The sequence below is a fragment of the Paenibacillus sp. MER TA 81-3 genome (assembly GCF_023713585.1).
Classification (GTDB): Bacteria; Bacillota; Bacilli; order Paenibacillales; family Paenibacillaceae; genus Paenibacillus_B; species Paenibacillus_B profundus.
Map to the genome: position 1 here is coordinate 1 of NZ_JAMAWB010000003.1, position 115,343 is coordinate 115,343.

Annotated in this window: 100 protein-coding genes and 1 pseudogene; 32 read left to right on the top strand and 69 right to left on the bottom strand. The window is 49.8% G+C overall.

The features are described from left to right. Positions 1-306: 306 nt before the first annotated feature. Both M3650_RS04515 and M3650_RS04520 read left to right on the top strand, forming a co-directional pair. A complete protein-coding gene (locus tag M3650_RS04515) occupies positions 307-1,752 on the top strand; it encodes an ABC transporter substrate-binding protein (RefSeq protein ID WP_251572786.1) in 1,446 nt (481 codons plus the stop codon). A 213-nt stretch (positions 1,753-1,965) separates the two neighbouring features. Continuing rightward, positions 1,966-3,372: an ABC transporter substrate-binding protein gene (locus M3650_RS04520; RefSeq protein ID WP_251572789.1), complete on the top strand. Its 1,407-nt coding sequence runs from the start codon at positions 1,966-1,968 to the stop codon at positions 3,370-3,372. A gap of 284 nt (positions 3,373-3,656) precedes the next feature. Here M3650_RS04520 and M3650_RS04525 read toward each other — a convergent pair whose 3' ends face one another. The 5 genes from M3650_RS04525 to M3650_RS04545 form a co-directional block, all read right to left on the bottom strand. After that, positions 3,657-4,046 carry a hypothetical protein gene (locus M3650_RS04525; RefSeq protein WP_251572791.1) on the bottom strand — a complete coding sequence of 130 codons (390 nt, stop codon included), beginning with the start codon at positions 4,044-4,046 and terminating at the stop codon, positions 3,657-3,659. 191 nt (positions 4,047-4,237) lie between these two features. After that, on the bottom strand, positions 4,238-5,179 hold the full coding sequence (gene mdh, locus M3650_RS04530) for a malate dehydrogenase (RefSeq protein WP_019422789.1): 942 nt from the start codon (positions 5,177-5,179) through the stop codon (positions 4,238-4,240). 14 nt (positions 5,180-5,193) lie between these two features. After that, positions 5,194-6,492 carry an NADP-dependent isocitrate dehydrogenase gene (icd, locus tag M3650_RS04535; protein ID WP_251572792.1) on the bottom strand — a complete coding sequence of 433 codons (1,299 nt, stop codon included), beginning with the start codon at positions 6,490-6,492 and terminating at the stop codon, positions 5,194-5,196. 370 nt (positions 6,493-6,862) lie between these two features. Continuing rightward, positions 6,863-7,975, bottom strand: coding sequence for a citrate synthase (gene citZ / locus M3650_RS04540; protein WP_019422787.1), 1,113 nt, complete (start codon positions 7,973-7,975; stop codon positions 6,863-6,865). Next, complete coding sequence (locus M3650_RS04545) at positions 7,972-8,292, bottom strand: hypothetical protein (protein WP_251572794.1); 321 nt, start codon at positions 8,290-8,292, stop codon at positions 7,972-7,974. The genes citZ and M3650_RS04545 overlap by 4 nt, the downstream gene beginning before the upstream one ends. Positions 8,293-8,305: 13 nt before the next feature. On the opposite strand from M3650_RS04545, the gene ytvI reads away from it, so the two are divergent. After that, positions 8,306-9,421 carry a sporulation integral membrane protein YtvI gene (gene ytvI / locus M3650_RS04550; protein WP_251572796.1) on the top strand — a complete coding sequence of 372 codons (1,116 nt, stop codon included), beginning with the start codon at positions 8,306-8,308 and terminating at the stop codon, positions 9,419-9,421. A 61-nt stretch (positions 9,422-9,482) separates the two neighbouring features. Here the strand turns inward: ytvI and M3650_RS04555 are convergent, their stop codons facing one another. Together M3650_RS04555 and M3650_RS04560 are read right to left on the bottom strand one after the other, a co-directional pair. Further along, the gene (locus M3650_RS04555) at positions 9,483-10,124 is read right to left on the bottom strand and encodes a response regulator transcription factor (protein WP_251573265.1); all 642 of its coding nucleotides are present in this window, start codon (positions 10,122-10,124) and stop codon (positions 9,483-9,485) included. A gap of 65 nt (positions 10,125-10,189) precedes the next feature. Next, positions 10,190-11,347, bottom strand: a complete 1,158-nt coding sequence (locus tag M3650_RS04560; protein WP_251572798.1) for a sensor histidine kinase — start codon at positions 11,345-11,347, stop codon at positions 10,190-10,192. Between the two features lie 208 nt (positions 11,348-11,555). Here M3650_RS04560 and M3650_RS04565 point away from each other — a divergent pair, with 208 nt between their 5' ends. The 5 genes from M3650_RS04565 to odhB all read left to right on the top strand — a co-directional run bounded on the left by M3650_RS04565 (position 11,556) and on the right by odhB (position 19,914). Then, on the top strand, positions 11,556-12,503 hold the full coding sequence (locus M3650_RS04565; protein ID WP_251572800.1) for an ABC transporter ATP-binding protein: 948 nt from the start codon (positions 11,556-11,558) through the stop codon (positions 12,501-12,503). Between the two features lie 13 nt (positions 12,504-12,516). Continuing rightward, the gene (locus M3650_RS04570; RefSeq protein ID WP_251572803.1) at positions 12,517-13,722 is read left to right on the top strand and encodes an ABC transporter permease; all 1,206 of its coding nucleotides are present in this window, start codon (positions 12,517-12,519) and stop codon (positions 13,720-13,722) included. Beyond that, complete coding sequence (locus M3650_RS04575) at positions 13,715-14,863, top strand: ABC transporter permease (protein WP_251572805.1); 1,149 nt, start codon at positions 13,715-13,717, stop codon at positions 14,861-14,863. Before M3650_RS04570 ends, M3650_RS04575 begins: the two co-directional genes overlap by 8 nt. A gap of 773 nt (positions 14,864-15,636) precedes the next feature. Beyond that, positions 15,637-18,495 carry a 2-oxoglutarate dehydrogenase E1 component gene (locus M3650_RS04580; RefSeq protein WP_251572807.1) on the top strand — a complete coding sequence of 953 codons (2,859 nt, stop codon included), beginning with the start codon at positions 15,637-15,639 and terminating at the stop codon, positions 18,493-18,495. Between the two features lie 84 nt (positions 18,496-18,579). Beyond that, complete coding sequence (odhB, locus tag M3650_RS04585) at positions 18,580-19,914, top strand: 2-oxoglutarate dehydrogenase complex dihydrolipoyllysine-residue succinyltransferase (protein WP_251572809.1); 1,335 nt, start codon at positions 18,580-18,582, stop codon at positions 19,912-19,914. Positions 19,915-20,024: 110 nt separating this feature from the next. Here the strand turns inward: odhB and M3650_RS04590 are convergent, their stop codons facing one another. The 10 genes from M3650_RS04590 to M3650_RS04635 all read right to left on the bottom strand — a co-directional run bounded on the left by M3650_RS04590 (position 20,025) and on the right by M3650_RS04635 (position 30,277). Continuing rightward, a complete protein-coding gene (locus M3650_RS04590) occupies positions 20,025-20,207 on the bottom strand; it encodes a hypothetical protein (protein ID WP_019422777.1) in 183 nt (60 codons plus the stop codon). A gap of 127 nt (positions 20,208-20,334) precedes the next feature. Then, positions 20,335-20,814, bottom strand: a complete 480-nt coding sequence (locus M3650_RS04595) for a YcxB family protein (RefSeq protein ID WP_251572811.1) — start codon at positions 20,812-20,814, stop codon at positions 20,335-20,337. A gap of 79 nt (positions 20,815-20,893) precedes the next feature. Further along, positions 20,894-21,295 carry an FxsA family protein gene (locus M3650_RS04600; RefSeq protein WP_019422775.1) on the bottom strand — a complete coding sequence of 134 codons (402 nt, stop codon included), beginning with the start codon at positions 21,293-21,295 and terminating at the stop codon, positions 20,894-20,896. Positions 21,296-21,389: 94 nt separating this feature from the next. After that, on the bottom strand, positions 21,390-21,887 hold the full coding sequence (locus tag M3650_RS04605; RefSeq protein WP_251572813.1) for an acyl-CoA thioesterase: 498 nt from the start codon (positions 21,885-21,887) through the stop codon (positions 21,390-21,392). Between the two features lie 245 nt (positions 21,888-22,132). Next, complete coding sequence (gene pyk / locus M3650_RS04610; protein WP_251572815.1) at positions 22,133-23,563, bottom strand: pyruvate kinase; 1,431 nt, start codon at positions 23,561-23,563, stop codon at positions 22,133-22,135. Between the two features lie 162 nt (positions 23,564-23,725). Then, complete coding sequence (gene accA, locus M3650_RS04615) at positions 23,726-24,691, bottom strand: acetyl-CoA carboxylase carboxyl transferase subunit alpha (protein WP_251572817.1); 966 nt, start codon at positions 24,689-24,691, stop codon at positions 23,726-23,728. Continuing rightward, positions 24,681-25,562, bottom strand: coding sequence for an acetyl-CoA carboxylase, carboxyltransferase subunit beta (accD, locus tag M3650_RS04620; RefSeq protein WP_019422771.1), 882 nt, complete (start codon positions 25,560-25,562; stop codon positions 24,681-24,683). The genes accA and accD overlap by 11 nt, the downstream gene beginning before the upstream one ends. A gap of 131 nt (positions 25,563-25,693) precedes the next feature. Next, positions 25,694-25,882 carry a hypothetical protein gene (locus M3650_RS04625; protein ID WP_019422770.1) on the bottom strand — a complete coding sequence of 63 codons (189 nt, stop codon included), beginning with the start codon at positions 25,880-25,882 and terminating at the stop codon, positions 25,694-25,696. 141 nt (positions 25,883-26,023) lie between these two features. Next, positions 26,024-26,524, bottom strand: coding sequence for a phosphatidylglycerophosphatase A family protein (locus M3650_RS04630; RefSeq protein ID WP_233697813.1), 501 nt, complete (start codon positions 26,522-26,524; stop codon positions 26,024-26,026). A gap of 102 nt (positions 26,525-26,626) precedes the next feature. Next, complete coding sequence (locus tag M3650_RS04635; RefSeq protein ID WP_251572819.1) at positions 26,627-30,277, bottom strand: DNA polymerase III subunit alpha; 3,651 nt, start codon at positions 30,275-30,277, stop codon at positions 26,627-26,629. 151 nt (positions 30,278-30,428) lie between these two features. Here M3650_RS04635 and M3650_RS04640 point away from each other — a divergent pair, with 151 nt between their 5' ends. The 3 genes from M3650_RS04640 to M3650_RS04650 all read left to right on the top strand — a co-directional run bounded on the left by M3650_RS04640 (position 30,429) and on the right by M3650_RS04650 (position 31,713). Next, on the top strand, positions 30,429-30,755 hold the full coding sequence (locus M3650_RS04640; protein WP_019422767.1) for a YtrH family sporulation protein: 327 nt from the start codon (positions 30,429-30,431) through the stop codon (positions 30,753-30,755). A 35-nt stretch (positions 30,756-30,790) separates the two neighbouring features. Then, positions 30,791-31,294: a sporulation membrane protein YtrI gene (locus M3650_RS04645; protein WP_019422766.1), complete on the top strand. Its 504-nt coding sequence runs from the start codon at positions 30,791-30,793 to the stop codon at positions 31,292-31,294. Between the two features lie 113 nt (positions 31,295-31,407). Further along, complete coding sequence (locus M3650_RS04650) at positions 31,408-31,713, top strand: YtpI family protein (RefSeq protein ID WP_019422765.1); 306 nt, start codon at positions 31,408-31,410, stop codon at positions 31,711-31,713. A gap of 54 nt (positions 31,714-31,767) precedes the next feature. Here the strand turns inward: M3650_RS04650 and M3650_RS04655 are convergent, their stop codons facing one another. The 7 genes from M3650_RS04655 to M3650_RS04685 all read right to left on the bottom strand — a co-directional run bounded on the left by M3650_RS04655 (position 31,768) and on the right by M3650_RS04685 (position 42,222). Further along, positions 31,768-33,102 carry a DRTGG domain-containing protein gene (locus M3650_RS04655; RefSeq protein ID WP_251572821.1) on the bottom strand — a complete coding sequence of 445 codons (1,335 nt, stop codon included), beginning with the start codon at positions 33,100-33,102 and terminating at the stop codon, positions 31,768-31,770. A 140-nt stretch (positions 33,103-33,242) separates the two neighbouring features. After that, positions 33,243-35,924: a YhgE/Pip family protein gene (locus tag M3650_RS04660; RefSeq protein ID WP_251572823.1), complete on the bottom strand. Its 2,682-nt coding sequence runs from the start codon at positions 35,922-35,924 to the stop codon at positions 33,243-33,245. Between the two features lie 317 nt (positions 35,925-36,241). Continuing rightward, on the bottom strand, positions 36,242-37,195 hold the full coding sequence (locus M3650_RS04665) for an ABC transporter permease (protein ID WP_019422762.1): 954 nt from the start codon (positions 37,193-37,195) through the stop codon (positions 36,242-36,244). A gap of 3 nt (positions 37,196-37,198) precedes the next feature. Next, the gene (locus M3650_RS04670; protein ID WP_251572825.1) at positions 37,199-38,275 is read right to left on the bottom strand and encodes an ABC transporter permease; all 1,077 of its coding nucleotides are present in this window, start codon (positions 38,273-38,275) and stop codon (positions 37,199-37,201) included. Then, the gene (locus tag M3650_RS04675) at positions 38,272-39,804 is read right to left on the bottom strand and encodes an ABC transporter ATP-binding protein (RefSeq protein ID WP_251572826.1); all 1,533 of its coding nucleotides are present in this window, start codon (positions 39,802-39,804) and stop codon (positions 38,272-38,274) included. The genes M3650_RS04670 and M3650_RS04675 overlap by 4 nt, the downstream gene beginning before the upstream one ends. A gap of 64 nt (positions 39,805-39,868) precedes the next feature. Next, positions 39,869-40,903 (bottom strand): BMP family lipoprotein, encoded by a 1,035-nt coding sequence (locus tag M3650_RS04680; protein ID WP_251572828.1) that lies wholly within the window; start codon positions 40,901-40,903, stop codon positions 39,869-39,871. Between the two features lie 137 nt (positions 40,904-41,040). After that, the gene (locus M3650_RS04685) at positions 41,041-42,222 is read right to left on the bottom strand and encodes a phosphopentomutase (protein ID WP_251572830.1); all 1,182 of its coding nucleotides are present in this window, start codon (positions 42,220-42,222) and stop codon (positions 41,041-41,043) included. Positions 42,223-42,385: 163 nt separating this feature from the next. Here M3650_RS04685 and M3650_RS04690 point away from each other — a divergent pair, with 163 nt between their 5' ends. After that, the gene (locus M3650_RS04690) at positions 42,386-43,126 is read left to right on the top strand and encodes a Crp/Fnr family transcriptional regulator (RefSeq protein ID WP_233697806.1); all 741 of its coding nucleotides are present in this window, start codon (positions 42,386-42,388) and stop codon (positions 43,124-43,126) included. 273 nt (positions 43,127-43,399) lie between these two features. Further along, positions 43,400-44,104 carry a purine-nucleoside phosphorylase gene (deoD, locus tag M3650_RS04695; protein WP_251572832.1) on the top strand — a complete coding sequence of 235 codons (705 nt, stop codon included), beginning with the start codon at positions 43,400-43,402 and terminating at the stop codon, positions 44,102-44,104. Between the two features lie 82 nt (positions 44,105-44,186). On the opposite strand, the gene M3650_RS04700 is transcribed toward deoD, so the two are convergent. From M3650_RS04700 to M3650_RS33100, 4 genes and pseudogenes are all read right to left on the bottom strand, one after another. Next, positions 44,187-44,489 carry a hypothetical protein gene (locus tag M3650_RS04700; protein WP_251572834.1) on the bottom strand — a complete coding sequence of 101 codons (303 nt, stop codon included), beginning with the start codon at positions 44,487-44,489 and terminating at the stop codon, positions 44,187-44,189. A 105-nt stretch (positions 44,490-44,594) separates the two neighbouring features. Next, a complete protein-coding gene (locus tag M3650_RS04705) occupies positions 44,595-44,930 on the bottom strand; it encodes a YlbF/YmcA family competence regulator (protein ID WP_251572837.1) in 336 nt (111 codons plus the stop codon). A 79-nt stretch (positions 44,931-45,009) separates the two neighbouring features. Then, positions 45,010-45,408, bottom strand: coding sequence for a DUF445 domain-containing protein (locus M3650_RS04710; protein ID WP_483311726.1), 399 nt, complete (start codon positions 45,406-45,408; stop codon positions 45,010-45,012). 2 nt (positions 45,409-45,410) lie between these two features. Continuing rightward, positions 45,411-45,608, bottom strand: a pseudogene (locus M3650_RS33100) (DUF445 domain-containing protein); the annotation flags it as partial. Positions 45,609-45,755: 147 nt separating this feature from the next. On the opposite strand from M3650_RS33100, the gene M3650_RS04715 reads away from it, so the two are divergent. Genes M3650_RS04715 through M3650_RS04735 form a run of 5 tightly spaced genes read left to right on the top strand, consistent with a single transcriptional unit; the run spans position 45,756 to position 52,017 of the window. Then, the gene (locus M3650_RS04715) at positions 45,756-47,123 is read left to right on the top strand and encodes a YheC/YheD family endospore coat-associated protein (RefSeq protein WP_251572839.1); all 1,368 of its coding nucleotides are present in this window, start codon (positions 45,756-45,758) and stop codon (positions 47,121-47,123) included. Positions 47,124-47,136: 13 nt separating this feature from the next. Further along, entirely contained in the window at positions 47,137-48,309 is a 1,173-nt protein-coding gene (locus M3650_RS04720) for a YheC/YheD family endospore coat-associated protein (RefSeq protein ID WP_251572841.1), read from the top strand. Then, on the top strand, positions 48,306-49,682 hold the full coding sequence (locus M3650_RS04725) for a YheC/YheD family endospore coat-associated protein (protein ID WP_019422750.1): 1,377 nt from the start codon (positions 48,306-48,308) through the stop codon (positions 49,680-49,682). Before M3650_RS04720 ends, M3650_RS04725 begins: the two co-directional genes overlap by 4 nt. 2 nt (positions 49,683-49,684) lie before the next feature. After that, positions 49,685-50,788 (top strand): YheC/YheD family endospore coat-associated protein, encoded by a 1,104-nt coding sequence (locus tag M3650_RS04730; protein ID WP_036704857.1) that lies wholly within the window; start codon positions 49,685-49,687, stop codon positions 50,786-50,788. 20 nt (positions 50,789-50,808) lie between these two features. Further along, on the top strand, positions 50,809-52,017 hold the full coding sequence (locus M3650_RS04735) for a YheC/YheD family endospore coat-associated protein (RefSeq protein WP_251572843.1): 1,209 nt from the start codon (positions 50,809-50,811) through the stop codon (positions 52,015-52,017). Between the two features lie 59 nt (positions 52,018-52,076). On the opposite strand, the gene M3650_RS04740 is transcribed toward M3650_RS04735, so the two are convergent. After that, entirely contained in the window at positions 52,077-52,790 is a 714-nt protein-coding gene (locus M3650_RS04740; RefSeq protein WP_251572846.1) for an HAD family hydrolase, read from the bottom strand. Positions 52,791-53,006: 216 nt separating this feature from the next. Here M3650_RS04740 and M3650_RS04745 point away from each other — a divergent pair, with 216 nt between their 5' ends. Further along, positions 53,007-53,990, top strand: a complete 984-nt coding sequence (locus tag M3650_RS04745; protein ID WP_019422746.1) for a YpdA family putative bacillithiol disulfide reductase — start codon at positions 53,007-53,009, stop codon at positions 53,988-53,990. Between the two features lie 889 nt (positions 53,991-54,879). Here M3650_RS04745 and yfkAB read toward each other — a convergent pair. From yfkAB to M3650_RS04770, 5 genes are all read right to left on the bottom strand, one after another. Continuing rightward, entirely contained in the window at positions 54,880-56,064 is a 1,185-nt protein-coding gene (yfkAB, locus tag M3650_RS04750) for a radical SAM/CxCxxxxC motif protein YfkAB (RefSeq protein WP_251572848.1), read from the bottom strand. 164 nt (positions 56,065-56,228) lie between these two features. Continuing rightward, the gene (locus M3650_RS04755) at positions 56,229-58,469 is read right to left on the bottom strand and encodes an MMPL family transporter (protein ID WP_251572850.1); all 2,241 of its coding nucleotides are present in this window, start codon (positions 58,467-58,469) and stop codon (positions 56,229-56,231) included. Positions 58,470-58,758: 289 nt separating this feature from the next. Continuing rightward, the gene (locus M3650_RS04760) at positions 58,759-59,850 is read right to left on the bottom strand and encodes an HD-GYP domain-containing protein (RefSeq protein ID WP_251572852.1); all 1,092 of its coding nucleotides are present in this window, start codon (positions 59,848-59,850) and stop codon (positions 58,759-58,761) included. A gap of 186 nt (positions 59,851-60,036) precedes the next feature. Beyond that, a complete protein-coding gene (locus tag M3650_RS04765) occupies positions 60,037-60,864 on the bottom strand; it encodes an undecaprenyl-diphosphate phosphatase (RefSeq protein ID WP_019422742.1) in 828 nt (275 codons plus the stop codon). Positions 60,865-60,887: 23 nt separating this feature from the next. Next, complete coding sequence (locus M3650_RS04770; protein ID WP_251572854.1) at positions 60,888-62,387, bottom strand: bifunctional metallophosphatase/5'-nucleotidase; 1,500 nt, start codon at positions 62,385-62,387, stop codon at positions 60,888-60,890. Between the two features lie 206 nt (positions 62,388-62,593). Between M3650_RS04770 and M3650_RS04775 the strand changes: the two genes are divergently transcribed. Further along, complete coding sequence (locus M3650_RS04775; protein WP_251572857.1) at positions 62,594-63,691, top strand: HD-GYP domain-containing protein; 1,098 nt, start codon at positions 62,594-62,596, stop codon at positions 63,689-63,691. Positions 63,692-63,707: 16 nt separating this feature from the next. Here the strand turns inward: M3650_RS04775 and M3650_RS04780 are convergent, their stop codons facing one another. From M3650_RS04780 to M3650_RS04810, 7 genes are all read right to left on the bottom strand, one after another. After that, the gene (locus M3650_RS04780; RefSeq protein ID WP_251572859.1) at positions 63,708-64,541 is read right to left on the bottom strand and encodes a polysaccharide deacetylase family protein; all 834 of its coding nucleotides are present in this window, start codon (positions 64,539-64,541) and stop codon (positions 63,708-63,710) included. Between the two features lie 177 nt (positions 64,542-64,718). Then, positions 64,719-66,116, bottom strand: a complete 1,398-nt coding sequence (gene sufB, locus M3650_RS04785; RefSeq protein WP_019422738.1) for a Fe-S cluster assembly protein SufB — start codon at positions 66,114-66,116, stop codon at positions 64,719-64,721. 46 nt (positions 66,117-66,162) lie between these two features. Continuing rightward, a complete protein-coding gene (gene sufU / locus M3650_RS04790; protein WP_251572861.1) occupies positions 66,163-66,585 on the bottom strand; it encodes a Fe-S cluster assembly sulfur transfer protein SufU in 423 nt (140 codons plus the stop codon). After that, positions 66,572-67,798, bottom strand: coding sequence for a cysteine desulfurase (locus tag M3650_RS04795; protein ID WP_251572863.1), 1,227 nt, complete (start codon positions 67,796-67,798; stop codon positions 66,572-66,574). Before M3650_RS04795 ends, sufU begins: the two co-directional genes overlap by 14 nt. Then, a complete protein-coding gene (gene sufD, locus M3650_RS04800) occupies positions 67,795-69,108 on the bottom strand; it encodes a Fe-S cluster assembly protein SufD (protein WP_251572865.1) in 1,314 nt (437 codons plus the stop codon). Before sufD ends, M3650_RS04795 begins: the two co-directional genes overlap by 4 nt. Positions 69,109-69,149: 41 nt before the next feature. Then, a complete protein-coding gene (gene sufC / locus M3650_RS04805; RefSeq protein ID WP_251572867.1) occupies positions 69,150-69,932 on the bottom strand; it encodes a Fe-S cluster assembly ATPase SufC in 783 nt (260 codons plus the stop codon). Between the two features lie 359 nt (positions 69,933-70,291). Continuing rightward, a complete protein-coding gene (locus M3650_RS04810; protein ID WP_251572870.1) occupies positions 70,292-70,780 on the bottom strand; it encodes a Dps family protein in 489 nt (162 codons plus the stop codon). Between the two features lie 306 nt (positions 70,781-71,086). Between M3650_RS04810 and mtnK the strand changes: the two genes are divergently transcribed. Next, on the top strand, positions 71,087-72,337 hold the full coding sequence (gene mtnK, locus M3650_RS04815) for an S-methyl-5-thioribose kinase (protein WP_251572872.1): 1,251 nt from the start codon (positions 71,087-71,089) through the stop codon (positions 72,335-72,337). A 170-nt stretch (positions 72,338-72,507) separates the two neighbouring features. On the opposite strand, the gene M3650_RS04820 is transcribed toward mtnK, so the two are convergent. Further along, complete coding sequence (locus M3650_RS04820; RefSeq protein ID WP_019422730.1) at positions 72,508-72,810, bottom strand: YunC family protein; 303 nt, start codon at positions 72,808-72,810, stop codon at positions 72,508-72,510. A gap of 263 nt (positions 72,811-73,073) precedes the next feature. Here M3650_RS04820 and M3650_RS04825 point away from each other — a divergent pair, with 263 nt between their 5' ends. Continuing rightward, the gene (locus tag M3650_RS04825) at positions 73,074-73,751 is read left to right on the top strand and encodes a hypothetical protein (protein ID WP_251572874.1); all 678 of its coding nucleotides are present in this window, start codon (positions 73,074-73,076) and stop codon (positions 73,749-73,751) included. A gap of 62 nt (positions 73,752-73,813) precedes the next feature. Here the strand turns inward: M3650_RS04825 and M3650_RS04830 are convergent, their stop codons facing one another. The 4 genes from M3650_RS04830 to M3650_RS04845 form a co-directional block, all read right to left on the bottom strand. After that, the gene (locus tag M3650_RS04830; RefSeq protein ID WP_251572876.1) at positions 73,814-75,772 is read right to left on the bottom strand and encodes a putative bifunctional diguanylate cyclase/phosphodiesterase; all 1,959 of its coding nucleotides are present in this window, start codon (positions 75,770-75,772) and stop codon (positions 73,814-73,816) included. A 43-nt stretch (positions 75,773-75,815) separates the two neighbouring features. Further along, positions 75,816-76,184, bottom strand: a complete 369-nt coding sequence (locus tag M3650_RS04835; RefSeq protein WP_251572878.1) for a DUF423 domain-containing protein — start codon at positions 76,182-76,184, stop codon at positions 75,816-75,818. A 150-nt stretch (positions 76,185-76,334) separates the two neighbouring features. Further along, entirely contained in the window at positions 76,335-76,703 is a 369-nt protein-coding gene (locus M3650_RS04840) for a nitrous oxide-stimulated promoter family protein (protein WP_251572880.1), read from the bottom strand. 423 nt (positions 76,704-77,126) lie between these two features. Further along, positions 77,127-78,083 (bottom strand): aldo/keto reductase family protein, encoded by a 957-nt coding sequence (locus tag M3650_RS04845; RefSeq protein ID WP_233697786.1) that lies wholly within the window; start codon positions 78,081-78,083, stop codon positions 77,127-77,129. A gap of 326 nt (positions 78,084-78,409) precedes the next feature. Here M3650_RS04845 and M3650_RS04850 point away from each other — a divergent pair, with 326 nt between their 5' ends. From M3650_RS04850 to M3650_RS04860, 3 genes are all read left to right on the top strand, one after another. Then, positions 78,410-80,083: a DUF4091 domain-containing protein gene (locus M3650_RS04850; protein WP_251573268.1), complete on the top strand. Its 1,674-nt coding sequence runs from the start codon at positions 78,410-78,412 to the stop codon at positions 80,081-80,083. Positions 80,084-80,372: 289 nt separating this feature from the next. Continuing rightward, positions 80,373-81,131, top strand: a complete 759-nt coding sequence (locus M3650_RS04855) for an IclR family transcriptional regulator domain-containing protein (RefSeq protein WP_251572882.1) — start codon at positions 80,373-80,375, stop codon at positions 81,129-81,131. Positions 81,132-81,146: 15 nt separating this feature from the next. Continuing rightward, a complete protein-coding gene (locus tag M3650_RS04860) occupies positions 81,147-82,604 on the top strand; it encodes a sulfatase family protein (RefSeq protein WP_251572884.1) in 1,458 nt (485 codons plus the stop codon). Positions 82,605-82,991: 387 nt separating this feature from the next. Here the strand turns inward: M3650_RS04860 and M3650_RS04865 are convergent, their stop codons facing one another. After that, a complete protein-coding gene (locus M3650_RS04865) occupies positions 82,992-84,269 on the bottom strand; it encodes an SEC-C metal-binding domain-containing protein (RefSeq protein ID WP_251572886.1) in 1,278 nt (425 codons plus the stop codon). 236 nt (positions 84,270-84,505) lie between these two features. Next, positions 84,506-85,237 (bottom strand): Fic family protein, encoded by a 732-nt coding sequence (locus M3650_RS04870; RefSeq protein ID WP_019422719.1) that lies wholly within the window; start codon positions 85,235-85,237, stop codon positions 84,506-84,508. A 200-nt stretch (positions 85,238-85,437) separates the two neighbouring features. On the opposite strand from M3650_RS04870, the gene yhbH reads away from it, so the two are divergent. Both yhbH and M3650_RS04880 read left to right on the top strand, forming a co-directional pair. Then, entirely contained in the window at positions 85,438-86,598 is a 1,161-nt protein-coding gene (yhbH, locus tag M3650_RS04875) for a sporulation protein YhbH (RefSeq protein WP_251572888.1), read from the top strand. Further along, entirely contained in the window at positions 86,585-88,045 is a 1,461-nt protein-coding gene (locus M3650_RS04880) for a SpoVR family protein (RefSeq protein ID WP_019422717.1), read from the top strand. Before yhbH ends, M3650_RS04880 begins: the two co-directional genes overlap by 14 nt. Positions 88,046-88,126: 81 nt before the next feature. Here the strand turns inward: M3650_RS04880 and M3650_RS04885 are convergent, their stop codons facing one another. The 9 genes from M3650_RS04885 to M3650_RS04925 form a co-directional block, all read right to left on the bottom strand. Continuing rightward, the gene (locus M3650_RS04885; RefSeq protein WP_251572890.1) at positions 88,127-89,722 is read right to left on the bottom strand and encodes a hypothetical protein; all 1,596 of its coding nucleotides are present in this window, start codon (positions 89,720-89,722) and stop codon (positions 88,127-88,129) included. A 29-nt stretch (positions 89,723-89,751) separates the two neighbouring features. Continuing rightward, on the bottom strand, positions 89,752-90,549 hold the full coding sequence (locus M3650_RS04890; RefSeq protein ID WP_251572892.1) for an S-layer homology domain-containing protein: 798 nt from the start codon (positions 90,547-90,549) through the stop codon (positions 89,752-89,754). 211 nt (positions 90,550-90,760) lie between these two features. Next, positions 90,761-90,919, bottom strand: coding sequence for a hypothetical protein (locus tag M3650_RS04895; protein WP_251572894.1), 159 nt, complete (start codon positions 90,917-90,919; stop codon positions 90,761-90,763). Between the two features lie 90 nt (positions 90,920-91,009). Then, positions 91,010-91,699, bottom strand: coding sequence for a hypothetical protein (locus M3650_RS04900; RefSeq protein WP_251572896.1), 690 nt, complete (start codon positions 91,697-91,699; stop codon positions 91,010-91,012). 184 nt (positions 91,700-91,883) lie between these two features. Continuing rightward, the gene (locus M3650_RS04905; protein WP_019422713.1) at positions 91,884-92,783 is read right to left on the bottom strand and encodes an EamA family transporter; all 900 of its coding nucleotides are present in this window, start codon (positions 92,781-92,783) and stop codon (positions 91,884-91,886) included. A gap of 263 nt (positions 92,784-93,046) precedes the next feature. Then, positions 93,047-93,709 carry an ABC transporter ATP-binding protein gene (locus tag M3650_RS04910; RefSeq protein WP_251572898.1) on the bottom strand — a complete coding sequence of 221 codons (663 nt, stop codon included), beginning with the start codon at positions 93,707-93,709 and terminating at the stop codon, positions 93,047-93,049. Between the two features lie 4 nt (positions 93,710-93,713). Continuing rightward, positions 93,714-94,781, bottom strand: a complete 1,068-nt coding sequence (locus M3650_RS04915) for an ABC transporter permease family protein (RefSeq protein WP_251572900.1) — start codon at positions 94,779-94,781, stop codon at positions 93,714-93,716. Between the two features lie 222 nt (positions 94,782-95,003). Continuing rightward, the gene (locus M3650_RS04920; protein ID WP_251572901.1) at positions 95,004-96,053 is read right to left on the bottom strand and encodes an ABC transporter permease; all 1,050 of its coding nucleotides are present in this window, start codon (positions 96,051-96,053) and stop codon (positions 95,004-95,006) included. A gap of 65 nt (positions 96,054-96,118) precedes the next feature. Beyond that, positions 96,119-96,529, bottom strand: coding sequence for a hypothetical protein (locus M3650_RS04925; RefSeq protein WP_251572903.1), 411 nt, complete (start codon positions 96,527-96,529; stop codon positions 96,119-96,121). Between the two features lie 385 nt (positions 96,530-96,914). On the opposite strand from M3650_RS04925, the gene M3650_RS04930 reads away from it, so the two are divergent. Next, the gene (locus tag M3650_RS04930; protein ID WP_251572905.1) at positions 96,915-97,583 is read left to right on the top strand and encodes a 3'-5' exonuclease; all 669 of its coding nucleotides are present in this window, start codon (positions 96,915-96,917) and stop codon (positions 97,581-97,583) included. 228 nt (positions 97,584-97,811) lie between these two features. Here M3650_RS04930 and M3650_RS04935 read toward each other — a convergent pair whose 3' ends face one another. The 7 genes from M3650_RS04935 to M3650_RS04965 form a co-directional block, all read right to left on the bottom strand. Further along, on the bottom strand, positions 97,812-98,636 hold the full coding sequence (locus tag M3650_RS04935) for an aldo/keto reductase (RefSeq protein ID WP_251572907.1): 825 nt from the start codon (positions 98,634-98,636) through the stop codon (positions 97,812-97,814). Between the two features lie 295 nt (positions 98,637-98,931). Continuing rightward, complete coding sequence (gerQ, locus tag M3650_RS04940; RefSeq protein ID WP_251573270.1) at positions 98,932-99,321, bottom strand: spore coat protein GerQ; 390 nt, start codon at positions 99,319-99,321, stop codon at positions 98,932-98,934. Between the two features lie 251 nt (positions 99,322-99,572). Beyond that, complete coding sequence (locus tag M3650_RS04945; protein WP_019422702.1) at positions 99,573-99,998, bottom strand: cell wall hydrolase; 426 nt, start codon at positions 99,996-99,998, stop codon at positions 99,573-99,575. 127 nt (positions 99,999-100,125) lie between these two features. Continuing rightward, positions 100,126-100,761: an FMN-dependent NADH-azoreductase gene (locus M3650_RS04950; RefSeq protein ID WP_251572909.1), complete on the bottom strand. Its 636-nt coding sequence runs from the start codon at positions 100,759-100,761 to the stop codon at positions 100,126-100,128. Positions 100,762-101,166: 405 nt separating this feature from the next. Then, the gene (locus tag M3650_RS04955; RefSeq protein WP_251572911.1) at positions 101,167-102,459 is read right to left on the bottom strand and encodes a serine-rich family protein; all 1,293 of its coding nucleotides are present in this window, start codon (positions 102,457-102,459) and stop codon (positions 101,167-101,169) included. Between the two features lie 128 nt (positions 102,460-102,587). Then, complete coding sequence (locus M3650_RS04960; RefSeq protein ID WP_251572913.1) at positions 102,588-103,049, bottom strand: DUF4188 domain-containing protein; 462 nt, start codon at positions 103,047-103,049, stop codon at positions 102,588-102,590. Between the two features lie 12 nt (positions 103,050-103,061). Continuing rightward, complete coding sequence (locus tag M3650_RS04965; protein WP_251572915.1) at positions 103,062-103,691, bottom strand: TetR/AcrR family transcriptional regulator; 630 nt, start codon at positions 103,689-103,691, stop codon at positions 103,062-103,064. A gap of 171 nt (positions 103,692-103,862) precedes the next feature. On the opposite strand from M3650_RS04965, the gene M3650_RS04970 reads away from it, so the two are divergent. After that, positions 103,863-104,678, top strand: coding sequence for a DUF368 domain-containing protein (locus M3650_RS04970; protein WP_251572917.1), 816 nt, complete (start codon positions 103,863-103,865; stop codon positions 104,676-104,678). Between the two features lie 155 nt (positions 104,679-104,833). Here M3650_RS04970 and M3650_RS04975 read toward each other — a convergent pair whose 3' ends face one another. Next, positions 104,834-105,406 carry a DUF2199 domain-containing protein gene (locus tag M3650_RS04975; RefSeq protein ID WP_251572919.1) on the bottom strand — a complete coding sequence of 191 codons (573 nt, stop codon included), beginning with the start codon at positions 105,404-105,406 and terminating at the stop codon, positions 104,834-104,836. A gap of 347 nt (positions 105,407-105,753) precedes the next feature. Continuing rightward, positions 105,754-107,649: a PrkA family serine protein kinase gene (locus M3650_RS04980; protein WP_251572921.1), complete on the bottom strand. Its 1,896-nt coding sequence runs from the start codon at positions 107,647-107,649 to the stop codon at positions 105,754-105,756. 370 nt (positions 107,650-108,019) lie between these two features. Here M3650_RS04980 and M3650_RS04985 point away from each other — a divergent pair, with 370 nt between their 5' ends. Next, positions 108,020-108,835, top strand: coding sequence for a DUF2161 family putative PD-(D/E)XK-type phosphodiesterase (locus M3650_RS04985; RefSeq protein ID WP_251572923.1), 816 nt, complete (start codon positions 108,020-108,022; stop codon positions 108,833-108,835). A 58-nt stretch (positions 108,836-108,893) separates the two neighbouring features. On the opposite strand, the gene M3650_RS04990 is transcribed toward M3650_RS04985, so the two are convergent. Both M3650_RS04990 and M3650_RS04995 read right to left on the bottom strand, forming a co-directional pair. Further along, the gene (locus M3650_RS04990) at positions 108,894-110,105 is read right to left on the bottom strand and encodes an aminotransferase-like domain-containing protein (protein ID WP_251572925.1); all 1,212 of its coding nucleotides are present in this window, start codon (positions 110,103-110,105) and stop codon (positions 108,894-108,896) included. A 172-nt stretch (positions 110,106-110,277) separates the two neighbouring features. Further along, positions 110,278-112,647: a sensor histidine kinase gene (locus tag M3650_RS04995; protein WP_251572927.1), complete on the bottom strand. Its 2,370-nt coding sequence runs from the start codon at positions 112,645-112,647 to the stop codon at positions 110,278-110,280. 218 nt (positions 112,648-112,865) lie between these two features. On the opposite strand from M3650_RS04995, the gene M3650_RS05000 reads away from it, so the two are divergent. Both M3650_RS05000 and M3650_RS05005 read left to right on the top strand, forming a co-directional pair. Then, positions 112,866-113,276, top strand: a complete 411-nt coding sequence (locus M3650_RS05000) for a valine--tRNA ligase (protein WP_251572929.1) — start codon at positions 112,866-112,868, stop codon at positions 113,274-113,276. Positions 113,277-113,293: 17 nt separating this feature from the next. Then, complete coding sequence (locus M3650_RS05005; RefSeq protein ID WP_019419286.1) at positions 113,294-114,361, top strand: phosphodiester glycosidase family protein; 1,068 nt, start codon at positions 113,294-113,296, stop codon at positions 114,359-114,361. A 506-nt stretch (positions 114,362-114,867) separates the two neighbouring features. On the opposite strand, the gene M3650_RS05010 is transcribed toward M3650_RS05005, so the two are convergent. Next, positions 114,868-115,116 (bottom strand): AbrB/MazE/SpoVT family DNA-binding domain-containing protein, encoded by a 249-nt coding sequence (locus M3650_RS05010; RefSeq protein ID WP_019419284.1) that lies wholly within the window; start codon positions 115,114-115,116, stop codon positions 114,868-114,870. Positions 115,117-115,343: the final 227 nt, after the last annotated feature.

Consider the following 115,343-nt stretch of genomic DNA (forward strand, 5'->3'; position numbering starts at 1 on the left):
TCTTCAAGCTTCGTTGTGTTTTCCATGTTCTTTTCCTGCCTATCTTCTTCTATTTCCTTCTTTATTCGACATGCAGGGTTGAAATTCCTTACCATAATCCTCTAATTCTTTTGTTCAACTTATATAGTTTCCATAAATGTCGGTACCACAACCAAACGGCCGTTGGCACAAGTCAGCGGTCTTCTTATCACTTCCTTCGTAATTCTTAAGATTTACTGATACTCTCTCTTAACTTTTCCTTTATCTGATTGAAGAGTCCGGGAACGGCCGTTATACTTGGTCTGGAACGAAAGGGAGGAGAAAGAATTGAGACAGAAATGGAAGGCTGCCATACTGCTGCTTGCCGTGATTTCTTTGCTGGGGGGCTGCTTCGCCGAGAAACCGATGCTCGAAGAGCTGGGGCCGGAGGGCAAGGGGAAAATGAAAGTGCTCTATTATGACGAGGACAGTTTTTTTAAGGAATTTGGCAACCCATTTCATTTGAAGTACCCCAATATTGAGTTGGAGGTTGTGAGCACCGCTCCAATTCGCCGGGAAATGCAGGAAAACGGCACGACCTACGAGGAAGAATATGCGAAATTTGTGGAAAAACATAAGCCGGATGTCATTATTACCGATTCCGACAGCTTCGAGAAGCTGGCACAGGAAGGAAAACTGTATAATTTAGAGGCGATTATCGAACAGGAGAAGTTCGATCTTGGCGGATATTTGCCCGGGTTCGTCGATTTGCTGCGGGAACGCGGGGGCGGCTCGCTATATGGCCTGGCGCCGTACTTTTCGACCTCAGTCGTCTTCTATAACGCCGATCTGTTCCGGGAGCAGCATATTGAACTGCCGCGCAACAAGATGAGCTGGAAGGAGCTGATTGCACTGGCGGGCCGTTTTGCGGAATCCGGTTCCGAAGAAGATCCGATCTACGGTTTGGTTGGTCAATACGGCCGAGCCGACAGCATTTTTTTTGATGTGGCCGGCAGCTTGTCGTTGCGGCTGTTTGATGCGAAGGGAGAGAAAATCGCGTTCAATACGGACGGTTGGAAGGAAGCGATGGAGCTGACAGCCAACGCGATACGTGGCAAAGCGGTTTTTTCGACGCTGTTGGAATCGCGATTCCGCTATGGTGAGGTTGAGGTTGTACAGAGCGAGAATTTCTTCAAAGGCAAGGTCGCAATGGTGCTCGGATCGCCCTGGTTCATGCACGAGCTTAGGGAGTATCCGAAATATGATAAAGAAGCAGCGCCAATTGATTGGGGCATCGTGACCGCGCCTGTCGATCCGGGGAATCCGGATGAATCACAGTATGTGTCTCTTCAGGACGAATTCGCTATCCTGGCCGATTCCCCGAACAAGCGGGCCGCCTGGGAATTCGTGAAGTACGTGAACGGTCCGGAGAGGGCGAAGGCCGCTTCCCGTTCCTTGCGGGACTTGCGGGACGAGCTGCCGACAAGAGGGGAGTACATGAAAGAGCTGGACGGCAAAAGCCTGGAGCCTTTCTTTATGCTGAGACCGAAGGCATCGAGCGGGACGGTATGGGGCGGACCGAACGTGAAGATTCCGCCGGGCTTCTACTGGCACTTCGCGAACCTGATTAAGCAGGAACTGAGAGACATGATCGAGAACAATAAACCGGCCGAAGCCGCCGTTGCCAAAATCGACGCAGAAAGCAACGTTATCCTCAAGCAAGAGCGGGAGAGAGAGAAGGCGGAGGCAGAGAAGGCGCGGGAGAAAGCGCAGGAGAACGGCGCGAAGAAGTAAAAATGGTGAAGGCTGGATCCGAGGCCGCTGACACAAGTCGGCGGTCTTTTCTTCGGCAGATAGAGACACCCCAAGGGAGCTCTAGAATGAATGGAGTTTTCTTAATATTCTTAACATTCACTTATCTATTCGCTTAACTTTTCCTTTATCTGGTTGAAGAGTCCGGGAACGGCCGATATACTTGCTTTTTGTAACGAAAAGGAGGAGAACGGATTGAGAAAGAAATGGAAGGTTGCCATACTGCTGCTTACTGTAATTTCTTTGCTGGGGGGCTGCTTTGCCGAGAAGCCCGCGCTTGAAGAGCTGGGTCAAGAGGGCAAGGGGAAAATTAAAGTGCTCTATTATGACGAGGGCAGCTTTTATAGCGATTATGGAAACAATTTCAATGTGAAGTATCCCAATATTGAATTCGAGGTCATCAACACGGATCAAATATACCAAGATATGCAAGAAAATGGAACGACCTATGAGGAAGAATATCTCAAATTTATTGGGAAACACAAGCCGGATGTCATTATGACCGGTTCGGACAGCTTCGAGAGGCTGGCGCAGGAAGGCAAGCTGTACAATCTGGATCCGGTGATCGAACAGGAGAAATTCGATCTTGACGGATATATGCCCGGGCTCATCGATATGCTTCGGGAACGCGGCGGCGGCTCGCTATACGGCTTGGCTCCGTACTTTAATGCCTCGGTCGTCTATTATAACGCCGATCTGTTCCGAGAACATCATATTGAACCGCCGCGCAATAAGATGAGCTGGAAAGAACTGCTCGAATTGTCGAGCCGATTCTCGGGCCTCGGTTCCGGGGACGATCAGATTTATGGTTTGTCTGATGAACTTGGCCAAGCCGACGGCATGCTTTTTAATGTGGCAAGCAGCTCGTCGTTGCGATTGTTGGACGCGAAGGGGGAGAAGGTCACGTTCAAGACGGATGGTTGGAAGAATGCGATGGAGCTGACAGCCAACGCGATTCGCGGCAAAGCGGTCTATACGGCTTCTCTGGAGCCGGAAAAAGAAGGTACGATGTATTTTTTGCAGAGCGAGCAGTTCTTCAAAGGCAAAGTCGCGATGATGTTCGGATCGGCCTGGCTCATGAGCGATCTTCGGAACCGTCCGAAGTATGATAGCGACATCAAAGAAATCAATTGGGAATTCGTTACGGCTCCCGTCGATACGGCTGCGCCGGAGGAATCTTCCTTTACGGTTTTGGACTCCATCTATGCGATCGCGGCCGATTCTCAGAACAAACGGGCGGCATGGGAATTCGTGAAGTTCGTGAACGGTCCGGAAATGGCGAAGGCCGCTTCCCGTTCCTTCCGGGGCCAACTGCCGACAAGGGTTGACTACATGAAAGAGATGGACGGCAAAAGTATGGAGCCCTTCTATATGCTGCGGCCGAAGGCTTCGGGCGGGTCCATATGGGGCGGCTCGAACGTGAACGTCCCGAACGGCTTCCGCATGGCCTTCTCCAACCTGCTCATTAAGGAATTGAAGGCGATGGTCGAGAACGGGAAATCTGCGGAGGAAGCCGTTGCCGCCATCGAGACCGAAGGCAATACGGCCCTTCAGCAGGCGCGGGAGGCGGCCAAAATGAAGCAGCAGGCCGGGAAGAAATAAGCTGCCGATGGGCAGATGGTGAATGACAGAAGGAGAGAAGGCAAAGTGACAAGAAAGTGGAAGTCCGTCCTGCTGTGCTTGCGGTAATGGCTATGCTGGGACTGATTCTTTGCTGCACCGCTACGACCGCAGGAATGTATGTCCTCGCCATCGTATCTGCTGCAATCAGCGTGTTGCTCCTTAGTGCCAGCCTTGCCAGGAAATTAGAAAGCTGAACGGCACTAGAACGTAAAGAGCCTTGCTCAGGCACATTCACCTGAGCAAGGCTCTTCTATAATTCATCGTTATCTCGTAATAAACTGGTAGCTGAATACCATCAGCAAAATCATCACAATGAACAGCACGAAAATCAAGAAGCTGAAGGTGCTGATCTTGCCGGCTGCCGCTTGATCCGCCTGTCCGGACTTTACCGCTTGGAGCGCTGCTTTCAATTGCTTGCCCATTATGCCGCTGAATGCCGCAATCGCCAAGAAGACGACTGTCGTCAGCACCATCCACAGCACACTATAGGGTGCCTTGCTCATTAAATAGCCGCCGGTAATGAACTGAACGATCAAGAAATACTGCGCGATGCGGTTCGCCGTCACAATTCCGACAAGCAATCCTTCCTGTCCAGGTCCCGATACAGTCTTCATCTTGCCAACGATAAAAGGGACAATCGCATAGAAGCCCATAAAGACGGCTCCTAAAATGTGTAAAAGGTTAAAGGCACTGTACATAAGTATACATTCCCTCCATAGTCATGTTATGTATCTTACCGTTCTCTATTATACTAAATCCCCCCTCCAAAAACAAAGAAGAGATGCCATGAAAAATGGCATCTCTTTGAACTTTACAATGATATATATCACACATTGAATAAAAATTATCCAGATACAACTTGAATGACATTGCGAACCGACTCAGCCGATTTATCCAGTGCAGCCTTTTCGTCTGCCGTCAAATCCACTTCAATAACCTGTTCGATTCCGTCTCCGCCGAGCACGGCCAACACGCCCATGAACAGCCGATCATAGCCGTATTCGCCTTCAAGGTATGCAATGACTGGCAGAATGCGCTTCTTATCCTTCAAGATGGCTTCCGCCATCTGCACGAGCGATGCCGCAGGCGCGTAATAGGCGCTGCCATTGCCGAGCAGATTGACGATCTCGCCGCCGCCGACACGCGTGCGCTGCACAATCGCTTCGATGCGCTCTTGCGGAATCAGCTTCTCAATTGGAACGCCGCCGACATTGCTATAGCGAACGAGCGGCACCATATCGTCGCCATGGCCGCCCAATACGACGCCGCGCACGTCTTCGACGGATACGTTCAGCTCTTGCGCAATAAACGTGCAGTAACGAGCCGTATCCAGCACCCCGGATTGGCCAATGACGCGGTTTTTAGGGAAACCGAGCGTTTGGAAAGCCGCATACGTCATGGCATCAACTGGGTTGCTCAAAATAATCACATAGGCATTCGGGCAATATTTCTTTACATTCTCGCATACCGACTTCACAATACCGGCATTGGTGTTCACCAAGTCATCCCGGCTCATGCCCGGCTTGCGCGCAACTCCTGCGGTAATAATGACAATATCGGAATCTTGCGTATCTTCATAGTTAGACGTCCCGGTAATTTGGCTGTCGAAGCCTTGAACCGGACTTGCCTCGAGCATGTCGAGCGCTTTCCCCTTCGTCGGATTCTCCAACTGGGGTATGTCAACTAATACGACATCACCAAGTTCTTTCTGAGCCAACATTAAAGCGGTTGTGGCGCCTGTGAAGCCCGCACCCACGACTGTAATCTTATTGCGTCGAATGGCCATTGTGATTCGACCCCCTAATTCATATGATTTATAATTTGGTCAGCAAATTGAGAGCATTTCACTTCAGTCGCATCTTCCATGAGCCGCGCGAAATCATAAGTTACAGTCTTGTTGTTGATGGCGGTTTCCATTCCTTTGTAAATCAGGTCGGCTGCTTCATTCCAGCCAAGATGTTCAAGCAGCATAACGCCGGACAAAATGACCGAACCCGGGTTAACGACATCCAGGTCGGCATATTTCGGTGCTGTACCATGCGTCGCTTCGAAAATCGCATGGCCGGTTACGTAGTTGATATTGGCGCCCGGTGCGATACCGATGCCCCCTACTTGGGCAGCCAGCGCATCGGACAAGTAGTCGCCGTTCAAGTTCAGCGTCGCGATGACGTCGAAATCCTTCGGACGGGTTAATACTTGCTGCAGCGCGATATCGGCAATAGCATCTTTAACGATGATTTTGCCGGCCGCTTCCGCTTCGGACTGCGCTTTATTAGCCGCTTCTACGCCATCACTTTCCTTAATGCGGTCATATTGCCCCCACGTGAATGTTTGTTCAGCGAACTCTTGTTCCGCAACTTCGTAGCCCCAATTTTTGAACGCGCCCTCGGTATATTTCATAATGTTGCCTTTATGCACGAGCGTCACGCTCTTGCGTTTATGTTCGATAGCGTATTCGATGGCTGCACGTGCCAGACGCTTGGATCCGTCGGAGGATACCGGCTTAATACCAATACCGGATGTTTCCGGGAAGCGGATCTTCTTCACGCCCATTTCCTGCTGCAGGAATTCAATGACTTTCTTCACTTCTTCCGAACCGGACGCGTATTCGATACCCGCATAGATATCTTCCGTGTTCTCGCGGAAAATAACCATATCGACGAGCTCCGGACGCTTCACCGGCGAAGGCACGCCGTCGAAATAACGGACCGGACGCAAGCAAACGTATAAATCAAGCTCTTGACGAAGAGCAACGTTAAGCGAGCGGATGCCGCCGCCTATTGGCGTTGTCAATGGACCTTTAATCGCAACAATATATTCGCGAATCGCCTCTAACGTATCGTTCGGCAACCATTCGCCGTATGCATTAAACGCCTTCTCGCCGGCAAAGACTTCATACCAAGCGAGCTTGCGCTCACCCTTATACGCTTTCTCTACCGCCGCATCCAGAACACGTTTGGAAGCGCGCCAAATGTCTCTTCCTGTTCCGTCCCCTTCAATGAATGGGATAATCGGATGGTTGGGAACTTGAAGCTTGTCTCCCTGAATCGTAATTTTCTCGCCTTCGGTCGGTAATTCGAATTTCTCCAATTGAAGCATGAACGTTCCTCCTTAAATTGCGTGTTCAAAAAGTGAACTTTTCAGCACCGAGAAGGTTGCATAACCTGAAGAAGGAGGAGCGCAGTGTAGGCAAGACTACATGAGCGCCTGAAATGTGTCCGCAGGAAACATACAACGGAAGCATAAGCTCTTCGAGGGTGAATGCAAGATTCGATGTCGAATCTGCTTACGGTCACACTACGTGATCAAAAGGGCACATTTTGAACATCCTCTTAAAGTTAATTCCCATGAGCCTGATGGCAATATACAACAGCTGACGGGAGCTACAATCCTTATTGTAGCAACCCGCCTTTTATAAAGACAACCTAAGTTATCGCGATATGTTCATCTCATCCAAGCATAAACCGTCTTAACGCTCCTGAATCGGGATGAACAATTGGCTTAAAGGCCCCGTATATTCGGCACGCGGACGAATAATGCGGTTGTTCTCATACTGTTCCAATATGTGCGCCGTCCAGCCGGACACGCGGCTAATGGCGAAGATTGGCGTAAACAGATCGCGCGGAATACCCAACATGGTATATACCGACGCAGAGTAGAAGTCCACGTTCGGCTTCAAGCCTTTCTGTCCAGTTACCAGTTCTTCAATACGGGTGGACATTTCGTACAATTCGAGGTTCCCGTTCATATTGCCGAGTTCACGCGACATCTTCTGCAGGTGCTTCGCGCGCGGGTCGCCGTTCTTGTATACGCGGTGTCCAAATCCCATAATTTTCTCTTTGTCGTCGAGCTTATGCTGAATGTAGTCTTCGACCCGGTTCAATGAGCCGATCTCTTCGAGCATTTGCATAACCGCCTCATTGGCGCCTCCGTGCAATGGCCCCTTGAGCGCGCCGACAGCCGATACGACGCCCGAATACATGTCGGACAGCGTAGCCACCGTCACCCGTGCGGCGAATGTCGAAGCGTTCAGCTCATGATCGGCATGAAGCACGAGTGCTTTGTCCATGGCTACAACGGCACTATTTTCAGGTTCCTCGCCGTTCAGCATGTACAAAAAATTATAGGCGATGGAGTGTCCCGCCTTCGGTGAAATAGGCTCCTTCCCTTCACGAATACGCGCGAAGGCAGCAATAATGGTAGGGAGTTGAGCTTGCAACTTGATAGCTTTATCCACATTCGCTTCACGGCTCATGTCATTTGCCGTTACGTCATACAAAGCCAATGCGGAAATCGCAGAACGGAGAACAGCCATCGTATTGGCGTTCGATGGATACAACTTCATTTGATCAATCACGGCAGAAGGTATTGCGGCATATTCATCAAGCCGCTCGCGCAACTCCGATAATTTGTCTTGATTCGGCAAATTTCCAAACCACAATAAATACACAACTTCTTCAAACGTTGCGTATTCAGCTAAATCGTCGATATTGTAACCACGATAGGTCAACACGCCATCGATAATCGAACTAATGGAAGAAGTCGTTGCAACAATGCCTTCCAAACCTTTCGTCGCTGTCATCTGTCCTCTCTCCTTTGCATATCTAACCTATAACATCCCAACTTTCTCTTTTCTCTGTCTTCACCTGGTGCATATTTACTGCGCTGTAAATCGGCAGTGTATTCTTCCTCGATCATAAAGGATATTGTCGGAATTGTGAACGGTTTCAGTGCAATATTTGGATAGAAATGCTTTATCACTGTCATAAAGGTTTTTTTGTGATAGGAAAAAGAACAGGTTTTGTGACATTGTGCATAGCTATATATAAAAGGGGTTCGTCCAAATGAACGCAAGCTCATAACAGGGTAATCCGCAATCGGTTGCAGTTGCTTACGCATAAGGAGGTGGCTCGTGAATCAATTAATAATAAAACGAATTTGGCGTGGCGGTTGGGTGCTGCTTGTCACGGCAGTCGTGTTGTTCGCAAGCTGGATGCTGCTCCCTTTGCTCTATCCGTTTCTGATCGCGTGGGCGATTGCGCTTGTGCTCAATCCCGTCGTGCAGTGGATGTCCCTGCAGTTCAAGTTTCCCAGGTGGCTCAGCGTCACCATATCATTAACGATATTCATCTTGGCAATGCTGACGGTGGCGGCCGCAGTTATTACCCGAATTGTGAAAGAGATATATAATCTGTCCATGACACTCGAATATTTCCTCAATGTGTGGCGGGATTTATTCGTTCAGTTGGTTGAAAATGAGGACGTGCAGCAGTTCATTCATTCCATCAGTTCACTCTATAAAGACAATCCGAATATACAAGGTTCCATTAACAGCAATCTATCCAACACCGCGCAGACGATTACGACAGCGATCACGAATCTCATCACACTGTTCCTCGATGGCATCGTCCGCTTGCTCTCCAGCTTGCCGAACGTAGCGACCATCTCCATCATCGTTATGCTCGCGGCGTTTTTTATTAGCAAGGATTGGCTGCGGTGGACACACACGTTCACCCGGACGGTGCCGGAACAAGTCCGCAAGCCGACCCGCAACGTATGGCAGGATTTGAAGCACGCGCTGTTCGGCTATTTACGTGCGCAGTTCCTCCTTATCTCCATTACGGCCCTGGTCGTCATTATCGGGCTAATCGTGCTGCATGTCGAGTATGCGGTTACGATCGGGCTGCTCATCGGGCTGGTCGATTTGCTTCCGTATTTTGGAGTGGGCGCCGTTATGGTGCCGTGGATTATCTACAGCTTTGCGGCAGGAAGCTCGTCGCTTGGAATAGGTCTGGCCGTGCTGTATTCCATCGTGCTAGTCGCAAGGCAAATCATGGAGCCGAAGGTGCTCGCATCCAGTGTCGGCCTGGATCCTCTGATTACGCTTGTGGCCATGTTTGTAGGCTTGAAATTGTTCGGGGTGCTCGGGCTTATCATCGGTCCAGTCACACTGGTGCTGGTATCCGCAATGAACCGCGCCTACGTGTTTCGGGATTTGCGCAATTACATATTGACCGGCAGGCGTTGAGCGGGTGGCTGCTTGAATCCGAAAAACGCCGCTGCAAGTGACTGCAACGACGTTAGCATTGTTATTGCTGCTTCCAGTAGAAAATGGCGAGCTGCGTGCGATCCCGAAGACTGAGCTTCGACAAAATATCGGAAATATAGTTCTTCACGGTGCCCTCGCTCAGATGAAGCGCAGCCGCAATCTCCTTGTTCGACATCCCGTCGGCCACCCGCTCAGTAATCGTCTGCTCCGTCACAGTCAACGCATAGTCCGACCACATCGATTCAGGCTTCTTCGCATGGGACGGCGCCTGGAGAAGCTGAGCCAGCTTGCGCGCCACATCGGGATCCATCAGCACCGATCCAGCGTGTACGGTCCGTATGCCCTCGACGATCCGTTCGGGGGCATTGTTTTTCAGCAAATAACCGCTAGCCCCGCAACGCATCGCTTCCACGATATATTCGTCATCGTCGAACGTCGTTAGAATGAGCACCTTCACGTCGGGATAACGCTCCTTGATGCGCCTCGTCCCCTCTACCCCGTCGCATTCCGGCATGCGCATATCCATCAGGACGACATCTGCGCCGAGCTCTGCAACCGCACGCTCTGCTTCCTTGCCGTTCCCGCATGTCCCGACAACGTCGATATCGGGGTGCATGCCGACGATAAGCTTCAAGCTTTCCCGAATAAAAGCATCATCATCTGCAATCAATACTGAAATCATTGCGCAGCATCCTTTCTTCACAGCTTCAATCTGCTCTCTATGTATGCGCACGGCGCAGCCGCACATCAGCGGGACGAAGAGCGGCTGACGTTCTTCGCCGCCGCCGGAATGACGGTGCTTACCGTGAAGTGCGGCTCGGCTGTCCATTCCACACGCCCGCCGATCATGTTCGTCCGCTCCTCCATCCCTCTCAGTCCGATGCCACGTTCCAACGGCAGCTCCGGCTTGGAGCCGTTGTTGCCCACCTGAAGCACGACTTCCTCCGGATGATAAGAAACATAAATATCGACTTCCGTCGCCCCCCCGTGCCGGAGCGCATTCGTAATCGCTTCCTGCGCATTTTGATAGATGACGACTTCGATACTCGGGTACAACGCATACGGAATACCGTTGACCTGATGGCGAACCCGCAGCACTCCACCACTCTCCGCCTCCCGGACAAGCCGTTCCAGCGAATACGTCCTGACGTCCCCCTCAGAGGGCTTCATCCGCCGGACCGTCATCCTCAGCAGCTCCATGCTGGCAGTCAGCTGTTCCCGCACCGAATCGTATAGCCCGAAGGCCCGATCCGAATCCACGGCTTTCACCTGCTCGGCCGCATCCATCATCAGCTTCAAGCGGATTAGCTTATGGCCCAGCTCGTCGTGCAGATCGTGCGCGATACGGTTGCGCTCTTCCGCTTGGGCGGCATGCTCCACCCTGCGCGCGTATTGCATCATCTCCATCCGCGCCTCATTCAGTTCGTACGCTTGCTGCCGCAAGTCATCGTTGAGGCGTTCCATTCCTCGATGCGCCCTCTCGCTAGCATAGATGCCAAGCATGAGCACGCCGATCGTGATCACGACAATATTGCCCATCAGCACCCATTCCCACGGCCGCCCGGCCAGAGAGACGTTCAACCCACACATCGCAAGCGCCAGAGCAACTGCATGCTTCCGATCGGACCATTGAACCGGATGGGACGCAACTGTGGAACCGAAAGCAAGGAACAGCAGTCCCGCATAGTGGTGGCCGAACCAGGTAAGGTATCCGATTTCAACGACGAAAAAGGTCCAAGCGAGATATTCCTTCTGCGCGAAATTGCGCAGCTCTCCCCAAGCCAGTAACAGAAGCGCACACAACGTATATATCCCATAAGAGGAGTAAGACTCCACATATACTGAAGCCAGAACGGGAATGACTAGCAATCCGTAGCGCAATCCAATCTTTACTTGATGCAGCATAGGTCAACACCCGCTTTAATCAATCTCCATTTCACGAGACACATTATAGCATACTGCCGCACCGTTTTTAGCGCGCAATTTTTTCCGGCACGAAATTGTAAAACATGACGAAAGTCATGTGCAAGAGGTGACGTATTCTACCTGTGGCGTGCCGGCAAGCCGCTTTATAATAGGGATATCGATTGAAGCGTAAGGGAGGGGGTTCCGAATGAACATGGTACAGATTCGGAATGTGGTCAAAAAATATAACGGCAAAGCCGTCGTGGACCACTTGAATTTAGCGATAGAGGAAGGCGAAATCTTCGGGCTGCTCGGACCGAATGGAGCAGGCAAGAGCACGACCATTCATATGCTAACTGGAATGCTGCCGATAAGTGGCGGGGACATCTCCGTCGATGGCATCTCCGTCAAGCACAATCCGCTTGAGGTCAAGCGGCGCATCGGACTCGTGCCGCAGGATCTGGCGATTTATGAGCAGATGTCCGCACGCGACAACATCGTCTTCTTCGCCAAGCTCTACGGTCTTCGCGGCAAGGCGCTGGAAGCCGGCGTCGATGAAGCGCTCGAGCTGGTCGGCCTGTCCGATCGGCGGAAAGACAAACCGGCAGCGTTCTCCGGCGGAATGAAACGGCGCCTGAACATTGCGTGTGCGATTGCGCATCGCCCGCGGCTCATCATTATGGATGAACCGACTGTAGGCATCGACCCGCATTCGCGCAATCACATTTTAGAATCTGTAAAACAGCTGAATGAGGCAGGGTCCACCATCATTTACACTAGCCACTACATGGAAGAAGTCGAAGCGATTTCTACCAAAGTCGGCATTATGAACCAGGGCCGGCTTATCGCCTGCGGCACGCAGCATCAGCTGAAGGAAGACATCGGTCAGGACGACAAACTAACGGTTACAATCAGTCTGTCGCCCGACAGTGAAGTCGATGCCGCCATTGGCGAACTGCTGGAGCATCCGCGCATCAAGCAGGCGTCATTGCAGGAGAACGCCCTGCAAATCTTGCTTCCCTCTGCGGGTGGAAGCCTGCAAGATATTTTATTCATCCTGTCCAAACACCGTATTTTGGTACAATCATTCGAACGGGAAGAACCGAATCTGGAGACGCTGTTCATGTCGTTGACCGGACGCCAATTGCGGGATTAGGAGGAACGAGAACATGATGTGGAATATTGCAGTCAATGAATTGCGCAGACAGTTGCAGATGATCTCCATTTTGGTCGTGACGTTCATCGTTCCGCTGCTGCTTATCTTTCTGCTCGGCTCTTCCTTATCGGGATCCGGCAAATTCAAGGTAGAATCCCGTGATCCAGAACCGTTCAAGGCCGGTATCGTGCAGCAAGACCAAGGAGTGCTAGCGCAAGCGTTCGCACAATTTCTCACAGCAGATGACGTTCGCCAATGGATTGAGCCTATAGCATACGCCGACCGCGAGGAGGTTATCCACCTCATTCGTGATGGCAAGCTCGGCTTCGGGCTCATCATCCCTTCCACGTTCTCTGACGATGTGCTGAACGGACGTCAAGCATCGTGGGAAATGATCATGGGCAATGATTACGCCAATAATCTTGCTGCCAAATCCGTATTCGGCGCCTATCTGGACATTGTCAACACACAGCAGGCGCTCGCTCTGACGGCCGAACATACAGGCAGCAGCGCTGCCAAGAACGGAATCCCGCCGGCAGCTGGAACGTTAATGCAAGGCAGTGCGGGAGAACAGCAGAATGAGGCTGCAATCGTCGAAGTAAATCCGATGCAGGATCAGCCCAATCCGACAGCGATGCAGTATTATTCCGTATCCATCCTCGTCATGTATACGCTGTATACGGGCATGTCTCTTGCCATTTCTATCCTGGCCGACCGGCAGAACTATACCTTCCACCGGATTATGGCCGCTCCTGTCCGCCCGTACAGCTACATGTCAGGCAAATTGATCGGGCAATCGCTCATCGCGGTCTGCCAGGCCATATTCATGATTGCGCTCAGCCACTGGCTGTTCGGCGTAGACTGGGGCCGCGACATCGGAGCGCTCGTCATCGTATGCTTGCTTCTCATCGTGAGTTCCATGGCGCTCGGGTCGGTAATCATCGCCTATGTCCGAGAAGAAAAATCCATCAAAGGATTGTTTCAATTTTTGGTCATTACAATGACGGCAATAAGCGGCGGATTTTTTCCGATTAGCGAAGTTCAGGCAACCGTCGGCCCGTTCACCCTATCCCATTGGGCGATGCAGAGCATGCTCCGCATCATGATGAACGGGGGATGGAGCGATACGCTTCACTATGTGCTTCCGCTTGCGGGGATTGCGGGCGTATTGTTCCTCCTTGCCGTCTGGTCATTCCGAAAGGTGGTCAACTATGCCTAGTCTATGGATTGCACAATGGTTTCTGAAGCGGATGCTCTCGCAAAAACGCTCGCTAATTGTCACGTTTCTGCTGCCGGCCATCATCGTATCCGCATTCATGCTGCTCCTTCATATCGGCGAGCAAGGGCCGCAGCGGATTGAAGTCGTCTCCCGCGACCATTCCCCGCTCGCTCAATATTTGCTCAACTCGCTTAAAGACGACTTTGAGCTGAAGGAGGCTGCGAACACGAATGAACTGCGCGAGAACGTGTTCGATCAGAAAGCCAGCGCCGGATTCATCCTTCCAGAACGCTACGGCGACATGCTGCTTCAGGGAGAGCATCCGGTTATTGAACAGATCCAACTCGGCATGAATGAAGCGAATATCGCGCTCAAGATGCGGCTGGAACAGCATATGCGGGATGTGATGCGTGTCGTGGATACCCTGAAGGCGTCCGGGTTACAGGGGAATGACTTAGAGACACGAACGGCTGATGTCCTGACTGAGAAATCAAAAGGGAACGTCCGCGCGGAAACGACCGACTTTCAGTTGTATGTGTCGCCGACGCTGCGCATGAGCATGGGAATGCTCTTGATGTTCATGCTCATGTCCTTGATGAACGCCGTCTCCATCATGCTGGAAGACAAGCAAAACTACACGATGATGCGAACCTATGCCGCACCGGTGCGCGCCTACCATATCGCTCTAGGTCAATTCTTGGGCGGCATCGCCTTCGGCACGATGCAAATTGCCGTCGTTCTGCTTATCACCCGTTATCTGATTGGCATCGACATGTCAATGACACTGCTTCAGCAATGGGTGCTTCTGGAGCTGTTCCTGATCGCTGGTATGGGGATGGCTTGCATGCTAGGCTCTATCATCGGAAATTCAGAGCACTTTTCCCGAGTGAATTTTTTCCTTGTGGTACCGACCTGCATGATAAGCGGCTGCTACTGGCCAGTTGAATTCATGAACGACAGCATGCAAAAGATTTCGTACTTCGTACCGCAGCGTTGGGTGCTGGATGCGATGGAACAGTTGGCTGCTGGCGGTTCTTGGTCAGCTATCGCGCTGCATGTCATAGTCCTGCTCCTGTTCGGCGTCGTCCTGCTTGGCATCGGCTCCACCGTGCTCCGGCCGGCCACACGAGAAGCGATATAATTATGGAATCCTCCTCCTTTCGATCCGCTGCATGCGGCAGGAAGGAGGTTTTTTCATGTGCGTCCGCTGGATCCGCATCTGCATGGAGCCTCATAGCCGCGTCTGTACCATTGTCATCCAGCCATCTTCTATTTGAACTAAAAAAGATAGACTGAAGGACGGGCTGTCTCCCACTTGCCTCATCCTGCATTGGACTTTGTACAGCGAAACAGCAGCGCATGCCTCTTTACGGTAGGTTTCATTGGAATTCACACCGTGTTTTGACACGGTTTCCGCAGCGATGCTGAAAAGAAGCCCGATCCACTGCACAAAATTCAGTCCACATGCCTTTAATCCGCCCGATCGGCATATTTTACTGTAAATGGGCTCTCCTTCACCTTGGACAACAATATAGTTCAACTTATATAGTAAAAGGAGGCCAGCTTTTACGGCTCATCCTTAATTCACATATGACATGTATGAATGATGTATGAATGATGTATGAACGAGATGTGAACGGCATCCTAATTCAACTCCGCCACATTCTCAATAATTCCAATATTAGGTTTTCACAGCAATGATTTAACACCCATTTATATACATAAAATGTTCTATCATCCATTAACAAACCTTTGTTCCAACTACTTAAATCGCATTCATGCCCTTTTGAACAAAAATTTGTAATATCAGTTGCAATATTTGTCGAAGGAGTTCACAATTAGACATGAAGATTTTGGGTTATAAATGGAGAAACAACCCATTTCTCGCATGAATCCGTTAGGAGGTCATATTGCATGTCGGCTGATGTTACGCACTCGGGAGGGGTTTGGAAATCGTATTACGGCCCCAATCTGGGTTACATTCAAGAGCAGTATGAGCGCTATGCGGTGGATCCCGCTTCCGTAGACGCCCATTATCGCGACCTATTCGCTCGTTACGGTGCTCCGCCCGGTACGAGCGGCACTACTGCCGGAACGGCAACGACGGTGGAACCTAGCTTGGTTACGGATGTACAACGGCTCCAGCAAGCGGTATCCGCTGTACGAATCGCGGAGAGTATTCGCGCCTATGGACACCTGGCTGCGGATCTTGATCCGCTCGGAGTGAATGCGCAGCCTGACACCCGCCGCTTCGAACCGGAGACGTTCGGGTTAACTGCGGACGAATTGCGTTCCTTACCGGCTTCCCTTGTATGGGAGGAAGCGCCGGATGAAATAGAAAGTGCATGGGACGCAGTGCAGCGCTTGCGCGAGCTGTACACCCAATCCATCGCTTTTGAATTCAGCCATGTTCACGATCTGGGCGAACGGCTGTGGCTCAGACAAAAGGTCAGTTCTGGCCTCGTTCCACCGCCGATGACCGACGAAGCGCGAAGCGCTCTATTGAAGCGACTCATTGAAGTAGAGCAGTTCGAAACCTTTCTCCACCGCACCTTCGTAGGCCAGAAACGATTCTCAATCGAAGGCACGGACGTCCTCGTTCCGATGCTGGACGAAATTGTTCAAGTATTTGCGCGTGGAGGCGCAGCACATATTTTAATGGGCATGGCCCATCGTGGACGTTTGAATGTTTTGGCCCACGTACTGGGCAAGCCATATGGCAGCATTTTCTCGGAGTTCCACCATTCGCCGAACAAAGATCTCTTCCCTTCGGAAGGGTCGATGGGAATTAACTACGGCTGGACGGGGGACGTCAAATATCACCTTGGCGCTGACCGCGCGCTGGAAGACGGCGATCGCATCCGTACCACGATTACGCTCGCGAACAATCCGAGCCATCTGGAATTCGTGAATCCGGTCGTAGAAGGCTTCACACGCGCTGCACAGGATGACCGCAGCCAGCCAGGCTATCCGGAACAAAATGCGGGCCGGGCAGCGGCCGTGCTAATTCATGGGGATGCCGCCTTCCCAGGTGAAGGCATCGTATCGGAGACGCTCAACTTCAACAAGCTTAGAGGGTACCAGAACGGTGGAACGGTGCATATCATCGTCAACAACCGCATTGGGTTCACGACGGACAGTCACGATTCCCGTTCCACACTCTACGCGAGCGACCTGGCCAAAGGCTTTGAGATTCCGATCGTGCATGTAAATGCAGACGATCCGGAAGCCTGCCTCGCGGCGATCCGCATGGCAGCCGAATATCGAGAGCAGTTCAAGAAGGATTTCCTAATCGACCTGATCGGCTATCGCCGGCACGGGCACAACGAGATGGACGATCCTTCCGCGACCCAGTCACTAGTGTACGAGAAAGTATCCAAGCATCCGACCGTAGCGACGCGGTATGCCGAGACATTGCGGCGGAATGGTCTGTTGGATGACAGCCGCATCGAAGCGATGAAGCGGCAAGTCGACGAGACGCTGCAGCAAGCTTATGACCGAATGAAAGCGCTGACGGATCGGCCATATCATTACCATTCCGATTCGTTCCCGCGTTCCGACGCGGCGCCTTCCAAGATGACTGCCGTACCATTGGAGCGGCTGCAAGATATCAATCGGCAGCTGTTGGAGGTTCCAGAAGGCTTCCACGTGTATCCGAAGCTGGAACGAATTCTTCAGCGCCGGGTTGATGCGCTTAACGACGACGGAACGGTCGATTGGGCCTTGGCGGAGGCACTCGCCTTCGCTACTATTCTGGAAGACGGACAGCCTATCCGTTTAAGCGGCCAAGACTCAGAGCGCGGCACATTCGCACATCGCCACCTCGTGCTGCACGATTATAAGACTGGGAACACGTTCTGTCCGCTGCACCGCTTGCCACAAGCGAAGGCGTCGTTCGGCGTGTATAACAGTCCGCTCTCAGAAGCGTCCGTGCTCGGCTTCGAATATGGATACAATGTGTTCGCTCCCGAGACGCTCGTCCTCTGGGAAGCGCAGTTCGGAGATTTCGCCAATGCGGCACAAGTCATCTTTGACCAATTCATTTCCGCGGGCTTGGCTAAGTGGCATCAGTATTCCAATCTCGTTATGCTATTGCCGCATGGATACGAAGGTCAGGGTCCTGAACATTCAAGCGCCCGGCTGGAGCGCTACTTGCAGTCTTGTGCAGAGCGGAATTGGACGGTTGCCAATTTGAGCAGCGCCGCCCAATATTTCCATCTGCTCCGGCGGCAGGCGGCGAGCGGCAGAACGACCGAAGCGCGCCCGTTAGTGCTGATGACACCGAAGAGCTTGCTGCGGAATGCGCGCAGCGCGGCTCCAGCCTCATCCCTGACGGAAGGCAGCTTCCGCCCGATATTGGAAGAACCTCTGCTTGGCGGCAAGCCGAAGAAGACGGAGCGCTTGATTCTGTGCAGCGGCAAAGTTACACTCGACCTGCAGGCTGGAATCGAAGCAGAGCCAGAACGTAAATGGGATTGGCTCCACATCGTCCGCATCGAGCAGCTCTATCCGTTCCCGGACGAAGACATTACTGCTGTGCTGCAGCGGCTTCCTGCCTTGAAGGAAATCGTCTGGGTTCAAGAAGAACCGAAAAATATGGGCGCTTGGACTTACATGGAGCCGCGGCTCCGCGAGTTGACTTCAGGAAATATACCGGTTCGTTATATCGGCCGCGCCGAGCGTTCAAGCACGGCGAGCGGATATGCGGACGTTCACAATATTGAACAGCGCAATCTGATTGCGAATGCATTGAAACTTATTGATACCCTATAATAGGTTGTTCAAAAACCCCTATGGCCTTTTTGAACACGTACTATAATACTGATGAATACATGAATGCTCAGGGAGGTAGCGGTTGTGGCGGAAATTAAAGTACCCGAATTGGGAGAATCCATTACGGAAGGCACACTGCACAAGTGGCACGTTCAAGAAGGAGATACGGTTCATTTCGGCGATGTTCTTGCAGAATTAGAAACAGACAAAGTAAATCTTGAAATTAGCGCAGAGGAAGACGGAATAGTGGAACGTATCGCGCGGCACGCAGGCGAAAATGTAGCCGTTGGCGAGATCATAGGAATTATCAGTGCCCAATCGTCAGCCGCAAGCGGCGGAAACCCACCAGCCGCAGATGAAAATTCTGTCGATAGCAAGACGGCGGGTGCCGATGTGAATGCGGTATCCAGCAGCGCTTCCGCAACGAGCGGCGGCACAGCGGCAGTCACTGCTGATGCAGTAGACACGAATGAGGAGCGGGGCGACTATCATGCGACGCCGTCGGCCCGCAAGATGGCAAGAGAGCAAGGAATCGACTTGCGGAATATCCGTCCGCAAGATCCAGTCGGACGTATCCGCGAGGAAGACGTGCAGGCGCATACAGCGGCTGGGGAGACGGTGATGAAGGAAGCGGGAGACAAGCGTTCTCCTGCATCAGCAGCACCTAAGGCGTCAGCACCAACGGTGCCAGTCGTCGGAGTACAAGATGCAGCAGCCAAGCCAGCCGAACGAGTTCGGATGTCCCGGCGCCGCCAGACCATTGCCAAGCGCCTCGTGGAAGCACAGCAGACGGCCGCAATGCTGACGACCTTCAACGAAGTCGACATGTCGGCCATCATGGATATCCGAAAACGGCGCAAAACGACGTTCCGCGAGAAGCATGACGTAGGACTTGGCTTCATGTCATTCTTCACGAAAGCGATCGTCGGCGCGCTCAAAGCGTATCCGCTGCTGAACGCCGAAATTGATGGTGAAGACATCATCATGAAGAAATATTATGACATCGGCATTGCCGTTGCCGCCAAAGAAGGCTTGGTCGTACCGGTTGTCCGGGACGCAGATCGGCTCGGGTTCGCTGAAATAGAGAAGCAGATCGGGGAGCTGGCGGAGAAAGCCCGCACCAACTCGCTGACACTGTCCGAGCTGCAAGGCGGGACGTTCACGATAACGAACGGCGGTGTCTTTGGATCGCTGCTGTCCACGCCGATTTTGAATTCACCGCAAGTCGGTATTCTCGGCATGCACACAATACAGCTGCGCCCAGTCGCCATTGATGAAGAGCGGACCGTGAACCGGCCGATGATGTATATCGCCCTCTCCTACGACCATCGTATCGTCGACGGAGCTGAAGCCGTTAGCTTTTTAAGAACGGTAAAAGAACTGCTTGAAGATCCGGAAACGCTGCTGCTGGAAGGGTAATGATGAGGAAAATAGGAAAGCCGCCGAGCAATTCGGCGGCTTTTTGAGCTTGTCAAGAAACCCAAAACATAATGGTATTTGTTCGGTAACTTCATCATGGCGGTCATCTGCTACTGATCCGTGTCCGCTCGTTCGATGGGAACGGTATCCTCGGTCAATGTACCCGTCTTTCCCAGCTTTTCCGCTCGCAACGTATGGAGAATCTTCATCAGCTCGGTAATTTCGCTCTGATTTTTATTGTTTTTTTGCATTAGAATCAGCTTCTGTTCCAATCTGTCTAACTTGCTGTCCATTTCTGTCCTCCCAGCATCATTCCTATCATAGGTTTATATGCGTTGGAGGCCTAGGTGTTTCTATATGAAAAAAATGAAATAATATCCAATCCATAGTGTGATCCGCCTTTTTAGCTTCGACGCAACATTAAGCATGTGCCTTAAATAGCGCACGAAGTGCAGAATCATGCTCGTCCTTCGGTATGATTAACGCAGTGTTCTCTGCAAAGAAAATGAAGAAACGCTTCCGGCTTTCTGCCACTTTATATACCTCGCTCCACGCGTAATTGCCTTCCGTTGCAGGTGTCTGGAGACGGATGCCTTCATCCGAGAGTCGAATATCATACTGATGTGCGGAAGCACCCTTGCCGAACGACTTGCCCGTTACCGCCCGCATCAACATATAGTATAGTGCTCCAGCTGCACCATTAACCACGATGATGACGGGCACCATCCACTTCCACTCCTTCACCCCCGCCTGAAATCCGGTTATGGCGAGCAATATGACGAGAAGTACGACGTTCAAAATGAGCCCCAACGTGAGCAATGACTTCTTAATAAATTGAAACTGGTAATCCATATAATCTCGAATGGTCAGTTGGTAGTTCAGATGTATCGTGCTGTTCATAGGTATCTCCTCCCACACTGAAGCAGCCTATTCACGACCGTGCATAGGCTGCTCCTTGCTTCAATGGCAATACCGTCTCCTAGAAGCGGCGGAAAAAAATGAAATTGCCGTCTTTCATTTTTTTCTCGATCCATTTCAACAAATAGTGCCTGTATAATGGCCGGGTTAGAGGGAAAACGAGCGTGAAACCGAGGACATCCGTGAAGAACCCCGGAGTTAAGAGCATAATCCCCCCCGCCATAATGCATAAGCCATCAATGACTGCGCGTCCCGGTACTTGCCTGGACTGCAACTGCTTCTGGGCTTCACCCCACACTTGGGCAGCTTCATAGCGGGCTACAATCGCTCCGATTACACTCGTCAGCAAAATAAGCAAAAATGTGTTCCAACCGCCCACCCAGTTGCTGACCAAGACGAAACCGTACACTTCCAATGCGGGAATTAACGTAAGTACAATAAGTATCCATACGATTGGATTCATCCTGCGTCCCCTCCTTCCCATAATTAAGCTTCTCGTCATCTGCACACTTGCTTACTGCCAAGTATGTCAGGGAATGCATGGTGTGACTTCATAGTCAGTCATGCGTAACAGATTCAAGCAGCGTCCAAATGTCCTTCGCTTCACGTTCAATACGTACCGGACGCCAATTCGAATTCAGCCAGGCGAGTGTTGTTGCCCCTTCTACCAGCCGCTCACCGATTGGCGCGGCTCGCCAGCCTTGCTCTAAGGCCATGTCTGCTTCAGCTTCGCCTACGCGACATACAACCGAAGCGAAGGTCATGCGCAACGCTGAACGCTGCTCCAGCCGGGTAAATACCATAATCATGTCATCATACAATGCTGGACGCTTAAAGGTAACCTGCAAATCAACGACAGGAAGCAGCAGCCCCCGTGTCTCCAATTCTCGGTAGCTCAAGCCTAACGCTCGTATCCATTCTGTACGTCCCACTTCAAACCAAGTGATATAATTTCCATGAAAGACCACTTTCATTCCGTCTGTCTCTTGATAACGGACGCGAAGCGGAAATCCGAACCAAGAGCAAGCAGCAGACGGAGACGATGCTGGAGACATCGCTGCACCTCCTATTGTAACTTATAAGTATCATAACTCACAAACGCAACAAAACTTCATATCGGCGCCTTCAGAGTGGTGAGCGGCCGCGTCTAGCGGCACGCTATTGTCCTTGCCGTTCGTTAGTGTTCGTTCGAGACAATATGGTGCTTAATGTCATATAACCTGCTTTCACAATAACAGAAGCAATGGCATATCGCCATTGCTTCTGTCGCTTTGCATTCTATTATATAATCAACTCGGTCTTAAGAGCAGCTTTTGCCGATTTGGCTCACTTTCACGAGGTTCGTCGAACCCGCGCAGCTTGTTGGGACACCAGCCGTAATGACAACCAGGTCTCCTTCGGAAACGATGCCTGTATTTACGCCGCCGCAAACCGCAACGTCGAACATTTCGTCCGTGGAGGAAGCTTGTTCCACTTTCACAGGCACGACACCCCATGTCAGGCATAATCCGCGCATCACTTGCTCGGATGGAGTCGCAGCAATGATTGGCGCTTTTGGACGATATTTCGATACCATGCGCGCCGTATATCCGGTTTGCGTGGAGCTGATGATCGCCTTTGCATTCAAGTCAAGCGCCGTATTTGCTACAGCTTGGCTGATTGCATCCGTAACCGTCATTTGTTGTTTCAAGCTTTGTTTAATTAATATTTCACGATATTCCAATGCAGATTCCGCTTTTTCCGCGATGCGGGACATCGTCAGAACGGATTCAACCGGATATTTCCCTGCAGCCGTTTCACCGGACAGCATGATTGCATCCGTGCCGTCGAAGATAGCGTTCGCCACGTCACTTGCTTCCGCGCGTGTAGGGCGAGGATTGCGTTGCATGGAATCAAGCATTTGCGTCGCTGTAATAACTGGTTTGCCTACGGTATTGCATTTTTCAATCATTCTCTTCTGTACAAGTGGCACTTCTTCCGCAGGAATCTCGACACCAAGGTCACCGCGGGCAACCATCAAGCCGTCAGAAGCTTCCAAGATTTCATCCAAGTTGTCTACGCCTTCTTGGTTCTCAATCTTCGAAATGATTTGGATATGTTTCGCGTTATGCTTGTCCAACAAATTGCGGATTTCCATAACGTCGCTTGCTTTACGCACGAAAGAGGCAGCAATGAAATCAACCCCTTGTTCGATACCGAAAATGATGTCATTTGCATCTTTTTCAGTAATGCCCGGAAGCGAGATTTTGACGCCTGGCACGTTAACGCCTTTACGGCTCTTAATTGTACCACCGTTAACAATCTTACACTTGATTTCCGTGCCTTGAACGTCAACGACTGTCAGTCCAATGAGACCATCATCGATAAGAATAGTCGAACCGACTTCCACATCCTGCGGCAACTCATTATATGTAACCGAGATGCGATCTTTGTCTCCAAGAATTTCTTCCGTCGTTAATGTCACATATTCATCTTGTACGAGGTCGATTGGCTCCACTGCCAATTTTCCTGTACGGATTTCCGGGCCTTTCGTATCAAGAAGAATCGCAACTGTCTTGTTCATTTCTTCGCAAGCTTGACGAATGTTCTTGATCCGGTTGCCGTGCTCATCAAAGTCACCATGCGAGAAGTTAAGGCGAGCGACGTTCATGCCTGCCAGAATCAACTTCTTCGTATTCTCCAAGGACTCGCTGGAAGGACCGATAGTACAAACAATTTTGGTTTTACGCATTATGGGCTTCCTCCAATTGTGGGCTCTCTAATATCTCTAATTTTTTATTTCTAAAACAAGGCTCTCATCTATCTAATTTACTATACTCAGCAAAATTTGTATATGAAGATTATCATATTTATAAGTTTTACCAATAAGCACCTTTTTTATGATGAGAAATTATCACACACGTTCGTACGTTGCAAACTTGCCGATTTTTCGGAATTTGCCGTAGCGATCTTCGCGCAATTCGTCTGTTGACAACAGCATAAGCTCCGCCAGATGACGCCACAGCGCGTCTTTCACATTCGCGGCTGCCGCTTCAACATCCTTGTGCGCGCCTCCCTGAGGCTCAGGAATAATTTCTTCAATGACATCCATCGCTTTCAGATCGGAAGCGGTAATCTTCATCGCTTCTGCGGCCTGATCTGCTCTCGAAGCATCCTTCCACAGGATGGAAGCCGCGCCATTCGGCGAGATGGCGGCATAAATGGCGTTCTCGAGCATAAGTACACGGTTCCCAACGCCTAGCGCTAACGCGCCACCGCTGCCGCCTTCTCCAATCACGACGCAGATGACAGGAACGCCCAGCAGCGCCATATCGCGTAAATTACGGGCAATCGCTTCCGATTGTCCGCGCTCTTCCGCCGTATTCCCCGGGTAAGCGCCTTTCGTATCGATGAACGTAATAATCGGACGCTTGAACTTGTCCGCTTGCTGCATGAGCCGCAGCGCTTTGCGGAACCCTTCCGGGTGCGGACTGCCGAAGAAGCGAGCAATATTTTCCTTCGTGTCCTTGCCGCGCTGATGGCCGATAACGGTTACCGGAACCCCATTTAACCGTGCAAGACCGCCGACGATGGCCATGTCGTCTCCGAACAGCCGATCACCGTGCAGCTCAATGAAATCGGTGAAAATATGCTGAATAAAATCAAGCGTGGTTGGACGCTGATGATGTCTCGCCAAGTGCATCTTTTGTGATGGGGAGATGTTGGTATAAATCTCTTCAGCCAACTTGGCGTAACGCTCCTCCAACCGGGCGATTTCCTCAGTAAAGTCAATATTTTTTTCCTCTCCGAACCGTTTTAATTCGGCTATTTTCTGTTTCAACTCCACCAAAGGCTGCTCGAACGGAAGCTCACCCGCCATGCGTCACATCTCCTTTCACCGTGTGCAAATCAATAAGCTTGATCAAGGTCTGACGCATGTCCTTGCGCGGCACCACCAAATCGAGCTGCCCGTGCTTCATGTTGAACTCCGCCGTTTGGAACTCGTCAGGCAGCTTCTGCCGTATGGTCTGCTCAATTACGATGCGTCCCGCAAACCCGACAAGGGCCCCAGGCTCAGCAAGGTTGATATCGCCGAGCATAGCAAAGCTGGCGGACACGCCGCCTGTCGTCGGATCGGTAAATACCGAAATATACAATCCGCCTGCCTCGTGCAGCTTGGCCAACGCAGCGCTCGTCTTCGCCATTTGCATAAGGCTTAAGATGCTTTCCTGCATGCGCGCTCCGCCTGATGTCGAGAAAATGATGAGCGGATATTGCTTCTGCATGGCTGTTTCAATGGCCCTCGTTATTTTTTCACCGACGACCGATCCCATGCTGCCGGTAAAGAAATCAAAGCTCATAACGGCGACGACGACAGGAAATCCGCCGATCGTGCCTTCACCTGTAATGACCGCTTCGTCCAATCCTGATTTGGCTTGCTGCTGCTTCAGCTTCTTCGGATAGTCCGGGAAGCCGAGCGGATCCTCAGAGACGATATCCGAGTCGTATTCGAAGAAACGGCCTTCGTCCAAGGTCATTTCAATGCGCTCCAGCGCATTCAGACGCAAATGATGCCCACACTGCGAACATACCTTCAGGTTCTTCTCCAACTCTTTATGATATTGAATCGTGCCGCATTTCGGGCATTTGTTCATCAAACCTTCGGGTATCTCGCGCTTGGGGCGGTCATCATGCACGGATGCGGATGGCACCGTGGCGTACTTTTTCTTTTGAAATAAGTCTTTAAACACCCGTTACACCTCTTTAGGCGTGATTTCTCCATGCTACCGAGACATACTTAGGTCCACAGCCGGAGATTGTCCTAACCGTAAACAACAAAAATCGGCTGTTTGAAAAACGTGACGTTCGTCAATCAGCCGCATCATGCATGCAAAATCGAATTGAGCACTTCCTGAACTTCTTCAACTTCCCCGGAAGGCACTAAAATTTCAAACTGTTGTTTAGAAAGATGGATGGGACGGATCTGAATAAGAAACCCTTCCTCCGTCAATCTTGTCTGAATCTTGTCTGCTAATTTGGCAGTCGGTGCGATGTAGATAACGGTCCACATGCGCGTGAGACCCCCCTAACGTTCCAATACGGCTCATATAATGCCATAATGATAACATAATTGACATTTTCACCGCAACCAAATCCTTGACAATCATGCAATGAACAAATGCACAATTAGACAGAATAAGCAAATACGCCGTTAAATTGTATCTTTCGACAGCCCATATAAATTTGCATCATGATTCTTGTGTGCGATTCGGGCCGATGCCGCAGCAGCCAATCCCGCCACGAGATCATCCAAGAAGACGTGAATTTGCTGCTTGTTCGCGTTCAACTGATGAATCACGCCGACCTTTGCCTTATCCAAATAGCCGAAGCTCGTCAATCCAATCATACCATATACGCTCGTAATGCCCAGAGCCAGCGTTTCATCCACCCCATATAACGGCTCATCCGCCTCCATTATCGCTTGCAGCGGTTCCGGCAAGAGCTTCTGCTCCGCTAACCAATCAAGCGCAATCCCCGTCATTAGCGTGTACTGCACTTCACGCTTTTGAATGACCGCTTTGACACTGTCGATGCAATCCGCAAGCGTTAAGGAAGCATTATAGGGCCGCTGCAATTGAAGGACAATATCCGCAATCGCTTCAAGTTCAACTCCACGCCGTTCCAGCCATTGTATCGCAATATCGGATGTCAAGGAAATCCCCTCCCTTCACCCCGTCTCGTGTGACTTGTCTCTTCGGAACAGGGCGTATCTAAATGTATGCGGGTCGGAAGGGAAATGTTCATGCCGTTAATGTTATTTTACACGAACCGAGCCATCGCCGAATATGGCTTCAATCTGCTTGAACAACTCGGGGGAGGGCTTCAATGCATATGCCTCGTTAAGCGCGATCAGCTGCTGCTCACGCTCATAGAACAGCACGGTAGGCAGCGGACCGGGGCTCGTCTTCAGAAGCTGCTTCAGCTCCTGTAAGAGCTCCGGCCGTTCGCGATCGGCCGTTATCTTGATGTACACGCGCTGAGCGCCTGAACGCGCTCCTGAACGCGCAGGCGGCGTGCTGCGCTCCTGAGCCGACGGCGCGGAAGCAACGCGCGAAGCAACGCGCGAAGCAGCGGCGCGGCCTGAAGAGGCGCCGCCTGTACGCTCGGACGTGCCAGCAAGCCCCGCCCCCGCGCGCGGCTTCGCAGCTTGCGCGTTATGCGGGCTTGGCACGCTGTGCCCGCTCTGCGGCCCGCGGCGGCGCTTCACGAGCGCCGCGACGGCACGCTGCTCCAGCGGTACCGCTTCGTGTGCCAACAGCTTGTAATCGTCGTCCTGCTGCTGCACCTTGGCGCGCACCGCCAGCAACGCGCCCTTATGAATGAGCGGCTCCGCACGCCGCCACACTTCGGGGAACAGCACCACTTCCGCACGGTCGATGCGGTCCTCCAGCTCGATGAACGCCATCGGCTTGCCCTTCTTCGTCATAATAGAGCGGATGGATACGACCATCCCGGCGACGATGCACTCACTGTCGTCCGGAGCATCATGCAGATCGACAAGCCGATCCGTCTCCACCTCGCGCAGCAAATCCGTATGATCGTCCAGCGGGTGGCCGGACAGATACAGTCCAAGCAGCTCCCGTTCCAACTCAAGCTGCTCAGTCATCGTAAAGGCTTGAACGTTCGGATAATCAATCGTCCAATTGCTCACCTCCACGAACCCGAACAGCTGGATTTGCAAATCTTCCCGTTCCTTGCGCCACTTCGCTGCCGTTTCCAGCGTCTCGTCCAGCATCGCAAGCAATTGGGCGCGATGTCCGGGCAAGGTGTCAAAAGCCCCCGCCTGTATCAGCGATTCGATAACCCGGCGGTTGCATACGCGCAGGTCCACCCGTTGACAAAAATCGAGTAAATCCGCGTAGGGCTTCTCCTTACGCTCTTGAATAATGCTCTCGATCGCTGTCGTTCCAACATTTTTAATCGCGCCGAGACCGAAGCGAATCGCCCCTTCAAGCGGTGTAAAGTGAACCAGACTCTCGTTCACGTCAGGCGGAAGCAGCTCGATGTGCAGTCGCCGGCAATCCTCGATATATTCTGCAATTTTCCGGTGGCTGCCCATATTGGCCGTCAGCATGGAAGCCATGAATTCCATCGGATAATGTGCCTTCAAATATGAAGTTTGGAACGCCAACACCCCGTATGCTGCTGCATGCGCACGCGGGAAGCCATAGTCCGCAAACCGCACGATCATGTCGTAAACCCGATTCGCCTCTTCCTCCGTATATCCCTGACGTCGACTTCCTTCGACAAAATGCTGTCGCTCTTTGTCAAGCACTTCGCGCTTCTTTTTCGACACAGCACGACGCAACAGATCAGCTTCGCCCAAGGAGAAACCGGCCATCTTCGAGGCGATGTGCATAATTTGCTCCTGATAGACGATAATGCCGTACGTATCTTGAAGAATCGGCTCCAAGTCAGGGTGCGGGTACTCCACAGGCTTCAGCCCATGCTTGCTCTGAATGTAGTTCGGAATAAATTCCATTGGACCCGGGCGATACAGCGCCACCACGGATACAATGTCCTCGAATACGGAAGGCTTCAGCTCCCGCAGCACGCGCCGCACTCCGGCCGATTCCAACTGAAACAGCCCTGTCGTGTCGCCGCGTGTGAGCAGCGCATACGTTGCTGCATCTGAATCGTCGAGCGCATTCAAATCAAGCGCAGATCCGGTGCGGCTCTCCACCCATTCCAACGTGCGCTCAATGATAGATAACGTACGCAGTCCGAGGAAATCCATCTTGAGCATACCGATCGCTTCCAGATGCTCCATCGAGTACTGCGTGAGCGCAATATCCTCTGTACCCGCCTGCAGCGGAACGTAATGCGTCAAGGGCTCCTCGCTGATGACGACACCAGCCGCATGCGTAGAAGCATGGCGCGGCGTCCGCTCCACCCTCGATGCCATCGTCAGAAGCTCGCCAATGCGTGGCTCCCGCTCCGACCATTCCCGCAGCTCGCTGCTCGTTCGCTGCGCTTTATCGAGCGTTATGCCGATCTGGTTCGGAATGAGCTTCGCTACGCGATCTGTCTCATTGTACGGCACATTCAGCACGCGGCCTACGTCGCGCACCGCCGCGCGGGCGGCCATCGTGCCGAACGTTATGATTTGCGCAACGCGGTCATGGCCGTACTTATCCGCCACATAAGCAATGACTTCATCCCGGCGCTCGTCGTTGAAATCGATATCGATATCCGGCATCGTAATCCGTTCCGGATTCAAAAACCGTTCGAACAACAGCTTATATTTCAATGGATCGACATTCGTAATGCGAAGGCTGTAGGCAACGAGACTGCCTGCGGAAGAACCCCGGCCAGGACCGGTCATGATGCCTTGCTCATGGGCAAAGCGAATGAAGTCCCAGACGATTAAAAAATAATCGGAAAACCCCATCTTCTCGATCGTGTTCAATTCATAATGCAGCCGCTCCTGAGCGCTGCGGCGGAACGCTTCCTGAGACCACTCCGCCTGGCCTGAATAACGGCTCTGCAAGCCTTCCTCGCACAGCTGGCGCAAATATTCCGCAGCTTTCATCCCATCCGGGATCGGCTCAAAAGCCGGCAGCACCGATTTCTCAAAGTCCAGCTCCACATGACACTGCTCTGCGATGCGCGAAGTATTGGCAATCGCCTCCGGCACATGTCTGAACAGCGCATTCATCTCTTCCTGAGATTTAAAATACAGCTGATCCGTGCCCATGCGCATACGGCCTTCATCTTCAATCGTCTTGCCGGTGCCGATACAGATGAGCACGTCTTGCACCGCTGCATCTTCCTGCTTCATATAGTGAACGTCATTGGTCGCGGCAAGCGGAATTCCCGTCGCTTCACTCAAGGCGATAAGTCCAATGTTGACCTTCTTCTGCTCAGTCAATCCGTGATCCTGAAGCTCCAAATAGAACCCTTCCTGGAAAATATCCCGGTACCGCTCCGCCGCTTGGCGAGCTTCCTCGCTCCGGCCGTGCAGCACATGCTGGGACACTTCTCCCCCAAGGCAGGCGCTGAGCCCGATGATCCCTTCAGAATACTTGCGCAACGTGGCCATATCGACCCGCGGCTTATAATGAAATCCTTCCAGATGCCCGACTGAGCAAATCTTCATTAAATTGCGATAGCCCTGCTCACTCTTCGCAAGGAGAATCAAATGATAAATCGGCTGCTCCTTACGCGAGCCCTTCTCATGTAGAGAACCGGTCGTCACGTACGCTTCCATGCCGATAATAGGCTTTATGCCATGTGCCACACATGCTTTGTAGAAGGCGATGGTGCCATACATAACCCCATGATCCGTGAGGGCAATCGCCTTCATGCCGCATGCGGCCGCTCGTGCGGCAAGCGCTTCGATACGCGCCGCCCCGTCGAGCAAGCTGTATTCACTATGTACGTGCAAATGCACGAACTGGTCCATCCCATTCACTCCTCATCCCAATGCATCATGCGAACATATTTTCGTCTCTTATTGTATCATATTTCCGCGAACAGATCCTATACATGTACAAGGGGGTTCTTGTCCTTAGCTGGCAGCCCCGACATTCAGCTATTCGAAAGGAGCGGCCATGATGGGCTCATTTATGTCCAAGGCATTGCTGGACTTCTTCATCGCCTTCGGCGTGGTGCTCGGTGGTTCCATGCTGGCCGGCATCGGGGCCGTGATTGCGCTGCAGTCGCCGGTCGATACGATGAAGCACATCGCTGAACATTTAAAAATATGGGCGGTCGTTGCCGCGGTCGGCGGCACCATCGATCCAATACGTGTCATTGAGAGCAACTTCTGGCTCGGCAATTTGTCTCCTGTGTTCAAGCAGCTGCTGTACATTTTTGTTTCCTTTGTTGGTGCGCATCTCGGTACGGAACTCATTCAATGGATTTGCCGCGGACGCTCGTAAACGGACAGTCCTAAGTTGAAAGGAGACGGTGCAGCATGCGCCTCAATACAGTGCCACGGTGGTTAAGCGACACGGCGCTCGTCATCGTCGGCATCGTGGTAGGTGCAGCGATCTACCATGCCGTATATTTGCATCAGTTCAATCAGCTGATGATGATGAATATGAACTTGAAGGACCGCTTGGTCCAATATCAGGCGAAGACGGAAGATTTGCTGCGCTACAAAAACCATAAGACGATCATTCGCAGCATCGATCTGCATATTTACAAATCAGGCAGCGATGCTGACATTCCACAAGCGGATGAAACCGAAATCCGCCGGCGTTTGCTGAAAGATTTAGCGGGATTGAAAGGCAGGGACGTGTTCCAAATTGACGAGTACAGCAAGCTGGTAGAAGGCCTGCTCGCCCGTAAAATTTACCCGGATATCAATGCGAAGGATTATACGGTACAGATGCGCACAATGCTGTTGACAGAAGGAGTGCTTCACGTCTGGGTCGACGTCAAAACGTATCTGCCAACAAATTTGTCATTCCAATAGAAGTTGTTCAAATAGCCTCTTTTTGAACACGAGCCAATAGGACAGCCTCCCAAATTATGATACTATTAAGGAAAAATGACCCACATCATCATCAATGAAGGAGAGTTGCTTTCATGACGGAATGGATACAATGGGCCCTGCTGCTGCTCATTTGTCTCACATCGGCGCTGTCCGTTTTTTACAGCTTCCGTTCAAGGCGCCAGAAGGAGCCTATGCTGCGCGGCTTATATGCGGCACGCATGAATGTATGCATGGGGCTAATGCTTATATTTATGGCATCGATTCAAATGCTCATTTATACCGGTTCTACGGTCCGCGTCATCGTCGGCGCCGTCCTGCTCGTTATCGGGCTGTTCAACCTGTTTGCAGGGCTGCGCAATCACGGCCATTTTCAGAGACTGATGTCACCGCAAAAATAAATGCGCAGAAGGGACAGCGTGCCATTCGCTGTCCCTCCCCTATTAGTACGTGCCTTAATCATGATCGATGGATTGCGCGGTCATCATCGCCTTGGCGACGAGATGCTCGCCATGTCGAATTTCCAGCTCGAGCTTGCAAAATTTCCGGCTCATTTCAATAAATTCGGGATGAAGCGTCACTACATCCTCAATCTGTAGCGGCCGAACGAAATATGTCGTCATATTTTCCATCACATGATCATAACTTCTCTCATCTTTGACAGCCCTCAATGCGGCCTTGGTTATAATCGTCGTCAAGATGCCTTCAGATACAGAGCCGAAGCCGTTCACCATCTGCGGCGTAATGACACCACGGAAGAACAACCGGCCTTGATCGTCGCGTTCTTCATCAAACCCGTTCCAGATCAAGTCATCGAACGTTTCTCCAAGCTGCGGTTCCTTCCGCGCATCCCGCATCGCCTGCAGCACTTGACGTCTTGTTACGACGGCGATGAGCTTCCGGTTGCGGTCCACAACCGGAAGCAAATCCACCCCCTCCCATACCATCGTATGGGCCGCCGATGCGAGCGTCGTCTGCAAATTAACCGTAATCGGATTGCGCGTATACAGTTTATCAATCGTCTGATCGGAAGCTGCGCCTAATATATCTTTGTACGTAATCATGCCGATAACCCGGTACCATTCGTCGACGATTGGAAATCGGCTATGCCCCGTCTCCTCCCGCATCCGCTCGAAATCTTGCACCGTGCTCACCGGTCGCAGCACATACATCTGCGCCTTCAACGCCACAACATCTTCGATAATCATTATCTTTTTCTTGATGAGCCGGTCGAACAGCGCCCGGTTAATCATCGATCCGACCGTAAATGTATCATACTTCGAAGAAATAATGGGCAGATCCAGTGCATCCGCAAGCAGCTTCACTTCCCGGCTCGTGCCGAACCCTCCTGTAATAAGCACGCCCGATCCGTGTTGCAGCGCAAGACGATGCGCATCTTCCCGGTTCCCCACGATAAGCAAGCTGCCGGCATCGATGTAACGGGCCATCGCATCGAGCTTCATCGCACCGATGACATATTTATTGAGCGTCTTGCTGAGTCCCCTGCTTCCGCCAAGCACGTGCCCGCCTAGTATGTCCACCACTTCGCCGAATGTCAGCTGTTCGGACATATTGCGCGGCTTCTTCTCGACCCGCACCGTTCCAATGCGTTCCTTCGTAATCACGATGCCGATGCTTTCCGCCTCTTTTACCGCTCGATAGGCCGTACCTTCGCTCACCGACATTTCCTTCGCCAATTTACGTACGGAAATCTTCGTCCCTGGCTTCAGACTTTCAATATGATGAAGCAGCTGCTCGTGCTTCGTTAACGTCGCATCGTGTCCATCCATCTGTTACACCCCTAATAACCGAACTGTTGTACTCTGTCTTTATATTACCATATATTTAAAGTCGGTTGCAAAAAAAGACAAGCGACGCTAGAAACATTCCAGCGTCAGCCTGTCTTTGAGATTGTGCGCGTATCTACAAATTAACCAGTTACTACTGTACCCGTTTCCGCCTCCACTCGCTCACGCTTCACCAGCTTGCGATGGCTGATTCTGAAGAAGACAAAGCTTCCGATTAGCGACAGCACAAGGAAGATTGACAGCTTGCTCAAATTCATCCATACATAGCCCATATCTTCAAGCGCAATGACACCGCGGAAAGCGCGGATCGTGTACGTCATCGGGAACCAAGGATGCAGCATTTGGAAAAACTCAGGCGCCATTTCGATTGGGAACGATCCTGCTGTCGATGACAATTGGAGCACCAGCAGTATAACGATAATAAAACGCCCCACATTTCCAAATGACGTTATAAAAAATTGTACCATAGCAAAGAAAGTCAAGCTCGACATCACGCAGACGACAAAGAACATCGTAACGTTCATGACTGGCAATCCGATCACGTTCAAAACAACGAGACCCGAAATGAGAACCTGAAGGGAACTTTCTACCATCATAAATCCGTACTTGCTCATCATCCATGCAAACCCGGAAGGCGGACGTCCACTCGTCTCATACAATGGATAAATCATCGAGAACATTAAAGCTCCAACGAAGAAGCCCAGTGACAGGAAATAAGGCGCCATTCCTACACCGTACGTAGTTACATCATGATTTTCCTGCTTGCTGCTGTTCACAGGGGACGTAATAAATTGATACGTTTTGTCGGTTGTATCCTGTGTTGCCTTCTCCGCACCTTCCCTCAGCTTGTCGCGCAGCTCTGCGCCGCCGGATAGTAACTTCTGTTGACCGTCCAACAGCTGTGCGAATCCATCGTTGATCGCATCTTGCGCCTTCTCTACCTGATTCAGCATGTCGCTCATTTTCTCAAAAATAAGCGTCTGCACTTTTTTGGCGGCATCATCCAGCTTCATTTCCGCCATTTCGTGCATCATATCGCGTGCCATAGGTTCGAGACTGTTCACCTTGTCGTCGGTAGCCTGATGAATCTTCGCGATAACTTCTGGCATGACACGATCCAGCTCATCATTCACTTTGTGATGAACATTGTTGACCACTTTAGGCTCATATTCCGTCCATTTATCGTCGACGAGCTTATGCAATTTGTCGGTCAACAGCTTCGATTTCTCCTGATACGTATCTTCCGCGAACGTGTGCGCCTTGGCAAGCAACGCCGGCGCGAGTTCATTTGTTTTGGACATCGCGACCTGTTGAGCCATCGAGCGGACCTTCGGATAGATCTCGTCAAATTTCGTATCGGCAGTGTGATGCAGCTTGCTGACAAGCTTCTTGCCAACCTTGTTCAATTCATTGTCAACCATGTTAGTCAAATCTTGTTTGACTTTCTTTTTCAGCTGTTCCAGATTATCCGGAGTCAGACTCGTTTCTATCTTGGCACGGACATCTTCCAGCTTCTTCTTCATATCTTCCCATTGCTGCTGCATATCCGGAGGCAACTGCTCGCCGATAGGCTTCAGCTTCTCTTCCAATTGATCGAGATCGGCCTGAATTTGCTCGAGCTGCGTTTTTCCCTTTTGAATCGCGTCATCGAACAGCTTGTCGACCTTCTCATCAATGTATTTATGAATAGAGCTCTGGATAGAACTTTCGATTTTGCCGTATTCGCGATCAATGATGCTATGCATCTTCGTGCGAGCTACCGGCTCCATATCTTTAATGGATTTGTCGAGCTCTCGGCTGATTGTTGACATTACCTTGCTTATATTTTTCTCATAGGCATTATCAATTTCATCATGTAATTTCTTGCGAATTTCATCTCCGTATTTAACTGACTGCTTATCAATTTGTTCATGCAGCTTCTCTTTCGTTGGCAGTGAATATTCATTGACAAGCTCATCAATTTTGACATGCACGGTGTCATGCACGATATCGGTATATCTGTTTGCTTCCGTATCGATTTCCTGATGGATTTTATCAACGAACTTCGGCTTGTTCTTATCCATCGCTTCATCAATCTCTTGATGTATTAATTCATCCAGCTTCTCTCGGTTCTCATCGATCATTTTCTGAACCATTGAATCGGCTTCCGAAGTTTTGGAATTCACTTGAGAATTAAGCTCGTCGCGGAATTTCTGTAATCCTTCGCCTAATTGGCCCAGACCATCCTCAATCATTCCGGCCCCGTCACTTGCCGTACCGAGCCCTTCCGCAACCGTCCCAATCGCATTGAACATCTGCTCCACATACGTCTCTGTCACTTTTTGCGACAATTCCGACTTGATGTTTTGAACCACTTTATCTGAAATTTGCCCAGACAAGAAGTTAAAGCTGCTGTTCTCTGTATAAATGAGATTCATCGGTTCGGGATTGGTGTCCAGAATCGTCGTCGCGTTGTGCGACATCTCCTCTGGGATACGAATTAAGAGGTAAAATTTATTCTCGCTTAATCCGCGCTCCCCTTCCTGGCGCGTTACAAAGTGAAATTGGACCGCATCATTGTCGTGCAGCTTTTCAATAAGCTCGCGACCGATGGCAATTTCCTTTCCTTCGAACATAACCGGTCGGTCCTCATTGACGACAGCGACAGGTATGTTTTTGACATTGCTGTATGGATCCCAGTTAGCTACCAAATATACACCACTGTACATAAGAGGGATAACCAGGAGTCCAAGAACCGGAATCAAGGCGTCCTTGGACCGAACTATTGCCATTAATTCCGACCAAAAAAAACGAAGAGTTTTCATACTGTCACCTCCTTAAATGACCAAATGACCAATTTGTTAAATGAGTTCTGAATTAGCAGATGAAAGTTATTATACTCCTTCGTTCTGAAAATTTCAAATAGCATTTTCAAGGAATGCTGCAGCTACATTTTCCAAAAAAACATTACAATTCGAAATATTGTTCTCAAAACGCACACTTATTCCATTATCCATAACATTTAATAAAGTGCAATTCTTATATTTTTAAAACATGAAAAACCCGCTCTTTATTCTAGAAAGAGCGGGTTCAACTGATTCCTATTCAATTGCATCCTACATTCAGTACCGTCCTGTCGGGATTACCGTTTCCCTGGTTCATACGGCTGGCCCAACGCGGCAGGGGAACTGCCTTTGCCTACCGTAAAGATGAGCGCAATGAGCGTCAGCACATAGGGGAGCATATAGAACACTTCCGTCGGTATGGCCCTTGCGAATTCATACAGCTGCACCTGATCCTTCAGCGCTTGAGCAAAGCCGAAGAAAAGAGCTGCGCCCATGGCCCCTACCGGGTGCCAACGGCCGAATATAACAGCGGCTAGCGCTATATATCCTTGCCCTGAAATCGTATTGAACGCAAAGCTGCTGTTCGCCGTCAGCGCGATCGTAGCACCACCGAGCGCCGCAATCGAGCCGCCCACCATAACGCTCCATGCACGCAGCCGGTTCACGTTGACCCCAGCTGTGTCCGCCGCGCCTGGATGTTCCCCTACCGCCCGCATGCGAAGCCCGAGCGGCGTCTTGAACATGACATAGTAGACGATAATGACTAGAATGAAAGCAATGTACGTCGTTGGATACGTCTGAAACAGTGCTTTGCCAAGAAACGGAATATCGCTCAGCCACGGAATGTGGATGCGATGGAACACATTCGTAATAACCGGCGTGTCCGCCGCGCCGTCAAACAGCAGCTTCACCATGAAGAAGGTAGAGCTTGCAGCCAGCATATTGACGACGATACCACTAATGACTTGATTGGCCTTGAACCGGACCGATGCGATGACATGGATACCGGAGAAGATAACGGTAAATACCAGCGCGGCCAAGCAACCGAGCCATGGCGCTGCCGCTCCGAGTCCAGCTTGCTCCGCATAGTAAGCAGTAACTGCGGAAGAAAAGGCGCCGGATACCATAAAGCCTTCCAATCCCAAATTAATGACACCCGATCGTTCGGCGATAAGACCGCCCAGCGCAGCGAAAATAAGAGCCGTTGCAAATACGAGAGTGCCGTTTATCAAAAACCCTAGTATCTCCATCTGCTATCCCTCCCGATTCGCCTGTTTGGAACGCTTCGTCTTATTGAGCAGCCAGCGGATCATGCCCGGAGCCGCAGCGAAGAAAATAATAATGCTAATGACCATCTTAATTACTTCCCCCGGAACATTCGCACCGAAGCTCATTCCCTGGGCGCCGTACATCAATGAACCGAACAGCGCCGCGGCCAGCAATATGCCCAAGGCCCCGTTCATGCCAAGCAACGCAACCGCAATGCCGTCGAAGCCAAGTCCCGATGTCGCTGAAGCAATCGCCATATATTTGAAGACGCCGAGCACCTCGAACGTCCCGACCATACCTCCCAGCATGCCCGACAGGAAGAACGTGCGAATGACGACTTGCGACACGTTCATCCCTGCATATTTGGCTGCATGATTGTTGTTCCCCACCGCACGAATCTCGTATCCCCACTTCGTCCGGTTCATATAGAAGTGATAGGCGATCAGCGCAACAACCGCCAGCGCGAAGCCCCAATGAATGCGCGCTCCGTCCATCAATCCGCTCAACCAATTAATTTGAATACTGGCCGATTCCTGAATGCTCTGCGAGCGTGATGTCCCCTCTTCGGCCATGAACGCTTTGATGACCATATGGCTAAGGTACAATGCCGTCCAGTTCAGCATGATGCAGGATATGACTTCATTAATGCCCCGCTTCGTCTTCAGCACTCCAACCAAGGCACCCCATAATCCGCCAAGCAGTGTTCCGGCAATGACAGCTACAATCGCATGAATGATCGGCGGCATAGAAATCATATTGCCGACCATGAGCGCGCCGAGTGAGCCCATCACAATTTGACCGTCTACCCCAATGTTGAACATCCCGGCGCGAAATGCGATTGCGACGGCAAGCCCAGTGAAGATAAGCGGCACAATCGCGCGCAGCGCCTCACCCATATCGTAGGCATTGCCGAAAATTTTCTCCAGCATGGACTGATAGGCGAGCAGCGGATTATAGCCTCCGGCGATCATGACGATAGCGCCGATAAGCAGGCCCAAGACGATCGATAATAACGAGATTTTGACAGATTCTCCCGCAAACAGCGCTTTAAGCTTGTTCATCCCCGATCCCCTCCTTGATGCTTGCCCGCCATCAACAGACCGAGCTCTTGATCCGATGTCGTCTCCGGGGTCGTCTCGCCTACGAACCTGCCATTGAACATAACTAGAATCCGATCGGAGACGTTAATGATTTCATCCAGCTCGAACGACACGAGCAGGACCGCCTTCCCCTTATCACGCTCGGCAATCAACTGCTTATGCACGAACTCGATAGCCCCGACATCGAGGCCTCGCGTGGGCTGAGCCGCGATGAGCAGCTTCGGCTCCTTGGCGATTTCCCGGGCGATAATCAGCTTCTGCTGGTTGCCGCCGGACATGGAGCGCACCGGTGTATGAATGCCTGGCGTACGGATGTCGAATTGCTCGACATGCCGCTCCGCAACCTCCTCTATCGCCTGCCGATCCAGCAGACCTTTGTGATTGAAGCGTTCCTCATAATATGACTTCAGCACCGCATTCTCGCTAACGTCGAAATCGAGAACGAGTCCGTGCTTGTGGCGATCCTGTGGAATATACGAAATACCCGCTTCGGACGCCGTTCGCGGCGAACCGTGCTTGACATCCCGGCCTTCAAGCCGAATGGTGCCCGACTCAATCGGCCGCATGCCGGTAATGGCTTCGATCAGCTCCGTTTGACCATTGCCATCTACGCCGGCGATACCTACAACTTCCCCCGCACGGATGGACAGAGAGATCCCGTCGACCGCCCGCTGCCCGTTCTCGGCTGTCACGACTAGATTGGCAATGTCGAGCAGCGAATCTTGCGGATTCGCGGGCCTCTTGTCGGTCTTGAACTGCACGCGGTGCCCAACCATCTTCTCCGCCAGCGTTTCCTGATTCGTATCGGCTACCGTCACGGTTTCTATCATTTTCCCGCGGCGGATAATGGTGCAGCGGTCAGCGACATCCATAATTTCCTTCAATTTGTGCGTGATGAGCAGAATCGATTTCCCTTCATCCACGAGTCTCTTCATGATTTGAAGCAGCTCGGTGATTTCCTGCGGAGTAAGTACCGCAGTCGGCTCGTCGAAGATAATGATCTCCGCCCCGCGGTACAGTGTCTTCATTATTTCAACTCGTTGCTGCATGCCTATCGAAATCGATTCAATCTTGGCCTCCGGATTAACATTCAGCCCGTATTGCTTAGACAGGTCAGCAATCCGGCTAGCGGCGCCCTTCAAGTCCGTGCCGAAGCCGCGCTTTGGTTCCATGCCAAGAATGATATTCTCCGTCACGGTAAACGGAGGAACTAGCTTGAAATGCTGATGCACCATGCCTATACCGCAGTCGATCGCTTTATTCGGGCCATCCATCACGATGGGCTGTCCGTTTAGTTCGATAATCCCTTCATCTGGCTGGTACAAGCCGAATACAATATTCATCAGCGTCGATTTCCCCGCGCCGTTCTCTCCAAGGAGAGCATGGATCTCTCCTTTTCTGAGCTGCAGGTTAATTTGATCGTTAGCAACAATTCCGGGAAAACGCTTCGTGATCCCTTTGAGCTCCAGTACGATTTCTCCGTTATGCATGGCGTTCCCCTCCGTAACGAGTTTCCCCGCCACATACTGCTGGCGGGGAAACGAAAATGGTTAATTACGTCGTTGGCACTTGGATTTTACCTTCAATAATCTGTTCACGATATTGTTCTACCTTATCGAGAATGTCTTGCGGCACGTTCTTGCTAGAAGTCGGCGCCACGTCGACCCCTTTTTCCTTTAAGCCCATATAAGTGATTTTGCCGTCAGGGAAATTCCCGTCAGCCAAATCCTTCGAGATTTGATATACCGCTTCATCCACTTTCTTAATCATCGACGTCAGCGTAATTTCATCTCCGAATTCAAGCGACTGATCCTTGTCGACGCCGATGACCCAGACACGTTCACCGCGGGCTACGCGCTCTTTCGCTTCATTGAACACGCCGTTGCCCGTTAAGCCGGATGCGTGGAAAATAATATCGACGCCCTCGTTATACAGCGTGGAAGCTGCTGATTTCCCCATATCTACGCGGACGAATTGCCCGGTGTAGAGCGGCTTGAACGACGCATCTGGATTTACCGCCTTGATCCCTTCCCGGAATCCAGCCTCGAAGCGCTTGATGACCGGGATTTCCATGCCGCCAACAAAACCGATTTTATTGGATTTTGTCATTAATCCAGCAATAACCCCTACTAAGAAGGCTCCTTCATTTTCTTTGAACAAGACCGAAGCTACGTTTGGAACTTCCACCCCTGCGTCAATGATACCGAGCTTCGCATCTGGATTCTCGGAAGCGATCTGCTTCACTGCCGCATCGAGTGTTTCGGCCGTAGCCCATGTCAAGTCGTACTTATTCTTCACGAATTGGTTCAAGCTTGGAATGACTTCCGCGTCGTTCTTCGGCTCTAAAAATTTCACTTCATAGCCGAAGTCCTCCTTCAGCTTCTGCAGACCTTCCCATGCGCTTTGGTTGAACGATTTGTCATTGACGCTTCCCATGTCGGTAACCATGCCGACCTTCAGCTTTTTGCCTCCGCTCTCTTCAGGTGCTGAACCACTGGATGACGATTCGCCAGGCTTGCTTCCACAGCCTGCCAGCGCAAACGAGAATAACAGAATAGCGGATAATACGAGCAGCATTGATTTTTTCATGACCTTTTCCCCCTTGAGTGTCATTAATATCTTTCTGAATACATAACCCCTTTTTGAGGCCATTCAAAAAGTCCCTTTTCGAACATGCACTCTTAAAACCATCCAATTCGGTAGTTCAATGTATAGGATTGAGCGCGTCACTGGACCGCAAGCAACGAAAGAAAGCTGGTCCCATGACCCGTACTCGGGACGCCGAAGTTATCAGCCAACGTGGCAGCCAAGTCGGCAAAGGTGGAGCGGATGCCGATGGAAGCGCCGCTCTGCGCGAACCGCGGATTATATAACAAAATCGGCACGTATTCACGTGTATGATCAGTTCCCGCATGAATCGGATCGTTTCCGTGATCCGCCGTAATGATGAGCAGGTCCCGTTCCCCGATGCGCTGCATCAACTCGGGCAGCGACTGATCGAACGCCTCCAGACAGCTGGCATAGCCTATAGGATCGCGCCGGTGACCATATAGCGAATCAAAATCAACTAAATTCGTAAACAACAAGCCGCGGAAATGGGCATCCAACTGCGCCAGCGTTGTCTCGATGCCATGAGCGTTGCTCTTGGTCGGATAGGACTGCGTAATGCCGCTGCCCGAGAAAATGTCGTTAATCTTGCCCACAGAGAGCACATCATAGCCGTGCTCCGACAGATGGTTGAGCAGTGTCTTCCCTGGCGGGGCAAGGGCGTAATCGTGCCGGTTCGGGGTCCGGATGAACTGCCCTGGACTTCCGACGTAAGGTCTCGCTATAATCCGCCCGACGGCGTATGGAGCTTCGAGCGTCAGCTCTCGGGCAACATGACAGGCGGCATACAGCTCCTCGAGTGGAATGATTTCCTCATGTGCCGCAATTTGAAATACGCTGTCCGCAGAGGTGTATACAATCCATGCCCCTGTGCGTATCTGCTCTTCCCCGTATTCGTCCAATACAGCGGTACCGGAAGCCGGACGGTTGCAGATCACCTTCCGTCCTGTCCGCTCTTCAAAGATGCGGATAAGCGGTTCAGGAAAGCCAGAAGGATACACTTGAAACGGGATCGCGACATGCAAGCCCATCAGCTCCCAATGTCCCGTCATCGTATCCTTGCCGACCGACGTCTCCGCCATCTTGCCGTAGAAAGCTGATGGGGAAGGACCCTCTTCCATATGCGGCAGCGGGGCTATATTGCCGAGCCCAAGCGCCTGCAAGTTCGGCAATCGCATGGAAGGCACCCGCTCCGCAATATGGCCGAGCGTGTGCGCACCTTGGTCTCCGAAGGCTTCCGCATCAGGCATCTCCCCGATTCCTACGCTGTCCATGACGATAACACATACTCGTTCGAACATTTGTAACCACTCCTGTCTCATGTCCTTTTCTTGGTGTCGCCGTTCTTGCCAAGACGTTCTATTGGATTAACTCGCCCCCGTCATGTAATATGTGGATAGAAGATAAATACAGTTCTGCGACAGGTCCTTGCATCCGGCAATCCTGTCGGGATAGGAGGCACCCATGATTGATGATTTGCGCGATGTCTTCATGTTTCAAGATTTGACTGCTGCAGAATGCGAAGACATCGCCCCCTTGCTTAAAGCTCGCAGCTATAAGAAGAGTCAGATTTTAATTTATGAAGAAGATCAAGGCACAGACTTATATATTCTTCGCGAAGGCTTGGTCAAGGTGTACCGCCTTCATCAAGATAAAGAAATTATTTTCAACTTTCAGTTTCCCGGCGATGTCGTCGGTGAAATGGAAGCGATTGCAGACCATCAGCATCGCGTCGCTTCGATCGAGACGATGGAGCCTTCTCACTTCTGGGTCATCAGCCGACCGGACTTTCTGCGTGTGATGGACGAGCATCCCGCAATATTGCGCCGCGCATACCAACGCTTACTCGACCATTTGCGCGTAATGAATCATAAAGTGCGCTACTTGTCCTATTTGGACGTTAGGCTGAAAGCAGCCAACTTGATTCTGGATCTGTACTACAATTTAGGAAAGCCTCATGAATCCGCTTACAAAATTGAATGTAAATTAACGCATCACCTGCTGTCCACCATGATTGGGGTAACACGCGAATCCATTTCCAAAGTGATGCGCGACTTCCATGAAGAAGGCATCTTAGTCATGCAGCAAAAGTATATTTACATTACCGATTTGGAACGGCTTCAATCCATGTGCGACGACATGCAGGACGTTACGTCATCCCGCAAATGGCGTTCAGAATGCGGTTCGGCGTCCAAATTACGCTAACGGATTGTTCAAAAGCGACCTTTTAATACGCACCTAAAGCTATCTTTGTCACGAGGCTTGTCTTCATTATAAATCCAAAATGTAAGCGTTTCAGTTAAATACCAATCATAATTTTGGTGAAATTGTTCACAGAATCTGGGGCGACTGCTTCACGGAAACAGGATTGAGATTCATGGTATCGTTAAGACTAGGTAGTAACCGCTTTCAAATATGTGAGTGTTTAAAATGGAAGGCGCTTGGTTCACTATTAACGATAACATGGAGGGATTCAACATGAGTGTTCACTTGGAAGCGAAAGCCGGAGACATCGCCCCCATCGTCTTGATGCCGGGAGATCCGCTGCGGGCGAAGTATATTGCAGAGACGTTTCTAACGGATGCCGTCTGTTATAATCAAGTCAGAGGCATGCTGGGGTATACCGGCACGTATAAAGGGCAGCCTGTGTCCGTGCAGGGATCAGGAATGGGGATTCCTTCATTCTCCATTTACGCTACGGAGCTCATTCAAGATTACGGCTGCAAAACGCTCATTCGCGTAGGCACATGCGGTGCAATTCAACAAGACGTCAAGCTGCGCGACGTCCTGCTGGCACAAGCCGTATGCACGGACTCTTCCCTTAATCAGCATACGTTCCCTGGGTATGATTACTCGCCAATTGCCAGCTTCGACCTGCTGCGGAGCGCTTATGATATCGGTGTTGCGAAAGGGTTGAACCTGCGCGTCGGCAATATTCTATCTTCTGATTTCTTCTATGGCGGCAATGAAGAAATGACGATGAAGCTGGGACGGTACGGTGTGCTTGCGGTAGAAATGGAGGCGGCGGCGCTCTACACGCTGGCAGCGAAGCACCAGATTCAAGCGCTCACATTGCTGACCGTAAGCGATCATATTTTGACCGGAGAACAGACGTCGTCTCAAGAACGCCAGACCACCTTTAATGATATGATTGAAGTCGCTTTGGAGACCGCAATATCCTGATGTCCCTTTTGATCTCGTACTGATATCAGCCTTTCAAAAGAGCCCTTTCCTGCATGAATGCAGTCAAGGGCTCTTCGTTATGTTACTTCATCCGCTCTGTGCGCTGCGTCAACCGTACTTTCCACCGGCGCACCTTCTCCCGCTTAATGTGCTTCAGCCGTCGCTCCGTCTCTTCATCCACCCGGAGCAAGCGATGCAAATGGGCGGCGATGACCAGCAGGGCGAACGCTGCCCACACGATGCCGAACCAGACTGCCGGCGTCAGGCCTTCCTTCAATGAAATGGTGGGCAGCACGACAAGCAGCATGGCCAAGACCATTGCAATATACACGACATGCTTCCACTTGCGGCGCCCGACGGAGGCCGAATTCATGAATTTATTCATCATGGCTACGCTCCTTGCTTTCGACACGGCGACATAGGCAATCAGCCGTGCTCTTGTCCTATACTAGAGCGTATGCATGACATTCATGAATGATGACTGATATCCTTACTGATACAGATGACCTAGCGATTCAGAGACAATCTTGTTTACGTCTTGAATGATAACCGCAAGACGGCGTTCTGCATCGAACAGACGGGCGATGTCCGGATTCATGCTGATGACCTCAAACATCTTCTCCATCTTCTCCATCTCTTCTTGTACCGGCATTTCCCCAGTCATCATCTTCTGCTGCATATCCATCTGGCGTGCACGGAAATCGTCAAGCATGCGTTTGCTATCTGTATCTCCTTCAATTGCTTTCATCGCTTCTTCGACGGATTGAGCCTCCTCGCAGGATTGCAGAGCGCGTGCTAAATCATGAGCTTTGTCATATACATTCATTTCATCTCATCCTTTCGGAAAAAATACATTAGTCAGCATAACACAGTTCATTTCACCGTTTCATTTCCATTTATGACGTTTATCCGACAGCTAGCAGAACAAACGACTGGAACAGGCCGATAATTCCGCCCAATAACGCCCCCAGCCACGTAATCGCCCGGAATTCTTTGCCTGAGACGCTCAAAATAATCGTCTCCAACCGTTCTACCGGAAATTGCTCCACCTGAGAGCGCACGACTTCCTCTAATCGTGCCGCCCGGACAATCTGATCCAGATTGCGGTCAATCAGCGTTATAGCTCCATTGACGATACGCGGAACGTAAGGCATCCAGGCCGACTTCACTTCATCCAGCCATTGTGCCGGCCTCACCTCCGCCAACCGCTCTAAGCGCTGATCCCATTGAATCCATAACTGCAATTTCCGGATAACGAAGTCCATCGCATCTTCCTCGTCTTTCAAATCTGCCCATGCGCGCACCCGGACACGACCTCTCCTAATGAAGCTGCGATGTCCTCTCTCCGTTTCGGAATGAGTCCAGGAGTGAACGGGACACGCCATCTCCCAATTCGAATCGGTTCGCGCGGATGAAACAGCATTTTGATAGCAAAATGGTTCGTCACTCCACCGACCAGGGCAGCTACGCAGACACTAAACACAATAAAAAGCCAATTGGGCATGTCTCTCCCTCCTTTTCCTGATGTAGGTCATCACCAAGGGAAATATGTCCTCATATGATGAATTAACGTATACGGTTTGCCTGTATCGACCCATGCGGGTATTTACCGTATGAATGACTGCAAGTTGTTGTTGGAAGGAGATCCTTCATGTCTAAATCTAAAGTGACGCTCCAGGTGGTAAGCTCCGGCATCTTGCGAGAAGAAGTGCTCATGTTGGGCGAAGCAATCGTCAAACAGTGGAAAATTCCCGATAATCAGCCCCTTACCCTGCGTTTCGGCTCCTTCAAGCACCGTGTGTCGGTCGTACCGATTCCCCGCTTTGACGGGCTACGAATGAATCATGTTCTTGCACGAAGCATGGGACTCCTCTCGGGCCACTCGCTTCGAATCGTCTACAAGCCATCCAGTCAGACACTCTGTCTCGGCCCTCTCATCGGCGTGCTAATCAGCCGTGATCGCCCCGATACCCCGGATAAGCCGTTCGGGCAAATTACGATGTTCTGCAAGGAACTCGTAGATGCCTGCCGATCTCAAGGGGCACTGGTCTGTTTCTTCACTCCTGAACAAATTCAGGATCTGCACATCGTGCAAGCTTGGGTCTTCGCAAACGGAAGCTGGCAGAAGACAAACACGCCTGTTCCCGACGTAATCAACAACCGCTTGACCTCACGAAAACTGGAGAACAAACCTAGCGTACAGCATTTTATGAAAGAAGTAAAATCACGGTATCAGTCCCACATTTTCAATGAAAAGTTTTTGGATAAAACCGAGGTATTCGATGCGCTGCAGCATGATGCGGAACTCGCCCGGTATTTGCCTGAATCGCATTTGTTGCGGAACTTCACGATGTTAAAGTCGATGTGTTCCCGTTACAATACGGTGTTTCTCAAGCCCGCAAGAGGCAGTCTCGGGAAAGGTATCGTCCGCATAACCCGTATGCAGGACAGCGGCTATCAGGCCATGTATTCCACCATCAATGGCACGAAACGCCAACAATACACCAGCCTGCTTAAGCTGTTCTCCAGTCTGTCGAGCAAAATGAAGAACAACCGGTACCAGATTCAACAGGGGTTGACGTTAATCGATCACGGAAAGCGTCCGGTCGATTTCCGCGCGCTCGTGCAGAAGAATGCTACCGGCAAATGGACGATAACCTCCATCGTCGCCCGCATCGCAAGCACCCAACATTTCGTATCGAATCTGGCACGTGGCGGCTCGCTCAGCACGGTGAAGGAAGCTGTCAATAAGGCGAATCTCCCTTCTAATACCAGGAGCGATGTTCATGTCCGTCTAAAAAAAGCGGCGCTTGATATTGCGCGAGGCGTCGATACGCACATCCCCGCCCATTTCGGGGAATTAGGCATCGATCTTGCCGTGGACTCCTCCGGTAGAGTATGGCTTCTCGAGGTAAATTCCAAGCCTTCCAAAAATGACAATACGCCCCTGAATGACAATAAGATTCGGCCTTCCGTACGCAAGATTGTCGAGTATTCCCGTTTTCTTAGCGGCTTCTGAGGAGGTGGCATAGATGAGTGAAGACCAGCCAAAGGAATATGCGCTTGGCGTGCTAGAATGCGATTCGCAAGGATCACCTCCATTTACCGAAGCGGCGTATTGCCGCAAGCTGTGCAAGATCGGTCACAAGTACGGCGTACAGGTCGTCGTCTTCTCTCCGCGTTGGGTTCATTGGCACGACCTTACCGTAAGCGGGTATGTCTACGGCACACACGGATGGGTGCAACGCATCGTCCCATTGCCTTCACTCTTATATGACCGCTGCGCTTATTCCAATAGCAATCAATATCGAAGAACCCGCACCGCTATTGCCAGACTGATTCGGGATGCAAATGTCACCTTGCTCGGCATCGGCTTGCGTGGAAAATGGGACGTGTACCAATCATTATCCAAGGAACCGTTCTTACTTGACATTTTGCCCAGAACCCGATTGTTCGCCGGAGCAGGCAGTCTAGCCGACCAGTTGAACGAGTGCGGGGGAGAACTATTTCTTAAGCCCCACGGTGGAACGCACGGCAAATCCACACTTCATGTTCGCCGCCTGTTCGGCAGCGATGCATCTGCCGGTAATGAAAGAGATGCTTCTGTCCTTGGAGCTTACTTGCAACTTCGCGGCCGGGACGAACGCAATCGCCCAATCAATCGTACCTTTGCGCATCCCGGTGAAGGATTGAAATGGATTGCCCGGTTCATCGGCAAGCGTAAATTTATCGTGCAGCCCTACTTAACTTTGGTTACGCAAACAGGTGAACCGTTTGATATACGTATCCTGATGCAAAAAAATGAGAAGGGGCGTTGGAGCTTTACGGGAATGGCCGCCCGTGTCGGGCGGCAGCACAGCATCACTTCGAACTTACATGGAGGCGGTCATGCCGTTTCGGTCGTTCCATTCTTGGAAAGCCAATTCGAACCAGAACACGTACAACGTCTCGTGCAACAGCTTCGCTCTTACAGCGAAATCATTCCACCGATTCTAGAAGCGCGCCACGGTCGTTTGACTGAGGTCGGTCTGGATTTCGGAATTGACCGTGAAGCCCGCCTGTGGCTCCTTGAAGTCAATTCCAAGCCCGGCAGGTCGGTTTTCAGGCAGACGGGCGAGCAGGAAGCCGCCATAAAATCCGTGGAGAACCCCATATTGTATGCGCGCTATGTAATGGTTCGATATCTTAGGAGGGTTAGTCCATGAGTTTGACGGTATGCAACGTCCATTTGACGCCAAATTCCGAGAAGATCTTATACGTGTCCAACTCACTGTTGAAGCAGTTGAAGCTTGCCGGAAAAAAGTCCGTACGGCTCAGGTTGGGGAAAACCAGCATTCCCGCCACGGTCAAACCGATTAAAAAACCCGGCAAACATCTATATGTTACAGCCGGCTTGCGAAGTTCGTTTCGAGTGCCTAAGTCCGGTCTCGTCTATTTGCTGAATGAACACGAGGGTGACTTGCAGTTGGGCCCTTTAATCGGCGTCATGTCCGACACCTCTTCACGTTCAACCACGAGTCCATTCGGCAGCCGCACCGGCTTTATTAAGCAAATTCTGCGCTCTGGCAACAAGAAAGCCTACGTCTTCGCCTTCAGTCCGCGCGACGTCAATTGGCAAAATGACACAGTGCATGCTTTCTTCGTTACCGACTCAGGTGCGTGGGTGCGGAAGACGGTTCCGCTCCCGGATGTCGTATACAACCGCCTGCCGAGCCGCAGGGCGGAAACATCAACGTCCATCAACGCACTCCGCGAACGTTTTATGAAGAAGAAAATACCGTTCTTTAACTGGAGCTTTTTTAATAAATCCGATGTGTACGCTCTGTTGAAAGATGAATTGAATGCGAATCGGTACGTTCCCGAATCCATTATGAATCCGACACCCGACATCATCCGCGCCATGCTGGATCGGCATCAGTTCGTCTATTACAAGCCGACCGCCGGCAGCTTGGGCATCGGCATTTACCGGCTCACTTATTTGCCTAAGAAAGGCTACTTCGCCCGCTATACAAACAACGGCAAAAATGTGCTTCTGCGCTTTAAGCAGTTCTCGAGCTTGATTCGAATGCTTGAAGCAAGACACGGACGCTCCTTGCGCAACTATGTCGTTCAGCAAGGGGTGCGCCTCATCGAAATCGACGGTTGTCCCATCGACTTCCGCTTCCATATGCATAAGGACGGAGAGGATAAATGGGTCGTCGTCGGCATTGGAGCCAAAAAAGCGGGGAAAGGCAGTGTGACTACGCATGTGAAGAACGGCGGGAGGCTCATGACACCAGAGCAGGCACTCCAGCGCGCGTTCGGTGCACGTGCAGAAGAGGTGTTAGATAATTCCAAGCAGGTCGCCATCGAATTGGCAGAAGCCATCGAACGCAATCACCCTCATTTATTGGGAGAACTCGGGTTTGATCTCGGCATTGACCGCGATGAGCAGGTGTGGATGTTCGAGGCCAATGCGAAGCCAGGGCGCTCTATCTTCAAGCATCCCTCATTAAAAAACGAAGGGCAATCGTCGATTGAGCACATCCTAGAACACTGCCTGTACCTGAGCAAATTTCGCAGGGAGGAATCGACGTGAGCATGTTGGATCAAGAGCAGCTTCCGGTAGTAGCGATCCTCACGATAGATGATGACAAAGAAAATTTTCGCGGCAACCGGGACAATTTTATCGACATTTTACGAACTGGAAAAGAACTTGGATTTATCGTGTATATTATAACGGCCAAAGATTTAAAGCTTCATGCAAGGCGTGTGATTGGACATTCGTACCATTTTGATAAGGAGGCATGGCAGCAGGAATGGTTCCCGCTGCCTCAAGTGGTATATAACCGCATCCCACTTCGAGAGGATGAGAACCTGCCTTCAGTCCGCAGCAAAATTGAAGAAATTATCGCCCATCCGACCATTCGCATGTTCAATCCATATTTCTTTAACAAATGGCATTTGTTCGAGTGGCTGAAGAAGTCGCGCACTACCCGAAAATTCATTCCTTCCACAAGGCGGTTAAAGACATCCGTTTCCTTAGGCAAAATGCTGCATAAACATCCCTATCTCTATTTAAAGCCAGAAACGGGGAAAGCCGGGGTAGGCATCATGACGCTCCGCGTCAATCATACGAAAGCGTTGAAATTTCGCTTGAAGATACAAGATAAAAAGAAAAACACCTCCTACAAATGCGCCACCATATCCAAGCTGTGGACCCGTATTCGCAAGCAAGCAGGACAATATGATTACATTGTGCAGCAGGGCATTTCGCTCGCAACGATTAACCGCCGCCCTTTTGATCTGCGAGTATTGGTGCAGAAGAACAGCAAGGGGCAGTGGGACATTACCGGTGTCGGCGCAAGGGTAGCCGGTTCCATGAGCATTACGACACACGTGCCGCGCGGAGGAAGCATCGACGATCCCGAGAAGCTGCTCACGACCATCTTCGGATCAGAGCAATCGAGGCGAATATTCGTACGGGCCAAAAACACCGCGCTTGTCATCGCACGCCAAGTCGAACGCGGCTCCGAATATACGCTGGGTGAAATGTCGATGGACTTGGGCGTAGACGCAGGCGGCGGCATCTGGTTCTTCGAGGCGAATGCCAAACCGATGAAATTTGATGAACCTCACATTCGCAAACGCTCGCTGGAGCGCATTTTTCAATATAGCACATTCCTCGCGAAACCAAGCGGATGACGAGAGGAAGGTGAACACGCTTGGCTCAACCGGTTCTTGGTATACTAACCCTTTACTTGAATGATCACAAACAGCTTGAAGAACGGCCCATCTATCAGAAAATGATTGCAGCGGGCAAAAAAATCGGGCTTGACGTATATGTATTCACGCCGCAGGACGTCGATGACCAACAGCAACGTATTTATGCGATGTGCTATCATCCGGAGACCGGCCGCTGGTCACGGAAATGGACCCGGTTTCCGAATATGATTTTTGACCGCTGCCGTATCCAAAAGAGCTACCGCTTTGAACAGTTAAAGCGATTTCGCAGCAAGTACAATCACTTGTTGTTCCTGAATCGGCCGCTGCGCAACAAATGGACGATTTATCAAGTACTCTCGACCGTGTCCAACGTCAAGCAGCACCTTCCTATCACTCGATTGTACTCATCTGTGCAAGATGTACAGCTCTTGCTGAAGCAATTTCCCCTCGTATACTTGAAGCCGATTAATGGAACTGGCGGACGCGGCATACTGCGCATAGAGCGAATCCGTTCCAACACGCAGACTGTCTACGTTCAGGGACGCGACCATCAACGCCGCATCATCCGTCCCCAAAAGATGACGTTCTCCCAATTGTCAGCCAAATTATCATCTTGGAACGCCAAGGAGCGCTATTTGGTCCAACAGGGCATCTCCCTCAACCTTCCAAGCGGAAGAGTGCACGATTATCGCATGCTCGTGCAGAAAAATGGCTCAGGCAAATGGGCGGTGACGGGCTGTGCCGGACGCGTCGGTGCCATAAAGAGCATTACGTCCAATTTGCATGGCGGTGGTGAAGCGGTCCGCATGGATGAACTGCTGCGTCAATGGATTGGCGATGAAGAGCGGATGAAAGCTGTCAAAAAAGAGGCGGAAGAGGCAAGCTTAGAGATCGCCCAATTTCTGGAGCAGAAATATGGAGCCCTGTGCGAGCTGGCGCTCGACTTGGCAATCGATCGCAGCGGGCATGTATGGCTGCTTGAAGTCAATCCGAAGCCGGCCCGTGAAGTATTCATCCGCACTGGCGACCGGGAAACGTATCGTCTGGCCATTACACGGCCGTTAGAGTACGCCTCGTGGCTCCATAAGCAGAAGAATAACCGCCCCATACTTGCGAATCTGCACTCTGACGACACTCGCGCCGAGGAGGAAACGGCGGATACTGCAACCAATGAGGATAATGTTGAATCCTCCTCAAGCTCTCTCTGATTCGTAGTACAGAAGGCGCAGCCCATCGTTCGGGCTGCGCCTTTTACATGTGGCTATTGTTATTTTCGTGCAGAAGTTCGGTACAGCTCCAGCAACTCCTCAAATTGATATATGAAGCAGTCGGAACCTTGCAGCTCATCCTCTCTTCCGAAGCCGGCATATTGGCAGCCGATAACGGTCAGTTCATTTCCTTTGCCCGCTTCCACATCCGAAGAACGGTCTCCGACCATCCACGCGGAGGCAATATTATGTTCCTGAAGCAGCAGATGAACAAGCTCCACTTTCGTAGATGTCTGTCTTCCGCCCGCGCTGTAGATTCCCGTAAATAATTCCGTTAAACAGTGAGCATCAGAGACACCTTGGACATAATCCTCCAAGCCATTGCTCGCCACGAATAGCTTTACGCCCGCCTTATGAAGCTCCGATAGCGTCTCTCGCACTTGTGGATACAGTTCGGAGTGGCCTTCCGTTAAGCCGGCAAGCTCGTATTCCAGCAATAAATCGTCCGCGCGTTGTCTTGCTTCATCGCTGGCATCCGGCATGACTCGCTTCCAGATCGCCTCAAGCAGCATGCCAAGAGAGCTTAGAATCAACTCCTCAGGCGGTGTAGGCCCCTCGAACAGCCCTTCGCTTCGCAGTTGATCGAACAAGCGGTGATACGCAGGGATAAGCAGCGTTTCCGTCCGGAACAGCGTTCCGTCCATATCGAAAATCATCGCCTCCGGCCGTGGTAACGATTGACCGGAACGAGATGCAGCTGTGGAAGTTGTCATGGAATACCCTCCGTCTTTTTATGTTATTCAATGAGTCAATGAGAATAATATAACATACTTTGTACGGAAACTGGAGGAAGAGACGATAAATATTGTTAACTTTTTGTAAGTATGCGCCATGGAAATGGACTCCACTTTCCGTTAACATGGAACTTGAAGATATTTTCTAATATCAAATCGCAACGCCACACAACATGTCACACGGAGGAGATTAAGTTGGAACAAGCCATAGTTATTGGCGCCGGTCCGTGCGGACTGTCTGCAGCCATTGAATTACAACGGATAGGGCTTAATCCTTTAGTAATTGAAAAGCATTGCCTGGTCCATTCGATTTACCGTTATCCTACGCATCTGCAATTCTTCAGCACCCCGGAGCTTCTCGAAATCGGCAGCGTGCCGTTTACTACGCCGCACGACAAGCCGTTTCGCCATGAGGCGCTGGTCTATTACCGCAAGGTAGCGGAACAATATCAGCTGCGCATCAGCTCATATGAAGAGGCAACCCATATTCGTAAAGAGGATGATGGGAGGTTCACGCTTCATACGAAGCTGCGGAACGGCTCAGCGTTAACGCGCGAAGCGCGCTTCGTTGTCATCGCGACCGGTTATTTTGATCATCCGAACCTGTTGGGAATTCCGGGTGAAAGCTTGCCGCACGTCACGCATTACTTTCAGGAAGCCCATCCGTATGCAGGGATGAATGTCATCATTATCGGAGGCAACAATTCAGCCGTTGACGCCTCGCTCGAACTATTGCGAGCAGGGGCCAACGTCACCGTCGTATACCGTGGCCATGAGCTGTCTGACAATATCAAGCCATGGGTTCGTCCGATATTTGAAAGCATGATCACCAAGGAACGCATACATATGCGCTTCTCCTCGCAGGTCGTGAGCATCGAGCAGGATCGGGTGCACATTCAAGATTCAGAAGGGAAAGTGGACTATGTCGCTTGCGATTTCGTGCTTGCCTTGACAGGCTTTCGTCCCGATCGCAAGCTGTTGACGGAAAGCGGCGTTGATCTGCAGGATGATCGCGAGAAGCCCGTGTTCCATGAGAACTCGATGGAGACGAATGTGCCTGGCTTATATGTCGCTGGAGTAATCGCTTCGGGACGCAACGCGAACGAAGTGTTTATCGAGACCGGCAGGCACCACGGACGCCTGATCGCAGAGCATATCGTCGCGACGATGGAACAATGACGGCTGTGTCGCAGCCTGCAAAATAAACGGGGCTGTACGTGAGCGATGATCCGTACAGCCTCGCTTGCTTGCTACTTCGTTTTTCTTTCGCTTCATCTGACCCTTTGCTTCATTCTCCCCTTTCATCAGAAGTCCGTACGAACAATGTCGACTATGCATCCTGCCAAGTTCTCTGCCGTCAGGATCGGACGCTTTCATGGAATTCTATAACGAAATATTACGTTAGTGCTGTGGCGTGTGCTGACTAACGGTGTTCCCTCATCTGCCCCTTTGCTTCATTCTCCCCTTCCATCAGAAGTCCGTACGAACAATGTCGACTATGCATCCTGCCAAGTTCTCTGCCGTCAGGATCGGACGCTTTCATGGAATTCTATAACGAAATATTACGTTAGTGCTGTGGCGTGTGCTGACTAACCGGTGTTCCCTCATCTGCCCCTTTGCTTCATTCTCCCCTTCCATCAGAAATCCGTACGAACAATGTCGACTATGCATCCTGCCAAGTTCTCTGCCGTCAGGAACGGTCGTTTTCATGGTATGGTGTCTTTACTAAGCGGCATGTAGTTGTACCTCTTCCTCTTCCTCGTGCTCCTTTCTGACTCTATGGGAGAATGGATCTAAGGGTCATAGAACGGAAGCACATCCGTCTGTTTTCTATACTTGTGAAGGATACTCGTTTATAGTCGAACGATATGCCGCTGTCTGATTAGAGGGGAGAGTGAGGCAAAGGGAGCGAACAGACATACCTTCTCCGTGAAGGATAAAGTGATTCCATAGCAGTAGACATCTTCCGCCAAGAATCTATAAAAATTCTATAAGATTGGAAAAAGGCGCCCCATCGCTGGGAACGCCTTCACCATTTACTTGCAATCGAGCAGCAGTTTTTAATACGTCACAGTACCGGAACCTTGCCCTTCATCGCGGCTTCCCGATCCTTGAAGTCTACGCCTTTATAGTACATTTCAGCTACAAGCAGGTTAGGCCCGCAGCAGGACGCTTGCGGACAGTAACAATCCACCGTCTTGCAGAGAGGATGCTCATGCAGCCATGCATTGAATATATCGTCCAGCTTCACGTTGTGAATATTGCCGAAGGCAGGGATATCCGCAAAGTCGGTCACGAACACGTCCCCCGTAAAGAGATTGACGTTCAGACGGTTGCGTCCGTCAGGGTCATTGCGAAGCGTCACCATCGGTTCCGATTTCAACCGATTCAGCAGTTCCTGATCTTCTCCATTACTATTGCAGGAATAGAACGGCAACGTACCGAAGAGCATCCACATTTCCTTGTTGCGCGTGTCTAAGAGATGATGAATCGATTGACGCAGATCGGATATAGGCAGCGTCGGTAAATGCTCTGCGAAGGAGCTCGGATACATCGGATGAACCTCATGGCGTTTGCAGCCCATCTCATCAATAAGCCGATGGATCTCGCTCATCTTGTCATGTGTCCGATAATTGAGCATCGATTCAGCGGATATATACATGCCCGCTTCACTCAAGCGGCGCGTGTTCTCGATCATTTGCTCATACAGCCGGGCGGCTACACCAGATTTAACTTCATGGCTCGTGTGCGTGAACCCAACCGCATGGAAATCTTCCATGCACGTATAGTTGAAAGAAATGTGCATAACGTCCAAATATGGCGCAATCCACTCATACCGGCGCATATCCAGCGTCAAGTTGGAGTTGATCTGGGAACGAATGCCTCGATCGCGAGCATACTTGAGAATCGGGACGATATATTCCTTCACCGTCTTCTCATGGAACATCGGTTCACCGCCGGTAATGCTGATCGTCTCCAAATGCTCCACCTCATCCAAACGCTTCAGCATGAGGTCAAGCGGGAGCTTCGGAGGCTCAATCATCGTGAGCGTGTGTCCGACGGCACAATGCTCACACCGCATATTGCACACATTCGCCACGGTCATCTCGACGCTCGTCAACACATGATGGCCATAGGTTTGCAAGGAGCGTATCGGATCCCACGGATCATAATACGGGGAAATGTCCGGAAGCCCGTTCGCGATGCGCTCATGATTTACATTCGTTTCCTTCTCCACTTGCAGCTGTTTCATCTGTTATTCCACCTAACTTTCTAGTTGCCTCTTCATGTCAACTCATTATTCTACAATTTCTGCCCGTCTTCTCATAGGAGTTAGCGGCCTGTAGTCAGAACCGGCAACCATTATGCAGTTCTCTCTATGCAGTAAACGACAATGTAATCCGCCGAAGCTGTGCCTCAAGCTGCATTGCGCTCCGACTTGCTCCGGAACAATCTCGGTGCCCACCAATTCAACTTGCCCATGAGCTTCATCAAAGCTGGTACTAGAAACACACGAATTAGTGTCGCATCCAGCAGCACAGATGTGGCTAATCCAAGTCCAATAGCTTTCATCATCTCGTTATCCGTAAATATGAACGCGCCTACGACGACAATCAAGATGAATGCAGCGCTCGTAATAATGCTGCCGGTCTTCTTTAAGCCTTCTGCCGTACTATGTTCATTATTTTTCGTACGGTCATATTCTTCCGCAATCCGTGAGAGTAAAAACACCTCATAATCCATAGATATGCCGAATACGACGCAAAAAATGATGACTGGCAGCATCGCCACCACAATACCTGTTGAAGTGACCTGGAACAAGTCGGCCAAGTACCCATGCTGGAACACAAGCACAACGATGCCCAGGCTCGCCCCCAAGCTCAATATATTCATGAGCACCGCCTTCAACGGCAGCAGAACAGAGCGGAAGGCAATGAACAGAACGAAGTAGGTCACGAGCAGAATGAATCCGACGACATACGGCAGGGCGTTCGTAATCCGGTCGATAATGTCCAATTGAACAGCCGGCCTGCCTGTAACATACTTCTCGTTCACATCGCTCCCCAAATCCAATTCACGCAGTTGACGGACTAGCTCGAAGGCTTCATCACCGTCAGGCTGGACATCCGGTATGACCTGCATAATGATGAGCTGGCCTTTCACCAAGTGACTGCCTTCCAATTGCGCCCGAAGCTGTTCATTCTGCAGCGCACCGGCTTTCGCTTCCGCAGTAGGGAGTTGGGCAAGTGCCGCAACATAACTGTCTACACGGCGCACCCCTTCTACCTTGAGGATTTGGTCGGCCCATTTCTCAGCTTCTTGAATGGTATCAAGCTCTGTATAAGCCTTATCTGCCCGCAGCACCAATTGAACCGGGGTCAATTCATGCGGATCATAGACCTCATTCATTAAATCCGCGCCGTATCTGGATTCGTATTTCGGTGGCAGTACCTCAGCAGCCGGTATGCCAATCTTCATGCCTCCTACTGGCAAGGCACACGTAATGAGGATGGCGCACAACAATATTACGATCGTAACCGGCCGTTTCATGACTCCATGAGCAATCTTGATCCAGAACCTGCTCTCTTCCCCGTCAGTGCTCCGGCGAAAGCGCCGGGGAATGACAGGATAACGATTAATTTTCTCTCCGAATACCGCTAAAAGCGACAACAGCAGCGTATTCCCCACAATTACCGACATCGACACGACCATAACTCCGCCCAAGCTTAACGAACGAAATAAGGACAAGTCGATAAATGCCATCGCAACCAACCCAATCAACACGGCAACACCAGAGAAGAAGATGGATTGCCCTGCCCGCTGTGCAGTCATCGCCACCGCTTGCTCTATCGAAGGCTGACACCGCAGCTCCTCACGGAAGCGGCTGACCATGAATAAGGCGTAATCAATCCCAACCGCAAGTCCCAGCATCGTAACGACATTCGGCAGGAAATTGCTTAGCGAATCGGTCGATAGCGCAATAAAGTACAATAATCCTAGTGTCACTGTGACACTGAACAAGCCCACGATGAGCGGCAGCAGCCCTGCAAGCAATGTGCCAAACACAATGAGCAAAACAATGAGCGCTATCGGCAAGCCGATCATTTCCGACTTCACGATATCGCGCTTACTTGCCTCCTGCATATCATAATAGACCGGAGTAGCGCCGCTAGCATATATGTTCATGCTCGGAATATCGGGGATAAGCCTGCGGATGTCCGGATATTGTTCCAAAGCATCGTTCGTATCCATATTGAAAATGACGTTCACCGAGGTGACGTCCTGACGATTCCCGATTCTGCCGTCTTGACGCACGTGCAGATCCGTTACGTACGGCTGTTCTTGCAGCTTAGACAAGGACTGTTCGATTAATTGCATTGCCTGATCCGTCATCAGTGAGGAACCATCTTTGCTTTCATAGACAATGTCCATCATTGTAGCCGAAATTCCCATCTCATCCCGCAGCACATTCAATCCGTTGTCAGATTCACTGCCAGCAGGCGTAAATCCATTGTCTTTGAGCATAGATGGCACTTGAAAGGCAAAAAGGGCCATAACCAAAAAAATTATCACCCACACGCTCCACACCAAATGGCGCCGGCGGTACATCAGCTTGCCCCAATGCCAAAACAGACCGTGTTTATCTGTTTCTCGCACTCCTTGTTCCCCCTGCTTATGTAATAGAGGTCGTTCAAAAAATCCCCTTTTGATCACGTAATATTCCGAGAAGCTATTCGGCTTCGAATCTTGCATTCACTCTCGAAGAGCTTATGCTTCCGAAGCATGTTTCCTGCGGAAACATTTCAGGTGATCATGCAGTCTCGCCTACACTCCGCTCCTCCTTGCAAGTTTTGCGGAGCAAAACTCGATTCGAAAGCATACGCTTCGAGTTCTTGCAACCTTCTCGGTGCTGAAAAGTGGCCTTTTTGAACACACACTAATAACTCTAAGTCTCATTGTAAGCTTCGTTGCGACCAGGGTCAATTTTCTCAGTATCGGCTCCTACGATCATCATATGCAAGCATTCAGATAAATTAAGTTCTCGCGGAGCAGACAAACGGTTCCCTTCGGAATCGTACAAGATGCGAACGACGGGACGCTGCGGACAGTGCGCGTTGATGGAAGCGACAACACCGGTTTCCCCGTTGCTTAATACGATGGACATGCCTATCGGGTAGACGGCGATTCGATCTCGGAACAATGCAAGCATAGATTGCTCGTATAAAGTTCCCGAACCTGTGTACAAAATTTCCAGAGCTTCATGGGGCAGCATGGCTTGACGATAGACGCGATGTGTAGTCATCGCATCATAGGAGTCGGTAATCCCAATCCATCTGGCATATTCGTGGATGTCCGGCGAGGTAATACCCCGCGGATAGCCGCAACCATTCAATCGTTCATGATGCTGATACGCACAATGAGCGGCTAAGATCGGGATATTCGGTTCATTCTTGAGGATGCGGTAACCTAACTCCGCATGCTGCTTGATGTGGTCGAATTCGGAATCGGTCAGCTTGCCGGGCTTGGTCAATATTTGGAGGTCAATTTGCGTTTTGCCAATATCATGAAGAAGCGCTCCCATGCTCAACGTCTTCAACGCCTCTCGCTCATAGCCGTAGTGCATGCCAAGCAGCGTTGTGTAGACACATACATTGAGCGAGTGCCGGAATAAATAATGGTCAGTCGTTTGGATATCATTCAGCATGACCATCGCTTCATCATGATTGGAGAGATCGTCAATAATGGCATCCAGCACTTGAATAAAAGCACGATTCATCGTCGAGGATACTGGCCGTTTGCGCGAGGTCTTATCGTTCATCAGCAGCTTGAACTGCTGCCGGATCGTCTTGTTGGCCATACGGCGCGTATCCTCACTCAATAGGTTCGGGGCATCTATACCTTCAGTCAACTCATCTTCGATATATACGTGGGAGACTCCCATCGCAAGCAATCGTTGGATGTAGGATGCGTTCAGTTCGACGTGCTCTTCCAGCAGGACAAAACCTTCTTCATTAAATATTTTTTTTGCTAAACGCATGCCAGATCGGCACGCTTGAACTGGTACCCATCGCAAGCAGAGTCAACCCCTGATGTTAAGTTATTTACAATTTCGAAATGTATCCGTATTCCCTGTCTTAATTCTATTTTATAATACCATATGTCAGATAGTTAAAGTAATCATAGAATACCTTCAAAATTTATAGTTATGGAATTTTATGTATCGTTAACGCATGATAAAAAACCAGAACAAGGCGGCCAGCACAAAGCGATATATTGCAAAATGGCGCAAGCGGATTCGCTGAATATGATTCAAAAAGGTAACGACGACGATATAAGCGACCACGAAGGAGACGATAAATCCTAGCGCAAAAAAACCAATAATATCTAGAGTGAACATCTTGTAGTTCTCCAGCAGCTCATAGCCACTTGCCATCACCATAATTGGAATCGCGATCAAAAACGAAAAGTCCGCTGCCGCACGGTAGCTGACCCCGCTTAACATACCGCCTGACATCGTGGATCCCGAGCGTGAGAATCCTGGCCAGACGACAGATAGGATCTGGTATAGACCGATAAGAAACGCTTGTTTATAAGAGATATCCTCCATCGACTCAGCCGACGGTTTCTTCTTCGAGCCGAACCATTCAGCAAACCACATAAACGCCCCGCCGACTACAAGCGCCCAAAGCACCGTTGCTGTATTATCGAACTGACTCTTGACATAATCTTTGGCAAAGAACGCGACGAGCACAGCTGGACCAATGCCAAGAGCAATATGAATCAGATTGAGCCGCTTGGCCGGAATATTGCCCTTCTGTACCGTTTGGCTGCGCAGACCGAGCATTTCCATAATTCGCTGCCAATAGACAACCGTAATCGCTAAAATGGCGCCGAGCTGAATGACGATCTCGAATGTCTTCAGCCACCCCGCCTGCTCCGTAATGCCCATTAGCCGAGTCGTTAAAATCATATGACCAGTGGATGAAACCGGGATGAATTCCGTTAAACCTTCAACGATACCTAATATAATCGCAATCATCACGTAGAACATGCTTCCAACCCACTCCTCTCCCTCTAATCGAGGGTAGTCAATGTGAATCTGCTCTCACGGCAGCGTTCCAGTTCCAGTTCATTTTGAAGTTGAGATTTTAATATATCGCGTAAAAAATCCGGCAGCAAAAACTGAATGTTCTCCCCTTGCTTCAAGCTTAAATATCCAGCACCGAAGACAAACATATCGATACTCCCCACCCACAGCATATCCGTGTCTAGAATTTCCCGACCATCTTCGCGCCATAGACGGATCCTCGTCTCGTCAGCATGAACGGTGGCCTCCATCTGCAGCCCATCAAAGCATAGCGTGCCAAGCTCCGTTCCGCGAAATCCGTATCCGCGAATCGTCTTGTGAATCCATTCCTCCTGCAAGCATTCCTTCAAAGCTCGACGTAATGCGGACCCGCTCAATTGCATACGAACCGGGTTGATAGGGGAAGGGCATATTGCGTGCAGCATGCCTTCCGTAACTTCCCCTGCCGGAATATGTCCGAGCAGCTGCCCAGCATTCACGATACCGATGTCCGCTCGGGCGGCGGAACGAAGTCCTTGAGCAAGAAGCTGACCTAGAGGAGAAGGCTTCGCAAGGTGAACTGCAAGCGGTTCAGATAAGACCGTGACTGGAGCGGCTAAATGCCTAACCGCTTCTTCCCGCCAACGTCCCAGTTCCTGGACAATAATCTCATCCGGCTCCAGCTCAGCCGTTGGGATGCAGTAAGGCTTCATATGTATCTTCCCTGCACGGCGGCAGCACTCCACGACCCCTAAATAGCTGCCGTGCTTCCCAGCGGCAAGCAGCCACGTATCCTTGATTCGCCTGCCTTCTTGCAGCAAGTGGTGCGTATGACCGCCCAATATGAGGTCAATGCCATCGATTTGCTCCGCCATGCGCTCATCAACAGGCAATCCGCAATGGGAAAGGACGATGAGCAGATCGACGGTAGGTCGCAATTCGGCAACCGCGTCGGCAACCGCATCTATCGGGTCGGTTACATCCCATCCCAGCAACTTATAATAATCAGGATACGATGCAGTCACTCCTACAATACCTATGCGGTATTCGTTGCGCTCAAGGCGTATCCACGGTGTAAGCCAGTTCGGACGTTCTCCGCTGTCCAGATCGAACACATTAGCCGCCAACATCGGAAATTGCCCCCACTTCCGATATACGTCGCCTAATCTTTCGGGTTCAAAGGTAAGCCCTTCATTATTGCCGATGACGCCGGCATCATAACGCAAAGCATTCATAATGTGCAGATTGGCCGCCCCATAGGTTCCTTCCGTCTCTGAGAATGCTCTGTCCATATGATCGCCACCATCCAATAACAGCACCCGATTCCCTAACCGGGCACGGTATTGGCGAATCTGAGCAGCCAGACGGGTGACTCCTTCCCAATGGCTGTGCACGTCATTGGTATACAATAGGATGATCGAATCGTCCGAACCACAATCTAACGACTGCAGCAACTTCATCCCTTCCTTTCCGCCTGCAATCCATGGCTGATAAACATCAACAAGCATAGCATGAACATCATCGCTTGACTATTGCCCTGCGTTAGGATTGCCGTTCGGGACAAACTCGCCTCTATATTCATATACGAGCTTCAAGAAAGATTCATCACCGCAAATTTTCAGTTTATTTGGAAAATGTTGTTGTCACATTTTCGTGGAGTTGATATGATAAATCGTACATGTAGGCCAATTTAACTGGGATGGTGAAATGCAACGTGCGGGTTCATGTTACGCAAATTAGAGATGGGGATAGACTATCGAAGGATATTTTCAATCATCATGGTCTATTAGTCCTATCCGCGGGTACGGCCATCAAGGAACGAGACATTGCTTTGTTCCTAAGGCACCATATGGATATGATTGATATTGAAGCTCGTGAAAACAACACATTTATGATACCGCTTACTGCTGTGATGGATAAGAATTTCGGTGATGAGGGCCAACCGGATAATCCCGTGCAATCGTTACAATCCAGACAATCGATGCTCCTTAGTTATAAAGAGGCTATATCCGGCGTTGAGACACTGTTCTCCGATGCTATCGCTCATGGCATTGTGAAGGACAAGCAAGTCGAACAGACGATCATGCCAATTATTCAACAAATCGAGAACGAACGCGACGTCGTCTCACTGCTGCTGATGCTCGATTCTCAGGATGATTACACATGCCAGCATTCCGTACAAGTCGGCATGCTGGCCTTCTATCTCGCCAAGTGGCTTCATTATGAAGATGTCGATGCGATGCGCATTTGCAAAGCCGGCTTCCTCCACGACATCGGAAAAGCTCACATAGACAAGGACATATTAAACAAGCCGGATCGCCTGACTGCTGAGGAGTTCGAAGCGATTAAGCGCCACACGATAAGCGGATACGAGGTCATCAGACAGTCATATGAGGATGAATGGCTCTCATTAGCCGCCCTTCAGCACCATGAGCGACTCGACGGCTCCGGATATCCGTATGGACTTATCGATGAGAACATTCATCCGGTATCGCGAATCGTTGCCATTGTAGATGTGTATAGCGCCATGACCTCGAATCGAAGCTATCGCAAGAAACAAGATTTGTTTACCGTGTTGAAGGAACTGTATCATATGAGCTTTAGCGGGCTGGATCCGACGCTTACGCATACTTTCATCCGTAATATGCTCCCGAACTTTATACATAAGCAGGCTCGTCTGAACGATGGTAGAACGGGACTCATCGTCATGACGCATCAGACGGAATTCTTCCGCCCGCTCGTGCAAATCGATAATCAATTTATCGATTTATCGTCAACGAGAGAACTATTTATTGAACAGGTTTACGTATAAGCACGCCATTGCAGTGCTAGCGATTCGTGTGCGCCTTAACGCGATGTGTCATGAGCTCCGAGACGGTAACGAAGGAATATCCACGTTTCTTCAATTCCGGCAAAATCACTTTCAGCGCTTCGACCGTCTGGGAGCTCCTATCGTTAAAATCATGCATAAGCACAATATCGCCGTTTCTTGCATGATCCAACACCTTGTTCACAATCCGCTGTACGCCGGGTGAACTCCAATCCTTCGTATCCTGATGCCATGACCATAATACAATGCGATAGTCATTAGCATGAGCAACCTTCACCAGATTTTCATTGTAGTATCCGCCCGGTGGTCTGTACAATCGCGGTGCAATCCCGGTCACTTCCTCAATGACACGATGCGCCCGCATTATTTCGTCTTTTATTACTGCCGATGACGTGCCGCGACGAAGATATTTGTGATGGTAGGAATGGTTACCAATTTCATGTCCCTCGGACACGGTTCGCTTTACTAATTGCGTATGCTTTTGTACACGCCATCCTACAAGAAAAAACGTCGCCTTGGCATCATATTGCTTCAACAATTCCAATATTTTCGGCGTGTTTTTCGGATCAGGTCCATCATCGAAGGTAAGAGCGATTCGCTTGCCAGCTGAAGGCACTTCCCATACGATATCTCCTCTTTGCTCATAGTACGAACGATCTTTACGAGCCGGCTCCTGCAGCTTTGCCATCGCGTGAAGCTCAGACGGACTCTCCATCCACGCATTCACAGGCCATGCCCTAAACGAAAAAATGAGCAGCATGACCGCGGTCAAATATAGAGTACGCTGCCAGTGACAGCGCTTGCTCTTCCCGTGCAGAGGTGAACGATTCATAACCTCTCCTCCATCCGTGCATAAATTAGGTGAATGCATATATGAACTAACTTCTGCATTCCGTTCACATATGCCCCTTAGTATGACCCTGTAGGAGAAGTGCCATTCGCTTCATGCGGCTCGATCAAATAACGCCTTGCTCCCCAAAGGGAACAAGGCGTTATCATGTATATCGTATTATCCAATGGAACCTTCCATTTCGAACTTAATGAGTCGGTTCATTTCAACCGCATATTCCATTGGCAGCTCTTTCGTAAACGGTTCAATAAAGCCCATGACGATCATTTGCGTCGCTTCGTCTTCGGTCAGTCCACGGCTCATCAGATAGAACAATTGATCTTCGGACACTTTCGATACTGTCGCCTCATGCTCCAACTGAATGTTGTCGTTGCGGATCTCGTTGTACGGGATCGTATCCGATGTCGACTCGTTATCCAAGATGAGCGTATCGCACTTGACGTTCGACTTCGCTCCGTCGGAGTCGCGGCCGAACGATGCAAGACCACGATACGTTACCTTTCCGCCATGCTTGGAAATAGACTTCGAGATGATGGTCGATGTCGTATCCGGAGCTAAGTGAATCATCTTCGCACCTGCATCTTGGTGTTGTCCTTTGCCTGCAACAGCGATGGACAATACGGAACCTTTGGCTCCGCGTCCTTTCAAGATGACGGCAGGGTACTTCATCGTCAGCTTAGAGCCGATATTGCCGTCTACCCATTCCATGTTCGCGTTCTCTTCACAGACCGCACGCTTCGTTACCAGGTTGTAGATGTTCGGCGCCCAGTTCTGAATCGTCGTATAGCGAACGCGTGCGTTCTTCTTCACGATGATTTCAACGACTGCGCTATGCAGCGAGTTCGTGCTGTAGATCGGAGCCGTACAGCCCTCGACATAATGTACGAAGCTGTCCTCATCGGCGATGATAAGCGTCCGCTCGAACTGTCCCATGTTCTCCGAGTTAATGCGGAAGTACGCTTGCAGCGGGATTTCGCATTTGACACCCTTCGGTACGTAAATGAAGCTGCCACCAGACCATACGGCACTATTCAACGCGGCGAACTTGTTATCTGCCGGAGGAACAACCGTGCCGAAATATTCACGGAACAGCTCTGGGTGCTCACGCAGGGCAGAATCGGTATCCATAAAAATGACACCTTGATCTTCGAGCTCTTTCTGCATGCTGTGGTAGACGACTTCGGACTCATACTGTGCCGAAACCCCGGCCAAAAATTTCTGTTCCGCTTCCGGAATGCCGAGCTTGTCGAACGTTTCCTTAATTTCAGCCGGAACTTCTTCCCATGTCTTCCCTTGTTTCTCGGAAGGACGGACATAGTATTGGATATCGTTGAAGTCCAATTCATCCAAGTCGCCACCCCAACGCGGCATTGCCATCTTGTTGAACTGCTCCAGCGACTTCATTCGGAAATCGAGCATCCAATCGTTCTCTTCCTTGATGCCGGAAATCTCTTTGACGATTTCCGGTGTCAGGCCCTTACCGGATTGGAAGACCGCTTGGTGGTTGTCGCGAAAGCCATATTTATACTCTTCCATTTCAGGCATTTTCTTCGCCATAATAATAAACCTCCTCCGTACGGTTTCCCGCACTTGCTAAGCCGAGCTAGATCGGCTCTTCAATTCCTTTGCGCAGTGCGTTCCAGGCCAATGTCGCACATTTGATGCGAGCCGGGAACTTGCATACGCCAGACAAAGCTTCAATATCTTCGTATTCATCAAACGTAACGTCCTCGCCCTTCACCATGGCGGAGAACCGATCCGCCAATTCCAACGCTTGTTCCAGCGTCTTGCCTTTTACCGCTTCGGTCATCATCGAGGCGCTCGACATGCTTATGGAGCAGCCTTCCCCGGTATAGCGTGCCGCCTCTACGATTCCATCGTTCACCTGCAACTGAAGCGAGATACGGTCACCGCAAGTTGGGTTGTTCAAATCAATGGTCACGACTTCGGCGTCAAACGTACCGCGATTACGTGGTTTCTTGTAATGATCCATGATGACGCGGCGGTACAAATCATCCAATTGCATCGCTGAAATACTCCTTTGTCTCTCGCAACGCTTGCGCCAACCGGTCGATGTCTTCTTCCGTGTTGTACAGATAGAAACTTGCGCGCGCCGTCGAGCTGACGTTCAGCCAACGCATCAGCGGCTGGCAGCAGTGATGTCCGGCACGGACGGCAATTCCTTTGGCATCGAGCACGGTGGCGACATCGTGCGGATGAATGTCATCGAGGTTGAACGTGACTAGTCCGACGCGCCCCTGATGCGGGCCATAGATAGTCAATCCCTCGATCGCGCCCAGCTTGTCGATGGCTAAGCCTGCAAGCTGGTGCTCATGCTGCTGAATGTTCTCCAGACCGACTTCCTCCAAGAAGTCGATGGCCGCCGCAAGTCCGACTGCACCCGCAATAATCGGCGTGCCGCCTTCGAAGCGCCAAGGAGCATCCTTCCAGGTCGATTCGTACAAATCAACGAAGTCGATCATTTCGCCGCCGAATTCAATCGGCTCCATTGCATTCAAAAGCTCTTTTCTGCCATAGAGTGCCCCGATTCCCGTAGGAGCGCACATCTTGTGACCGGATAACGTGTAGAAATCGCAGTCCAAATTCTGCACGTCGATGCGCATATGCGGTGTGCTCTGCGCACCGTCGACCACCATGACAGCTCCGTGCCGATGCGCAATCTCGGCTATCTCCTTGACCGGGTTGACGACACCGAGCACGTTCGAGACATACATCACCGAGACAATCTTCGTTCGGTCCGTAATCGTCTTCTCCACGTCAGCGAGCGAAATCGTTCCATCCTCTTGCAGAGGAATGTATTTTAACGTGGCTCCGGTCGCTTTCGCGACTTGCTGCCACGGAATGAGATTGCTGTGATGTTCCATCGGGGTAAGTACAATCTCGTCCCCTTCTTGGCATACCGTACGTCCGTAAGAAGACGCCACTAGATTGATGGCAGTCGTCGTCCCGCGTGTGAACACGATCTCTTCCGTGCGCTTGGCATTAATGAAGCGGGCTACTTTCTCCCGCGCGCCTTCGTAAGCGTCCGTGGCCCGGGAGCCGAGCGTGTGCACACCGCGGTGTACGTTGGAATTATCCCACTCGTAATACCTCTTCACGGCATCAATAACGGACCTCGGCTTCTGTGAAGTCGCCGCATTGTCCAAATACACCAACGGATGTCCATTCACTTCCTGATTCAGAATCGGAAATTGCTCACGAAGCTCGCGTCCAATCATTGTCCCAGCTTCCTTTCGATGTAGCTCTTTAACAGCTGCTGCAAATACTCGTTCGGCACCTCCGCGACGACTGGAGCCAAGAACCCGCGAATGATGAGGTTCTCCGCATCCTCACGGGATATACCGCGCGACATCATATAATGCACTTGTTCTTGATTCACCTGTCCAGCAGACGCTGCGTGTCCTGCTGTGACATCGTCCTCGTCGATGAGAAGAATCGGGTTCGCATCCCCGCGCGCTTTCGGGCTCAACATGAGCACGCGCTCCGTCTGCTCTCCGTTCGCCTTCGTCGCACCCTTCTCGATTTTCGTAATGCCGTTAATAATCGAGGATGCCGATTCACGCATTACCGCACGCGTAATCATCTGGCTATCGGAGCTCTTGCCGATATGGACCGCTTTGGTCGTAATATTGAGCTTCTGCTCCCCATTACCTACACATATGATTTTAGCATCAGAAGTTGAACCGTTGCCTTGAAGAATAGAGTTCGTTTCCGAAGCTGCGTTGCCGTTATGCATTTCACCGACGATCCATTCAATGCGTCCATCGTTCTCGACGACAGCACGGCGGAACGTAACGTCTGTCGCCAGCTCGCCCAAGTGGTGGATCGATGCATACGTCACCTTGGCTCCTGGCTTGACGAACACTTCAACGACGCCGTTATGAACAATCGGCGCTTGCAGCTGGCCAGAAACGTAGTTGTCCATGTACGACACGCGGCTGTTCGCTTCTGCGACAATCAGCACGTGAGGCGCGAACGTCGCTTGTGCATCGTCCGTGTAGAACAACGCCTGCAGCGGAATATCCACTTCTACGTTCTTCGGAATGTATAGGAATGCGCCGCCGTTCCACAATGCAGCATGAAGTGCTGCCATACGGTGTTCATCTGCTTTGAGCGCTTGCATCAAGTAAGGCTTCACCAGTGCTTCATGTTCGCGGACAGCCGTTTCCAAATCGGTAAAAATAATACCCTTGGCCGCTAATTCCGCATTCAAGCGGCGGTAGACGACTCCGGAATTGTGCTGCACCAGCACGTTATCCATATCTTGCGCGCCGTCTTCGTTCAGAAAGCTGCGTGCTTCAGCAGGCACATCGCTGAAGCTCTTCGCTTCTACAGCGTCCGCATATACTCCATACGTATTCAAATTCCAGCGTTCTATTTTTGTTTTCTCTAATTTAGGGTAATCCAGTGTTGCTGCATTCTCCAGTGCTTGCAAGCGGGATTCCGCCAACCAAGCCGGCTCGTTCTTGCGGCTGGAGAGGGCAGCGACCGTTTCACGGTCCACTGGTAGTATCGTTTGCGTGCTCATCGGTCTATCGCTCCTCCTGTCTATCTGTCGATTGCTGATTTTTAAGCGTCTTGTCCTACCGTCTCATCGGTAATGCCCAGTTCTTCCTTGACCCAATCGTATCCTTCTGCTTCCAGACGCTCTGCGAGCTCAGGACCACCGGATTTCACGATACGTCCTTGCATCATAACGTGAACGAAGTCTGGCTTGACGTAGTTCAACAACCGCTGATAGTGAGTGATAATGAGGAAGCCGCGGTCTTCGCTGCGCATTGCGTTAACACCGTTCGCTACAATTCTTAGCGCGTCGATGTCAAGACCGGAGTCGATTTCGTCCAAGACGACGATCTTCGGATCCAGCATCATCATTTGCAAAATTTCATTACGCTTTTTCTCCCCGCCGGAGAAGCCTTCGTTCAAATAGCGATGGGCGAATTCTTCATTCATTTCGAGTTCTTTCATTTTGCCTTCCATTTGGCGAATGAACTTGATAAGCGAGATTTCGTTGCCTTCGCCGCGGCGGGCGTTAATGGCACTGCGCATAAAGTCGGAATTCGTTACGCCGGCAATTTCGCTTGGATACTGCATAGCAAGGAACAGTCCCGCACGTGCGCGCTCATCCACTTCCATTTCAAGCAGATCCTCGCCATTAATCGTTACATTGCCTTCTGTTACTTCATATTTGGGATGGCCCATAAGCGCCGCAGCGAGCGTACTCTTACCTGTACCGTTCGGACCCATGATGGCGTGAATTTCGCCGCCTTTCATTTCCAGGTCGATACCTTTTAAAATTTCTTTACCTTCAATGGTTGCTTTCAAACCATTAATGACGAATTGAGTTGCCATGTGTGTGTTACCTCCAGATTGATGGATTTGTGAAGAACATGTATACTGTAAAGAAAGATTGATCGCGGGAGATGAATCTTTTCTCTATAAAAAATATTATCTTATAATCATTATAAATTGATTATCATTGATTCTCAATCTTAATTTTAAAACAATGATTTGTATAAATCAACCAACACCCCGGACGAGCCTTGCCCCATCCCCCTTTTCCCTTCTTTTTTTCATCGTTAATCTTTTGTTTATTTCCTATTTTCAGTTCATATCTCACCAAAAAGCGCACCCCTCTACAGGATGCGCTCGATGTAATACAGCTCATTGGACAAACTGTAATTCAAATTCGGTTGTAACGTGATTCGCAATTAGTTCTGAACCGCTTTAAGATGATCAGCTTTGGATTCTTCTCCAATGTATGCGCTCAGCATCCATACGTGCTTTGCCAAGTCGCCTTGCATGCCGATGAACAAGTCGTTCGACACTTCGTCGCCTACTTTTTGCGCTTCTTCCTGAGCTTCTCCGAACTCCTTGATCAATTGGTTAAAATCTTTAATCAATTGCTTCACCATATCTTCGGATGTTTCGTTTCCGACGCCTTCTTGAATGGTTGTATGCTGCGAGTACTCTTTCAACGTCGCATATGGTTTCCCGCCGATTGTAAGCAGGCGTTCTGCCACTTCATCCATCTTCTCTGTAATTTCGTTATATAATTCTTCGAATTTTTCATGCAAGTTGAAGAACAAGTGTCCTTTTACAAACCAGTGATAATTATGAAGTTTCACATACATTACATTTAAGTTCGCTACTTGTTGATTCAAAAGTGTTTGGAGTTGCGCATTTTGTTGGTTGGCCATTGTATTATTCCTCCTAGAATTTAATTATTTCTTGTTAATAATTATTCTAATATAAGAATTAGTTTTTAACAAGACTTTATCAGGCTCTTTCAGTTTGTAATTTTTCCCTTTTCTCTTGCTTGCCTTGCTACTGATTATGTACCCTTTTTGTCCCCTTTATGAATCAGTACATTCATTAAGATGTTCCTTAAAAATTAGTGTTTCAATAGGCAATAAAATCTTATATACTAATTCGAAACAGTCTCGATATGGAACAGGATTGTTCACAGTTCAGCAATATTGTAACTCGGGAGGTGCTTGTCCACTATGACGAAATCTACAGTTTACCGTCCATTGTGTATAGAAGATGCCGTTCAACTGGCACGCAATATTGAAGGTGTCTTTCCCCCCACTGCCTCCCTGCGATGTGAAGAAATCGGAGACGGCAATTTAAATTTAGTATTTCGTGTTTATGAAATAAGCAAAGACACGACGGATTCGGCTCTGTCTCCACGACGTATTATTATCAAGCAAGCGCTCCCTTATGCAAAAGTGGTGGGAGAGTCATGGCCATTAACGTTAGATCGTGCACGTATCGAAAGCCAAGCGCTTATCGCCCAAGGGCAACTTGTGCCTCATCTGGTGCCGAAAGTATATTTGTACAACCCTGACTTGGCTTTAACGGTTATGGAGGATTTAAGCGATTATACGATTATGCGCACGGGATTGATGCAGCGTAATCATTATCCTCTCTTTGCTGAACATATAGCTGAATTTTTGGCGAAGACGCTGTTCTTCAGCTCCGATCTCGGCCTTAACCAGCAGGATAAGAAACGGAATGTGGAACGCTTTATCAATCCGGAGTTGTGCAAGATTACGGAAGATCTCATCTTCGATGATCCATACACTGCTTCGCCGAACAATAACTGTGATGCAGCGATTGAAGATGAGTTGAAGAAGCTGTCGCAGGATCGCGGCCTGCAGTTCGAAGTGATGCTGCTGCGCGAGAAGTTCCTCACCCAGGCTCAAGCGCTGCTGCACGGGGATTTACATACGGGCAGTATTTTTATTACACCGGAGTCCACCAAAGTCATTGATCCGGAGTTTGCGTATTACGGACCTATGGGCTTCGATATCGGCGCCATCATCGCCAATCTGATCTTGAATACGATTTCTCAGGAATATTGGAGTGCCGATGAAGAGACGCGCCGACAATTTCGAGCTTACTTGCTGCAGATGGTGCGGGATATCTGGAATCAATTCGAGTCACGATTCCGGTCGTTATGGGACAATCATGTCGTAGACCGCATGGCACAGACTGACGGGTATCAAGACACTTATCTAACTCGGGTGCTTCAAGATTCAGTTGGCTATGCAGGGTGCAAAATGATTCGCCGTATCGTCGGGCTCGCTCATGTTGCCGATATCGACAGCATATCGGATCTGCATGTCAGAGAACGAGCGCAGCGCACAGCCCTCTTTATTGGAAAAAGACTGGTGAACATGAATCGCCGCATTCAGTCGATCGATGAAGTAATCACAGCTTGTGAACATGGTAATGCAGGGGTTCAAGCATAATGTACTACTGCACAATCCAAATGCTTTGCGTCAGCTCGAGTCGGTAATGGGCATGAACAAATAAGCGTTCATTCCTACATAAGGCGAAGGTGGGACATCCCATCCCTAAATGGAACGTTCTTCCTGCCCCGCGGTTCTGATCCATTCACCGACGCGAGCATCCGTTCATGTCAGATCATGCGCAGCAAAGCATCATTGCCTCTCATTCCAGGAAGGATACCTAGTCCTTCAGCTTCATGCGTTACCGATTCAAGCGGGGCATCCAGCAATTGCTCCAACGTGCGAACCCCGACAGCGCGACCGGCAATAATGCCGCGATCTTTCAGCTTCGCATTCAATAAACCTACATCAAGCGCTCCACACATAATGTAGCCTTTGCTTGTCGTTATCGCTAACAAGGTTGTCTTCGGGAGTTCCACTTCTACTCCGAGAACGGTATGGCCCTCAATCGTCATCGGCAGTAATCGTATCAATGAACTACCTCCTTCTGCGTGAAAAGATAATAAAATGGTTGTTCAAAAAGTCCTCTTTTTGATCACGAAGTATCGCAAGAAGCTATTCGGCGCTGAAAAGGGACCTTTTTGAACACGCACTATATGTTATGCAGGAGCAATCTTTTTGCCTCATATGGGCATTTTTTATTCATTTTGGTACTTTAGGACTATAATTCTTTTTTTGTCCCGTATTATAATGGTCTCATCTAGGCAAAATGTCCAGGTTGGAGGAATTACACAATATGCTTTATCCAATTACAGCGAAACAGTCCGTCTATAAGTTCAATGTCGATATTATGATTCAAGGCGAATCCAACGTGGCTGCGCTAGAACAACTGTTACACTTGCTGCAAACGAATCCTGAAATATTAGACCTTCGGGTGCAATCAGGAATCGAACTCGGTTCTTTACTAGAAATGATGGAAACAATGCAACAGCAAAAAATGAATACGACCCCGTTCGGCAAGCTAACAGCAATGCGAATCGCCAATCAAAGCTCTGCCCCTTCTCGTGCGAAGAGCCACGCTCCACAAATGGCGTCTAACGCTTCAACTGTTCGAGCTGGAGCGAATCCCGAGCAGATAGGGAACTTGCCTATAGATAAGGGTAACGTTGGTAACAAGAGGAATATGCAGCATGAGGCCGAGCGACCGCCGGCAGTTGCTGCTCCGGCACAATCGACAACCGATACTTACACAGAACGGCTCACTCAAATAGAGCGCACAATCAAGCAAAATATTGAACAGAACTGCTTAGTACGATTATCCGTCAACAAAGGGAAGGGGATTAGGATCAGTCTTCCTTGCCGCTTCCTCAACTATGATGCCACGAATCAATTGTTAAACGTATATCATGTCGACCAGAAGCAAGTATACGCCTACCACTTGTCCGAGATAGAAGAAATGAATCAGCAATCATGAGAAAATCAAACAGCCACACAGAAAGTCTCCCGACTAACGATGTGGCTGTCTTTGTTTTTTCTCTACATTTGAGTAACTTCTTGCTTGCAATGACGTCGGAACAGTTCCTCAAACCGTTGACAAGATAATGGAGGACTGAAATAATAGCCTTGAATTTCATCGCAGCGATGCTTCTGCAAGAATAGAAGCTGTTCTTCGGTCTCTACGCCCTCGGCGATCACTTGCATGTTCATATTATGGCCCAAAGCAATGATTGCAGATACGATTGCAGCATCATTCGGGTCATGCTCCAAGTCACGAACGAAGGAACGATCAATCTTCAAGCGATGAATCGGGAAGTTTTTCAAATAGTGAAGTGAACTGTATCCCGTTCCGAAATCGTCAATGCTGATCGCGACGCCCATATCCTTCAACTTTTTTAATATATGAGAGGCTCTGGATACATCCAATGTCATGCTCTCCGTAATTTCCAGATCAAGATAGCGAGGTTCAAGTCCGGTTCGGATTAATACATCCCGTACGGTCTCCGCCAAATTCTTCATCTCGAATTGCCTTACGGACAAGTTGACGGATACAGGGATGGGTGGAAGTCCGATGTTCTGCCATTTCATATTTTGCCGGCATGCTTCTTCCATTACCCACGTTCCCAATGCGACGATAAAGCCGTTCTCTTCCGCCAGCGGGATGAAGTCTCCTGGTGAAATGAGGCCTCGCTCTGGATGATTCCACCGCACCAAAGCCTCCACACCGACAATTTGTTGAGAATTCATGTCCACTTGAGGCTGATAGAATAACTCGAATTCTTCCTTCGTTAACGCAATTCGCATGTCATTCTCAAGCGTAATTCGTTCCAGTGGACGGTCATTCATTTCCGAAGTGTAGAACAAATACCCGTTCTTCCCTTGCTCTTTCACGCGAGACAACGCTAAGTCCGCCTGCTTGATCGCCATGCCGGCTTTCGCATGATACTGTGATTTGTCAATGATGGTAACCCCAATGCTCATCGTGACATGCACTGGGATATCATTCAAATAGAAGGGCTCCTCCATCACAGCCAAACATTGACGCACCCGTTCATGCATTTCTTGCTCCGATTCTATGTATGTAAGAAAACAAGCGAACTCATCACCCTCCATACGCGCAACGACATCGTTATCCGTCATGGAGCGAAGGAGCCGTTCGGCGCACTGCATAAGCAGCATATCTCCAAAGTCGGTTCCAAACGTATCGTTAATTCGCTTAAACCGGTCGAGATCCATATACATGACCACGATGGTAAAAGAAGCGTTTGCCGCCATATTCAACGCTTCCTCCAACCGCTGCATGAACATGCGCCGATTCGGAAGTCCCGTCATGTCGTCATAATACGACATATACCGAATCCGTTCTGCCATATGCCGGTCCGGACTGGCATCCTGCAGACATACCGAGAACAGCGGGTGGTCTAATGACGGATTCGGATACACACAGTCCGGCAGACGGGCGATATGGGCAATCCAATCCTGCGGGAAGCCTTGGTTGTGGTAACCGAGGAGTTCCAATTGAACCTCGCTGCCATCCAGCGCTTCGGATAATGCGTTCGAAAGCTTTGCTTTATAGCGCTCATCTATCCACTGTCCAACAGACAACGCAGTATCGTCAAATTGCGTTTCTTCGTAAAACGATGTGTTCGCGCCTATGACAAATCCATCTCGTCTAAGAAACAGAATGGGAACGGGGACATGGTTATATACATGCTTCAAACTTGTATTTACTGATGCACCGGTCAAAGTATGGTCAGTTAGTGCTTGGCTGAGGCTTGTATGTTGGAAACGCTTCATGATGACCTCAACGTAGACAACATAGATAATCATCCCCAACAGCACGAGGGATACCGCTACACGCAGACTACCTTCGGCTACCCACCAGGCCCATGCTCCAGCTCCCATTGCAGCGGCCGGAGCAAATCGAATGACGTTAGTAGAAGCCAGCCGGGTCTTTTGCCGTCGTGATTCTAGCTCCTGTTCTTTCGGGTTGTTCACCATATCTCTTCCTTCCGGCCTTGAAGTCGATCTCGACACAGTCTTAACGGCGTGCCGCTAAAGCTAGCATGAACCAACCCGCAATGAGCGCAACTCCTCCGATCGGCGTGATAGCTCCTAACATGCCAACTCCCGTAAAGCAGAGCAAATACAAGCTGCCGGAAAAAATAATAATCCCTATCCAAATGAGTCTAGCCGCCCATAACACTTTCTGTCGATTTGCAAGCTTGTCCGCTAATATTGCGATAAGAATAAGACCTAAGGCGTGGGCAATATGGTACTGCACTGCTGTTTCATAAGTAGCCATCCGCTCTGCGGTCAAATATCCCTTCATAATGTGCGCGCCAAATGCCCCCAGCGCAACGGACAACAACGCATTTAAGCTTCCTATCATCGTATATCGTCGCAACATGTTGTCAGCTCCTCTAAGAACGAATTTCGGCAATTTTTAACTATATTTTACGATTCTATCTTATCTGAATGTGCTGCGTTTTTCCACAAGGAATATTCGAATTGTCCATATTATAGTGGAACATCTTCATCGTAGAGAGTGGTTGCGCTTCTATTTTTCTTGGGCAGGACGCATTCCATCAATAGCATGTCTTATCGCTAACAGCGGGTGCTTCCACATCATTCGAGGTCCGGCATATCGCATCACTACTCGAATCCGGGCGCGCATCTCCGGCTTATAGCAATGTACATGACATTTGCCGCAAGTCGTTTTGACCTCTCCGAATCGACAGAAGGATAGTCTCTTTTGTGCGTATAAATACAGTTCTTTACATTCATCGCATAGGGTGACTTTGTCTGTTTCTACATCTATCTCTGACATTGGACGATCGCTATGCCGAGCTCGGCAATAAACGGAGATCATCACACTAACTGTTAGCTTTTCTCTACGGATTCTTGGTCCGTCCTGCCTGGTACGCATGTATATAATTCTCCTCTCCCATCCGTTTATCAAGCTGTGTGCAAGCTTCTCTCTACGTACCGTAACGGATTGAGAAGTGGATTGCTATGACTTCAATAACAAAAACAGTCACTCCATGCTGAAGCCAATCAAAAAAGACGCCTTTCGGCGTCGAGCATCATACATACGTTCAGCTTGCGATCGGGGGATGTCAAAGTCCATGCTTCGTTCCACGTGCTGGAGCCCATTGCAGTCATGTTGCTTCCTCCTCACTGAATCGTCTAAAGTCTGTTATGTTACATCGAAATCGTTACAGCGATATTGGTACATCGTGTGCTGCTACATCGTTACTGTTACATCGTTATAGCAACAGTAGTATTTTGTTGCAGCATTATTGGCACACGTTAATACACGGCGGCACTCCGAACATTTTTCTCCCGTTGTCTAGGCCTCTTCTTTTAAAATAACGTCGATCTCCTTCAAATCTTCTTCCGACAGCTTAACTCCAGACGCTTTGCTGTTCTCTACTACCTGCTCAGGACGGGAAGCCCCGATGATACAACTGGATACGATGTCATAGCGTAGTATCCAAGCGAGTGCGAGCTGCACCATGGAAATTCCATTCCGGTCCGCAATTAGGCGCAGACGCTCAACCCTGCGTAAATAATGCTCCTGCATGAAACGGTCCATGAACATGTTCGTGCTTGCATCAGATGCCCGCGTGCCTTCGGGTACCGGAGCTCCTGGCTTGTATTTGCCCGTCAATACTCCCTGTGCAAGCGGACAGTAGACAACTTGACCGATGCCTTCCTGTTCACATAGTGGAAGCACATCCTTTTCAATGGCACGATCCAGCATATTGTAATGCGGTTGGTTGGATACGATGCGGTCTAAGTTGAATTGTCTGGCCGTATGAACGGCATCCGCAATGTGATGCGCCTCCCACGAGCTGACCCCGACGTACAGCACCTTCCCTTGCGTGACAAGATCGTCGAGCGCGCGCAGCGTCTCTTCGATCGGAGCTTCGGAATCGTAGCGATGGCATTGATATAGGTCAATGTAATCTGTACCGAGCCGCTTCAAGCTGGCCTCGCATTGCTCGATAATATGCTTCCGCGACAGACCGCCATCATTCGGCCCTTCTCCCATCGGGAAATACACCTTCGTCGCCAGCACGTAGGATGAACGCTCGTATTTGGCCAAAGCTTTACCAACGATCTCCTCAGCCGCGCCCTCATGGTACACGTTCGCAGTATCAAAAAAATTAATGCCTAGCTCATAAGCTTTATCGATAATGGCTTCCGATTGAGACTGGCCGATTGATTCTCCATAGGTGAGCCAGCTGCCAAGGCTAATCTCACTCACCTTCAATCCGCATGTTCCAAGTCGACGGTACTTCATCTTTTACTCATCCTCCTGTCACTTCATTTCATTATTAGAGGTTGTTCAAAAAGTCCCTTTTTCGAACACGCACTATTAATATTCAATGCATCCGTGGAACGCGATGATTCATATGGATTATATAGGAGAGAAACGGATGCAGCCATAACAGAAACTCACAACTTTTTGACCGTCACATCCTGTGCGCACATGGTGAAAGGCATCAATAGAAAAGGCATCTTTTTTCCTCTCATTCACAGGAAAATCAACATCCATGTTGAAGATGTAGAAAGCGCTCCCATTCGAATTAGGTGGCAGTATTTATAATCGGAAAGGTGGAATGGATTATGACGAACAATGCGTTGGACACTCGCATCATAAGCTCCTTAATTAAGGTGTTTGCAGACGAGCCGCTGCAAGCTCCAGCCTTCAGCACCGCAAGCGCGTTGCAGGGAGAATCGTTTCATTTTCAGCTAGCCTATCATGGTAATGAACTCATGAAGCATGCCGTTGTAAAGGTACAAGGCGGTGTGGCGGAGGCTATCTCCGTACAGAAGGTCGAATTGGTTCCGTCCGAACTTCCGATCTATGCGCATCATGACAACAACCTCGTAAGGTCTACGCCTGGATTGTATCCCGATCTGCTGACGCCGATCCACGAGCAGGACGGTATCGTTATCTGCCCGGGACAATGGCGCTCATTATGGATCTCCCTTGAGGTAGATGTGCGCTGGACGGAAGGAGAGCATCCGATAACGGTGAGCATTGCTAGCGAAAGCGGCGAGCTGTTGGGAGAAGAAACGTTTACGCTTGTCGTCATCCCCACCGCGCTGCCCAAGCAGCAGCTTATGCATACGGAGTGGCTTCATTGCGACGGAATCGCCACTTATTATGGTGTTGACATATTCAGCGAAGCTCATTGGGACCTGATTCGGAAGTTCGTGCGCACAGCCGTTCAGCATGGAATCAACATGATTCTCACGCCATTGTTCACCCCGCCGTTAGACACGGAGGTTGGCGGTGAACGCCCGACCGTTCAGCTGGTCGATGTGAAGAAGGAAGGCGAGCGCTATTCATTCGGCTTCGAGCGTCTCGACCGTTGGGTGCGGATGTGCCTCGACGAAGGAGTGGAATACTTCGAGATGTCCCATCTGTTCTCCCAGTGGGGCGCAAAGCATGCTCCGAAGATTATCGCTTCCGTAGACGGAGAAGAGCAGCGCATTTTCGGATGGGAAACGGATGCCGCCGGTCCAGAATACCGCGCATTCCTCCGCCAATTCCTAACCGAGTTGGTTGCATGGCTGAAGGCGCATCGAATCGCGGACCGCTCGCATTTCCACATCTCGGACGAACCGCGGATCGAACAGATGGAATCCTATCGCCAAGCCGTCGAAGCGGTGTCTGATCTTCTCGCAGAGTTCCCAGTTATGGATGCGCTGTCCGACTATGATTTCTATCGGAGCGGTCTTGTGCAGGTTCCCGTCCCGGCGAACAATCATGTCGAGCCGTTCATCGAGCATGGCGTGAAGCCGCTCTGGACGTATTACTGTTGTTCGCAATACCGTGAAGTGTCGAACCGCTTCTTCAGCATGCCTTCGGCCCGCAACCGCATCTTAGGATGGCAGCTGTATAAGTTTCAGGTCGACGGCTTCCTGCATTGGGGATATAACTTCTACTATTCGCAATATTCGCGCAAACGGATTGACCCGTTCCGTACGACCGATGCATTATATGCATTTCCGTCAGGAGATGCGTTTCTCGTCTATCCGGGAGAGGAAGGCCCGCTCGAATCCATCCGCCTATACGTGCTGCGGGAAGCGCTGCAGGATTTGCGCGCACTGCAGCTGTTGGAGTCGTACATTGGGCACGAAGCTGTTATCGCTCTCATTGAGGATAATATGGAAGAAGCTCTCACGTTCCACTCTTACCCGCACAGTGCGGAGTGGCTGCTGAACAAGCGTGCGCTGGTGAATGAGCGGATTCGGGAAGCCGTATGCGGCACGAGTTCTCTAGGCACGTAATCGTCAAGATATGATAATAAAGGCCGGTCCCGCCTAACAGCGTTTCTGCTATGGCGGATCCGGCCTACATTTATTCATCTGGAAACGACGCTGTCACCGTTCGTCTTCGCACTTATCGGGATGACGCTTGGGCTTACTTCGAGCCTAACTATGGACAAGCAAGTTCGGCACCACGAAGAGAGTAACACATACTGCGCATTGTCATTTTGGTATCTAACGATTAAAATAATATATATGAAACTATTAAGTAATATATATAATACTTTCGTTCGAAAAGAGAGGTGAATTTATGGCTTCCGCACCCGGATTAAGCAGCGGACTCCGCATCATCGAGTTAGTATCCGAATCTGAAGCAGGTATCGGCTTCAACCAATTGAAGGCTGTCTTAGAATTGAATGCAGCCAGCCTTAACCGTTATTTGCAGGTGCTGCTGGAACAACAATATGTGGACAAGAACGAGAACCAGCAGTATGTGCTGGGCGCCAAGCTGTTAGGAATGATGAAGCATGCCGATTCCCTACATGATGTCAGCGACATGACCGGCCCTATTCTAGATTACATTTGCAGAGAGACTGGAAGCACTTCACTCTGGATCGACTTCCGGGACGGCCGGATGATGTGCCGGGATAAAGTCGTTCATCCCGAAGGCGTAGTCATGCAGCAGATAGGCGAAGTACGAACGGACTACATGCTGCACCCTTGGGGGTTTTTGCTGCTTGCCCACGCAAGTGCCGAGAAAAGACGCTTTTACATCGATTACGCGAATCTGGCCGGCCTCGCCAGCTGCTGTCCCGACAAGGCTTCTGTCCAACGATTCATTGAAGAGGCTTCGGGAAATGGCCTATCCGATGATAAAGGGCTTATTTTGCAGAACATACGCCGAATCGCCGTTCCGATCCGCGCCCATTCACGTATCGTTGCCTCCATTGCGATAGGCATGCCGGGCGTATCCTTTGAAGAACAATTCATTACACGCATCTACCGGATTTTACAAGAAGAGGCGGTACGTGTAGAACGGCTGCTGAGTGATTCCACAATATCACATTGAGGGAGCGAACGATTGATGACGAAGAGACAACCGAACGTGATTTACATTTTAGCTGATGATATGGGCTACGGTGATATTTCCTGTTTGAACGAACACTCCAAAATCAATACGCCCAACCTGGACCTTCTCGGAAAAGAAGGGATTATCTTCACCGATGCGCACTCCTCCTCTGCCGTGTGCACTCCCTCGAGGTACAGCATTTTGACGGGAAGATACAATTGGAGATCAGCGCTGAAGGAAGGCGTCCTGGGCGGGTATTCGCGCAGCATTATCGAAGAAGGGCGGATGACGGTTGCTTCTCTTCTCAAGCAGGCTGGTTACTATACGGCTTGCTTCGGCAAATGGCATCTCGGCTTGGATTGGCACAAAAGCGGGGATGGTCCTGCGGAGGTCGATTTCTCCAAACCGATACAAAACGGCCCTGTCGATTGCGGTTTCGATGAATTCTACGGCATCAGCGCATCGCTTGATATGCCGCCATATGTCTATATTGAGAACAACAAGGTGACCCAGATGCCCGACCGGGTGACGCGTAACGACGATAAGAAAGGTTTTTGGCGCGAGGGCCCGACAGCTCCGGATTTCCGGCACGAAGAGGTGCTGCCGCGGTTGACGCAGAAGGTGCTAGATCGGATTGAACAATTCGGTGCCAGTTCCAGTTCCGATCCGTTCTTCATTTATTACCCGCTGCCTGCCCCGCATACGCCGATACTCCCGACTCCCGAATTCAAAGGGAAATCGGGAACGAACCTGTATGGAGACTTTGTTCTCATGTGCGATGATGTCGTCGGTCTCATTATGAGCAAGCTGGAAAGCAGCGGACTTGCGGACAATACCGTGCTGGTGTTCACCAGTGATAACGGCTGCTCGCCGAGCGCCGATTATGAGGAACTGGCGCAAGTCGGCCATAATCCGAGCTATGTCTTCAGAGGGCATAAGGCAGATATTTATGAGGGAGGGCACCGTATTCCACTATTGGTCAGATGGCCCGAACAGATTGCTGCAGGCACGATGATCGAGGAGCCGGTGTGCTTAGTGGATTTCATGGCAACGGCAGCTGATATCGCGGGCTTGCCTCTCCCTGATAATGCAGGCGAAGATAGTGTAAGCCAGCTTCCTCTATGGCTGGGCGAAGCCGGTAAACAGCCGCTGCGGGAGGCCATCGTGCATCACTCCATCGACGGCTCCTTCTCGATACGCAAGGGCGAGTGGAAGCTGGAGCTATGCCCCGGCTCAGGCGGATGGAGCGATCCGATGCCGGGGACGGAACCTGCGGGCGCGCCACCGTTCCAGCTGTATCGGTTGAGCGAGGACATCCGCGAGCGGCAGAACCTGGTTGAACAGCATCCCGAAGTCGTCCAGAATCTGAAGGAGCTTCTGACCCGATATATTGAGGAAGGCAGAAGCACACCGGGTACGCCGCAGCCAAACGCAGGAGCTCAGCGATGGGAGCAATTGCATTGGATGCAGTAGAGTGACGGCTTAAGCATCTGCCCTTTCTGGAATCCGAAAGACGATGAAATACAAGTCGTGCATCATACCTGTGATACTTCAAATCAATTGTAAAAGCTCGATAGTACGGGAAGCCGTGTTGACAACACGGCTTCCTTGCACAACCGCCTCGTAACGCCACTCGTTCGGATCATAGCTGATCCGGTGCACTCTTCTTCCGTGAAAGTAACTTTCCCCTCGTCTGAAAATTGTAGCTCAGCATAGAGTTTGAATCTCCCTTTTAGAAAGAGTAGCACCTATCAGCATCTTTTAACTCTTCCTTTCAGTTTTGCTGAATACATTCTTGTAAGAACTGTTGTATAGGGACAACCTTTCACATAAATAGATACGATATATACTGTCGGTACGCTATCGTTTCGATTTCGCCGTCGCTTGTTTCTTGACCCAGCTTATTAATGGCTTGTCCCGTTGCCATATAGGCAGAGCATAATAGATGTAGCTTATGGCCTCATTTTCGTCACCGAACCCGTAAAAGTCAGGCAATTCCTCTCCAAGCCGCTTGCGGCCGAGAATGTATGCAGGCACATAAGGATTGCTTGCCCGCGCTTCCTTCCACCGTTCTCGCAGCACAGGCTCGGGTTGCTTCGTATAATAAGCCAGCAAAAAACGGGGATAGCTAAAATGCGCTCCTTCGTCATCCTCATGCTGATCGAGAAGGTCCGCCAACTCTTTGAATTTGCCAAGAAGAATAAGACAATTGACATACAAATATCGTACGCCCTGGTTGTCGTTAGGATTGAGCGCCAGCATGTCGGCGAAATGCGACTCGGCTTCCGCGAAGTCCCCGAGAAAATAGCTTGCCTCCGCATATCCGGATTTGCTCCGCATGAACGGTCTTGTTTCGTCCAAGCCCCAGAAATATCCTTTATTTTTACGGAAGTACGCCGGTCCCAAATCATTTGTTCCCGCCTCAATGCCTTGTCGATAATAATCGCGTGCTTCCTCGAGCGTCTTCGCTTTGGTCACAGCCAACTCGTTATAATAATCAGGAGTGGCTTGTTCTGTCACAGATGAAGTTCCGAGCATATCGTTCACGATCGCATCGAAGGAGCGTTCCCGTTCTGCGGCATCCTCGTCTAGTAATTCATCAAAGTCATCGTCGTCTTCGTCGTCATCTACCTGAAGTTGGCCTACCAGCAATTCCATCGCATATTCGTCCAGCTGTTGAACGCGGGTTGCGAGCGAGCTGACGGACACCTCATACCGCTTAGCCACTTCCGCCTGTGTGACGTAGTCTTCATGCAGGTCGCGCACAACGTATTCCAACGCCGCCCAGAACACGCCCATCTTGCGGAAATTCGGCTCTTGGTCGTTTGAATAGTAATGCCAGAGCATGATGCCGAATGCCACATATTGTTCGGGCAGGCGTCCGCTCCAATGCTTGATTATGCCCTTAGCCAGTATCCGATAGAGCTCGCTCTCCCAAGGCAACCTCTCGATGAATACAAACAAATCCTGTTCTGGGTTGGAGTTGCGCTTCGTTGCCGCACCGCCCGATTGCAGATTGTCCGTTTCCGATTTCACAATCGGAACAACGTTGGACTGCTTGTCATTCTCTAAGCAGCAATGCTTGTATTTCTTCCCGCTTCCACAATGGCAGCTATCGTTTCTGCCCAGCTTTTTCATACCATCCCTCCAACGTACAGTTTCAATATTATAAAAAAAGACGCGTGTTCCTATATTCTAGGAAGAACGTGTCTCTACCACACGGGACTGCTTGCTTCACTAATCGGAGCCACGTCTCAACAAATTTTCTCAACTCGGCCTGTCGCAGCCGGCGGGTTCTCTTGAACTGGGGCCAAGTAAATATAACAAGTAATACTTGTGTGTTTCAAATTAGCTCAAAACATACGTAAAGCCATTCAATTGATAACTAGCTTCAAATAAAAATCAAACGTACGATCTAGAATCCTGGTAACAAGAGAAATAAATTTATCATTATTACCAGTCGTATGAGCCTCATCAAGCGATGCGTAATACTCGGCCCTCATGTCTTTTTCAATCACGATAGGCGGATATCCGTTCTTCATCAACTCAAAATTCAATAGTAACCGAGCAGTTCTTCCGTTACCGTCAATAAAGGGATGAATCTTCACAAAATCACTGTGAATCAAAGCCGCTCTTACTACGGGATGCTGCTTCTGTCCCTCATTACCATACCACTTAATGAACTCTTCCATCTGCACAGGAACTTGTACCGCTTCAGGCGGGAGATGCTCGGCTCCGCTGATCAGCACATTTTCCTTACGATAAGCTCCCGCATGTTCATCATCAATCCCTTTTAATATTAAACGGTGGATGCTTTTTATCTGCCACTCGGATAGTGGCTCCTGCTTCTGTACAATCTCTTCGACGTAAAGAATGGCATCCTTATGATTAATCGCTTCTAGATGCTCCTGTATCTTTTTCCCGCCAATCGTAATTCCTTCTAGAGCAACCTTCGTTTCTGACAACGTTAAGGTATTGCCTTCTATGGCATTGGAGTGGTAGGTCCAATTCACAATGAGGTGCTCACGAATGCTGTGTAGTGTATTTGGAGGCAAGGGCCTTTTCTGATCGAGGACACGTTTCTTACTATCCACCGATGTGAACATATTCAATCACTCCATCTGTTCCTGCTATATCCTCTATTATACCATGCTCAGGATAACGTAAACAGATAACACCGCTGCACACATCCATCACATAACCCCCTGCATTCTGAATATATTTGTATAACACGCAATTCTTTTCCCATAAGCCAATACACTGTTTCAACAGGTTGAGAAATACATCCATCAGGAGGTGTCTGCCATTGGATGCACGAACGTTTATCGTTTCCCGTGAGGATTGGTCCCTCCACCGCAAGGGATACCAGGACCAAGCGCGCCATCAGCAGAAAGTCCGCGAAGCAATCAAACAAAATCTTCCTGACCTCGTGACGGAAGAAAATATTATTATGTCAGACGGCAAACAGATTATTAAAGTCCCCATCCGCAGCTTGGATGAGTTCCGGTTCGTGTATAACTTCAATAAGAAGAAGCACGTTGGGCAAGGCGATGGAGACAGCCAAGTGGGGGATGTGCTCGGCACAGACGGTTCCCAGGGGCAAGGCAAAGGTCAGCAAGCCGGTAATCAGCCAGGTGCAGACGTCATCGAAGCGGAAGTGAGCATCGCCGAACTCGAGAACATGCTGTTCGACGAATTAGAGCTGCCGCATCTGAAGCAGAAAGACAAGGACCAATTGGAAACAACGGAAATCCGGTTCAATGATATCCGTAAAAAAGGCATTATGTCTAACATCGACAAGAAGCGGACGATACTGGAAAATTTGCGCCGCAATGCATTGGCGGGACAGCCGGGCATTCACGGCATCAATCCAGATGATCTGCGATTCAAGACGTGGGAGGAAATCGTCAAGCCGCATTCCAATGCGGTCATTATCGCGATGATGGATACTTCGGGTTCGATGGGCTCGTTCGAAAAGTATTGCGCCCGCAGCTTCTTCTTCTGGATGACCCGCTTCCTGCGCCGTCAGTACGAAAAGGTCGAGCTCGTATTCATCGCGCATCACACCGAGGCGAAGGAGGTAACGGAAGAAGAATTCTTCACCCGCGGCGAGAGCGGCGGCACGATCTGTTCTTCCGCCTATATTAAGGCGCTTGAGATTATCGACAATCGCTATCCGACGTCCAGCTATAATATTTATCCATTCCATTTCTCCGATGGCGACAATTTAACGAGCGACAACGAACGCTGCGTCAAGCTCATTTCCCAGTTGCTCAAGCGCTCCAATATGTTCGGCTATGGCGAGGTTAATCAGTACAACCGCAGCAGCACGCTTATGTCCGCTTACCGCAATATCAATCTCCCCCATTTTATGTACTATGTCATCAAAGAGAAGACTGAGGTGTACAAAGCTCTCAAGCATTTTTTCAAAAAGCAGCCGGGAGGGGTGCGTCATGACGTCCGATGACAACCGCGATCTGGAATACGCTATTGCCGAAATTACGGAAATCGCAGAAGGATTCGGGCTGGACTTCTATCCAATGCGCTACGAAATTTGTCCCGCCGACATTATTTATACGTTCGGCGCATATGGCATGCCGACCCGCTTCAGCCATTGGAGCTTCGGCAAAACATTTCATCGCATGAAGATGCAATACGACTTCGGTCTCAGCAAAATATATGAGCTCGTCATTAACTCCAATCCTTGCTATGCGTTTCTGCTCGAGGGGAACTCGCTCATCCAGAATAAGCTCATCGTAGCGCACGTGCTCGCGCACTGCGATTTCTTTAAGAACAATGCCCGCTTCTCCACTTCGAACCGAAATATGGTCGAGAGTATGTCCGCGACCGCCGAACGGGTTACGGAGTACGAAATGGAGTATGGCACTCACGCGGTCGAGAGCTTTATCGATGCAGTGCTAGGCATCCAAGAACATATCGATCCGCAAGTTGTGCGGCCACAGAAGCTGGATAAACAACGCTATATGGAGCTTAAAATGCGGGAGCAGCGGGAGCAAGAGGGACAGCCCACCAAAGCACAGGGGGACTACGACGATCTATGGGCGCTCGATGAGATGAAGATAGCCCTCAAATCGGGCATGGCTGCGCTGCAAGAGTTGCCTGACCGCCGCTTCCCGCCGGAACCGGAGAAAGATATCGTCTGGTTCATTCAGGAATTCTCCCCGGTTCTGGAAGATTGGCAGAGGGACATCATGTCGATGCTGCGGGATGAGATGCTCTACTTCTGGCCACAGCTGGAGACGAAAATCATGAACGAAGGCTGGGCTTCTTACTGGCACCAGCGCATCGTGCGCGAACTGGATTTGACGACCGATGAGACATTCGAGTACGCGAAGCTGAACAGCTCTGTCGTGCAGCCGTCCCGCCATAGTCTGAACCCTTACTATCTAGGCGTGAAGATGTTCGAGGACATTGAGAAAAGATGGGATCAGCCATCACGCGAGGAACGGGAGCGCTACGGCCGCCAGCCGGGACAGGGACGCGCCAAAATGTTCGAAGTGCGCGAGCTCGACTCCGATCTTTCCTTTATTCGCAACTATTTGACGAAGGAGTTGACGGATGAGCTTGATCTGTACATCTTCGAGAAGAAAGGGCCCGAATGGAAAATTACCGATAAATCGTGGGAGAACATCCGCGATCAGCTGGTCTACTCGCGCGTCAACGGCGGATTTCCGTATCTAGTCGTGCAGGATGGGGATTATCAGCGCAACGGCGAGCTGTACTTGAATCATCAATACGAAGGCGTGGAGCTCGATCTGAAATATTTGGAGCGCACGCTGCCATACGTGTATACGCTGTGGGGCAAGCCGGTGCATCTGGAAACGAAAGTCGAAGAGAAGACGGTCATGTTCACCTATGACGGTAAAAAGGTATCGCGCAAATTTGTAGGGTAAGCGAAAGTCTACTGCACACGAAACAAATAAACCGCCGGTCGAACGATGGTGTCGACCGGCGGTTCTCCGATATTGGCAAAACTATTGAAGCGTTATGTGAACAGAGTTGCCTGGCCAGACTAGAACGCTATACGAACCTGGAGTCAAATCCGCTGTAGGTATCATAACATCCTGAACCGGCTCTTGTTCCGCAACGGTTACTTTCGTGCCGCGTTTGGCCACCACTTCATTCTCCACATCGAATAAGGTATTAAAGCGGACGGCGCTCGGCACGAGATAGACCGTTGTCCGCTGATTCACGCGTACCGCAATTTCGTCCCCAACGGCAAAGACCCGCTTATCAGACACTAATCGAACATTCAAGCCTGCCTTGATGTCAGAGGTTGTAACCTCTCGATCGTACACATTGCCGTACGTATCTTGGATGACGCTTGCATTAAGATGAAGCTTGTTGGCTTCACCCGAATAAGGCACTGCGAACACAACCTCCAGACTATTCGCATACAGGCGAATTTCATCTTCCGCATGCAAAGGCTGGAACGGTTCATGATTGACCGAAAAAGTAATGGCCGCTTTCAGCGCCTCCAAATCGGGCAAATGATTTTGAATTTCTTTATTGAAGTTGAATATAATGCTGCTGTTCGTTCTTCCCGATTGGCTAGTGCCGCTGTATTCCAACGCATCGTCCTTGCCTGCATACAATTTGATGAATTCTGGGTACGAGACCTGTCCTTCTGCACTGAGAGCGATGACCAAGAATGTAACCTTTGTTCTGCTCAATCCGGTCGTATCGATATAAACGCCTTGGTTGGCCTTGACTGCTTCTTTCTTTCCTATGCCGCCCCGGACCGCTTCTTCCAAGCCGATCTGGCTGCGTGTCGTGCCGCTCTCTACAATATATACCCAACCGTCCATATCGCTGACGGCATATACACTTTCGGTTACTGTCGCTTTTTTGGCTACGGACGACAGTACCGGCACATCACCTGTCGGCAATGGATGAATATCGATGCCGCCACCAGGCTGTTCCCCGCTGTTATTGCCACTGCCTGTCGATCCGCTGCCTGTCGATCCACTGTCCGAATTGCTGCTGTCATTCGACAAGGAGCCGCTGGCAGATGGCGTCGAAGCCGGTTGTTTGGCGTCATTCGCCGCAACGTCTTTACCGCCGATTTTTAATTTCACTTCTTGCGCAACATCGCTGCCGACCTTCATGTTGCTCGCAGGCTTCTCCATCGAAATTCCTTCGGCATTGACCGTTGCGCTCTGAACCGTGCCTTGACCCGCTACGTTAATCGCCGCATTCATAATCAAAGTCACGATGGACGCTTCGCGGCCAAGATCCAGCTTCGTTCCAGCAGCCGCCGAGTCAACGTTCAAATCTTTAATCGAGCCTGTAGGGATATCAACGACAATGCTTTTGGCAATGACATTGACCGTCTCGAACGAACCGACCAACTGTATATTGGAAGCTTGCGGCAGCGCCTCAGATAAGGTCACCTTATTGATTTCCGCACCGGATTGCGCTTCGATTTTCGCATTCGATTGCACCGTCACATCGGCGATTTGTGTGGAGCCGTTCACAACAATCCGCACTTTTCCATCCACTTTATCTACGACTACCGTCATCATGATGGAGTCTTCGAAGTGGATGCTGTTTTCGCCTCCGCCCTGCACAGTTGTCGTGCCATGAACTTTGACATTTTTCAGCGTGACGTCGCCTTCACCGACCTGCGGCCAATGAGAAGGTCCCCTTGAATGTCCATGTTTTGCAGCGTAACGCCAGGAACGTTGATTACGACGTTTTGATTGATTTTCTCTACGTCGGTTTCCGGTCCATATACACCCGCTTTGTCATAAGCAACATTTTTGGCTTGATAAGCTCTATCCAGAATGACAACCGCTTCGGCACGCGTTACGTGTGCTGTAGGTTTGAAGATATTCTCGTTATAGCCTTGCATAACTCCAACCTCGGTCACTGCTCCGATTGCATCCTTGCTCCATTCAGGACTGTTCACCGTATCGGTAAACGCATTGCTGGAACCGGTAACCTCCAGCTCAAGCATATGAGCAATCAACACCGCCGTCTCCTGACGGGTTATCGCCTGTTCCGGCTTGAACGTTCCATTCGTATAACCTGTTATGTATCCCGCTTTCTGCGCCTTTGCAACCTCTGTATAGAACCAATCCTCAGGCGTGACATCGGCCGCTGATACGGCTCCGGTCTCTTGGAATCCGAACAACTGATTGATAACCGTGATCAGTTCAGCCCGCTTCATTGTGCCGTTTGGCTGGAAAGCTCCATTCTCATACCCCTGAACCATTCCTTCAGCAGCAAATTTCTCAATCGTTTTCTCCGCCCAATGACCGGAAATATCGGTCAAAGATGTCTTTTTCGATGCTGCTGTCGGATCTGAGGCATCACCAAACGCTACATTCGCATTTGAGACGCTGATGCTCACCACCATCAACATCACCAATAATTTGCTCACCCATGTTTTCATTGTTGCTGCAACTCCTCGCTGATTTGCTTCATCTTTTCGTGATATGGGTCTTCTGTCACAATAGAAAAAGATACTACAAATTTGAGCCTATTACTAGGGCGAATCTTTCTTTTACGGTAACAATTTACTAGGTAATACCAGTGCTTTTTTTCTATTTCCATACAACAAAGGAGCCACTGTCGTGACTCCCGTTCATGCGAAGCTTATGTGCCTACGCCAACTCATTCACAGGCAGATCGCTGGAATGATACGCTTTCTGCTGCCGTTTTAATTTTACCTTCCATTCCTTCATTTCAAGTCCTGCTGCACATAGCAAGGACGCAAAAAATCGGGCTGCTACAACTTGTCTTCGGTAATATACACGCTGCATAACATCTGTCACCCTTCGTCAGGTTTGTCAAGTGGTTACAACTTCGAAATTTTTCGCCCAGTCCCTGCTTTCAAAATCGACAAAATCATACTAATTACGCAACTTCAACCGATCAGCATATTGAACCAGCTTCTCGTGTATGTACAGAAGCATCTGACGAAGTTCATCCTGCGGCGCTTGAATGGCGACGACGATAAGCTCGTCAAGCTTGCGCTGAAACAGCCAATATGGATCTTCCTTCTCCCCCGTAATGCGACGGGCATGCAAAGAAGGCGAAAGAAGCGGAAGTTCCCTAATCCATTTGAGCTGCCTGTCCACCTGATGCTCTGCAGCACATAGAGGGGAATCACTCTCCGTCACGTCCATTTGAATCTGTTGAACCTCGATGACAGCCTGTCCCCCCTCTCGTTGCTCGTCGCCTTCCAACGTCAATTCGCATCGAGCAATCGTCTGCACACCGATAGTGTCCCAACTCCCGCAGCTTTCACATTCGATAACGACCAGCTTCATATCGTCCGGCTCTGATGGACCCAGCACGATCATCCTGCGATCGTTCTGTTCGGTATTCTCATATCCATATATCGCACACACCTCAATTCCGTCCATTGGAATAAACGATAAATTGAGTGCGCTTTTACTTAAGGCATCCGCATTATCTCCATCTACATCCAAGTTCATCAATTCCGCATGCAACACTACAATGATAAAAAAGCGATAAGCTCTTCCCATCGGCACGTGTGCCCCGCTGCGCACAATGTGCATATAACGGTTGACTGACAAGACGCATTCCCTCTTTTCTGCTTTGATAATACTTAACTATGATAATACTTCAAATTTTAAATAAAAGTTGAACCATTGTTCATATTTTTCTATTATGGATCAATCCCCCTCTATCGTCATCCTTTTATCCGAAATAAAAAAACCGAGAGCTGCCGCTCCCGGTCGTAACAACTATAATTTCTGTCTAACTTGCCTTTGATTGTTTTATGCGCGCTCGCTGCACAAGAGACAACTGCGGCAAACAAATTCCCGCAAATATGATGATAATACCGAACCATTGCAGCCAAGTCACCTGTTCGTTAAGAACGGCAACGGACATGACCACTGCGGCCGGAAGCTCAGCGGCGCCCAAAATCGTACCGATACCAGAACCAACCTTCGGCACTCCGATGCCGAAGAAGACGACCGGAATAATAATGCCGAGCAGCCCCATCGTAATCCCGTATTTCCACAATCCCGCACCAAGCGTTCCATCCACGATAAAGGTGGGAGGAAACATCATGAAGACGACCACCATGGCTCCGGTTGTCATTGTCAAGCTTTTGTTCAACACCGGAACTTCCGTTGCTACCCGGCCGCTGACAAAAATATAAAGGGCAAACGAGATCGCCGAAATCATGCCGAACACCGCCCCCTTCCAGGTCATGCCGGACAAGCCGTGATCGGCCAGGCCGCCTGCAAAGACAGTGCCGATGAGAAGGAGCAAGACGGACACAAGCTTCGTCCGTTCCGGAAACGTGCGGGTTACCAGCGCTTCGAGCAATACGCCGATCCACGTAAATTGGAATAAGAAGACGACCGCGATGGAAGCCGGCAATTCTCCAACCGTGATGCCGTACGTAATCGACGTACAGCTAAGAGTTAATCCGCAGGCGAGCAACACCAGAATATGCCGCATGCTTACCTTATGGCGGGAGAATAACACAGTCGCGATGACGAGCAGCGACCATCCGAAGAAATATTGCCCGCCAATTATTTGCGGTACCGTGAAGCCTTCCTCGAGCGCGAGCTTCATAATCGTAGATAACGTTCCATAGCTGCATGCTCCGATGAATACGAGCAGTGCATAGCGAAAAAGGTTCATGATGGATAACTCTCCCTTCCTGTTTCTCTAGCTGAGCATACTTGTAAACACGCCAAAAACCCCCTGTCTACGAGACAGGGGGCGAACGAAACCAAAGGCTGCCGCACTGGGCGCCTTTGCAAAATTCCGCCGCTCAATCCACTCTGAACGCGAATTGAGTTTGGTAAGAGTCCGAACGGTTCTGCAACGTTTATTGTATAAAGGGCCGCGGTCAATGTCAATGTATTTTACTGACTATAGAACAAGGCTGAAGGAATAGAGACTCAATCGGATCGAATCTTTCCGTCTCTTATACAAAATGTTTCTTCGCAAGCATCAGCCACTTGCCGATCATGCGTCACGATAATAATGGTTTTCCCTTCTCGATGAAGCTGCTTAAATATAGACAATATCGTTTGCTCCGTCTGTTCATCCAGTGAGCCTGTCGGCTCATCGGCCAGTATGACCTCCGGATTGTGAATCAACGCTCTGGCTATCGCCACTCGTTGCAATTCCCCTCCAGACAACATGTCGACCGTCTTATGAAGAGTTCCGCTTAACTCCATGGCTTCAAGCGCTTGTTCGACTCTGTTCTGTATCTCTATCTCATTGTACTTACCATATCGCAAAGGTAACGCTACATTATCGAAAACATTTTTGCTATCGCACATCGCGCAGTTTTGCAATACAAATCCGATATGCTTTCTTCTGAAGTCAGCTAATTCATTTAGTGATTTATCACTTAAATTTTGATCCTTAAAAGTATATCGCCCATTCCCTTTTTCCAATCCAGAAATGATATTTAATAGAGTAGATTTACCCGATCCGCTTCTTCCCATAATGGCAACCATGGATCCTTGTTTAATTTCTAAGTCAATCCCTTTTAACACTTTTAATTCTTCTGTTCCGACTCGATACGATTTGTGCAGATCAACCATTTTTATCATTGTCTTATCCCGCCCTTTTAAGAAACATGCTTATCTCAAGCCTTCTAATCTTGTTATAGACTGGTATTATCGTTAATAATATAATGGTTGCCATACATCCTGTCATGAGAATGAGATACCATACAAAACTAACATCAACTAAAAATTTGTAAAACAAGATCGCGACAACGCCCGGCAGACAGACCATAACGATGATCTCGGCTAAAAAGTAAGTGAAAATATGTTTTAAATTCGCTCCAGAAATGAAATGAACCGAGAAATTCTTGAAGTTTTTATCCACTTTGTCTAACATGAGGATGAATATACTTATCGCGCAAACGATGAAGACCGACATCGCGATTAGGGTTAACAAGCCTATATGTTCATTAATCGAAGCGAACACAAAGTTATACGACGGATTATTGGCTCCGAGCAGCTGCGTGTCAAAAAAACCAGACTCTTTTTTAATGGCTTCAAATTTGTTCCTTACGACATACCCATTGTTCGAGCTATGTATTTCGCCATTAATCAGTTGCAAATAATGTTTTTGTTGGAATTTGAACGATGCATCATCCACGGGAGAATATATAAAATGTTGCGCAGGCATAATGATATATCTATCTAAATAAAGCTCAGAACGTCTGGCGGTCGTAACCAATGAATTCTCTTTAACAAATCCTTTTATATGAAAATTGATGTCCTCGAAAAGGTATTTACCCTTTATCACATCACCAACCTGATATATATTTTTATATTCATAACCTAGCAGCACAGGAATGTTCTTGCTATTAACATTTTTAAAGTCTTCGATATCGAATGGTTGGCCATCCATAACTGTGATCCGAAAATGATCGATAGCTTGTTTGTTCATTTGCATAGCCTTTATGGAATAATAAGGTCCTATATTATCAATCATTGAAGGCTTTATCCTCTTACCTTCTTCATAATAAGACCTAAAAATTTCTTTGTTCGCATCATCATAGTCTAATAATTTAGCGGGTTGAGTAAATGCATAAATGTATTTTTCATCCAGATTTTCTTCTAAATTAATATATAATCTTTTTAATATGGTTAAAAAGCTCGGTTGACTCATAAGCTTTCTCAATTCACCGTCATTGTACAGCGTGTCGGACAATTGATACCTGTTCAGCGAGCTCAGCGTGTGGGCTTGATCTGTCTTTCGATCCAGAGAAGCGTAGTTAAGAAACAGGATGGTAACCAGAAAAAATAACATGATGATTTGAAAAAAGATAAAGTAAGAAGCCGTCCTGCTTCTCCGTATACTTTCGCTTACTTCCGTAAAAATCATGTTCATTTAGTGACCATTCCTTTCTATGGCCAATTGCCCATACATCTGTTTTCCAGCTAAAAGTATAGATAAGAATGACGTTATGAACATAACCATGCCGCCCATTATCAGATAGGTTGCAAATGACTTAATCACTTCAGATAATGAGTAACGATTCATCATGATCAAGAAACCAATCCCGCCGATAATCCCATAACACAATGCGGTCATAGCCAAAAATCGCAACGTATACCGTCTAAATGGGTGGCTGTGCCGAATGCCGGCAATCCAAAGCACGTGAAGTTCCTGCTGCTTTCTTTTCATCCAATGAAAAGCAAATAAAATACTTGAACCTATTAAGAGCACAGTTATGGCAAGGATAATCATGTTGCTATACATGTCTGTCCCCAAAAATCTTTGCGATCCGCTGTCACTCCGTTTGAACATACGCACTTTCATTTCCGCATCCCCAATGGATAGCAAACCATTATTTATCAATGAATTTCCAGCTTGTGCGTTGATTGCATATATCGAGGAATCGTAATGATGTTGCTGTTCTGCCGCATCTAAATTTAGCAATATCATATGATCTATAAAGGACGGATACGAGGCCCCCATCTTTCCGATAATTTCGAATTGCTCTCCTTGGTAGGTTAAATATGGCTTGCCTTGCTTGTCCACTATGTTAGCGCGTTCAATTTCTGTACCAACCACGGCAACACGCTTGCCGGCATAGAAATCATGCTTGTTGAAATATCTCCCTGACTGGATGGGTGGTTGATAAGTATCACGATTGTAATATACAGCTCTAATCGTCTCTTTACCCGTTTGCAGTTCTTTGAAAATCGTATACGATTGGGCTGCAGAAAGGTTATTCCAAGGAATGTCCGTTAACTCCGTATCCTCTATTGCAAAAAATAGATTGTCCTCAGCATATAATCCTCTTGACAATATATTTAACTCTTCTTGCTTGGCGATATAATAACTTGCCGTAACGATAATAATGCTCATTAAGGAATAAAGTATGACGAGATGCAACGTGCCTTCTCCATGATAGGTTGATAATTTCATTTTCATCGATTACCTCGTATAAAAGGATGAGACCTCAAGCTGAACTTGGGATCTCACCCTTTAGTTATTAGTTATTCCTCATTACCCCAATAGGTGTATGCGATCCAACTTGTATTTCCCCAGTCTGTCGCAGCGTAAGTGTAGTCGTCATCCCATTTTCTTCCTGAGTCTTCCCTATCCCAAATCCATACTAACTTTGCTCTAGAGTAATGATAGACGCCCTTCCACCAAGTTTCTGCCACTGCGCGTTTAACCTGACCATATTCACGATCGACGAATTCTGCGTCGCCTTTATGTTTTTCTGGATATGTCTTTTCATTTAGAGTAGAAAAACCAGCATTGGGAGTATTAAAATATCCTTTGCCTTCAATCCATCCTCCTCCGGCTGTTCCAGATGCAGAAACTGCTGACGTCACCATAGCTCCAAGGATAGTAATAGTAACTGCTAGAGAAACCGTTTTTTTACTAACTCTACTTTTCAATTCTATCCCTCCTAAAACCAATTTTATATTTGAATGCCGGCCAGCAATTCAAAACCAACATCATTTACATCTATGTAAAATCCAAGAAAGAAAATATATTTTATTTATACGATAATTTACATGATATGTATATATACTATTGTCTCATTTTGTTTTTTATAGGGTTTTCGCGCTGTTTTCTGCTAATCCACACGCTCCAACTGTACGTTTGCAGTAAAAGAGCCGAAATTGCCCGGTTCCGCAAATATAACTGTACAATTGCAGTACGCGCCCTTCCCCTGTTTCCGCTAATGCATCCAAGGCATCCAAGTAGTTCCTACCAACCTTTCTCGCAACTTATGTTAAAATAAAAGAAATAAAGAATGAATAGAATAGGAGCAGCTGCATGTTAGCGATTATCTATGATTTGGAAATGACCGTGAAGCGTAAAAAAGGGGAATTCGCGGAAATCATCGAAATCGGAGCGGTTAAAGTGGCGGAAGAGGAAGGCAGCACGGTCATCGTGGATACCTTTCAATCTTTCGTCAAACCCGTGCTCTCCCCTAAGTTGACGACAGACACAGTGAAGTTCACAGGCATTACGCAGGACGACGTCAATCATGCTGACCATCTGCAGGACGCGCTGGACCAGTTCGTAGCGTGGATCGATACAGACGATTACGCGCTATGTTCATGGGGTCCGGACGATAAGGCCCAATTTCTGAAAGAATGCCGCCAGAAGCGCATTCCGATGCACTGGCTGCGCAATCATAACAACTTGCAGAAGCAGGTCTCTCTTGCCATGAAGCGAGAGAACAATCAGCAGGTCGGCCTCAAAGCCGCGCTTGAAGCGCTTGAGGTGCCTTTTGTCGGCAAACACCACCGCGCATTGGACGATGCTTACAATACGGCACTCATCTATATCCGCATGAAGGAGCACATCCAACTGAAGCGTAACGAGGTGAAGGAGCATCCGAACTATGAGAGTGAAGTCGTCTATCGTGATGCACAGGAAGATGAACCGATCAATCCGTTCGCCGCGCTCGCCAGTTGGAATAAGAATACCGACAAATAAGCACGGTTTTCCCTATTTACGGGGCAAGCCGTGCTTTTCTCTACCCCGAAATGAAAGGGCTTACAAAACCAAGCGGATATATTATGATTACGATTAATAGTGCGTGTTCATACTCTAATAAAATTGCCCTAAATGACACGCAATATGAAGAAGGGGGAAGGCACAAGCATTGCACGCTGCAAATGCCTTGCCGTTCCCCTCACGCTATAATCAAGCAAAACTATGTTATTACGTAACTGCGAATTCGTCCGGATCCGGACCGACACGCTTGTCCTCGTTCATCGCGTTAATGCCCGCCAATTCGTCCTCACTCAATTCGAAGTCGAACACGTCAAAATTCTCTTTAATGCGGGATGCCGTAATCGATTTCGGAATGACGATATTTCCTTTTTGCAAATGCCAACGAATAATGACTTGAGCCGGAGTCTTGCCATGATTTGCCGCAATCGAAGCAATCGTCTCATGAGTCAAAATGTCTCCGCCCTGCATTAACGGGCTCCAAGCTTCCAAATAAATGTCGTTCTGCTGGCAGAACTCACGCAGCTTGTTCTGCGCAAGGCGCGGGTGGCATTCAACCTGGTTGACGGTCGGCTTCACGGTGCACTCCTGTAAGATTCGCTCCAAGTGATGGATATGGAAGTTCGATACGCCAATGGCGCGAACTCGTCCGTCTTGAACCAATTTTTCGAGCGCCTTATACGTATCTACATACAAGTCCTGCGAAGGAAGCGGCCAATGAATCAAGTACAAATCAATGTAGTCCGTCCCTAATTTATGTAAGCTTTCATTAAAAGCTTTCAATGTAGCGTCATAGCCTTGATCGGAATTCCAAACTTTCGTCGTCAAAAAAATGTCCTCGCGCTTTACGCCCGATTCACGGATGGCTTCACCTACGCCCGCTTCGTTCTTATAAATTGCCGCCGTATCAATAAGACGATAACCGGTGTCCAGTGCCGTCTTCACCGCATCTTTGACTTGCTGTCCTTCTTCGACCCGCCATACACCGAGTCCGAGCTGCGGCATGCTTACGCCATTATTCAAAGTTATGAGCATTGTGAACCCCTCCTTCATATCATGAAAAACCCCTTACACTGACCGCCGCGGACCCCCGCGCCGCTCTATTTCAGTATAGTATTAAACAGCAGTATGACGCAAATTTCATTCACATCGCGGCAATGTCAGCGCACATTCCTTCGTCCCCCCGATCCGAACTCCCCCTGTTACCCGTATTATAATCGCCCTTCCTTAACGCAGCTTTAAACAGTTTTAAAGATTTTTATAAGAAAGAAGAAAAGCCGCTTTCCTCCGGCGAGGCTGCGGCTTGCTAGCTGACGACTATGGAATGATGCTAATCCTCCGTCCGAGGGGTTGGGACATACGGATATTGATAGTTCAGAGGCTCGTCAAATGTCGCGTAATCGAAGTTCACCATCAACAGCATAATGCGCTGCCCAGTCATTGGGTCGCTTATAATGATGTGGTCGCGACCGGCGGCTTCCAGTACGCCTCGGAACACTTTCGCATTCCATTCCGAGTTGTTCTCGTACGTCATGTAGAACGTTCCGACTTTGCCCAGATTCAGGCGCAAAATATTTTCGATATAAGACTGCTCGCCAAGGGCGCCAGGGAGGACCATCCCTGAAGGAGTCATCACATTGCCGCTCGCTACTGGAGGCGGAGTGGATACAGGCTGCATCGTCTGAGGATTTGCCTGCATCGTCTGTGGAATTGCCTGCATCGTTTGAGGAATTGCCTGCATCGTTTGAGGAATTGCCTGCATCGTCTGTGGAAATTGCTGCATCGTATACGGCATCATTTTCATATTGACATTGGATGCTCCATAGCAAGCACCGCCTCTCGACTGCGTGCTCATCGGCGCCGCCGAATATACTGGCTGGTTAGGATAACAATACGTCATATAAGACATTTTACGCTCTCTCCTTTACAGTCTCTTGTCGGACTGATTATTTGAGTGTGAACCACTTTGTGTTACCTGTACACGTCTGGGCATGCATCCCCTGACGGCGAAAAGAAACAATGAGCTTTGAAGCGGCCGGAGTTTTCTTGATTGTACCATGTGCTCGGGCACTCGCCTGCCGGACGGAAAAACCACAGTGCATAGGTTGCCGGCCACGTACGCTCACCATTGATGACCCGCCTGGCCAGCCGAACGTCCCTGTCGCGCGCCCTTTGATAAAAATAACTTTTTTGCACTGCTTCAAATCCGCCCGGACTTTGGAACACCATATCATTCATCGAGCGGATATCCGTAAAGTCCAGGCAATTCACCAACACCCGGTTTACGCCCACGTTGCCGACCATGAGCATGCCAAGCTCGCCTTCACCTTCGGCTTCGGCCCGCATCAAACGCGCGAGCAGACTCACGTCTCCTGAATTCGTCTTAATGACCGCCATGCCGTTCGCTTCCCTCCCTTCACACGATACCATCATATGTGCGATAGCCTATTTGGTGACGGCAGCACAAAAAAATACCGGCCCATGCGGACCGGTATTTCTGAATGAATCTATACTGTGCTCCGTCTTATACCGACGCAAACATACGTTTAACACTAGCTTCTGCGCGTTGCTTCGCTTCCTCAAGCAATGCTTCCGCACGATCCGGAACTGCGTTCATCCCTTCAACTACAACGTTCTCGTATTCGGTAATGCCTACAAATGCCATCACGGCGCTCAGATAAGAATCTGTAAAACGCATAGCCTGTGCAGGACCTTCCGAGTAGAAACCGCCGCGTGCTTCGATGTGAACGACTTTTTTGCCATTCAGCAAGCCTTGAGGGCCTTCTGCTGTATATTTGAACGAACGACCCGCGATAATTACGTTGTCGATGTATGCTTTAAGAAGCGGCGGGTAGCTCAAGTTCCACATTGGCGTAATGAATACGACAACTTCTGCCGCGATGAATTGTTCCAAGATTTCGTTCATGCGGCCCATTGTTTGAAGCTGCTGCTCGGACAATGTCTCGCCTGCTGCCGCTTTGCCCCATCCGTCCAATACGCTGCCATCGATAAGAGGAATGTTCTCTTCATACAGATTGACGCGTTCAATTTGAACATCGGTTGCCGCCTTCAGCGATGTAAGATAGTGCTCGCCCAGACGCAAGCCGAAGGACATTTCATTTGGTTTTGGATTGGAGTTGACGACAAGAACTTTTTTCATTATGATTCCACCTCGTAAATAAATTTGATTTTTGATGAAGAAAACATGGCAAGATAGTTGACGTTGACTCAGACCACTTGCTTATTTAATAACACATGCTTACTTTATGTAAGTATAATAACATACTCCCACTTACTTTTGTCAAGTACATAAATATAAATTATTTTCAAAATAAGAAAATACCTAGTAAACAGCGCGACGGCCTACCAAGACGACATGAGGCATCTATCCCAAAACAGTTTGTCTGCTTTTGTGTCACCAGCTTCGATCTCCCCTTTCATCAGGTGAAAGTTGTTGCTTAATGAAGCTGCGAAAATGGAGTTACTGAAGTGTGGGGAGAGTGACCCAAGGCACTTTGACGCCAATGTAAAAAGCGGCCCGTACGATACGAACCGCTCACATCTATTACGAAGAATACGTTTGTCCCGTGATGCTTTGCACTTGACCCGTTGGTTGGAAGCTGTTTGGCACTACGTTTTGCTGCGCGCCGTGCGTTTGCGACGTGATGCTTTGCATCTGGCCTGTCGGTTGGAAGCTGTTTGGCACTACATTTTGCTCAGGACCATGCGTTTGCGCCGTAATGCTTTGCACTTGGCCCGTTGGTTGGAAGCTATTCGGCACTACATTTTGCTCAGGACCATGCGTTTGCGCCGTGATGCTTTGCATCTGGCCTGTCGGTTGGAAGCTGTTTGGCACTACATTTTGCTCAGGACCATGCGTTTGCGCCGTAATGCTTTGCACTTGGCCCGTTGGTTGGAAGCTATTTGGCACTACATTTTGCTCAGGACCATGCGTTTGCGCCGTAATGCTTTGCATCTGGCCTGTCGGTTGGAAGCTGTTTGGCACTACATTTTGCTCAGGACCATGCGTTTGCGCCGTAATGCTTTGCACTTGGCCCGTTGGCTGGAACTGCTGTCCCGTATATGTTTGGGCTACGATGCTATGCAAGCCACCAGGCTGATAGCCGCTTCCGAAGCTGTTTTGGTAGTTGCTTGCGATACCGCCGGACAAACCTTGATTCGTCGAGCCGTAGCCGCCTTGACCGCTGTAGCTGTTGTTGTACGACCCTTGATTGGCCGTGCTGCCGGACGGACCCGAGTTGTTGCCGCTGTACGTGCTTGCCACGATGCCGCCGGACAAACCTTGGTTCATCGTGCCGTAGCCGCTTTGGCCGCTGAAGTTGTTGTACGCGCCTTGGTTGGCCGTACTGCCGGACGGGCCCGAGTTGTTGCCGCTATACGTGCTTGCCACGATACCGCCGGACACCCCTTGGTTCATCGTGCCGTAGCCGCTTTGGCCGCTGAAGTTGTTGTACGCGCCTTCGTTAGCCGTGCTGCCGGATGGACCCGAGTTGTTGCCGCTATACGTGCTTGCCACGATACCGCCGGACACCCCTTGGTTCATCGTGCCGTAGCCGCTTTGGCCACTGAAGTTGTTGTACGCGCCTTGGTTGGCCGTGCTGCCGGATGGACCCGAGTTGTTGCCGCTATACGTGCTTGCCACGATACCGCCGGACACCCCTTGGTTCATTGTGCTGTAGCCGCTTTGGCCACTGAAGTTGTTGTACGCGCCTTGGTTGGCCGTTCTGCCGGACGGACCCGGGTTGTTGCCGCTGTATGTGCTAGCTACGATACCGCCAGACAGCCCAGCGCCGCTAGACGGAACCTGACTGTTTTGCCGAAATTGTTGGTATGTCATGCCATATCCTCCTTATGCTATTCACTTGGCCGAACTACGCCCGGCACTCATCGTTATTATGGATAGACAGGTAGGATGTTTATGCACATGAAATAAATAATTTCCGCCATCTCGGTTTATCCGCGCCGTTACGCGTTCATTCGTCCTCTCGCGCGATCATGTGCGCCTTCCGCCGGAATTAATTCTCCTGCTTTTCCGAGTCCAGTCGGCGGCATATGGTTATACACCGCTTCATAATGTCCCGGCTCCACCCGATATGTTTCATGATATACGCCGACACTGCCGTCCTTATATGATTTATGGAACTGACGCCACGTCTCCTTATGGAATCCTTGCTTCGCATAGCGCTCCAGATCTTCGAAGGAACGCCAATACTGAATGAGCATCGGTCCGTTACGCCCGATGTAATACTCAGCATGCAGAAATCCATGCTCCTTATCTTGGTATAATTCCTTCATCATACGCGGCATCGCTCGAAATACGGGCACCCATTTTCGAAAGGCAAACAGCCGGTTTATCCGCATTCCGATAATGAAGACTACGAACGGTCCATCCATTTGGGCCGCATAACGGCCAAGCTTCACTTTCATCCTCTTACACCCTCATTTCTTCAATATATCAAGATGCTCCTCATAACAGCGCACAATATCACGGCGTTGCATAATATGGGCCGTCAAATAAGCGCCATAAAAAATCGTAAACAACATCGCCGTCATCTGCTCGACGCTGAGTTCGGTATTCGCCTGTCCATCCGCCCTCGCCTCTTCCACGATACGCTCCATCAATACATCCATCCGCGGGTCCACCTCTCTCGCCTGCCTCTTCTCTTCAGGGAATAAAAGGGAAATTTCCGCATCGCTCAACGTAGGCATGCACGGGTGCATCTTCGCTTCCGCTAGCAGTCCGATGAGCCGCAGCATCATGCCGGGTCTTCTCTGATCCTCAGTCGCAACGCTGGCGAACAAGTGCTTAGCCGTCTCCCATCCGCGCAGCCCGCGCTTCTCGATTTCGAGCCAGCGGCCCGTCAGCCAGACGCACATGTAGTAGATGAGAATATCTTCTTTCTGTGGAAAGCACTTAAAGAATGTTACCTTCGACACTTCAGCACGGGCGCAGATGTCCTCCACTTTCATGTCGCGAAATGTTTGGTGAACGATTAATTCTAGACTCGCTTCATAGAGCGCCAGCTTCGTCTTCGCTTTCTTGCGTTCTCTGAGTGAAATGTTCTCCATATTCATCTCCTTTCGCACAACTTAATCTAAATTAAGCATACTCAAGTTAATTAATTTACTCAAGTTAATTTTCAATAATAGTCCGCAGATATTTGAACTTGGAGGAGAATTGATTGTACAATGGATGTGATTTCATAGAGTAGAAGAGAAAGTAGAAAAGGAGATAGAAATGTGTTTGAGTGGAAAAATATATTTCGCGGGGTGCTCATCGGCACGAGTGATCTTATTCCTGGAGTGAGCGGAGGCACCATTGCCGTCATTCTTGGATTTTACGAGAGATTAATTGCGGCTATTAGCGGGTTTTTCAGCCGGGAGTGGAAGAAGCATCTTGGATTTCTCATTCCGCTAGGAATCGGGGTAGGCGCTGCGCTATTGCTTCTTAGTAAAGTGATGAAGTGGCTGCTAGCCGAACATCCACAGCCGACCTTCTTTTTCTTTCTGGGACTTATTCTTGGTATTCTACCGTTCTTATGGAAGGAAGCGGATGGATCGCGCAATTTCAAGCCTGTCCATTACGTCTTATTGCTCATAGCCGCCGCAGCGGTCGCCTGTACGGGCTTCTTCAAACCGGAAGACCACAGTCCGGTAATCGAGCTGTCGCTATCCTCCGGCATATTTCTGTTCTTTGCGGGTTGGCTCGGAAGCATGGCCATGATTCTGCCAGGCATTAGCGGCTCATTCGTCCTGCTGCTCCTTGGAGCGTATCCGACGGCGATCCACGCCTTGTCTAGCTTGGATATTCCGCTTATCGCGGTAATCGGAAGCGGGGTTATCGTCGGATTTATCGTGAGCAGCAAATTTATCCGCTATTTGCTGACCAGCTTTCCGGTCATTATGTACGCAATCATAATTGGGATGGTCGTCGGCTCGCTTGGCGTTGTTTATCCAGGACTGCAAGGTTCTTGGGTCTCGCTCATCGTCAGCCTGCTCACCTTGATCATTGGCTTCATCGCCGCACTGTATTTGGGTAAGCAGCAGCCGCAATAAATCATGTGCAACGTTCCCATCCAATGAACAAAGGCACCTCGTCCTATCGGCGGGGTGCCTTGTTGCATGTACGGGTGTGGTTGTCCGTGAAGCCCATATTCCACATGCGGAATATTTGATGATAGCTAAAGAAGTCATTCATGGAGTATTTCAATCTATTGCGCATCCGTATAACGATGATAGCTGACATGCAGAGGACGTAATTCCAGCCACCGTTGAAACGTAATTCCTTGCTCCTGTTCTTCATACAACGGGTGCTCCGTCTCCCCCAGACTGATTTCAGGCGTTGCCGATCTGGCATGGAACGTCACCTGCACGGGTAAAGCAAGCGTATCCGGATATCCCGGTATGGCTGACGACAGTCTCCCCTTCACCTGTTCAGGCTTGGAATGCACGTCCTTCTTCGTTCCGTGTAACACATGTTCCGGATTGATCAATACCCAGACATCCCAGCTTACCTGTCCGCGGCCATTGCGGAACGGGACCGTCAGACTTCCGTGAACGTAGTAGTATTGATCGTCCATAATACATTCTTCCGCCGTCAAGCGGCAACGTTCTTCCCGTTCCCATGGTTCGATCTCCGTCACATAGAATGGGGCCGAACAATCAGTGTAGACACTGCCTGTAGATAGTTCACCCTGCTTGCGCAGCCTGATGCGGTGCCGCCTCCGAAGCTTACCCATTTCATGCGATTGGCTGTTCGCATATTTCTGTATTGTGGTTTCCATATCTCTCCACTCCCTCCACTATTCATTTACGCATAAAGTGGCAAAGGAGTGGTGGTTAAATTGTGAACATTTTTCAACATAACTCAACAAATTTCTACACCAAAATGTCGAATGTTGTCGAAATTTAATTTGGCTTATTTTCAATCCGCTTACATACGCGGCACGCTTCTATCGTATCATGTTCCGGTCGTCACTTCACCCCCATCAACGATAGGCAAAAGAGATCAAGTCTCTGTGATCATACTGGCATTATATCAGCCGCTTCATGCCATGATTTGAGAAACGGGAGCAAAAAAATCCCCTCTGAATCTGAATCGAGGGGATCATACTGCGTCATGTTTTGCTTGCTAACGGTTCAACAGACTGCCCACATAGCGAAGCAGTTCGTTCGCGCATACCGGGCAATAACCGTGCCCCTCCATAAGGCGGGCCGACACCTCGTTAATACGCTTCAGTTGGTTCTCGTCCGGCGTCTTCGTCGATGTGGTAATCTTGACGATGTCCTTCAGATCAGCGAACAGCTTCTTCTCGACCGCTTCACGCAGCCGATCATGGCTGTTGTAATCGAATTTTCGCCCTTTGCGAGAATAGGACGATAGACGAATCAAAATTTCCTCACGGAACGCTTTCTTCGCATTTTCCGACACTCCGATTTGCTCCTCAATGGAGCGCATTAGCCTCTCGTCCGGCTCCATCTCATCGTCGGTCAGCGGGTCGCGGATCTTTTTCCAGTTGCAAAATGCCTCGATGTTATCTAAATAGTTCTCGAACAACGTCTTCGCCGACTCCTCGAACGAATAGACGAACGCCTTCTGCACTTCCTTCTTAGCCAGATTGTCGTATTCCTTGCGCGCCACGGAAATAAAATTGAGATACCGTTCCCGCTCTTCCTTCGTAATCGAAGCGTGCTGATCCAAGCCATCTTTCATCGCCCGCAGCACATCTAATGCATTAATGCATTGCAAATCCTGCTTAATGAGTGCACTGGAGATGCGATTGATGACATAACGCGGATCCACTCCGGACATGCCTTCCTCCGTGAACTCGCTCTGCATTTCCTGCAAATCATTCTCTTTATAGCCCTCCACTTCCTCGCCATCATACATGCGCATCTTCTTGACGAGATCCATGCCCTGCTTCTTCGTCTCCTTCAGACGGGTCAAGATAGAGAAGATGGCAGCCGCCTTGAGCGCATGCGGTGCTATATGCACATGGCTCATATCGCTCTGCCCGATAAGCTTCGAATAAATCTTCTCTTCCTCTGATACCTTCAAATTGTACGGAATCGGCATCACGATCATCCGTGATTGCAGCGCTTCATTTTTCTTATTGGAAATAAAAGCCTTATACTCGGATTCGTTCGTATGCGCAATGATCATTTCATCCGCCGAGATTAACGCGAACCGCCCTGCCTTGAAGTTACCCTCTTGCGTTAGTGAGAGCAAATTCCACAGAAACTTCTCGTCACACTTCAACATTTCTTGAAATTCCATCAAGCCCCGGTTCGCCTTGTTCAACTCTCCGTCGAAGCGGTATGCGCGCGGATCGGATTCCGATCCGAATTCCGTAATCGTGGAGAAATCGATGCTGCCCGTCAAATCAGCAATATCTTGCGACTTCGGATCAGATGGGCTAAATGTGCCGACACCGATGCGGTTCTCCTCAGATACCAGCACCCGCTCCACTTCCACGCTCTCAATATCGCCATTGAATTCGGTTTTGAGCCGCATTTGGCAGGATGGGCACAGGTTGCCCTCGATACGAACGCCAAGCTCCTGCTCTACATCCGCTCTGAGCTCATGCGGGATCAGATGTAGAGCCTCTTCATGCATCGGGCATCCCTTAATCGCGTAGACTGCGCCACGTTCGGTGCGCGAGAACTGCTCGAGACCCCGCTTTAATATCGTGACAAGCGTTGATTTCCCGCCGCTTACCGGACCCATTAAGAGTAGAATCCGCTTGCGCACATCCAATCGTTTCGCAGCAGAATGAAAGTATTCTTCCACTAATTTTTCAATCGCACGATCCAGACCGAAGATTTCTTTTTCAAAAAATTTATATCGTTTATGCCCGTCGACTTCCTCCACACCGTATGAGGCAATCATCTCATACACTCGTGCATGAGCCGTCATCGCTGGTGCGGGATCGTGACGAAGCAACTCGACGTATTCTTTAAATGATCCGGTCCAGGCCAATCGTTCGCTCTCGGCTCGGTGCTCAGCAATCCGTTTGAATATGTCCATCCCTCTAAACCTCCAATGCTCCCGATTTGCAACACAGCCCTCCATCGCCGCTACATCTTTCTGTCTGTTCTTGGGGTTAGTGACCTTTTTGAACACTCACTTCTTAAATGGTCTCTCTATGTTGTATGCATTCACCTTCGCAACCAACTAGGCTTTTGTCTTATTTAAGCCAACAACAGATAAAAAAATAGTGTATTACATACCTATGCGGACCGAGCTCTTTAATATCACGAATTTTTGGAGCTGGGCACAGAGATAGGCGGACTGTGCTCATGCCGTGTTATAATGGTTCCGCAGACAGCAATCGCACGGGAATTTCATCGGTTGAAAATGATGGTTAAAGAGTGAGTGGGCAAGGGGGAATTGGTCGATGGTGTCCTTACAGGAGCTTCAGGGAGAAATGATGCGCGAGCAGAATACATCCGCTCCGATGGAAGAACAGGAAACCGAGCGCAAGAAGGGCAACCGCAAAGAGTCGGAGCTGTATGCGCCGCTCAAAGCTTATTTTGAGGCGCAAGGGTACGAGGTGCGGAGCGAGGTGCGTCATTGCGATATCGTTGCATTGAGGCCAGACGCCGCAGATGAGGAGCCTGTCATCGTAGAATTGAAATCTTCCTTCAATCTTACGCTTGTGCTGCAGGGGTTAGAGCGGTTGAAGCTGTCCTCACAGGTATATGTAGCGGTGGAGAAAAAGAAAGTGACAGGCAAGAGCCATCCCGTCAGCGCGCTGCGGCAGCTGTGCCGCAAGCTCGGTCTCGGGCTCATCATGGTCACGTTCTATAAACGAAAGCCGCCGTTCGTGGAGCTCATGTGCGAGCCAGGCAACGATGACGGCATCTATATGGCTACGAAGCCGATCAAGGCGCGTGCCGCCAAGCTTGTACGGGAATTTTCCGCGCGCAGCGGGGATTACAACGTCGGCGGAATTACGAAGCAGCCGCTCGTGACGGCTTATCGGGAGAAGGCGCTCCGCGTAGGCGCCGCACTGCGGGATGGCGCCATGAAGGCATCCATCGTTCGCGACCGCACTGGAGTCGGTGAGGCGGCTGCCATCTTGCAGCGCAATTATTACGGCTGGTTCGTCAGGGTCAACCACGGCGTATATGCCTTAACCCCTGATGGGCAAGAAGCATTGACACGTTATGCTCACATTATAGCGCGGCTACCTGGCTTGTCACCATGTTAGACAGCGTGCCAGTGCAAGCGTACGGTACGATACGTCCGCTTGCACATAGTCATACACATTATACGCCTGAGTAACGGCCGAAAAATTCAGATACCGCTTCAGTCAGCCGCTCCATCCCGGTACGGATAGTCTCGGGCTGGGCGAACGAGAAGTTCAGACGCATCGTGTTGCGCTTCGGCTCTCCAGCATAGAAGGATGTGCCCGGTACGAAGGCAACGCCCTTCTCCACCGCACATTTCAGTAAGGTCTGCGCATCCAAGCCCTCCGGCAGCTCAACCCAGAAGAACATGCCGCCCTGCGGCGTATTCCATTTCGTATCACGCCACATGTCTTTTTGCAATTCTGTCGCCATCGTCTCCATCCGCTCTTTGTAGACCGCCGAGAGCTTGTGAATATGGTCGTCTAGGTTGAACACTTCCGGCAGCAGCATTTCGCTTAAGATAAGCTGATCCAGAACACTGGAATGGAGGTCTGAAGACTGCTTCGCACGCGCCATCATACGGATGATCCGTTCGTCGGCGACAATCCAACCGGTACGCAGTCCCGGTGCGACCGTCTTACTGAATGTGCTCGTATAAGCGACGATTCTATCATCCGTCCGTCCTTCCAGCGCCGCGATATTCGGCACGCGATCGGAAGTAAAGCGCAGGTCTCCATACGGATCGTCTTCGAGAATTAGCACTTCGTGTTCGCGGCACAAGCGGAGCAGCGCTTCTCTCCGTTCCAAGCTCCAGACGCGGCCGGTCGGATTGCCGAAGGTCGGCACGACGTAGACGAATTTCGGTTGATGCTCCTTCAGCTTGGCCGCCAAGTCCTCAGGCACCATGCCGTTATCATCGCTTTCCACTGGAATGACGCGTGCATTGTACATTCCAAGCACCTGCAGACAAGCAAGGTATGTCGGATTCTCTACGAGTACGACATCCCCTGGATCAAGCATTGCTCTGGTGAATAAGTCTATCGCCTGCTGCGATCCCGAAGTGATCAGCAATTCATCCGCTTCAGCCTGAATGCTGCGTTGGCTTCCCAAGCGGATGGCCAGACGCTCCCGCAGGCTCAACGTCCCTTCCGTCAAGCCGTATTGCAGCGCTTGCGGACCTTGGCGGAATACCCGCTCCGAAGCATTCCGAATCGCATCTACAGGGAACCATTCTTCAGCTGGAAGCCCTCCAGCAAAGGATATGATTGACTTTCCTTGAGTTAATTTCAAAATATCGCGAACAGCCGAGCTTTCAACCGATTGAATGCGCTTTGAAAATGAGTATTGCACCGTCTATCGCCCCTTCCTATTTCAAAAATCATACACCCATCACATTTTTTATGCAACGGGTTAAATGGATGACGCTCCCAGTTCATTCTTGCATATAAAGGAACTAGAGCCAACAAGCTCGGAAGTATCATTAGCAACAACCGACGTCATCGTTAACGGATACTTCCGCCGCTTACGTATGTACGGGTACCTCCACTGAGTTGGGCAGTACCGTCACATCTGAGAACGGAATCCGAATTTCCCCACTGGTGCCTTCTCCTGGCGCCGCATTCCAGTCCATCGTTCCCTTCAGCATGAACACGCGTGCCCGCAGCTGCTTCAAGCCTCGAACTTTCTCCTCACTGCTGAACACGACATCCGGATCGAACCCGACGCCATCATCTTGATAACAGACGACCACTTGATCGTCCGAAGCTGCAAGCGACAGATGAACGTGCGCTGCAAACGCGTGTTTCCGCGCATTCATCAGCAATTCCTGTACGATTCGGAATAGATGCAGCTTGAACGAAGGGAGCTGCGCATCGACCATCACTTGATTGTCTACATCGAAATGGATGCGGTCCTTCAATTCTTGGAACTCCAGCTCAATATACTGTCGAATGGCATTGCTCAACCCTGCCGTTAATATTAGCTTCGGCTGCAATGACAGGCAAAGATGACGCAGCTTCATGTTGACCTCATCCAAGCGATGCCCGACTTGCCGAAGTGATGCAGACTCATCAGGGCCAACGGATCGATACATCGCCTCCAACTCAAGGCTTGCTTCATGCAGCGGCTGCATAACACTGCACTGCAGCGATTTGGCCAGCTTCGTCCAGCCCTGCTCCTGTGATTCTAACAACGTGTGGACCATCCACGTACCGGGAGCTTTGGAAGACAACGCCTCGTGATTGGCATGCAGCTTTAATCGATGATTCTGCTCCTTCAGCTTCTGAATCGTCATTACTTTTTTCATACCGATGTTCATATAGCTGATGACCTGCCGCACCCATTCTTTTTCTTCCATATTTAATTCGTCCCCGTTCTGTTTCTTCGTTAGCATCAGATGGGCCGCGTAGGCGTCATGCCGCTCCACTTCGAACCAAGAGGACGTCTCCGATTGCAACTTGCCTGAACGCACCTTCCTCTCTATTTCTTGAACGTCCAGTTCCCCTTCCGCATACAACTCGATATCGTTATGCGGGTTTTTAATGATGATTGCCGCACCTTTCACCTGCAAGGTCTGGATCATCGCGCACAGAATCGCTTGACTCCAAGCTTCCATCGTATCGAGCGCATTCAACTGCTGCGTAATCCGCTGGAGCGATTGCTTCAGCATGACGTTGTCCGGATATATTGCCGTAATTAATTTCCGATGAAAGAACGGGTAGGAATATAGCAGCATGGCCAGAATAATTACGATAAAGCCGAAGCTGAACAGGTGATGTATGAAAGTATGACGCTCGACAAAAATCACTGCGTTCAAGCCGACGATGAGCGCACCCGGCACCATCGCAATCAGGACGACGGACACCATTCGTTTTAAAATCATCTCAATATCTGACAACTGTTTAAACTGGTTCAAATAAACGAAACACAATGGAAGTGTGAGTGCGAACCAGCTTGTCAGCAAAGATGGTATCAACATTTCAAAGCCCAACATCATCGGTAAATAAGACAAAAAGAGAAGCGGCGCAAAGGCAATGCAAATCCAGATCCACATGTAACGGATAACCGAGCATAACTGCGGCGATTGCCGTTTGTGCCGATACGACATGAACGCAAACCAGCACAGGTTCGACCCGAGGCCGGCACTGAACAGGAGCTCCTTCAAAGCGTTGTCAACAACATAGAAGGAATAGAAGTCACCTGGAAGAAAATAAATGAATTTCACCGCAAACTGCAGCAGTGCAAAGCTGTATAGGAGCTGAAGCCATCGTTTGGAGCACGTGATGCCAGCTTTCTCTTGAAAAAATTGCAGCAAGTAATGATATAGCACGATCGGAAACAGGACCACAACGCTCGATATCGTGATTTGCCCCCAAATATCGCCGCGCAGCGCAGCCCCTATACTCATGTATACCGTACCCATAATGACAAAGAGTATAGATAGCATGTTCATTGTCTTCGTCGAAGAATCCCTCCACCATACCAGCCCCGCTAGCAGCAGCAGTACAATCTCACTGGCCAATGGAATAATGTCCGTGTACGGATGGCGCGGTTCATGTCCCACATTAATAAGCTTGATCTCGCCCAGTTGATCGACTTCAATATAATCGGCTTGCTCGATTATGTGCCAATTACGGACTGTCGGATAATCCTCTGGTGGTATGCCGTTAATGCTACGAATGGTATCGCCTATCTGCATCGTATGTTTGATGTAAATATTCTCGTTATCAAACCCGGCAATCCTCCACTGCCCTTGCTGAACCTCCAGCTTGATTCCCAGGTGCGGATACAAGAACGTTACGTGGATAAACCAACATTGTAGAACAACAAGCGCGACCAAACCTATTTTAGTAATCGTTTTCGAATGATATGCAAGTCTATCTTTCTTTCCCAAGTTGTCACCCCTGACTAGACCAAAAGACGAGCTTAACCGACATATTTCTACAAATATATACCGATTGTATCGAAACCCAACTATAACATCAATGACTTTTTTGTATGAATTTTGCATCTTTCTTGCGAAAAATGCTAGAATACATGCTAGAATGATATAATATTTATTTTAAAATTGTATTATTCAGATTCCATCGACTTCATTCGAGGTGATTAGACATGCAGCCATCAGTAAATACGGACAGCGACACCTCACGTCGCACCCGGACGAAGACGAGCGGAGCAAGCGCCAAATGGTTTCTTCTGTTCTGGGTAGTCATGATAGCGATTGGCGTAACGGCTACGTACTTTTATAGCAGCCACATGAAGACAACCATGCTTCAGGATCTGCAGAAGCAGACCGATGCCCAGTTGCAACAAGTTAAGTTATCGTATGAGAAGCAACTAAACGAGTTGAACAAGAAGTTGGACGCGATGCAAAGCAAAGTCGAATCGTTCAATGAATTGCTCACGTTTACGAAAGATAACGCATCGAACAAGACCGATAACAGCAACAAGCTGTATACGCAATTGAACGAAGTGAAAAAACAGTTAAGCGTGCTGCAGAAAAAAATGGAGTTGCTTAAGTAATAAGTGAGGCGGATAAGATGAAGCTGCAAGTAAAACAAGTCAATCGGCTGTTCATGCTGATGACCGCCCCTTTTCTGGGCATGATGATATGGATGCTCTCCTCCTCTTTGACCGCTTCGCTGGATTTGGAGTGGAAGCCGCTGGAGGAACCAGCCGCATGGAACGAGAAGCAGGCCAAGCTCGTGGGCGGCTTGGATCAGGCCAGCAAGACAGCGGAATTTACGATAGAATCTGTTCGCCGCACGGCAACGCTCTATCAACGCACAACGTCGACGATGAACGATCTGGTCAAGACGGCAAGCGCTCAAGCGAAGCGTCCAGAGCAAATATATGACCGGCGCATCACCTCCCGGTTAGGAACACCGAAGGAGCGCGTCAACAGCGACAAGCTGCATGCCGAATTGTTCGCGATCAATCAGCCAACCTATCGCGGATACGCAATGAAGATTAAGCTTAAGGATCCGAAGGCGATGCGTTTGACGCTTGGATACGATAAATATGGCGGCTCCGAGACGACGATGCATGCCGTTACCCGCTATGGGGCAGTTGCTGGCATTAATGCAGGCGGCTTTGCCGACGGAGGCGGCAAACGTTATCCGTTGGGAACGACCGTTATGAACGGCAAATATGTGAGCTCGTTCGAACCGACCTTCAAAGATTTGGCTTTTGTCGGATTGGATAGTGTCGGACGGCTTATCGGCGGCAAGTTCTCGGATCAGTCAGAATTGGATTCCTTGGATCCGCAATCCGGAGCGACCTTCGTTCCCGCTCTGCTGAAGAACGGAGCGAAATTGACCATTCCAGAGAAATGGCGGACTTCACCACTCCGTGCTCCGCGCACCGTCATCGGGAACTATAAGGATGACCAATTGCTCATCCTCGTGACCGACGGCTATAACGAGAACGGAAGCTCAGGCGCAACGCTCGAAGAACTTCAGAAGAAGCTGTCTAACCTAGGCGTCATTGATGCCTACAACTTAGACGGGGGCGGCTCCTCTACTCTGGTCTTTAACGGAAGGGTCGTCAATAGTCCGTCAGATGGCGAGCTTCGTCCGCTGCCGACACACTTTTTATTCTTCAAATAGAACAAAACAAATAAGTATAACATGTGATGCGCTTACATACCGTGCCAAAATTCACACCTTTTCCATTTTCTTTTTGGCATGTCTTGGTTATAATAGTAACAGTTACTGGAGGTGTGCGTATCATGTCCGTTACTTTTTGGATTATCATGCTCGTTTTCGTACTGTTCTTGACCGCCATCTTCACGGCAGGTTACAACGATGACAAAACAAATGGTTTGTAAGACGAAGAAACTTCCCTGCTTGGGAAGTTTTTTTGTTGTGCGCATAGGACCGCAGACTGATACGGGAACTGGAAATCAGCACGAGGACGACCATGCCTGACAGCTGCTGCATAAGCTCGATAATGATGGATAGACGGTGTGACAGAAGCTAGCATTTATTGTCCGGAGGTCGAAAATAGACTGCGTTGGCACCGCCTATGTCTTCTAGCTGACGAAGTAAACGCATGTGTATCTGATAACAAAAAAAGAGGAGCACCACCGAATGAGGATGCTCCCTACTCTTTTTTATCGTGCTAAGTACATCATTTCATTCATGCATTGCGAACATATGTAGCGCTCTTTAAATTCGGACACACCATCCATTGAGCCGCAAAACACGCATTTAGGACGATAGCGTTCTAAAATAATATGATCGCCTTGCACTAAAATTTCGACTGGATCCCCCTCGTTCATCTGGTAACGCTTCCTCAGTGATTTAGGTAAAACAATGCGTCCCAATTGGTCAACTTTACGGACTACACCGGCAGGTTTCATCAGTTCCACCTCTCTTGTATTTCTATTCTCATGCTTACCCTTGAAAACTCTGCCACTACTACTTCTATGTACCTAGCAAAAATCCTGCTGAAATTTGTCAATTCGTTTCGTTTTTTATTATTTTTTGTAATTACGTATTAAGTAGCAAAAAAGGGCAGTGGCATCGAATCCGAACATCATTTACTTGTTTTATCGAATCTAGTATAAAATACCTAATCCTGCAAGCT

What these genes read in the sequence shown, in the direction of transcription:
- M3650_RS04525 (WP_251572791.1), bottom strand. Translation starts at nt 4,046, where the DNA reads ATGGGCTTCTATGCGATTGTCCCTTTTATCGTTGGCAAGATGAAGACT.
- mdh (WP_019422789.1), bottom strand. Translation starts at nt 5,179, where the DNA reads ATGGCCATTCGACGCAATAAGATTACAGTCGTGGGTGCGGGCTTCACA.
- icd (WP_251572792.1), bottom strand. Translation starts at nt 6,492, where the DNA reads ATGCTTCAATTGGAGAAATTCGAATTACCGACCGAAGGCGAGAAAATT.
- citZ (WP_019422787.1), bottom strand. Translation starts at nt 7,975, where the DNA reads ATGACAGCGACGAAAGGTTTGGAAGGCATTGTTGCAACGACTTCTTCC.
- M3650_RS04545 (WP_251572794.1), bottom strand. Translation starts at nt 8,292, where the DNA reads ATGCGTAAGCAACTGCAACCGATTGCGGATTACCCTGTTATGAGCTTG.
- M3650_RS04555 (WP_251573265.1), bottom strand. Translation starts at nt 10,124, where the DNA reads ATGATTTCAGTATTGATTGCAGATGATGATGCTTTTATTCGGGAAAGC.
- M3650_RS04560 (WP_251572798.1), bottom strand. Translation starts at nt 11,347, where the DNA reads ATGCTGCATCAAGTAAAGATTGGATTGCGCTACGGATTGCTAGTCATT.
- M3650_RS04565 (WP_251572800.1), top strand. Translation starts at nt 11,556, where the DNA reads ATGAACATGGTACAGATTCGGAATGTGGTCAAAAAATATAACGGCAAA.
- M3650_RS04570 (WP_251572803.1), top strand. Translation starts at nt 12,517, where the DNA reads ATGATGTGGAATATTGCAGTCAATGAATTGCGCAGACAGTTGCAGATG.
- M3650_RS04575 (WP_251572805.1), top strand. Translation starts at nt 13,715, where the DNA reads ATGCCTAGTCTATGGATTGCACAATGGTTTCTGAAGCGGATGCTCTCG.
- M3650_RS04580 (WP_251572807.1), top strand. Translation starts at nt 15,637, where the DNA reads ATGTCGGCTGATGTTACGCACTCGGGAGGGGTTTGGAAATCGTATTAC.
- M3650_RS04590 (WP_019422777.1), bottom strand. Translation starts at nt 20,207, where the DNA reads ATGGACAGCAAGTTAGACAGATTGGAACAGAAGCTGATTCTAATGCAA.
- M3650_RS04595 (WP_251572811.1), bottom strand. Translation starts at nt 20,814, where the DNA reads ATGAACAGCACGATACATCTGAACTACCAACTGACCATTCGAGATTAT.
- M3650_RS04600 (WP_019422775.1), bottom strand. Translation starts at nt 21,295, where the DNA reads ATGAATCCAATCGTATGGATACTTATTGTACTTACGTTAATTCCCGCA.
- M3650_RS04605 (WP_251572813.1), bottom strand. Translation starts at nt 21,887, where the DNA reads ATGTCTCCAGCATCGTCTCCGTCTGCTGCTTGCTCTTGGTTCGGATTT.
- pyk (WP_251572815.1), bottom strand. Translation starts at nt 23,563, where the DNA reads ATGCGTAAAACCAAAATTGTTTGTACTATCGGTCCTTCCAGCGAGTCC.
- accA (WP_251572817.1), bottom strand. Translation starts at nt 24,691, where the DNA reads ATGGCGGGTGAGCTTCCGTTCGAGCAGCCTTTGGTGGAGTTGAAACAG.
- M3650_RS04625 (WP_019422770.1), bottom strand. Translation starts at nt 25,882, where the DNA reads ATGTGGACCGTTATCTACATCGCACCGACTGCCAAATTAGCAGACAAG.
- M3650_RS04635 (WP_251572819.1), bottom strand. Translation starts at nt 30,277, where the DNA reads ATGGACCAGTTCGTGCATTTGCACGTACATAGTGAATACAGCTTGCTC.
- M3650_RS04640 (WP_019422767.1), top strand. Translation starts at nt 30,429, where the DNA reads ATGGGCTCATTTATGTCCAAGGCATTGCTGGACTTCTTCATCGCCTTC.
- M3650_RS04645 (WP_019422766.1), top strand. Translation starts at nt 30,791, where the DNA reads ATGCGCCTCAATACAGTGCCACGGTGGTTAAGCGACACGGCGCTCGTC.
- M3650_RS04650 (WP_019422765.1), top strand. Translation starts at nt 31,408, where the DNA reads ATGACGGAATGGATACAATGGGCCCTGCTGCTGCTCATTTGTCTCACA.
- M3650_RS04655 (WP_251572821.1), bottom strand. Translation starts at nt 33,102, where the DNA reads ATGGATGGACACGATGCGACGTTAACGAAGCACGAGCAGCTGCTTCAT.
- M3650_RS04660 (WP_251572823.1), bottom strand. Translation starts at nt 35,924, where the DNA reads ATGAAAACTCTTCGTTTTTTTTGGTCGGAATTAATGGCAATAGTTCGG.
- M3650_RS04665 (WP_019422762.1), bottom strand. Translation starts at nt 37,195, where the DNA reads ATGGAGATACTAGGGTTTTTGATAAACGGCACTCTCGTATTTGCAACG.
- M3650_RS04670 (WP_251572825.1), bottom strand. Translation starts at nt 38,275, where the DNA reads ATGAACAAGCTTAAAGCGCTGTTTGCGGGAGAATCTGTCAAAATCTCG.
- M3650_RS04675 (WP_251572826.1), bottom strand. Translation starts at nt 39,804, where the DNA reads ATGCATAACGGAGAAATCGTACTGGAGCTCAAAGGGATCACGAAGCGT.
- M3650_RS04680 (WP_251572828.1), bottom strand. Translation starts at nt 40,903, where the DNA reads ATGAAAAAATCAATGCTGCTCGTATTATCCGCTATTCTGTTATTCTCG.
- M3650_RS04685 (WP_251572830.1), bottom strand. Translation starts at nt 42,222, where the DNA reads ATGTTCGAACGAGTATGTGTTATCGTCATGGACAGCGTAGGAATCGGG.
- M3650_RS04690 (WP_233697806.1), top strand. Translation starts at nt 42,386, where the DNA reads ATGATTGATGATTTGCGCGATGTCTTCATGTTTCAAGATTTGACTGCT.
- deoD (WP_251572832.1), top strand. Translation starts at nt 43,400, where the DNA reads ATGAGTGTTCACTTGGAAGCGAAAGCCGGAGACATCGCCCCCATCGTC.
- M3650_RS04700 (WP_251572834.1), bottom strand. Translation starts at nt 44,489, where the DNA reads ATGAATAAATTCATGAATTCGGCCTCCGTCGGGCGCCGCAAGTGGAAG.
- M3650_RS04705 (WP_251572837.1), bottom strand. Translation starts at nt 44,930, where the DNA reads ATGAATGTATATGACAAAGCTCATGATTTAGCACGCGCTCTGCAATCC.
- M3650_RS04715 (WP_251572839.1), top strand. Translation starts at nt 45,756, where the DNA reads ATGTCTAAATCTAAAGTGACGCTCCAGGTGGTAAGCTCCGGCATCTTG.
- M3650_RS04720 (WP_251572841.1), top strand. Translation starts at nt 47,137, where the DNA reads ATGAGTGAAGACCAGCCAAAGGAATATGCGCTTGGCGTGCTAGAATGC.
- M3650_RS04725 (WP_019422750.1), top strand. Translation starts at nt 48,306, where the DNA reads ATGAGTTTGACGGTATGCAACGTCCATTTGACGCCAAATTCCGAGAAG.
- M3650_RS04730 (WP_036704857.1), top strand. Translation starts at nt 49,685, where the DNA reads ATGTTGGATCAAGAGCAGCTTCCGGTAGTAGCGATCCTCACGATAGAT.
- M3650_RS04740 (WP_251572846.1), bottom strand. Translation starts at nt 52,790, where the DNA reads ATGACAACTTCCACAGCTGCATCTCGTTCCGGTCAATCGTTACCACGG.
- yfkAB (WP_251572848.1), bottom strand. Translation starts at nt 56,064, where the DNA reads ATGAAACAGCTGCAAGTGGAGAAGGAAACGAATGTAAATCATGAGCGC.
- M3650_RS04760 (WP_251572852.1), bottom strand. Translation starts at nt 59,850, where the DNA reads ATGCGTTTAGCAAAAAAAATATTTAATGAAGAAGGTTTTGTCCTGCTG.
- M3650_RS04765 (WP_019422742.1), bottom strand. Translation starts at nt 60,864, where the DNA reads ATGTTCTACGTGATGATTGCGATTATATTAGGTATCGTTGAAGGTTTA.
- M3650_RS04770 (WP_251572854.1), bottom strand. Translation starts at nt 62,387, where the DNA reads ATGCTTGTTGATGTTTATCAGCCATGGATTGCAGGCGGAAAGGAAGGG.
- M3650_RS04780 (WP_251572859.1), bottom strand. Translation starts at nt 64,541, where the DNA reads ATGAATCGTTCACCTCTGCACGGGAAGAGCAAGCGCTGTCACTGGCAG.
- sufB (WP_019422738.1), bottom strand. Translation starts at nt 66,116, where the DNA reads ATGGCGAAGAAAATGCCTGAAATGGAAGAGTATAAATATGGCTTTCGC.
- sufU (WP_251572861.1), bottom strand. Translation starts at nt 66,585, where the DNA reads ATGCAATTGGATGATTTGTACCGCCGCGTCATCATGGATCATTACAAG.
- M3650_RS04795 (WP_251572863.1), bottom strand. Translation starts at nt 67,798, where the DNA reads ATGATTGGACGCGAGCTTCGTGAGCAATTTCCGATTCTGAATCAGGAA.
- sufD (WP_251572865.1), bottom strand. Translation starts at nt 69,108, where the DNA reads ATGAGCACGCAAACGATACTACCAGTGGACCGTGAAACGGTCGCTGCC.
- sufC (WP_251572867.1), bottom strand. Translation starts at nt 69,932, where the DNA reads ATGGCAACTCAATTCGTCATTAATGGTTTGAAAGCAACCATTGAAGGT.
- M3650_RS04810 (WP_251572870.1), bottom strand. Translation starts at nt 70,780, where the DNA reads ATGGCCAACCAACAAAATGCGCAACTCCAAACACTTTTGAATCAACAA.
- mtnK (WP_251572872.1), top strand. Translation starts at nt 71,087, where the DNA reads ATGACGAAATCTACAGTTTACCGTCCATTGTGTATAGAAGATGCCGTT.
- M3650_RS04825 (WP_251572874.1), top strand. Translation starts at nt 73,074, where the DNA reads ATGCTTTATCCAATTACAGCGAAACAGTCCGTCTATAAGTTCAATGTC.
- M3650_RS04835 (WP_251572878.1), bottom strand. Translation starts at nt 76,184, where the DNA reads ATGTTGCGACGATATACGATGATAGGAAGCTTAAATGCGTTGTTGTCC.
- M3650_RS04840 (WP_251572880.1), bottom strand. Translation starts at nt 76,703, where the DNA reads ATGCGTACCAGGCAGGACGGACCAAGAATCCGTAGAGAAAAGCTAACA.
- M3650_RS04845 (WP_233697786.1), bottom strand. Translation starts at nt 78,083, where the DNA reads ATGAAGTACCGTCGACTTGGAACATGCGGATTGAAGGTGAGTGAGATT.
- M3650_RS04850 (WP_251573268.1), top strand. Translation starts at nt 78,410, where the DNA reads ATGACGAACAATGCGTTGGACACTCGCATCATAAGCTCCTTAATTAAG.
- M3650_RS04855 (WP_251572882.1), top strand. Translation starts at nt 80,373, where the DNA reads ATGGCTTCCGCACCCGGATTAAGCAGCGGACTCCGCATCATCGAGTTA.
- M3650_RS04860 (WP_251572884.1), top strand. Translation starts at nt 81,147, where the DNA reads ATGACGAAGAGACAACCGAACGTGATTTACATTTTAGCTGATGATATG.
- M3650_RS04865 (WP_251572886.1), bottom strand. Translation starts at nt 84,269, where the DNA reads ATGAAAAAGCTGGGCAGAAACGATAGCTGCCATTGTGGAAGCGGGAAG.
- M3650_RS04870 (WP_019422719.1), bottom strand. Translation starts at nt 85,237, where the DNA reads ATGTTCACATCGGTGGATAGTAAGAAACGTGTCCTCGATCAGAAAAGG.
- M3650_RS04880 (WP_019422717.1), top strand. Translation starts at nt 86,585, where the DNA reads ATGACGTCCGATGACAACCGCGATCTGGAATACGCTATTGCCGAAATT.
- M3650_RS04890 (WP_251572892.1), bottom strand. Translation starts at nt 90,549, where the DNA reads ATGAAAACATGGGTGAGCAAATTATTGGTGATGTTGATGGTGGTGAGC.
- M3650_RS04895 (WP_251572894.1), bottom strand. Translation starts at nt 90,919, where the DNA reads ATGCAGCGTGTATATTACCGAAGACAAGTTGTAGCAGCCCGATTTTTT.
- M3650_RS04905 (WP_019422713.1), bottom strand. Translation starts at nt 92,783, where the DNA reads ATGAACCTTTTTCGCTATGCACTGCTCGTATTCATCGGAGCATGCAGC.
- M3650_RS04910 (WP_251572898.1), bottom strand. Translation starts at nt 93,709, where the DNA reads ATGATAAAAATGGTTGATCTGCACAAATCGTATCGAGTCGGAACAGAA.
- M3650_RS04915 (WP_251572900.1), bottom strand. Translation starts at nt 94,781, where the DNA reads ATGAGTCAACCGAGCTTTTTAACCATATTAAAAAGATTATATATTAAT.
- M3650_RS04920 (WP_251572901.1), bottom strand. Translation starts at nt 96,053, where the DNA reads ATGAAAATGAAATTATCAACCTATCATGGAGAAGGCACGTTGCATCTC.
- M3650_RS04930 (WP_251572905.1), top strand. Translation starts at nt 96,915, where the DNA reads ATGTTAGCGATTATCTATGATTTGGAAATGACCGTGAAGCGTAAAAAA.
- M3650_RS04935 (WP_251572907.1), bottom strand. Translation starts at nt 98,636, where the DNA reads ATGCTCATAACTTTGAATAATGGCGTAAGCATGCCGCAGCTCGGACTC.
- gerQ (WP_251573270.1), bottom strand. Translation starts at nt 99,321, where the DNA reads ATGCAGGCAATTCCACAGACGATGCAGGCAAATCCTCAGACGATGCAG.
- M3650_RS04945 (WP_019422702.1), bottom strand. Translation starts at nt 99,998, where the DNA reads ATGGCGGTCATTAAGACGAATTCAGGAGACGTGAGTCTGCTCGCGCGT.
- M3650_RS04950 (WP_251572909.1), bottom strand. Translation starts at nt 100,761, where the DNA reads ATGAAAAAAGTTCTTGTCGTCAACTCCAATCCAAAACCAAATGAAATG.
- M3650_RS04955 (WP_251572911.1), bottom strand. Translation starts at nt 102,459, where the DNA reads ATGACATACCAACAATTTCGGCAAAACAGTCAGGTTCCGTCTAGCGGC.
- M3650_RS04960 (WP_251572913.1), bottom strand. Translation starts at nt 103,049, where the DNA reads ATGAAAGTGAAGCTTGGCCGTTATGCGGCCCAAATGGATGGACCGTTC.
- M3650_RS04965 (WP_251572915.1), bottom strand. Translation starts at nt 103,691, where the DNA reads ATGGAGAACATTTCACTCAGAGAACGCAAGAAAGCGAAGACGAAGCTG.
- M3650_RS04975 (WP_251572919.1), bottom strand. Translation starts at nt 105,406, where the DNA reads ATGGAAACCACAATACAGAAATATGCGAACAGCCAATCGCATGAAATG.
- M3650_RS04980 (WP_251572921.1), bottom strand. Translation starts at nt 107,649, where the DNA reads ATGGACATATTCAAACGGATTGCTGAGCACCGAGCCGAGAGCGAACGA.
- M3650_RS04985 (WP_251572923.1), top strand. Translation starts at nt 108,020, where the DNA reads ATGGTGTCCTTACAGGAGCTTCAGGGAGAAATGATGCGCGAGCAGAAT.
- M3650_RS05000 (WP_251572929.1), top strand. Translation starts at nt 112,866, where the DNA reads ATGCAGCCATCAGTAAATACGGACAGCGACACCTCACGTCGCACCCGG.
- M3650_RS05005 (WP_019419286.1), top strand. Translation starts at nt 113,294, where the DNA reads ATGAAGCTGCAAGTAAAACAAGTCAATCGGCTGTTCATGCTGATGACC.
- M3650_RS05010 (WP_019419284.1), bottom strand. Translation starts at nt 115,116, where the DNA reads ATGAAACCTGCCGGTGTAGTCCGTAAAGTTGACCAATTGGGACGCATT.